This window comes from Paenibacillus sp. JT31N11, assembly GCF_056269285.1.
In genome coordinates this window covers 287,858-403,200 of sequence record NZ_JBWDNQ010000003.1, presented here as the reverse complement: position 1 = coordinate 403,200, position 115,343 = coordinate 287,858, and the positions used below count along the sequence as shown (strand labels likewise).

The 115,343-nt window shown below is 51.2% G+C and carries 109 protein-coding genes, 1 riboswitch and 1 other annotated feature (2 of these 111 running past the window's edge); of the genes, 24 read left to right on the top strand and 85 right to left on the bottom strand.

Annotated features, from left to right (window positions below):
- The 6 genes from AC0YNV_RS14415 to AC0YNV_RS14390 all read right to left on the bottom strand — a co-directional run.
- Positions 1–1,174 carry the 5' portion of a cation:proton antiporter gene (locus AC0YNV_RS14415; protein ID WP_475768688.1) on the bottom strand. Its footprint begins 65 nt before the window's first position, so only the first 1,174 of its 1,239 coding nucleotides appear in the window; its start codon is at positions 1,172–1,174; its stop codon lies beyond the left edge, outside the window.
- Positions 1,175–1,178: 4 nt separating this feature from the next.
- A complete protein-coding gene (locus AC0YNV_RS14410; protein ID WP_475768687.1) occupies positions 1,179–1,673 on the bottom strand; it encodes a cation:proton antiporter regulatory subunit in 495 nt (164 codons plus the stop codon).
- A 263-nt stretch (positions 1,674–1,936) separates the two neighbouring features.
- Positions 1,937–2,326, bottom strand: a complete 390-nt coding sequence (locus AC0YNV_RS14405; RefSeq protein ID WP_475768686.1) for a hypothetical protein — start codon at positions 2,324–2,326, stop codon at positions 1,937–1,939.
- 202 nt (positions 2,327–2,528) lie between these two features.
- Positions 2,529–3,482 (bottom strand): primosomal protein DnaI, encoded by a 954-nt coding sequence (gene dnaI, locus AC0YNV_RS14400; protein ID WP_475768934.1) that lies wholly within the window; start codon positions 3,480–3,482, stop codon positions 2,529–2,531.
- A gap of 25 nt (positions 3,483–3,507) precedes the next feature.
- A complete protein-coding gene (locus AC0YNV_RS14395) occupies positions 3,508–5,058 on the bottom strand; it encodes a replication initiation and membrane attachment family protein (protein ID WP_475768685.1) in 1,551 nt (516 codons plus the stop codon).
- 138 nt (positions 5,059–5,196) lie between these two features.
- A complete protein-coding gene (locus tag AC0YNV_RS14390; RefSeq protein ID WP_379113955.1) occupies positions 5,197–5,502 on the bottom strand; it encodes a YuiB family protein in 306 nt (101 codons plus the stop codon).
- 173 nt (positions 5,503–5,675) lie between these two features.
- Between AC0YNV_RS14390 and hemQ the strand changes: the two genes are divergently transcribed.
- Entirely contained in the window at positions 5,676–6,419 is a 744-nt protein-coding gene (gene hemQ / locus AC0YNV_RS14385) for a hydrogen peroxide-dependent heme synthase (RefSeq protein WP_475768684.1), read from the top strand.
- A 161-nt stretch (positions 6,420–6,580) separates the two neighbouring features.
- On the opposite strand, the gene AC0YNV_RS14380 is transcribed toward hemQ, so the two are convergent.
- Positions 6,581–6,838, bottom strand: a complete 258-nt coding sequence (locus tag AC0YNV_RS14380) for a hypothetical protein (RefSeq protein WP_210038413.1) — start codon at positions 6,836–6,838, stop codon at positions 6,581–6,583.
- Positions 6,838–8,031, bottom strand: coding sequence for an NAD(P)/FAD-dependent oxidoreductase (locus tag AC0YNV_RS14375; protein WP_475768683.1), 1,194 nt, complete (start codon positions 8,029–8,031; stop codon positions 6,838–6,840). The genes AC0YNV_RS14380 and AC0YNV_RS14375 overlap by 1 nt, the downstream gene beginning before the upstream one ends.
- A gap of 323 nt (positions 8,032–8,354) precedes the next feature.
- Between AC0YNV_RS14375 and AC0YNV_RS14370 the strand changes: the two genes are divergently transcribed.
- Positions 8,355–9,329, top strand: a complete 975-nt coding sequence (locus AC0YNV_RS14370) for an NAD(P)/FAD-dependent oxidoreductase (RefSeq protein ID WP_475768933.1) — start codon at positions 8,355–8,357, stop codon at positions 9,327–9,329.
- A 254-nt stretch (positions 9,330–9,583) separates the two neighbouring features.
- On the opposite strand, the gene sda is transcribed toward AC0YNV_RS14370, so the two are convergent.
- The 10 genes from sda to AC0YNV_RS14320 form a co-directional block, all read right to left on the bottom strand.
- The gene (gene sda, locus AC0YNV_RS14365) at positions 9,584–9,727 is read right to left on the bottom strand and encodes a sporulation histidine kinase inhibitor Sda (protein ID WP_475768682.1); all 144 of its coding nucleotides are present in this window, start codon (positions 9,725–9,727) and stop codon (positions 9,584–9,586) included.
- Positions 9,728–10,015: 288 nt separating this feature from the next.
- Entirely contained in the window at positions 10,016–10,690 is a 675-nt protein-coding gene (locus AC0YNV_RS14360; protein WP_210038410.1) for a YheC/YheD family protein, read from the bottom strand.
- A 206-nt stretch (positions 10,691–10,896) separates the two neighbouring features.
- Positions 10,897–12,843, bottom strand: a complete 1,947-nt coding sequence (locus tag AC0YNV_RS14355) for an FtsX-like permease family protein (protein ID WP_475768681.1) — start codon at positions 12,841–12,843, stop codon at positions 10,897–10,899.
- Entirely contained in the window at positions 12,818–13,594 is a 777-nt protein-coding gene (locus tag AC0YNV_RS14350) for an ABC transporter ATP-binding protein (RefSeq protein ID WP_210038408.1), read from the bottom strand. The genes AC0YNV_RS14355 and AC0YNV_RS14350 overlap by 26 nt, the downstream gene beginning before the upstream one ends.
- A gap of 108 nt (positions 13,595–13,702) precedes the next feature.
- The gene (locus AC0YNV_RS14345; RefSeq protein ID WP_475768680.1) at positions 13,703–14,872 is read right to left on the bottom strand and encodes a sensor histidine kinase; all 1,170 of its coding nucleotides are present in this window, start codon (positions 14,870–14,872) and stop codon (positions 13,703–13,705) included.
- On the bottom strand, positions 14,869–15,585 hold the full coding sequence (locus AC0YNV_RS14340) for a response regulator transcription factor (protein ID WP_475768679.1): 717 nt from the start codon (positions 15,583–15,585) through the stop codon (positions 14,869–14,871). Before AC0YNV_RS14340 ends, AC0YNV_RS14345 begins: the two co-directional genes overlap by 4 nt.
- Before the next feature lie 132 nt (positions 15,586–15,717).
- On the bottom strand, positions 15,718–16,104 hold the full coding sequence (locus AC0YNV_RS14335) for a LytTR family transcriptional regulator DNA-binding domain-containing protein (RefSeq protein ID WP_475768678.1): 387 nt from the start codon (positions 16,102–16,104) through the stop codon (positions 15,718–15,720).
- On the bottom strand, positions 16,105–16,236 hold the full coding sequence (locus AC0YNV_RS14330) for a cyclic lactone autoinducer peptide (RefSeq protein ID WP_210038405.1): 132 nt from the start codon (positions 16,234–16,236) through the stop codon (positions 16,105–16,107).
- Positions 16,217–16,756, bottom strand: coding sequence for an accessory gene regulator B family protein (locus AC0YNV_RS14325; RefSeq protein WP_475768677.1), 540 nt, complete (start codon positions 16,754–16,756; stop codon positions 16,217–16,219). The genes AC0YNV_RS14330 and AC0YNV_RS14325 overlap by 20 nt, the downstream gene beginning before the upstream one ends.
- The gene (locus tag AC0YNV_RS14320) at positions 16,746–17,408 is read right to left on the bottom strand and encodes a hypothetical protein (protein WP_210038403.1); all 663 of its coding nucleotides are present in this window, start codon (positions 17,406–17,408) and stop codon (positions 16,746–16,748) included. The genes AC0YNV_RS14325 and AC0YNV_RS14320 overlap by 11 nt, the downstream gene beginning before the upstream one ends.
- A 352-nt stretch (positions 17,409–17,760) precedes the next feature.
- Between AC0YNV_RS14320 and AC0YNV_RS14315 the strand changes: the two genes are divergently transcribed.
- The gene (locus tag AC0YNV_RS14315) at positions 17,761–18,711 is read left to right on the top strand and encodes an aldo/keto reductase (RefSeq protein ID WP_475768676.1); all 951 of its coding nucleotides are present in this window, start codon (positions 17,761–17,763) and stop codon (positions 18,709–18,711) included.
- A 31-nt stretch (positions 18,712–18,742) separates the two neighbouring features.
- The gene (locus AC0YNV_RS14310) at positions 18,743–19,507 is read left to right on the top strand and encodes an SDR family NAD(P)-dependent oxidoreductase (protein WP_475768675.1); all 765 of its coding nucleotides are present in this window, start codon (positions 18,743–18,745) and stop codon (positions 19,505–19,507) included.
- A gap of 103 nt (positions 19,508–19,610) precedes the next feature.
- Here the strand turns inward: AC0YNV_RS14310 and AC0YNV_RS14305 are convergent, their stop codons facing one another.
- The 3 genes from AC0YNV_RS14305 to trhA all read right to left on the bottom strand — a co-directional run bounded on the left by AC0YNV_RS14305 (position 19,611) and on the right by trhA (position 21,541).
- A complete protein-coding gene (locus tag AC0YNV_RS14305; protein WP_210038400.1) occupies positions 19,611–19,868 on the bottom strand; it encodes a hypothetical protein in 258 nt (85 codons plus the stop codon).
- A 575-nt stretch (positions 19,869–20,443) separates the two neighbouring features.
- A complete protein-coding gene (gene erpA / locus AC0YNV_RS14300) occupies positions 20,444–20,797 on the bottom strand; it encodes an iron-sulfur cluster insertion protein ErpA (protein ID WP_210038399.1) in 354 nt (117 codons plus the stop codon).
- A gap of 102 nt (positions 20,798–20,899) precedes the next feature.
- Complete coding sequence (trhA, locus tag AC0YNV_RS14295; protein WP_475768674.1) at positions 20,900–21,541, bottom strand: PAQR family membrane homeostasis protein TrhA; 642 nt, start codon at positions 21,539–21,541, stop codon at positions 20,900–20,902.
- 283 nt (positions 21,542–21,824) lie between these two features.
- Between trhA and mqnE the strand changes: the two genes are divergently transcribed.
- Both mqnE and AC0YNV_RS14285 read left to right on the top strand, forming a co-directional pair.
- A complete protein-coding gene (gene mqnE / locus AC0YNV_RS14290) occupies positions 21,825–22,928 on the top strand; it encodes an aminofutalosine synthase MqnE (protein ID WP_210038397.1) in 1,104 nt (367 codons plus the stop codon).
- A 70-nt stretch (positions 22,929–22,998) separates the two neighbouring features.
- Entirely contained in the window at positions 22,999–24,066 is a 1,068-nt protein-coding gene (locus tag AC0YNV_RS14285; protein ID WP_475768673.1) for an NAD(P)/FAD-dependent oxidoreductase, read from the top strand.
- Between the two features lie 20 nt (positions 24,067–24,086).
- Here AC0YNV_RS14285 and AC0YNV_RS14280 read toward each other — a convergent pair whose 3' ends face one another.
- A complete protein-coding gene (locus tag AC0YNV_RS14280; protein ID WP_210038395.1) occupies positions 24,087–24,359 on the bottom strand; it encodes a YuzB family protein in 273 nt (90 codons plus the stop codon).
- Positions 24,360–24,451: 92 nt separating this feature from the next.
- On the opposite strand from AC0YNV_RS14280, the gene AC0YNV_RS14275 reads away from it, so the two are divergent.
- On the top strand, positions 24,452–24,697 hold the full coding sequence (locus tag AC0YNV_RS14275; RefSeq protein WP_210038394.1) for a NifU family protein: 246 nt from the start codon (positions 24,452–24,454) through the stop codon (positions 24,695–24,697).
- 209 nt (positions 24,698–24,906) lie between these two features.
- Here the strand turns inward: AC0YNV_RS14275 and AC0YNV_RS14270 are convergent, their stop codons facing one another.
- From AC0YNV_RS14270 to AC0YNV_RS14210, 13 genes are all read right to left on the bottom strand, one after another.
- The gene (locus AC0YNV_RS14270) at positions 24,907–25,692 is read right to left on the bottom strand and encodes an SDR family oxidoreductase (protein ID WP_475768672.1); all 786 of its coding nucleotides are present in this window, start codon (positions 25,690–25,692) and stop codon (positions 24,907–24,909) included.
- 30 nt (positions 25,693–25,722) lie between these two features.
- Complete coding sequence (locus AC0YNV_RS14265; protein WP_210038392.1) at positions 25,723–26,433, bottom strand: Cthe_2314 family HEPN domain-containing protein; 711 nt, start codon at positions 26,431–26,433, stop codon at positions 25,723–25,725.
- 77 nt (positions 26,434–26,510) lie between these two features.
- Positions 26,511–28,277, bottom strand: a complete 1,767-nt coding sequence (locus AC0YNV_RS14260) for a UbiD family decarboxylase (RefSeq protein ID WP_475768671.1) — start codon at positions 28,275–28,277, stop codon at positions 26,511–26,513.
- Positions 28,278–28,280: 3 nt separating this feature from the next.
- Entirely contained in the window at positions 28,281–29,210 is a 930-nt protein-coding gene (locus tag AC0YNV_RS14255) for a COX15/CtaA family protein (protein ID WP_475768670.1), read from the bottom strand.
- Positions 29,211–29,608: 398 nt separating this feature from the next.
- Complete coding sequence (locus AC0YNV_RS14250) at positions 29,609–29,965, bottom strand: thioredoxin family protein (protein WP_475768669.1); 357 nt, start codon at positions 29,963–29,965, stop codon at positions 29,609–29,611.
- Between the two features lie 36 nt (positions 29,966–30,001).
- Positions 30,002–31,636: a copper amine oxidase N-terminal domain-containing protein gene (locus tag AC0YNV_RS14245; RefSeq protein ID WP_475768668.1), complete on the bottom strand. Its 1,635-nt coding sequence runs from the start codon at positions 31,634–31,636 to the stop codon at positions 30,002–30,004.
- Between the two features lie 76 nt (positions 31,637–31,712).
- Entirely contained in the window at positions 31,713–33,380 is a 1,668-nt protein-coding gene (locus AC0YNV_RS14240; RefSeq protein ID WP_475768667.1) for a putative polysaccharide biosynthesis protein, read from the bottom strand.
- A gap of 33 nt (positions 33,381–33,413) precedes the next feature.
- The gene (locus AC0YNV_RS14235) at positions 33,414–34,136 is read right to left on the bottom strand and encodes a ThuA domain-containing protein (protein WP_475768666.1); all 723 of its coding nucleotides are present in this window, start codon (positions 34,134–34,136) and stop codon (positions 33,414–33,416) included.
- A gap of 21 nt (positions 34,137–34,157) precedes the next feature.
- Positions 34,158–34,634 carry a DUF456 domain-containing protein gene (locus AC0YNV_RS14230; RefSeq protein ID WP_210038386.1) on the bottom strand — a complete coding sequence of 159 codons (477 nt, stop codon included), beginning with the start codon at positions 34,632–34,634 and terminating at the stop codon, positions 34,158–34,160.
- 6 nt (positions 34,635–34,640) lie between these two features.
- Positions 34,641–35,393, bottom strand: coding sequence for a Cof-type HAD-IIB family hydrolase (locus AC0YNV_RS14225; RefSeq protein WP_475768665.1), 753 nt, complete (start codon positions 35,391–35,393; stop codon positions 34,641–34,643).
- Positions 35,394–35,535: 142 nt separating this feature from the next.
- Positions 35,536–37,557, bottom strand: coding sequence for a peptidoglycan D,D-transpeptidase FtsI family protein (locus AC0YNV_RS14220; RefSeq protein ID WP_475768664.1), 2,022 nt, complete (start codon positions 37,555–37,557; stop codon positions 35,536–35,538).
- A gap of 27 nt (positions 37,558–37,584) precedes the next feature.
- Positions 37,585–38,745, bottom strand: a complete 1,161-nt coding sequence (locus tag AC0YNV_RS14215; RefSeq protein ID WP_475768663.1) for a transglutaminase domain-containing protein — start codon at positions 38,743–38,745, stop codon at positions 37,585–37,587.
- A 141-nt stretch (positions 38,746–38,886) separates the two neighbouring features.
- Complete coding sequence (locus AC0YNV_RS14210) at positions 38,887–39,330, bottom strand: hypothetical protein (protein WP_475768662.1); 444 nt, start codon at positions 39,328–39,330, stop codon at positions 38,887–38,889.
- A 259-nt stretch (positions 39,331–39,589) separates the two neighbouring features.
- On the opposite strand from AC0YNV_RS14210, the gene AC0YNV_RS14205 reads away from it, so the two are divergent.
- From AC0YNV_RS14205 to AC0YNV_RS14195, 3 genes are all read left to right on the top strand, one after another.
- Positions 39,590–40,768, top strand: a complete 1,179-nt coding sequence (locus AC0YNV_RS14205) for an MFS transporter (protein WP_475768661.1) — start codon at positions 39,590–39,592, stop codon at positions 40,766–40,768.
- 119 nt (positions 40,769–40,887) lie between these two features.
- Positions 40,888–40,998 carry a YjcZ family sporulation protein gene (locus AC0YNV_RS14200; RefSeq protein ID WP_379113948.1) on the top strand — a complete coding sequence of 37 codons (111 nt, stop codon included), beginning with the start codon at positions 40,888–40,890 and terminating at the stop codon, positions 40,996–40,998.
- A 218-nt stretch (positions 40,999–41,216) separates the two neighbouring features.
- Complete coding sequence (locus tag AC0YNV_RS14195; RefSeq protein ID WP_475768660.1) at positions 41,217–41,585, top strand: DNA primase; 369 nt, start codon at positions 41,217–41,219, stop codon at positions 41,583–41,585.
- Positions 41,586–41,594: 9 nt separating this feature from the next.
- Here the strand turns inward: AC0YNV_RS14195 and AC0YNV_RS14190 are convergent, their stop codons facing one another.
- Genes AC0YNV_RS14190 through cyoE form a run of 3 tightly spaced genes read right to left on the bottom strand, consistent with a single transcriptional unit; the run spans position 41,595 to position 44,048 of the window.
- On the bottom strand, positions 41,595–42,521 hold the full coding sequence (locus AC0YNV_RS14190; protein ID WP_475768659.1) for an AEC family transporter: 927 nt from the start codon (positions 42,519–42,521) through the stop codon (positions 41,595–41,597).
- Positions 42,522–42,526: 5 nt separating this feature from the next.
- Positions 42,527–43,141, bottom strand: coding sequence for an SCO family protein (locus AC0YNV_RS14185; RefSeq protein ID WP_210038378.1), 615 nt, complete (start codon positions 43,139–43,141; stop codon positions 42,527–42,529).
- Positions 43,142–43,184: 43 nt separating this feature from the next.
- A complete protein-coding gene (gene cyoE, locus AC0YNV_RS14180) occupies positions 43,185–44,048 on the bottom strand; it encodes a heme o synthase (RefSeq protein ID WP_210038377.1) in 864 nt (287 codons plus the stop codon).
- Between the two features lie 271 nt (positions 44,049–44,319).
- On the opposite strand from cyoE, the gene AC0YNV_RS14175 reads away from it, so the two are divergent.
- On the top strand, positions 44,320–44,742 hold the full coding sequence (locus AC0YNV_RS14175) for a cell wall hydrolase (RefSeq protein WP_210038376.1): 423 nt from the start codon (positions 44,320–44,322) through the stop codon (positions 44,740–44,742).
- A gap of 70 nt (positions 44,743–44,812) precedes the next feature.
- Entirely contained in the window at positions 44,813–45,625 is an 813-nt protein-coding gene (gerQ, locus tag AC0YNV_RS14170; RefSeq protein ID WP_475768658.1) for a spore coat protein GerQ, read from the top strand.
- Here the strand turns inward: gerQ and AC0YNV_RS14165 are convergent.
- Positions 45,609–45,899, bottom strand: coding sequence for a hypothetical protein (locus AC0YNV_RS14165; protein WP_475768657.1), 291 nt, complete (start codon positions 45,897–45,899; stop codon positions 45,609–45,611). The genes gerQ and AC0YNV_RS14165 overlap by 17 nt on opposite strands.
- 430 nt (positions 45,900–46,329) lie before the next feature.
- Between AC0YNV_RS14165 and AC0YNV_RS14160 the strand changes: the two genes are divergently transcribed.
- Complete coding sequence (locus AC0YNV_RS14160) at positions 46,330–47,316, top strand: metal-dependent hydrolase (RefSeq protein ID WP_210038374.1); 987 nt, start codon at positions 46,330–46,332, stop codon at positions 47,314–47,316.
- A 147-nt stretch (positions 47,317–47,463) separates the two neighbouring features.
- Here AC0YNV_RS14160 and AC0YNV_RS14155 read toward each other — a convergent pair whose 3' ends face one another.
- On the bottom strand, positions 47,464–47,688 hold the full coding sequence (locus AC0YNV_RS14155; protein WP_210038373.1) for an alpha/beta-type small acid-soluble spore protein: 225 nt from the start codon (positions 47,686–47,688) through the stop codon (positions 47,464–47,466).
- A gap of 115 nt (positions 47,689–47,803) precedes the next feature.
- On the opposite strand from AC0YNV_RS14155, the gene AC0YNV_RS14150 reads away from it, so the two are divergent.
- Positions 47,804–47,980 carry a DUF5325 family protein gene (locus AC0YNV_RS14150; protein WP_210038372.1) on the top strand — a complete coding sequence of 59 codons (177 nt, stop codon included), beginning with the start codon at positions 47,804–47,806 and terminating at the stop codon, positions 47,978–47,980.
- A 57-nt stretch (positions 47,981–48,037) separates the two neighbouring features.
- Here the strand turns inward: AC0YNV_RS14150 and trpS are convergent, their stop codons facing one another.
- The 3 genes from trpS to AC0YNV_RS14135 form a co-directional block, all read right to left on the bottom strand.
- Positions 48,038–49,024, bottom strand: a complete 987-nt coding sequence (gene trpS, locus AC0YNV_RS14145) for a tryptophan--tRNA ligase (RefSeq protein WP_475768656.1) — start codon at positions 49,022–49,024, stop codon at positions 48,038–48,040.
- A 111-nt stretch (positions 49,025–49,135) separates the two neighbouring features.
- Positions 49,136–49,381 (bottom strand) — a binding site (T-box leader).
- Positions 49,382–50,297: 916 nt separating this feature from the next.
- Entirely contained in the window at positions 50,298–52,301 is a 2,004-nt protein-coding gene (locus AC0YNV_RS14140; RefSeq protein WP_475768655.1) for a beta-propeller fold lactonase family protein, read from the bottom strand.
- Entirely contained in the window at positions 52,258–54,273 is a 2,016-nt protein-coding gene (locus tag AC0YNV_RS14135; protein ID WP_475768932.1) for a hypothetical protein, read from the bottom strand. Before AC0YNV_RS14135 ends, AC0YNV_RS14140 begins: the two co-directional genes overlap by 44 nt.
- Before the next feature lie 283 nt (positions 54,274–54,556).
- Here AC0YNV_RS14135 and AC0YNV_RS14130 point away from each other — a divergent pair, with 283 nt between their 5' ends.
- The 5 genes from AC0YNV_RS14130 to AC0YNV_RS14110 all read left to right on the top strand — a co-directional run bounded on the left by AC0YNV_RS14130 (position 54,557) and on the right by AC0YNV_RS14110 (position 58,367).
- Positions 54,557–55,582: a permease gene (locus AC0YNV_RS14130; protein ID WP_475768654.1), complete on the top strand. Its 1,026-nt coding sequence runs from the start codon at positions 54,557–54,559 to the stop codon at positions 55,580–55,582.
- A 24-nt stretch (positions 55,583–55,606) separates the two neighbouring features.
- Positions 55,607–56,503: a TIGR03943 family putative permease subunit gene (locus tag AC0YNV_RS14125; RefSeq protein WP_475768653.1), complete on the top strand. Its 897-nt coding sequence runs from the start codon at positions 55,607–55,609 to the stop codon at positions 56,501–56,503.
- Positions 56,504–56,612: 109 nt separating this feature from the next.
- A complete protein-coding gene (locus tag AC0YNV_RS14120) occupies positions 56,613–56,843 on the top strand; it encodes an alpha/beta-type small acid-soluble spore protein (RefSeq protein ID WP_379114097.1) in 231 nt (76 codons plus the stop codon).
- 168 nt (positions 56,844–57,011) lie between these two features.
- Positions 57,012–57,788: a polysaccharide deacetylase family protein gene (locus tag AC0YNV_RS14115; RefSeq protein WP_475768652.1), complete on the top strand. Its 777-nt coding sequence runs from the start codon at positions 57,012–57,014 to the stop codon at positions 57,786–57,788.
- A gap of 60 nt (positions 57,789–57,848) precedes the next feature.
- Positions 57,849–58,367, top strand: a complete 519-nt coding sequence (locus AC0YNV_RS14110) for a YhcN/YlaJ family sporulation lipoprotein (protein WP_475768651.1) — start codon at positions 57,849–57,851, stop codon at positions 58,365–58,367.
- 161 nt (positions 58,368–58,528) lie between these two features.
- On the opposite strand, the gene AC0YNV_RS14105 is transcribed toward AC0YNV_RS14110, so the two are convergent.
- A complete protein-coding gene (locus tag AC0YNV_RS14105; RefSeq protein WP_210038364.1) occupies positions 58,529–58,939 on the bottom strand; it encodes an O-methyltransferase in 411 nt (136 codons plus the stop codon).
- A 249-nt stretch (positions 58,940–59,188) separates the two neighbouring features.
- On the opposite strand from AC0YNV_RS14105, the gene AC0YNV_RS14100 reads away from it, so the two are divergent.
- The gene (locus AC0YNV_RS14100; protein WP_210038363.1) at positions 59,189–60,448 is read left to right on the top strand and encodes a methyl-accepting chemotaxis protein; all 1,260 of its coding nucleotides are present in this window, start codon (positions 59,189–59,191) and stop codon (positions 60,446–60,448) included.
- Between the two features lie 76 nt (positions 60,449–60,524).
- Here the strand turns inward: AC0YNV_RS14100 and AC0YNV_RS14095 are convergent, their stop codons facing one another.
- The 8 genes from AC0YNV_RS14095 to AC0YNV_RS14060 form a co-directional block, all read right to left on the bottom strand.
- Positions 60,525–63,965 (bottom strand): glycosyl hydrolase, encoded by a 3,441-nt coding sequence (locus AC0YNV_RS14095; RefSeq protein ID WP_475768650.1) that lies wholly within the window; start codon positions 63,963–63,965, stop codon positions 60,525–60,527.
- A gap of 171 nt (positions 63,966–64,136) precedes the next feature.
- The gene (locus AC0YNV_RS14090) at positions 64,137–65,642 is read right to left on the bottom strand and encodes a sulfatase family protein (protein ID WP_475768649.1); all 1,506 of its coding nucleotides are present in this window, start codon (positions 65,640–65,642) and stop codon (positions 64,137–64,139) included.
- 17 nt (positions 65,643–65,659) lie between these two features.
- The gene (locus tag AC0YNV_RS14085; protein WP_475768931.1) at positions 65,660–66,529 is read right to left on the bottom strand and encodes a carbohydrate ABC transporter permease; all 870 of its coding nucleotides are present in this window, start codon (positions 66,527–66,529) and stop codon (positions 65,660–65,662) included.
- Between the two features lie 6 nt (positions 66,530–66,535).
- A complete protein-coding gene (locus tag AC0YNV_RS14080; protein ID WP_475768930.1) occupies positions 66,536–67,480 on the bottom strand; it encodes an ABC transporter permease in 945 nt (314 codons plus the stop codon).
- A 63-nt stretch (positions 67,481–67,543) separates the two neighbouring features.
- A complete protein-coding gene (locus AC0YNV_RS14075; RefSeq protein ID WP_475768648.1) occupies positions 67,544–69,115 on the bottom strand; it encodes a type 2 periplasmic-binding domain-containing protein in 1,572 nt (523 codons plus the stop codon).
- A 61-nt stretch (positions 69,116–69,176) separates the two neighbouring features.
- Positions 69,177–70,073 carry a helix-turn-helix domain-containing protein gene (locus AC0YNV_RS14070; protein ID WP_475768647.1) on the bottom strand — a complete coding sequence of 299 codons (897 nt, stop codon included), beginning with the start codon at positions 70,071–70,073 and terminating at the stop codon, positions 69,177–69,179.
- 239 nt (positions 70,074–70,312) lie between these two features.
- The gene (locus AC0YNV_RS14065; protein WP_475768646.1) at positions 70,313–70,978 is read right to left on the bottom strand and encodes an SGNH/GDSL hydrolase family protein; all 666 of its coding nucleotides are present in this window, start codon (positions 70,976–70,978) and stop codon (positions 70,313–70,315) included.
- A gap of 18 nt (positions 70,979–70,996) precedes the next feature.
- The gene (locus tag AC0YNV_RS14060) at positions 70,997–71,959 is read right to left on the bottom strand and encodes an acetylxylan esterase (protein ID WP_475768645.1); all 963 of its coding nucleotides are present in this window, start codon (positions 71,957–71,959) and stop codon (positions 70,997–70,999) included.
- A gap of 251 nt (positions 71,960–72,210) precedes the next feature.
- On the opposite strand from AC0YNV_RS14060, the gene AC0YNV_RS14055 reads away from it, so the two are divergent.
- A complete protein-coding gene (locus AC0YNV_RS14055) occupies positions 72,211–73,140 on the top strand; it encodes a polysaccharide deacetylase family protein (RefSeq protein ID WP_475768644.1) in 930 nt (309 codons plus the stop codon).
- Between the two features lie 62 nt (positions 73,141–73,202).
- On the opposite strand, the gene AC0YNV_RS14050 is transcribed toward AC0YNV_RS14055, so the two are convergent.
- The 14 genes from AC0YNV_RS14050 to AC0YNV_RS13985 all read right to left on the bottom strand — a co-directional run bounded on the left by AC0YNV_RS14050 (position 73,203) and on the right by AC0YNV_RS13985 (position 88,042).
- Positions 73,203–73,874, bottom strand: coding sequence for a 3D domain-containing protein (locus AC0YNV_RS14050; RefSeq protein WP_475768643.1), 672 nt, complete (start codon positions 73,872–73,874; stop codon positions 73,203–73,205).
- Between the two features lie 114 nt (positions 73,875–73,988).
- Positions 73,989–74,227, bottom strand: a riboswitch (cyclic di-AMP (ydaO/yuaA leader).
- A gap of 77 nt (positions 74,228–74,304) precedes the next feature.
- Positions 74,305–75,762: a PAS domain S-box protein gene (locus tag AC0YNV_RS14045; RefSeq protein WP_475768642.1), complete on the bottom strand. Its 1,458-nt coding sequence runs from the start codon at positions 75,760–75,762 to the stop codon at positions 74,305–74,307.
- A gap of 130 nt (positions 75,763–75,892) precedes the next feature.
- A complete protein-coding gene (locus AC0YNV_RS14040) occupies positions 75,893–76,516 on the bottom strand; it encodes a TetR/AcrR family transcriptional regulator (protein WP_475768641.1) in 624 nt (207 codons plus the stop codon).
- Positions 76,517–76,742: 226 nt separating this feature from the next.
- Complete coding sequence (locus AC0YNV_RS14035) at positions 76,743–77,543, bottom strand: CAP domain-containing protein (RefSeq protein ID WP_475768640.1); 801 nt, start codon at positions 77,541–77,543, stop codon at positions 76,743–76,745.
- A gap of 268 nt (positions 77,544–77,811) precedes the next feature.
- Entirely contained in the window at positions 77,812–78,954 is a 1,143-nt protein-coding gene (locus tag AC0YNV_RS14030; RefSeq protein ID WP_475768639.1) for an ABC transporter permease, read from the bottom strand.
- A 33-nt stretch (positions 78,955–78,987) separates the two neighbouring features.
- Positions 78,988–79,968 carry an ABC transporter ATP-binding protein gene (locus AC0YNV_RS14025; protein ID WP_475768638.1) on the bottom strand — a complete coding sequence of 327 codons (981 nt, stop codon included), beginning with the start codon at positions 79,966–79,968 and terminating at the stop codon, positions 78,988–78,990.
- A 28-nt stretch (positions 79,969–79,996) separates the two neighbouring features.
- Complete coding sequence (locus AC0YNV_RS14020; RefSeq protein WP_475768637.1) at positions 79,997–80,758, bottom strand: ABC transporter permease subunit; 762 nt, start codon at positions 80,756–80,758, stop codon at positions 79,997–79,999.
- On the bottom strand, positions 80,755–81,468 hold the full coding sequence (locus tag AC0YNV_RS14015) for an ABC transporter ATP-binding protein (protein WP_475768636.1): 714 nt from the start codon (positions 81,466–81,468) through the stop codon (positions 80,755–80,757). Before AC0YNV_RS14015 ends, AC0YNV_RS14020 begins: the two co-directional genes overlap by 4 nt.
- Positions 81,465–81,872: a GntR family transcriptional regulator gene (locus AC0YNV_RS14010; RefSeq protein ID WP_475768635.1), complete on the bottom strand. Its 408-nt coding sequence runs from the start codon at positions 81,870–81,872 to the stop codon at positions 81,465–81,467. Before AC0YNV_RS14010 ends, AC0YNV_RS14015 begins: the two co-directional genes overlap by 4 nt.
- A 331-nt stretch (positions 81,873–82,203) precedes the next feature.
- Entirely contained in the window at positions 82,204–83,349 is a 1,146-nt protein-coding gene (locus AC0YNV_RS14005) for a hypothetical protein (RefSeq protein WP_475768634.1), read from the bottom strand.
- Between the two features lie 110 nt (positions 83,350–83,459).
- Positions 83,460–84,944, bottom strand: coding sequence for a sensor histidine kinase (locus AC0YNV_RS14000; RefSeq protein ID WP_475768633.1), 1,485 nt, complete (start codon positions 84,942–84,944; stop codon positions 83,460–83,462).
- Positions 84,944–85,630: a response regulator transcription factor gene (locus AC0YNV_RS13995; RefSeq protein ID WP_475768632.1), complete on the bottom strand. Its 687-nt coding sequence runs from the start codon at positions 85,628–85,630 to the stop codon at positions 84,944–84,946. The genes AC0YNV_RS14000 and AC0YNV_RS13995 overlap by 1 nt, the downstream gene beginning before the upstream one ends.
- 156 nt (positions 85,631–85,786) lie before the next feature.
- Entirely contained in the window at positions 85,787–86,971 is a 1,185-nt protein-coding gene (locus tag AC0YNV_RS13990; protein ID WP_475768631.1) for an HNH endonuclease, read from the bottom strand.
- A gap of 195 nt (positions 86,972–87,166) precedes the next feature.
- Entirely contained in the window at positions 87,167–88,042 is an 876-nt protein-coding gene (locus AC0YNV_RS13985; protein ID WP_475768630.1) for an AraC family transcriptional regulator, read from the bottom strand.
- Positions 88,043–88,133: 91 nt separating this feature from the next.
- Between AC0YNV_RS13985 and AC0YNV_RS13980 the strand changes: the two genes are divergently transcribed.
- A complete protein-coding gene (locus AC0YNV_RS13980) occupies positions 88,134–90,164 on the top strand; it encodes a beta-galactosidase (protein ID WP_475768629.1) in 2,031 nt (676 codons plus the stop codon).
- A gap of 407 nt (positions 90,165–90,571) precedes the next feature.
- On the opposite strand, the gene AC0YNV_RS13975 is transcribed toward AC0YNV_RS13980, so the two are convergent.
- The 13 genes from AC0YNV_RS13975 to AC0YNV_RS13915 all read right to left on the bottom strand — a co-directional run bounded on the left by AC0YNV_RS13975 (position 90,572) and on the right by AC0YNV_RS13915 (position 106,668).
- Positions 90,572–91,336 (bottom strand): SDR family oxidoreductase, encoded by a 765-nt coding sequence (locus tag AC0YNV_RS13975; protein WP_210038340.1) that lies wholly within the window; start codon positions 91,334–91,336, stop codon positions 90,572–90,574.
- A gap of 373 nt (positions 91,337–91,709) precedes the next feature.
- Complete coding sequence (locus AC0YNV_RS13970; RefSeq protein ID WP_475768929.1) at positions 91,710–94,034, bottom strand: histidine kinase; 2,325 nt, start codon at positions 94,032–94,034, stop codon at positions 91,710–91,712.
- Between the two features lie 82 nt (positions 94,035–94,116).
- Positions 94,117–94,728, bottom strand: coding sequence for a potassium-transporting ATPase subunit KdpC (kdpC, locus tag AC0YNV_RS13965; protein ID WP_475768628.1), 612 nt, complete (start codon positions 94,726–94,728; stop codon positions 94,117–94,119).
- Positions 94,729–94,765: 37 nt separating this feature from the next.
- Positions 94,766–96,802, bottom strand: a complete 2,037-nt coding sequence (kdpB, locus tag AC0YNV_RS13960) for a potassium-transporting ATPase subunit KdpB (RefSeq protein ID WP_475768627.1) — start codon at positions 96,800–96,802, stop codon at positions 94,766–94,768.
- Between the two features lie 7 nt (positions 96,803–96,809).
- Positions 96,810–98,498 carry a potassium-transporting ATPase subunit KdpA gene (gene kdpA, locus AC0YNV_RS13955; protein ID WP_475768626.1) on the bottom strand — a complete coding sequence of 563 codons (1,689 nt, stop codon included), beginning with the start codon at positions 98,496–98,498 and terminating at the stop codon, positions 96,810–96,812.
- A 14-nt stretch (positions 98,499–98,512) separates the two neighbouring features.
- Positions 98,513–98,590: a K(+)-transporting ATPase subunit F gene (gene kdpF / locus AC0YNV_RS13950; RefSeq protein ID WP_475768928.1), complete on the bottom strand. Its 78-nt coding sequence runs from the start codon at positions 98,588–98,590 to the stop codon at positions 98,513–98,515.
- A 416-nt stretch (positions 98,591–99,006) separates the two neighbouring features.
- Complete coding sequence (locus tag AC0YNV_RS13945) at positions 99,007–99,840, bottom strand: carbohydrate ABC transporter permease (protein ID WP_475768625.1); 834 nt, start codon at positions 99,838–99,840, stop codon at positions 99,007–99,009.
- 21 nt (positions 99,841–99,861) lie between these two features.
- Positions 99,862–100,752 (bottom strand): carbohydrate ABC transporter permease, encoded by an 891-nt coding sequence (locus AC0YNV_RS13940; protein WP_475768624.1) that lies wholly within the window; start codon positions 100,750–100,752, stop codon positions 99,862–99,864.
- Between the two features lie 112 nt (positions 100,753–100,864).
- Entirely contained in the window at positions 100,865–102,232 is a 1,368-nt protein-coding gene (locus AC0YNV_RS13935) for an ABC transporter substrate-binding protein (RefSeq protein WP_475768623.1), read from the bottom strand.
- Between the two features lie 264 nt (positions 102,233–102,496).
- A complete protein-coding gene (locus AC0YNV_RS13930) occupies positions 102,497–103,387 on the bottom strand; it encodes a carbohydrate ABC transporter permease (protein WP_475768622.1) in 891 nt (296 codons plus the stop codon).
- 4 nt (positions 103,388–103,391) lie between these two features.
- A complete protein-coding gene (locus AC0YNV_RS13925) occupies positions 103,392–104,279 on the bottom strand; it encodes a carbohydrate ABC transporter permease (RefSeq protein ID WP_475768621.1) in 888 nt (295 codons plus the stop codon).
- Positions 104,280–104,347: 68 nt separating this feature from the next.
- Entirely contained in the window at positions 104,348–105,676 is a 1,329-nt protein-coding gene (locus AC0YNV_RS13920; protein ID WP_475768620.1) for an ABC transporter substrate-binding protein, read from the bottom strand.
- A gap of 185 nt (positions 105,677–105,861) precedes the next feature.
- Positions 105,862–106,668 (bottom strand): helix-turn-helix domain-containing protein, encoded by an 807-nt coding sequence (locus AC0YNV_RS13915; protein WP_475768619.1) that lies wholly within the window; start codon positions 106,666–106,668, stop codon positions 105,862–105,864.
- 253 nt (positions 106,669–106,921) lie between these two features.
- Between AC0YNV_RS13915 and AC0YNV_RS13910 the strand changes: the two genes are divergently transcribed.
- Together AC0YNV_RS13910 and catA are read left to right on the top strand one after the other, a co-directional pair.
- The gene (locus AC0YNV_RS13910; RefSeq protein WP_475768927.1) at positions 106,922–107,782 is read left to right on the top strand and encodes a YetF domain-containing protein; all 861 of its coding nucleotides are present in this window, start codon (positions 106,922–106,924) and stop codon (positions 107,780–107,782) included.
- 194 nt (positions 107,783–107,976) lie between these two features.
- Positions 107,977–108,633: a type A chloramphenicol O-acetyltransferase gene (catA, locus tag AC0YNV_RS13905; RefSeq protein WP_475768618.1), complete on the top strand. Its 657-nt coding sequence runs from the start codon at positions 107,977–107,979 to the stop codon at positions 108,631–108,633.
- A gap of 118 nt (positions 108,634–108,751) precedes the next feature.
- Here the strand turns inward: catA and AC0YNV_RS13900 are convergent, their stop codons facing one another.
- The 6 genes from AC0YNV_RS13900 to AC0YNV_RS13875 all read right to left on the bottom strand — a co-directional run.
- Positions 108,752–109,810, bottom strand: coding sequence for a Gfo/Idh/MocA family protein (locus tag AC0YNV_RS13900; protein ID WP_475768617.1), 1,059 nt, complete (start codon positions 109,808–109,810; stop codon positions 108,752–108,754).
- Positions 109,807–110,631: a sugar phosphate isomerase/epimerase family protein gene (locus tag AC0YNV_RS13895; RefSeq protein WP_475768616.1), complete on the bottom strand. Its 825-nt coding sequence runs from the start codon at positions 110,629–110,631 to the stop codon at positions 109,807–109,809. The genes AC0YNV_RS13900 and AC0YNV_RS13895 overlap by 4 nt, the downstream gene beginning before the upstream one ends.
- Positions 110,632–110,675: 44 nt before the next feature.
- Positions 110,676–112,205, bottom strand: coding sequence for an extracellular solute-binding protein (locus AC0YNV_RS13890; protein ID WP_475768615.1), 1,530 nt, complete (start codon positions 112,203–112,205; stop codon positions 110,676–110,678).
- 34 nt (positions 112,206–112,239) lie between these two features.
- The gene (locus AC0YNV_RS13885) at positions 112,240–113,118 is read right to left on the bottom strand and encodes a carbohydrate ABC transporter permease (RefSeq protein WP_475768614.1); all 879 of its coding nucleotides are present in this window, start codon (positions 113,116–113,118) and stop codon (positions 112,240–112,242) included.
- Positions 113,119–113,130: 12 nt separating this feature from the next.
- On the bottom strand, positions 113,131–114,096 hold the full coding sequence (locus AC0YNV_RS13880) for an ABC transporter permease (protein WP_475768613.1): 966 nt from the start codon (positions 114,094–114,096) through the stop codon (positions 113,131–113,133).
- A gap of 171 nt (positions 114,097–114,267) precedes the next feature.
- Positions 114,268–115,343, bottom strand: partial view of an AraC family transcriptional regulator gene (locus tag AC0YNV_RS13875; protein WP_475768612.1) — the end only. 1,234 nt of this gene lie beyond the right edge of the window; the window shows 1,076 of its 2,310 coding nt (coding positions 1,235–2,310); its start codon lies off the right edge, out of view; its stop codon occupies positions 114,268–114,270.

Sequence of the window (115,343 nt, the reverse complement as noted above, 5' to 3'; positions counted from 1 at the left end):
ACGTCCGTTCCAGCAAGCCGTATATCCATTTGGTTTCTTTCGTCAGAAGCGGTCCCAGCACCGCTAATATCAGCACATATAACGCTGCGAACGGCTGCAGGATGGGCAGCAGTCCCCCTGCCTTCGCCAGATTCGCCATAATAATAGAAAACTCGCCGCGCGCCACAATCGTAAGTCCGATATTCACCGAAGCCTTGGGTGAGAGTCCCGCGCTGTATCCCGCCCACATGCCGGCTGCGAAATTCCCCGCGAGCGTCACCAGAACCGCTCCCAGCGACAACCAGAATGCCCCGCCCAATGTGAGAGGATCAATCGTAAGACCGAAGCTGAAGAAGAAGATGGCGCCAAAGAAATCGCGGAAAGGCAAAATCATGTGCTCTATCCGCTTCATATGCTCCGTCTCCGCAAGCACCAGACCGACAAGCAGTGCGCCGATCGCTTCCGCCACATGGATCGTCTCGGAGAAACCCGCGACCAGGAACAGAATGGCGAAGATAACAAGCAGGAATACCTCATTGGAGCGGATATTCAGCAGCTTGTTCAGCAGCGGAACCGCCTTGCGTCCCACCACCAGTACAAGCAGCATAAAACCAAGCGCGATCAAGGCGGAGAGTGCAATGCCGCCGATTGAAGACGAGTCGCTGAGTACAAGACCTGATAATATCGAAATATAAATAGCCAGAAAAATATCCTCGAACATAATAATTCCCAGAATCATTTCGGTCTCGGGGTTGGCCGTCCGTTTCAAATCGACCAGCACCTTGGCCACAATGGCGCTGGAGGAAATCGTCGTAATCCCGGCGATTATCAGCACCTCAAGAAGCGGCATACCCGCCGCCCAGCCAAACAGCAGACCAAGCGTAAAGTTGATCAATATATAGATCGTTCCACCGATTGCAATCGATTTGCCCGATTTAATCAGGCGTCCCACGGAAAATTCAAGCCCCAGGTAAAACAGTAGAAACAGGACGCCGATACGCCCTAAAAATTCAATCAAAGGCGCACTTGAGATAAAGGTTAAATCAATATGCCAGAATTGAATGGCATGGGGGCCGACTGCCATACCCACCAATATATAAAAAGGAATCACCGAGAACCGCAGCTTCGCGGACAATAATCCCGCCGACGCAATGAGCGCAATCGCGACTCCTATCTCAAATACCAGATGGTTCATAGGTTCATTCACATCCATTCTTTATCATTTTTTTGAATAATTTCTGCTGCCCCCTCTCTCCTGCCACAACGAGCATGGATCCGGCTTGAAGTACGATATTCGGTCCGGGATTCACATATTTTGCATGGTTTTTCCCGACGATTGCAAGGATGGTCGCACCCGAGTTCTGGCGCACGTTCAGTTCACCTATCGATTTGCCAACACATTTGTGGTCCTGCTCAATCCGGTACCATTCAATGATCAGATCATCCAATGCCATTTCCATCGTCTCTACGGCTGTCGGCTTATAGGTCACCCCGCCGATGATCGCCGCAACCAGTCGCGCTTCGTCATCATCGAGCGTTATCAGGGAATGCGCTTCATCCATGTCCTCACCTTGAAAATGGTAACATTCTCTTCGTCCGTCATCGTGCACGATAATAATCATTTGATCACCGTCACGCGTGGACAATTGAAATTTCTTCCCTATGCCGGGAAGATCGGTTTCACGTATATTCATAATCGATGAGCCCCTCCTGTAAATTTGATCAATATGCGCTTATCGGGAAGCGGCACTCTTGCCGCTGAACGTTATGGTCCTGGTTTTGGGCATGAGCAAACCCGCCCCCGGTCACCGTTTTTTAATAAACGGACAAGCAAACGGAAGAAATTGCTTCGTGTGATTTGGAGTGATTTCCGGGCACAGCAAATAATACGGCATGATGCATCCATTTTTTTACAATTTAGAATTGGAATGATTGAACAGGCTGAAGATTTCCATCGTTAATTGGGGGAGATACTTGGGGCTGCCTTACACAATAAGCGATGTCTTTTTATGGGGAACAGCAGCAAGCGGGTTAAATATCGAGCAATCAGAGGGTGAAAGGAGACATGTGTCCCGAGGGGTACGCGAACGGTCGATTTGAGGAACAAGCTCACAGCAAAGAACAAGGCGGATACAAGCGTAGAAAGACGCATTTTTTCCCCCAGGGAGATATGACTGTGGCTGACCGAGATCCGGTTTGTTTTATTCTCCATGCCCACGGATACAACTGTTCGCGTCGTTTCCCCTGCCGTGGATTCCGTGATGGTGGTAGGCATTGGAAAAATGGTGAAAATAACGAGGGAAATTAGTGAAATCCAGCGTTTCATCGAGATATATTGAGAGAACATACAACTTCACCTCCTTTTATCCAGATTACAGCGTTATTATAGCATAATTCAGTCAAATTTTCAATTTTTGAAGCTTTATTGATATTGATTACTTTTCAAAACTATGCTAGATATTTTTCTTATTATCAACAGGTTTTCCGCCTGATATCGCTATAATAAAAAGCCGGAAAACGGTTTGGCCCGCCTTCCGGCTTACTTAGATTTATTTTGCCCGCTTGTTATGACCCTTGACATGAACAATTTGAACATAATGCCTGATCCGGTCCATGATCCGCTGTCCCTTATGCAGCTCATCGCCATCCTTGTTGGTGAAGCTGAAATGCTGCTCCAGCGCGTCCAGATTATAATTGGAGGTATAGAAAGTCGGTTTTCTGTCCATCCGGTAGTTGAGAATAGCCCCCATCACATGATCCCTGACCCATGGATTCAGATTCTCCGCTCCGATATCATCGAAGATCAGCAGGTCCGTCTCCTTCATCACGTCGACCGTTTCCTTGAGCTTGCCGGGCTCATGCATCAGCGACTTCAAATCCTCGACAAATTCAGGCATATAGACGATGACTCCGGAGTAGCCCGCCTTGGCCAGCTCATACAGCATGTAGCACATGAGAAAGGTCTTCCCGGTGCCGAACATGCCTGCCAAATATAATCCTTCTTTCTGCAGGCCCTGCTCCTTGGTCAGATCGATATATTTCATCAGCTGGCCGACAGCCTTCATCCGCTCCAGATCATTGGTTAGAATCTCGTCAGCGGAGTAGCCGCGCGACAAGGCTGTCTGGTCCACATAGAAGCTGCGGACCCGGCTGCGGATCAGATCCTGGCTTTGCTTCGCGAGCAGCTTCTTGCAGGTTACCTTGCGTTCGTTCAGCTGTACCAGATTCCCGGATGTTTCGCAGGAAAGCAGTGTATAATGCCCCTCAAAATCGTTCGGGCAGCGTTCAAGTCCCGGGCAATTCGAGCAGTTCCGGTATTCCGTCGTATATTGATATACCTTGTTCAAGTTAAGCCGCAGCACCTCGCGGCTGAGCTCCGGATATTTGCTTTGCAGCCGCTGCACCAGAGGTTCCTCCAGCAGATCGTTCATCAGCCGGTCCGCCTGCTGCAGCGCCTCATTTCCGCCGGGCCACTGGCCCAGAAGGTCGCCTAGCGATTCCATTGCCATTGTCTACTCACCTCTTTACTTACGTTTTGCCGTCCAGCTTCCGCGCAAGCTTCCGCATCTCCTCAAGCTCCTCTTGCGATATAGCCTCAGAATCCGACGTGTCCTGAATAATCGATATCGAGGGCTTACGCCTTCCCCCTCCGCGTATCCCGGTCTGCGAACCGCCCCGTGCGCCGCCTGAAGGCGCTCCTGCGCCATTATCCCGCCTGCGTTCCTTGTCCGCTTCCAACTTGATCTGCTCCTGCACGTAACGAACCGCCTTCTCGAATGAATCGACATGTTTCATCAGCATATTCGAAGCGACGGCGTCTATGTAGGTCTTCGTAACCCGCTGGGAATCGTTCATTCCCAGTACATAATGAATGAGGACATTAATGACTGAGCCGTGCAGCCGATAATTCAGATCGATTACCTCGAAAACGCGAATAATCCATTCCGGCACCGCGCCGGGGAAGAAGCGGGCAATAAAGCGGGTATGCGGCTCATTACGCATCAGCATATTATATTGATGGATATCGCAGCGGCCTTCCAGCTGCACCGGCACTTCCATATAAAATTCTGCCAGGACGCCGATTTCATCCGGCGGCTCATCTCCAGCCGCATCGTCGCCCGTTTGTCTGCTTTGCTCCGTTTCTGCCGCTTCCGAGGGCTGGGAACGTCCGAAAATACGCTGACGCTCCTCATTGCGCTTGCGGTCCTGGCGGTACATCTGGTTTGCCCGCAGCTGCAGCTCATCGATCATCAATTCGCCGCGCTGGCCGAACACATCGTCCTCATCCAGCAGCCTGCACAGATCTACGACAGTCAAGCCATATTTGTAGGCGATGTAGTTCAGCTGCGCCAGCTTCTCATCATCTCCGCGCAGGCGCTCCACGAAGCCCCTGTTGGAGGAGTTGCGGGGGAATCTCATAATAATTTCGCCGTACTGGATGCCCGCCGTTTCCGGAGCGGCCTTGGGCTGCGCCTGCCGGGTCGGCGCCACTTCCGTAAGCGCCTGCTCCAGCTCCAGATCAATACCCTGTGTATTTAAACGAAACAGCTCATAAAAGGGAACCGTCAAATTCTCTCTTTGCAGCTCCGTTCCCGCCAGCTCGTCCGCTTCCTTGGCGTAAAACGACTCGCGCAGCGCAATAACGGAATGCTTCCCGACCTTGTCGCGCAGCAGCATCGTCAGATGGGGACTTCCGAAAAACTCATCCGGCGACAAAGGCTTGATCAGCTCATATTCATATACCACATCGTCGTTGTCCACAACGCCCAGCTGAGAGGTTTGAAGAAGTCCGACCGCTTCCAGGCGAGAGGAGTGAATGACCAGTTCCTGGCGTCCGCGTTCATTCATATCCAGCCCCAGGCCCAGAAACAGCTTGCGCTGCGGCTCAAGGGGCGAATAGCCGACGCGATCGTCGGCTACCTGCTGATAGAGCTGTTGATAGAGACCTGCAGCAAATGCGCCGATCATCGGCTGATAGATCAGGCCGATCATTTTGCGATCCACCGCGCTCAGTGAAAAATCGCGAAAAATGTAATAGCGATGATGCTCCGTAAATTGATGTAAGCTTCCCATCCGCATTTTTTTCGACTCCATCCGAGTTATAGTGCGAGTTCAAAATCTTTTTGAACATCACTAGTAGACTTTCATTTATTTTAACACATCTAAGGACCGGTTTAGGGACGCTAAAAAAAGAAAATTCCCCCGAATGAGGGAATTCTAGAACATTTTATATCCGCCCCGGCGCAGTGCCCTGATCGTTGCACCGCTCACATAAGCGCCGATGAGCGCCCCGATTGCGGGTAGGATATCGACGAAGGTAAAAGCGGAAAAGTTGCCTGCAAACGACTTCGTATCATCCCAGGTCTGCCAGATAAAGATCGGAATGAGCACGATCACATACATGTAAATGGGAAACCATGTCGTCTTGAGCAGCATATTTAAAATGAATCCGATTCCGAACATCATTACAAGGAATAATACGGTTGCAATGACGAGCTGAAGAATATCCACATCTGTATTCATATAAGTCGTCTTCCCCTTTCGCTACGATTAGTGTAGTAGATGGCCCGCAGGAAGTCAATTTGATTCGCCATGTTGTCACAAGTCCGTCATTTGCGCTCCTTTACTGCGGTACGATACAATGAACACGACTATTTATTGAAGCTATAGACAACCTTTGAGGGAGTGGATAGACGATGAGTGAAGTAGCCCAAACGCTGGAAGGCTGGTATACGCTGCATGATTTCCGTTCGATCGATTGGACGGCCTGGGAAGCTGCAGATGAGAGCGTGCGCCAAGTGGCAATGGACGAGCTGTATTCGTATATGAAGGAATGGCAGGCTCTGGAGGATGCCCAAACAGGCAGCACCGCTTTCTATTCCGTTATCGGACAGAAGGCCGATCTGGTATTTATGCATCTCCGCGAGACGCTGGAAGAGCTGAACACTATCGAGACGGCGTTCAACAAATCAATTTTTGCCCAGTTTACGTACCCTGCGTATTCGTATGTCAGCGTTGTCGAGCTGAGCAACTACATGGCGCCTCCGGGCACTGATCCTATGCAAAATCCGGACATTATGGCGCGCCTCAAGCCCATTCTGCCCAAATGGAACCACATCTGCTTCTATCCGATGAACAAACGCCGCGAAGGCAATGACAACTGGTACATGCTTGGCATGGATGAGCGGCGTACGATGATGCGCAGCCATGGCATGATCGGCCGCCAGTACGCCGGGAAGGTCAAGCAGATCATTACCGGTTCTGTCGGCTTCGACAACTGGGAATGGGGTGTGACGCTGTTCGCGGAAGATCCGCTGCAGTTCAAGAAGCTGGTCTACGAAATGCGTTTCGACGAGGTCAGCGCGCGCTACGGCGACTTTGGCGATTTCTATGTCGGCAACCTGCTCACTGAAGAGAAACTGGGCCAGCTGCTCAAATAGCGGCCAGAGGAGCGATAAGAGCAGGCGACCGCCGCCCCTATCGCCTCTGCAAGCCTGGTCCTTGAACCATTATAAAAGCGGCCAGCTGCATCAAGAAGATGCACTGGCCGCTTTGCTGTTTCCATATTCATCAGACCTCGTACGCTATGAGGGCACCCGGGTCAATCCTCGTCATTGTCCTCTTCGAGAATCCGCTTCGCCTCCAGATAAGCCTCTGTCTGCCGGTCGCGTTCCCGCCCCTTCTCCTTCAGCCGCTCAATGGCCGGAAGAATCAGCAGGTCCACTTCCTTCTGCACCGTATAGGACAAATCATGCCGGCTCTGCGATTCCAGAAAAGAACCGACCTCCATCAGCGCGTTGTAACGATCCAGCTCCTCACGCGTCAACAGCCCGCGAACCTGTACGCTGCAGTGGCGCATTACAGAAACTTCCCTTTGCGGAGCACAAGAGGAATTCCGCCGATTATATACAAGTAACGGATATCGATCATCTTTTTCAGCCAGGCTGCATAGGAGCCCTTGTACTTCTTGCCGAAAGCGATGCCGACAGCCTCGCCCTTGCCAAGCGATGCGACAGTTCCCTTGTTCTTGAACTCAAACTTCTTGAGCGGCTGGTTGCGGATGGAGGCAACCAGATTATGCGCGCAGGCAACTCCCTGCTGCATCGCAATTTGGGCGGTTGGCGGATAAGGACGGCCTTCCTCGTTAAATATCAAGGAATTATCGCCGATCACATAAATATTCTCATGGCTCACGACACGCAGGGACTCGTCCACCTTCACGCGTCCGCGCATGGTCTCGATGCCGGCTTCCTCGATCAGCCGGTTGCCTCTTACGCCTGCGGCCCAAATGACCGTTGCCGCACGGATCTCTTCGCCCTCGCCGACAATGACGCCATCAGCCGTACATTCCTTGATCGGCGTACCGATCCGGAAGGTGACCCCTTTCTTCGTCAGCACTTCCATTGCGTACTCCACCAGCTCCGGATCAAAGCCCGGCAGCGCGGTAGGAGCCGCTTCGATATTGTACAGCTTCACAAGCGACGGGTCGACATCGTTCTGCTTGCACAGCTCCGGCAGCCTGTCCGCAAGCTCGCCGACAAATTCAATACCGGTAAAACCCGCTCCGCCGACAACAAACGTCAAATAATCGGTGCGGTGCGGCTCCCGTTTGTAGCGTGCAAACTGATATTCGATATGTTCGCGGATCAGACGAACCGAGTTGATGCTGCGGATATTCATGGCATACTCAAGCATGCCGGGGATGCCGAAGGTCTCCGGCTCGCCGCCGAGGCCGATGACCAGATAGTCGTACGACAATGTCCCGTCCTCGAGAATCACTTTTTTATCCTGTGTGCGAATTTGCACGACAGTCGATTTTACGAAATCGATCTTGAATTCATCAATAAGCTTGGAGATGCTCACACGCGCATTCTCCGTTTTGTCCGTTCCGGCAGCCGGCATATGCAGATGCGTTGTAAAATAGTGATAGTCATGCTTGTTCACAAGCGTAACGTCAGCTTCATTATAATTTAATTCTTTCTGAAGACGCAGAGCGGTCAAAATCCCACCATACCCCGCCCCCAGAATCACAATCTTAGGTATGTTACTCATCGCAAAATCCCATCCATTCTTATTTCTCTTTACTTTGTGAAAAATCACACAAACCCAGTCAAAAGTTAAAATTTCATCCTGCTTTAGTTTGCTGATTGAGAGACGCTTTTATGACAGTTTTCATGAATTCGACAATTCGTTTATTAATACCTCACATGATACAAATTATTTAACAAGTTTTCAAGGGTAAAATATACGAAAAACTTTAGAATAACATACAATTTTTTTATTTCCATCCTTCTTTACGAAAAGCTATAATAATTGAATGGACAAACTAAATCTGGAGGTGACAAACATTGTCTCAAGCAAATGAAACCGAACAAATGAACGATATCGTCATCATAGGCGGCGGTCCGGCGGGTATGTTCGCAGCGTTCTATGCCGGAATGCGCCAGGCATCAGTCAAAATCATTGAGAGCATGCCACAGCTCGGCGGCCAGCTCGCTGCGCTTTACCCTGAGAAATATATATATGATGTTGCCGGATTTCCCAAAATTACGGCGGGAGAGCTCGTTGAACAGCTCAAAAGGCAAATGAGCCATTTCAGTTCCTCTGTTTGTCTGGAGGAGAAAGTGCTGGAAGTGATCAAACGCGAGGAACGGCTGTTTGAAATTGTCACGGACAAAACAACCCATTTCGCCAAAGCCGTCATCATTACAGCGGGAGTCGGAGCATTCGAGCCACGCCGGCTGGAACTGCCTGAAGCGGCTAAATATGAAAGAAACAATCTTCATTACTTCATCAGTGACTTAAACCAGTTCAAGGGACATCATGTGCTGATCAGCGGCGGCGGCGACTCCGCTGTGGACTGGTCACTTATGCTGGAGCCTGTCGCAGCCAGCGTCACGCTCATTCACCGCCGCGACAAATTCCGAGCCCATGAGCATAGTGTGGACAATCTGATGAATTCGACAGTCAAGGTGCTAACTCCTTATGAAATTACCGCTCTGCACGGCGCAGACAGAATTGAGCGCATAACACTGCAGGATGTGAAATCCAAAGAAATCAGAGAACTGCCTGTCGATTCCGTAATTGTCAATTTCGGCTTTATTTCCTCGCTGGGCCCCATTGCAAATTGGGGCATCGACATCGAGGGCGGCTCGATTGTCGTCGATTCCCGCATGGAAACGAGCGTCCCCGGCATCTTTGCCGCAGGCGATGTGACTACCTATCCCGGCAAGCTCAAATTGATCGCGGTAGGCTTCGGAGAAGCTCCCACTGCCATTAACAATGCGAAGGTGTACATTGATCCGAACGCGAAGCTGTCGCCTGGTCACAGCAGCAACATGAAGTTGTAGAGCCTTCAATTTCTTATATAAGGGTATCCAGACTTAAGCGGGCCGCATCGTATGCGATGGTTCCCGGGATAAGAGGGATACCCTTTTTTGGCTGCGTCCTGCCTGCAATAAACGGCTTGCTTGACTTTTTCGTATGCCATGGCTATTAAGTAGAGGAGCTTGTTATTTTAAGAAATTGTAGTGTGAGAGTAGCCTCTGAGGTATGGAAAAATGAAATATTTCATTCACGAGGATGTACTGGGACTTTCGGGAAGTCAAGCGGTTATTCGGTATTTTTCAGGATTAATCTGTCTGCGTATCATTTCAACAGTCAACAGCTTTATAAATTCCGGATCTAGGTTGAATTGAATGGCCGAAAGATAGGCATCCACAAGAAGTTCATCAGACAGCATATCCATTGTCCACCCTCCTTTCCTAAATTCTTCCTTGTCATCTTAGCATGTCCCAATAGGCAGAACAAGCGTTCCGATTATCCACAGATAGTTGTGGACAGCATGTGTGTAACTTGTGGGTAAACGTCGAAAAAACAGGAATATCAACGAGGATAATGTGGATAGGGTTATACACAGCCCTCATTCACAAAACCTCAATAAAAAAGTTTGATGGTACTCTATAAACCTATTAACCAATTATATTAAATCCTGTTAACCATTTTGGACAGAAGCAACCGCCCCGAAGGCGATTGATTACTCGGGGCGTGTATTCACTTCAAAAATCCATATTTTACCATTCTTATCAATGCCGTAATCAAAGCCAAGCTGGCCGATTCCTGGAAATTGTCTTTCCAGCACTTCCGTCGACAACCGGGTTAATCTTCTCATTTGCTGCTTCTTGCCTGCTACCGCATTCGAGGAAACGGATAAGCGGATTCCTTCCGAGCCATTCAAGCGCGTGCCTCCCCGGCATAAATTGGTCACGAACAGTCCTTGACGCGCCAACCGGCCCACAATAGCGGTAATCGCCCAGCTTCCATCGGCCTGTTTCACATGTTTCACTCTGTAATCAATTGGCCGGCCTTTAATTGTTGCCAGCCGGATCCCCTTCTGAATCAAATATCTGCGGCCTTTACGCATCCCGTTAAGAGAATGATAGAGTCCGTCGAAGGAGCCGAAATGTCTTTTTTTCGCATAATACGTATACGCGTAGCCGCTGCCTTCTCTTGTTACCTTGATGACGCCGTGCCCTCCTGCCCCGACGACGGGCTTGATGACGACCATTCCGTGCGCCTGCAGCATGCTTCTCAGATTGTCTGAAGAAAACATGCGGGTCGGCGGAATATGCGATGCAATTTCATTGTGCGAGAGCAGTGCCGAAGTCTTGGCCCACTTGCTGGCTAACTGCCTTCCCTGACCTTCACCCATAAAGCCATCTCCTTTTCTGTTGTGAGTCTACTAACACTATATGCCTCAAAGACAGGTCTCTCTTGGATGATTGAACGGGGCAACTCGCCTTATTTAATAGCCTGATAGAAAAAGAGGCTGCCGGGAGGTCCCCTGAAAAAGGGATCCTTACGGCAGCCGCAGGCTGATTATAGATAAAGTTCGCGCATATTCGCTTCTGCTTCGCACTAAACAGCGGGATTCAGCATCCGCTTCGTATAACCGGTGCAGGCCACCGCAAAATATATGCTCTGCATGATGACATAGATCCCGATTACAGTCCCGGCATAAATCCAGATATTCGCCTGCATCAGCGTACTGAGCGCCTTCATCGCAAAGCACATGTGAATGATGCCGACGACGACGGGCACATAGAAAATAATGCCTACCTGCGTAGCTACGATTCTTCTGATTTCGCCCGCTGTCATCCCTATTCTCGTGAGCGCGCGGAATTGGAGCTGATCCTCTTTCATTTCCGTGAACAGCTTGAAGTACAACACGCTTCCGGAAGCGATAAAGAACAGCAGGCTGACAAACAATCCCACGAATAAGGTCAAGGATGACGATTGATGGGTCTGAAGGAACGAACTGACGCGATAGGTCATGGCATGATCCGACTCCGATGGCGGTATAAGCTTCTCGATCTTTTCCACCGTCGGCAGCGCGGTTTGCCAGTCCTTGATTTCGAAGCCGTAGTTGACAATTTGCCTGGATTCCGGAGTCGATGTGAGCAATGTCCCATACTGCGTATCATCCACGACGACCAGTGTAGTGAAATAATCAATCGGGCTAATAATGGCTCCGAACAGATAGCCGTCAACGCTGAACGGCTGATCTGTGCCGTTGACCTGCATGGTTATCGAAGGGCCTTCAAAAGGAGGCAGCGTCTCCTGCTCGATATAGGGAAAAACAACCCTCGCATGACCTGTATCAATGGAAAGCCGCGGCCTGTTCATCAGTCCCGCCACCTGGTTGTAGTCGGATTCGGACACGATAGCGGAGTCGTATTGGGCCCGCAATGTCTTATGTCCTTCTGTCGGAGTCACCTCTTCGCCGGGTATACCGACAACTCTGGTCTCATAGGCAAGCTCCCGTCCATCCTGTTTAAGAATGCTTTTGAGCTTGGCCGGATCCATTACATTATGGGCATTCAGTCCATTCTCCACAAAGCCGATCGTTTGCGGGGTATGGGAAAGAAGCTGCTTCTCCCCTTCCTGCTGGAAGGCGTAGACCGTACCGGAGGCCGTCAGAATAACTGCGCTGAGGATCGATACCATAAATAGGATACGGGCATTATCCTTCAGCTTGTAAGCAACCTGCGAGAATATAATCATGTTGGTTCGGTTATAAAAAATCGATTTGCTCCGCTGCACCATCCGGACAAGGGCAACACTGCACTGCGTAAACAGAAAATAGGATCCGATGATAACAAGCCCCAAAATCGGGAGCATTACGAATATAACGTTTGAAGTATTCATTATATATGCCAGCGTGTAGCCCAAACCAAGACACAGGATCGACAGAATAGTCAGCCACATGGAATATAAAGGCTGGCGCTTCGGCTGGTTGGCTTCCTTCAGCAGCTCAATGATCTCCGAGCGTCCGACACGAATGCTGGTAAGCCAGGTCAATACATTAAACAAGGCAAAATAGCCGATAACCGTCAGCAGTACGGCTTTCAAGGGCACAGCGAAACGGATGGGGCTTTCAACATCAAGCAGCGAGGCCATCGCCATGAAAAAAAGCTTGCTGAGCAGCATTCCGATCCCTAATCCTGCCGCAATTGCGAGGACCGCGATAATGACACTTTCGATGATGAGCATGCGGCGCAGTTGATTTCCCGTCATGCCGAACAAGGTATACAGGCCAAATTCCTTCTTGCGGGTTTTCAGAAAAGCCGAATTGGCGTAAAGCACGAAGAAGAAGGAGAAAATCACGACAATATACTGGCAGGCTTCCATCCCTTTTCTAACCCCTGCCGCTGCTTCAATATGACCGTTGATAACATCGGGATGAAAGAGAAACGCACCGTACATATAGAAAATAATGACGGAGAATACGCTGCTCAGAAAGAAGGCATTGTAAGCCCGCCAATTTCCCCGGATGCTGCTAATCGCGAGCGAGCGGAATGTCATCGAAGTTCCCTCCCAGCAGACTAAGCGAGTCCAGAATTTGCTGAAAGAACATCTGGCGGCTTGCGCCGCGCCGGATTTCCGAATAAAATTTGCCGTCCTTGATGAATACGATCCGTTTGCAGTAGCTGGCGGCAAAAGGATCATGCGTAACCATCGCAATCGTGGCGCCTGCATTTTCATTCAGATCCTTCAAGGATTCCATGACATCCTTGGCCGCTTTGGAATCGAGATTTCCCGTCAATTCATCGGCTAGCAGTATCGAGGGCTGATGGATCATTGCCCGGGCAATAGCCGCCCTCTGTTTCTGGCCGCCCGATATTTCATAAGTCCGTTTGCCAAGAATATCTGTTATGCCGAGAAGCTCAGCGTAAGGAGCCAGTGCTTCTTCAATTTTGCGCGGCGCAAGTCCCTCCAACACAAGCGGCAGCACGATATTTTCCTTGATCGACAAGGTGTCGAGCAGGTTGAAGTCCTGGAACACGAAGCCCAGCTGCCGGCGCCTGAACAAGGCAAGCTCTTTATTCCCAAGACGGGCCGGCTCCGTGCCGTTGATCACAATCCGGCCGGAGGTGGGTTTGTCGATGGTGGCCAGCAGGTTGAGAAGCGTCGTTTTGCCGCTGCCCGAAGGGCCCATAATACCGACAAACTCCCCCTTGGCTACTTCAAAATCAATGTCTTCCAGCGCTTTATAGGTCACGTTTCCTTTGGAGCTGTATGTTTTGCTCAAGTTTTCCGTCTTCAATACACTCATAGCCGTTCCCTCCAAAAACATATTCGATGATAGTCCAAGTATAAAGCTATTGGAGGCAAGTTCCCCATCGATTTCGCTTTCAAAGTCCAGCCTATTCTTACAATAATGTCACTTTCCATTGAACTTGAACAAGCTTTGCGAAGCAAAAGAGATCGTCAGGGTCGTCCCGCCGCCTCCCGGCACGGATTCGACCGCAAGTCCATGTCCAAGCTTACCGCATACGCTCTTGGCCAGAAACAGCCCCATTCCCGTAGATTCTTCCACCAATCTGCCGTTATCGCCCGTGAAAAAAGGATCGAATACCCGCGGCAAATCATGTGCCGGAATGCCGATGCCCTCATCCTTCACCTTCAGCGCGGTCTTCCCGTTCTCCGTCTCAATGAGCAGCAGCAGCTTCTTTGTACCCTGCTTGTGCTTGCTGTATTTAATCGCGTTCCCTACCAGCTGATTCATGACAAATGCGATCCACTTCTCATCGGTCTGAACAAGCGCTTCCCCCGTAATCTGCGGATAAATGGAATATTTGATGCATAGACGCTTGTAGGAATTCACGACCCGTCTCGCGATTTCATGAAGCGGCACGGTGCGAATGCGGACATCCAGCTCGAATTTATCCAGTCTTGCCGTGTAGAGCATCATATCAAGCCCTCTGGTCAAACGTTCCGTTTCCTCCCGGATGCTGCTGAGGCTTTGAGTGGATGATGGGCTGTTATTTTCCTCCTGCGCCTGCTCCGCATGCTGAATCATCAGATCAATGACTGAAATTGGCGTCTTCATCTGATGCACCCATTGATGAATAAAATGTTGATGAATCTCCTGCTGCTTGCGGTAACGGCTCAGCTCATTCATGTATGCCTCATGCTGTGCCTGCAGGAGACGCTGCACGGCGAGCTGGTCCCCTGTCACGCCCGAGCGGACCCGCAGCGCGGCATCAAGCTCCGAGGCATGCAAAATTGCTTCATCCAACTGGCGATAATAGGCACGCTGCCGGATGTAATCCAGCAATAGCCATATGGACAAGCAGCATAAAACAAGCACCCCCGCATAAACGACGGTAGCCGGATCCATATGGGTCGGATAAAAAATTTGACCAAGAACAAGTGCCGCTCCTGCAAGGAACAAAGAAACAATGAAGGCGACTATATAGGGCAAGCGGTCGCGGAAATAACGCAGCGGTGAAGCCGCGGACATAAGAGCACCGGCAGATTGATAAGGATGCTTCACTTGTTCATGGCCGCCTGTTATCTCTTCCTCCTCATGCATAATGTTATCCCTCATTCCTGGACTGTTTCCTGACGGGCGGCTTTCAGCTCGAATTTATAACCCTGTCCCCTGACCGTTTCTATAACGCCAATCAGCCCTAGTTCCTCGAGCTTCTTGCGCAGCCTTGTCACATTGACACTAAGCGTATTATCATCGACAAACTGTACGTCATCCCATAAGGTTTCGAGCAGACGCTCCCGGGTTACAATCCGTCCGGCTTGACCGATCAGAATTTCGGCCAGCTGGCATTCGTTTTTGGTAAGCGGGGACAGCTTCCCCTGCCATTCCAGCTCGCCTCTGCTTATATGCAGCTTTAGTCCGCCGGCTTCCAATTCCATGCTGGGCACGGCCGCCATCGCATATTCGCCATAGGCCCTGCGCAGCAGGCTTTTGATTTTGGCCAGCAGCAGATCCAGCGGAATCGGCTTGGTCACATAATCATCGCCGCCATTCTCGATCGCCATCACCTGGTCCATTTCACCGGCACGGGCAGAGACGAATATGATGGGCGCGCTTGTGACCGTACGGAATTGCCTGCACCAATAATAACCGTCAAAATGAGGGAGATGGATATCAAGCAGAATCAGATCAGGCTGCGCCTCGGCCATTTCCCGCTTTAAATCATGGAACCGCTCGGCGCGCACCGCACCGAAGCCATATTTTACAAGCGACTGCATGAGCAGGCCGCTGATTTTGTCATCATCTTCAACAATGAATATATTGTACATTCATGAGCTCCTCCTTCGACCCGGCATTTACTGCAAATCCTATCACAGGCAGGAGCATTCGTCATCTTGGGTAAATATAAAAAAGCACCACCGACGAGAGATACTATCATCTCTGCCCAGAGGTGCGCTTCTTTAACCGTTTGAGAAATTAATGCGTTTATCTTTAATTGCTGCAGGCTTGCTGAACATTTCAACATTTTTCTTGTGAACTCTCGATACAGGCGCGTTGGGCGCATCCTTGGAGGCCGGGTGCTGCTCGAAAAATACGCATGACCGCTCTTCATCAAAATATTCGATTTTGTTCATCTGCACGAGATAACCGCGTTCGACTTTCTGGAACCCGTTAGTCATTAAGAAGCGCTCTTGTTCCTCCAGTGTCGAAATCTGGCTGTACGTCTCTTCCTTTGTTTGGTACATTAATGTGCGGTCTTGTATGAAGGTGTAGAGAACGTCTGCCACGTCGATCATTACAATCTCGTACTCTTTCCTGTTCAACCGCTTTACTACGGGAATTTGCATTTAAACTCCCTTCCTTCTAAGTTCTTCTGGAATTGGCGGGTTGTACAAATAGAAAAGACAGCCCGTAAAAACAAAAAGCGACGCAGCTGAAACAATAATAGCTCCCAATAATTTATAAGCCCGCTTTTTCATTTATTTTTTCACCCCCTTTAATTGGTAAAAGGATGGACTGGGTTACAAAGGTGAGAGCAAGCAAGTCGGAGCCGATAAAAAAGTTTGATGCCACAATGGCGGAAGCCAATACCTTCAATAGAGGATAATACCGCTCTGGGATTCTGGCGTGCTGATCATAGTTGGAGGGAGCAAATAATACCATCATGACAAATGCCGCTGAAGTAATGAGATAGACCCATAAGCTGGCTACATGAATGTGTGGGATCGCGGCGAGTACGATCGAAGAAGCGGCAATGCAGCCGAGGCTGGTTGGAAGGTGATAACCTCCGGTCAAAAACCGGATGACCGCCAATAAGACAATAACTACCGACGTTTTTGCAGGCTCTCCTGTAACAATTCCCAGTATGGAAGCCAGCAGAATTATTGAAACCGTATTCACTAGAATGTGCAGTACATAAGAAATAACAGGGACCGATGGCGGCTCGTTGCCGCTGGCGGCTATCCGTGCATGCAATTGCTCGGCTGCTTTATGAAGCATCCTCATGATCCTTTCTGAATGAATAATATAAAAATAAGGGTACCGAAATAATAAATATGGCATTGGAGAGTATGATGTAATCCTTGAACTCATTTTTAAATAAGAAGGCGGTTAAGCATGCTGCAACAGCGGCAATGACGATAATGACAAGCAGTAAAGCATTCACGCCGGAAATTCTTACATATGCGCGATGTGAAGTCGGAACATAATCAAATCCCCAGTTTTTGATAAATATCAACCGGCTGAACCCGATGACAAGCAGAGCGGATAACGCTTGTGTCGCTGCGCTGGCTAAAGCATTATCTTGTATCGTTCCAAGCGGCGTTCCTGTTTGCCACAGAAATAAGATGACCAGCCCCTGCACCGCAAATCCGAATACAAATCCCGCCCCGTTCATGACGATCGAATAATATAAAGGAACCCGGAACAACACCCACATCGCGATAATTAATAAAGTAAGCTGAATGTACGAGGACAATTCGCCGATTTCGGGATTAAGCCGTGTAAAATAGGAAACCTGACTCATGATAAAGGATACAAAAACGAGATAAAACATGCGATCTCTGAACCGGAAACGAAACAAGGCGAACATAAAGATGAAATAAGAGAAGTACTCAATGATAGACCCTGCTACAAACAGCGCATAGGACACGCACTAACGCCCCTTTGGATGATAAATTCTACAATGATGAATGATTCATCCCTCATTAAGACGAACCTGAACGTTATTTGTCTATTTTTACCTCAGTATAGCAGAGATTTTCAATATAAAAAATATAAACTTTCATATATAGAAGGTGCCAAAAAAAGCATTTCCCGCTCCGGGTGTCAGCGTTTTCTTTTGCTATTAAGCCTGCGCTTTAGTAAACCTCAGGTAACTAGGTAATAATAATTTCAGTTCTTCTCCTATTCTATTTGTTTAACTATACTATGTATAAGGAAGCAGGTAGAAACAGCCATACCTGCCGTTAAGATTGATGACTAATTCAAAGGAGTGACCATTTGTGAAATACCGCAAGTTGGGCAAGAATGGCCCCGACATTTCCGTAATCGGCTTTGGGTCATGGGCAATCGGCGGCGGAGGCTGGGCCAGCGCCTGGGGAAGTCAGGACGATCAGTCTTCCATCGACAGCGTTCGCGCCGCGTTGGATGCAGGGGTCACTTTTTTTGATACGGCAGCCGTATACGGACTGGGTCATTCGGAGGAAGTGCTGGGCCAAGCGTTGAAATCCGACCGCAGCCGTATTGTTCTCGCGACCAAATGCGGCCTTATCTGGGATGAGAACCGCAATCCTGCACGGAGCGCGGCCTACGATTCCGTCCTGCAGGAAGCAGAAGCCTCCTTGCGCCGCCTCGATACCGATTATATCGATTTATATCAGGTTCATTGGCCGGATGCCGAGGTTCCCGCCGAAGAGACGATGCGTGCCCTGGACAAGCTTGTACAGGACGGCAAAGTCCGTTATGTCGGTGTAAGCAACTATGATGTCCCCCTGCTCAAGCAGTCGCTTGCCGTCCGTCATGTCGATTCCCTTCAGCCGCCTTATTCCATTTTGCGGCCGGCAGCCGAAAAAGAACTGCTGCCTTTCTGTCTGGAGAACGGCATCGGCGTTGTTGCTTACAGTCCTCTAACCTCGGGGTTGCTGTCAGGCAATTATACGTATGATACGACCTTCGAAGAAGGAGATTGGCGCTCCCGCAATAAAGCCCATACCGGCGAGGGCCTGCGCAGCAATGTGGACAAGGCGGAGAAGCTGAAAGCGGTTGCCGAGCGCTGCGGGATTACGCTTCCTCAGCTGGCTGTCGCTTACGATCTCGCTCATCCCGCAATTACCAGTGCAATCGTAGGCGTGCGCAAGCCAAGCCATATTCTCGGTGTGCTCCCCGCAGCGGATGTTACGCTGGATGATGCAACTCTGGCGGAAATTCGCGCTATTGCCTCCGCCGAATCATAATAATTCAATCAGGAAAGGTGACGAGAAGCTCATGCAAATTGATTTATCCAATAAAACAGCGCTTGTAACTGGCGCGACCGGAGAGCTCGGAAGAGTGATCGCAGGCACTCTGGCACAATGCGGTGCGGACATCCTTGTTCATTATCATCAGAATGCGGCCAAAGCCGAGCAGCTCAAGCAGCAGATCGAAGCTCTTGGCCGTAGAGCCATTACCGTTCAGGCGGATGTGGCGGATTTGAATTCAGTCAAACAAATGCAGCAAACTGCTCTGAATGCCGGATTCGGCTCCCCCGATATCGTGGTTGCAAACGCTGTGTCCCAATACTCCTGGACATCCGTCCTGGAGCAGGATTCCAGTGATTATGTCGACCAATTTAATTCCTGCGTCCTGCAGGCCGTCCATCTGTCCAAAGTTTTCGTTCCTGCCATGATTGAGCGTAAGGCTGGCCGGGTTGTCGCCATTAATACGGAATGCGCCATGCAGAATTTCCCTAACCAATCGGCTTATGTAGCCGGCAAGCGCGGCATGGATGGCGTCTACCGGGTGCTGGCAAAAGAAATTGGCGAGCACCAAATCACCGTGAATCAGGTCGCACCCGGATGGACCATCAGCGAGAAAGACCGCTTGAACAATACCGAACGCAGCGAAAGCTACGAAAGCACGGTGCCGCTCAAACGCCGGGGCACGGATCAGGAAATCGCCAATGTGGTCGCCTTCCTTGCTTCCGATTTGTCCAGCTTCATCACCGGAGCATATATTCCGGTAGCAGGCGGCAACGTAATGGCGACGATATAATCTTTACCAGCATACAAGTAAAACGGCCCTGCACGTATTGTGCAGGGCCGTTTTACTTGTATTGAAGTCTCGCTGCAAGCATTATACCTCCGCAGCCATTGTGTTAATGACGCGATTTCCCAAGCTGGATATGCTGGAGATTGGGAAATCGTGTCAGTCGGAATTTTCCGGTCCGGTGGTTTTGCGGAGTTAAAGTATATTCATCGGCGTTTTGCTTTTGCAATTCATCATTTTGCTGGGTTGGAATAGATACGATCCCGCTGGAAATAAATTCTAGCATCCGTTCTTTGTCAAGATCAAGAGCCTGAGCAATATGCAGAATGTCTAATTCAAAAGGTGAATTCACATTAAGAACAGTCAAAGTATATTTCCTCCTTACTCCTATATATCTATACCTAAATTATAGGCGATCAGGCCAGAGGAGGCTGTCGAAACCTGTAATATTAAAGAAATTTTAGAATCCCGGGTTTTAGGGATTCTTTTTATCGATAATTATAAGAAATAAGGAACATTTCTGTAAGGTATTTGTCACTTTTGGAGTCATACTCAAAACCGTTCCAAATGCTTGATAATTCTGAGAAATTGAAGATCAGCCGAATTGAAAAAAAGAAAAAATGAGAAAAATGAGAAGAAAAAAGAGGTTGGAGGCGGTACATAGGACAGAAAAATGAGGGATCAGTAACGATCTAGGCGAAGGAGACTAAATTATAACATATCGTAGTCATCAAGCATTAAAAGGTCCCGGGACCATTTCTTACAAAAACCTTACAAATTTCACCCCTACGATACGAAGGATGTCAGCTTGGCATTTGGAATTTAATTACAATTACATTTGATTAGAGGGTCATATTTCCCATAAAAACCTTCCAGAATTATGTATGGAATCTACATAACTCCAGAAGGTTGATGATAGCTCCTTAGAAAAATGAACTCGGCTTAGCAATCGCCGGGTTTACCTGCTGCCACTGCCGTACGGAAAGAAGATCCACAGCCGCATGTAGCCGATGCATTGGGATTGTTGATGGTGAAGCCTCCGCCCATGGCAGACTCCTTGAAGTCGATTTCCAGGCCGTTCAGATATTGCATGCTTTCATTATCGACCACAACTTTAAGTCCGCTGTATTCGATCACTTTGTCGTCGTCATGCTGCTCATCGTCAAAGCCCATGCCGTATGAGAATCCGCTGCAGCCGCCTTCCTTCACACCGATGCGCAGAAACAGATTCGGCGTTTCCTCGGAGCTGAGCATTTCTTTTATTTTTTCATTTGCAGTTTCGCTAATGTTAATCATTCATAATCCCTCCCAATCCAAAATAGTCGGTACAACTCTTGTGTTACTTACTTATTTAGTATACTCCACTTTACGCTGCGGCTCAATATGCAGCCATCCCTTTTAATGAGGCAGAATATAGAGAATGGCGAAAAAATGAAGCACCGATCCGCCTAGTACAAACAAATGCCACACCGCATGGTGATAAGGAAAACTCCGCCACATGTAGAAGATTGTACCGAAGCTGTACAAGAGCCCGCCGATGATCAGCAGATGCAGGCCGCCCGGCGCGAAATGCTCTTTGAGCGGCCCCCAGGCGAATACGATCATCCACCCCATCAGCAAATAGAGAATCGTCGAGGTGAACAGGAATCTGGAAGCGAAAAACGATTTGAATATAACCCCGCAAATCGCTACTCCCCAAATGATGCCAAAAAATGTCCAGCCCTCTGCTCCCTTCACCAGGTGAATCAGAATGGGCGTGTAAGTTCCCGCTATAAATAAATAGATGCAGGCATGATCCATTTTCTCAAAAACATTCTTCGCTCTGCCGGCCGGAAAGCTGTGCAGCAGCGTCGAACAGGTATATAACAGCAGCATCATTGTACCGTAAATCGTGAAACTAACCACATGGGATGCCTGCCCCTTGAGCGCGGCAAAAACAATAAGCAGCACGAGCGCCGCCACACTCAGCACGGCCCCAACACCATGGGTCAGCGCGTTGGCCATTTCTTCCCTGCGTGAATACGTATGCGTATTTGCCAATTCAACACCTCTTTTCCTTCTTCTATTATACCCCAACATCCATCAAGACGATAATAAGACCAAAGCGGTTTGCATGAAAATTTAATAACCTCATGTGTACCTCGCTTGACTTTGTGGTTGCCGCTCGACGGATGTAGGTTTATAATAAGGTCAGTTAATGTTCGAATGGGGTCACTACAGTATGCGTAAGTGACTTTTTTCACAAAGTATCTTTTCATGTCTTACCCATATCATCCGGACCTATGCAAACAGCGCCCGGCGGACTAGGAGGAAGGAAGCCGTCATGAATGTAGCCGTACCTACAGAAGACAAGCAGATGCAAGATATTATTGAGAAAGTTCGCTCCGGCGAACGCCTTTCCCGGGAAGATGGAGAATTTCTTTACAGTTCCGATGATCTCTTGACCATTGGGCAGTTGGCGAATGAAGTCAACATGAAGAAAAATGGCCGCAAGGTTTATTTTATTGAGAATATGAGCCTGTACTTCACCAATGTTTGCGAAGCGCACTGCGCTTTTTGCAATTTCCGCAAGGATGAAGGCGAAGAAGGCTCGTACACACTTTCCGGGGCCGAAATGATCGCTTATGTGGAGCAGCATTTTCACCCGGGTGTCCGGGAATTTCACATTGTCGGCGGTCATAATCCCCATGTGCCGTTTCAATATTACGTGGATTCGTTAAAAGCATTACATGAGCGTTTTCCGGAAGTAACGCTCAAAGCCTACACTGCCGCCGAAATCGATTTCTTCTCGCGAATCAGCGGACTGAGCTACCGCGAGGTACTTGAAGAGCTGATGAAAGCAGGTCTGAAAAGCCTGACCGGCGGCGGAGCGGAAATCCTCTCCGATGAATACCGTAAAAAAATGCGCGTGGAAAAAGCGGATGTATCGCAATATCTTGAGGTTCACCGTACCGCCCACAACCTCGGACTCCGCACACATACAACGATGCTTTACGGCTCCGTTGAGAAGCATGCAGACCGGATCAATCATATGCTGCAAATCCGCGAGCTGCAGGATGAGACGAACGGCTTTTTGGTGTTTATTCCGCTTTCCATGCAGCCCATCAGCCCGCGGGCCGGCATCCGCCGCCGCAACTCGGCTTTTGAGGATTTGAAGACCATCGCGATCAGCCGGCTCATGCTGGATAACTTTCAGCATATAAAAGCTTATTTTATAAATATTGGCACACAGCTGACTCAAGTGTCTCTTACGATGGGCGCATCGGATGTTCACGGCACGATACTCAAAGAGCGCATCAGTCATGCTGCCGGCGCGCTTACGCCCGAAGGCATCACGCGCGAGGATCTGATCTGGCTGGTTAAAGGGGCTGGACGTATTCCCATTGAACGGGATACTTTCTATAACGAAGTAAAGGTTTATGAGTAAGGAAGAGGACATTCACGCGCATACTAAGCATCATCAGAATTGCAGATGATAAAGAAGGTTGGGGTTGCCAATGAAACGTTTTGTTATCCTCGGCGGCGGCTACGGAGGCTTAACCGTTGCCCATGAATTGTTGGAGGGCGAGCTGCCCGACGACACCATTATTGTAATGATCGACCGCATGCCCTACCAGGGACTTAAGACGGAATATTATTCGCTCGTCGCCGGAACGGTTGCGGACATTGATCTACGGGTCGATTTTCCCTCCGATCCGAGATTGCTGGTCATGTACGGCGAAGTGATGTCGGTTGATCTGGAGGCAAAACAGGTCGGTATTGCCGGACAGGATCCGCTCGATTACGAGTGGCTGGTCATTGCTCTTGGCTGTACCGACAAATATCACAGCATCGAAGGGGCCGAGCTGTATTCCAACAGCATCCAAACCTTTGGAGCGGCGCGCAAAACGTACCAGGCTGTCAATGATGTCAAGCCTTACGGTCAGGTGACGATCGTCGGCGGCGGGCTCAGCGGCGTTGAAATCGCCTCAGAGCTGCGAGAAGGCCGGCCCGATATCAACATCCGTATTGTAGACCGGGGACCGAGTATTTTATCAGCCTTCCCCAATAAGCTGCAGCAGTATGTTTCTTCGTGGTTTATTGAGCATGAGGTGGAGATGCGCGGAAATGTGTCCATCCACAAGGTGGAGCAGGGGATCTTGTACGATCAGAACAATACAAGCCCCCTGCTGACGGATGTCATCGTGTGGACTGCCGGAATTCAGCCCGTATCGCTGGTCCAGAAAATTAATCTTCCCAAGGATCCCACAGGACGGCTGATTGTGAATGAGTACCATCAGCTGCCTAGCCATACGGATGTATTCATTGTTGGAGATTGCTCTTCCATACCTTTCGCACCCAGTGCCCAGGCAGCGGAAGCGCAGGGCAAACAGGTTGCTGAGGTCATGCAGGCGCAGTGGAACGGCAAGACACCGAAGCTGTCCAAAATCAAGCTCAAGGGCGTTCTCGGTTCGCTTGGCAAAAAATCAGGCTTTGGCCTGATGGGCCGTACACCGATTATGGGCCGTGTGCCGCGTGTGCTCAAAAGCGGCGTGCTATGGATGTCCAAGCATCATCTGGGTTAGCACGCCAAGACTTTTTTTATTTATAAATCGTCAATCAGCCGGTCGAGCGCTTCCCGCTCAGCATCCTGCTCACCGACAGCTTTCATAATCTCATCAAACAATTCATCCGCTGATGGAGCCGCGACGATTTCACCATTAACCATACCGAACGGAAACAGATAACATTCGCCGCAGTTGCCGAGGCAGCCGTATTCAATAATTTCCAGCTCCGGATTCGCTTCAAGCTGTTTCATAACACGATCGGTGCCATGATGCATATTGCTGGCGCAAAATTCAATAATGGGTTTTAACATGATGTTTTCACCTTACCTTGATGATATCGGATGATATCCATTTTCAATTGTTCTACTTTGTATTATAATAGGGGAGAAAGGAGTGGATTGCAATGAGTGATACACAAAGCACCACAATGTATGATGAAGTGTTGGACGTTCTTGATAAGCTTCGCCCTTTCCTCCAGCGCGATGGCGGCGACGTCGAACTCGTTGATGTAGAGGACGGAATCGTTAAGCTTCGCCTGATGGGAGCTTGCGGCAGCTGCCCAAGTTCGACAATCACGCTCAAAGCGGGTATCGAACGTGCCCTGCTTGAAGAAGTTGAAGGCGTACAAGAGGTTATGCAGGTATTCTAAGTTATAACCCAAGCCAAAGTCCTAAAAGAAGAACGTCAGCGTTTCTTCTGCAATAAAGAGTCTTGCCGCTATCATCGCCTTATGGGCAGATGAGGGTCCGGCAAGACTCTTTTTCTGATTAAATGGAGGTTATATCCGAAAGCATAAAGAACCGAAAAATTTGGCTGCTGCCAGCCAGTTCAGCCCGTTTGCCTGGACCTCATCTTTAATTATGTACTGGGAATACTGTTCTTAATGGGATCGAAACCACCGGTGACATCAATGATATTTCCGGTCAAATAATCCGAAGCCGGCAAACAAAGAAATCCAATGACACGGGCAATATCTTCCCCGCTTCCCGGCCGGCCGCGCGGCGACTCTTCATCGCGCTCATGAAGCACTTCCGCGATGGTACGTTCCTTGTTAAGCCCTTTAATATCGCCTGGACAAATCATATGGACCGTAATTCCGTCCCCTGCCTCCTCAACGGCAAGCGTCTTGGTAAAGGAAACAAGACCTGTCTTGGCAGACGCATAAACGGATCTGTGCGGCCAGGCCCGTCCTTCTCCGGCATGACCGAAGCCAAAATGGATAATACGTCCCCACTGTCTACTTCGCATCCCCGGGAGCAGTTTATGGTCCAGGAGCATGACGCCGAGCAGATTGCCGTTGACCAGATTGATAATATCCTCAACCCCATAATCGGCAAAGCGTTTGCGTTCCCTTATAAAGGGTCCGGCATTATTGACCAAAATATCCACACAGCCGCTGGACGACCAGCTTTGCGCCTGCTCTGCCAGCCGCTCTACATCGCAGCGCAGCGAGATATCGGCCTGAAAAGCTGCAGCACGCACGCCGAGCAGTTCGATCTCGCCAGCAAGCTGCAGAGCCTCATCCCTGCTGTTGACGTAGTTCAGCACAAGATCGCAGCCCATGCGGGCCAAAGTTAGTGCGGTCATTTTGCCCAAGCCTTTGGCGCTGCCTGTTATTAAAGCTGTTTTTCCGATAAGATCCATGGGTAACCCTCCCATGTGCAGTATAGCATATTAAATTCGTTTCCTCATATGTTTGCAAGCATGATCAAAAGCAAGCAGCAGGGTATCGTATATTAATTCCATTCCTTGAGTCAAATCATCACAGCGCTCCTGCAAATTTTCCAATCGGTGATGTTCGCCGTAAGCCAGATAGCTCTGCTGCAAATCATCCTGCATTTCCGAATTCATGTAATGAATTTCGGTATTACGCCGCTTCCGCAGTCTTCCAAGCGGTTCTTTGTATTGTTCTTTTAGGGCGTCAAGCCTGGATATAAGCAAAGGATGAAGATTACGCTGGCGCATGCCGCGCAAAACCGTAAAATAAGAAAAATGTACTTTAATCCGCTCCGTTTGCAGATTAAGAAATTCATTCATCAGGGTCCCCAGCTTGTCAAGCAATGCAAATAAACGGATAAAGGCATTTTTGTCAAAATAAACATGCCGGTGATAATCGAGCAATTCATCCGGCGACATACTCTCCATGGAAGTGGATTTCACCTTATTTGCGAATTTTCTCGCTGCATATTGGCTCTGCTCCAGTTCATCAAGCGATACGATCAGGCCAAGGGTCCATATTTCATATTTCCGCAGCTTTTGCTCGCTGTCTTTGCCTTTGGAAATGGAATCGTGAAGCATTGAAGCAAAGCGCTTCATTAGCTGCATCGATTCGTGAAGCTTTCCCTCCGCTTTCCGTGGAGGGTCATCAAACAGCATTCGCAGCATGATTTGAATCCTCCTAGAGTCGATCAATTGCCGGAGTCCGTAGGTTTCCCCGAAAATGCGCTGCTCAAGCAGCCAACTTATGAGCGAAAATACTCTTTCCACCTGCGGTCCACGAGCTCCACAATATCCTCGCGCGCCACAAGCTCATCCGGATATCCCGGCTTCATACGCGCATCAATAACAAGCGGCAGCTCATAGCCGACATGATGCCGCAGAACAACTGTCCCGGCGTAGATGTCGTCTGCCGGATTGAAGCGCGTGAATACCGTCCAGAGGAACGGTGTTTGCGCAGAGGCGACAGCGGCATCATCAGCCAGAATGACAAGGGGCCACCGCGTGCCGCGCTCCTGAAGACGCTCCAGCAGCCGCTCGGCAAGTTTCGGCTCTTCCACGAATGACGCGCCTGATACGACCAGGCAGCCACGGCAGTATACCTCGATACCCTCAATCTCATCCAGAGGGCCTTCATCATAATCCCCGGGCAGTTCCCTTACAGGATCACTAACGCCCAGCATGACGGCTTTACTGCCGTGGTTGAGCTTGCCGCCCGTATAATCCAGCGTATCATGCGAGGTTTTATCAAAGATGTACAAATCCGTCTCCGGCCTGAACCGCTCCAGCACAGTCTCGAGAAGACGGTCGAATTGAGCCAGATCAAGCGGCTGATCCGTTACCATCAGAAATTTGGTCAAAGTAAGCTGTCCTTCTCCGAGTATGCGGAACGCGGTTGTCAGAGCCTCGCGTGAATAACTCTCCCGTACTACCGCTGCAGCCAGCGCATGGAATCCTGTTTCAGCATAGGTCCACAAATCCTTCACGCCCGGCATCGCCAGCGGAAAAGCCGGTGAGAGCAGACGCTGCAGGAAATCACCCAGATAATAATCTTCCTGACGCGGCTTGCCTACAATTGTTGCCGGGTATATGGCATCCTTCCGATGCCACATATGACTGACATCGAACACCGGGAAATCATGAGTCCAGGAATAATAGCCATAATGATCGCCAAACGGCCCCTCCGGCCGTCTGATGTGCGGGGCAACGCTTCCACTAATGACAAATTCCGCATTCGCCGGAATACGATGACTGCCGTAAGGATCCTGCACAACCGGCAGCTTGCTCCCGGTAATCAATGAAGCAAGCAGAAGCTCAGGTAAATGCTCGGGCACCGGAGCGATAGCCGACGCAATCAATGCCGGCGGTCCGCCAAGGAAAACAGAGACAGGCAGCGCTTCTCCGCGTTTCTCCGCCTCATGATAATGAAATCCGCCGCCCTTATGAATTTGCCAGTGCATGCCTGTTGTCGAATCATCGAATATTTGCATCCGGTACATACCCAGATTATGCTGCTTGCGATGCTCGGGATGCTCCGTATAGACCAGAGGAAGCGTGACGAAGGGCCCTCCGTCAAGCTGCCAGCTTGTCAGCGCCGGCAATCCCGCAAGCGGCCTTTCCCGCCTGCATGCACCCAGCACGGGAGCGGAAGATGACGGGGTCGGCTTGAGACCAACCTTCATCGCATCCCAGATCAGCGAACGTTCGCCCCAGATGGCTTTGGGCGTTGGAGGCAGCATTCGGTCCAAAGCCCCTACGGCCTGCTTCATAAAAGCCTCCGGGCGAGGCCCAAAAGCAAGATCCACCCTGCGGATCGTACCGAATAAATTGGTCACAACGGGAAAAGCGCTGCCTTTCACATTTGTGAAAAGCAGCGCTGGACCGCCCTGATCAATCACGCGGCGGTGGATTTCAGCAATTTCCAGATAGGGATCAACTGGCGCATCGATCACCGCCAAATCATTTTCTCGGCGCAGCGTCTCAATAAAGCCTCTTAAGTCAGCAAAACTCATTTTTTAGCCACGTCCTTCCCGCCATTTCCAAGCACGAATCATCAAGTCGGCCAATATGCCGAACAAGAAGGAAACAATAATATTATGAAGGATACTCGTAAAAACCAATAAATCCGCGTTCGTCAGGGTAACCGTCAATACTGCGCCGCTGACGACTTGCGCGCAAATCAAAACGAAAGCCCATGTGGCCGAACGGCGGAGCTCCGGATTTCTGGAACAAGCCTGGCTCACGTACCTCCACAGCCACACAATTAATATCAGCAGGACGAGTGCTCCCAGGCGGTGGATAAATACAATTCGGGTCGCCCCCTCCATCGCAGGGATAAATTCTCCATTACATAGCGGCCAGCCCTGGCAGCCTCCTGAAGAGTCCGTATGCCGGACAAAGGCGCCCAGATACACGACAACATAACTGTAGACAAGCACAGTAAGCACGAACCGGAAAACCAAACGGGGCACCGCTGCAAGCGGCCTGTCCTCAATCGTGCCACGCCGAACTCTGCCTGTCCAAAATACCAGCAGCAGGGTACTGACAAAAGCCAGAATGGAAAATCCGAAATGCATCGCCAGTACGGCTGCGGACTGCTCCCACACAACCGCAATGGCACCAAGAACAGCCTGCAGCAGCGTAAAGAATCCAGCCAGACTGGCATAAATAACAGCCTCTGTTCTTCGGCGGTAAAGTATCAATGTGGCGATAAAGACGGCCAGCACCAGCATGCCCACCAGACCGCTGATCAGCCGATGTGAATATTCAATTAATGATTCCAATGTATAAGCCGGAATAAACTTGCCGTTGCATAGTGGAAAATCCGTTCCGCAGCCTCTCCCGGAATCCGTATTGGTTACCAAAGAACCTGCGATCAGTACAAGAAACATTCCAATGCACGCCGCGATAGCAATTGCACGGTAACGGTTTGGGGTCAATCTCATCACCTTGCTTCCAAAAGAATTCAATCAACTTCCCAATTATAGCGGACTCATTGGCCAAATACCATGTTGAAAATGTGACCGTTTTGGTCCGACATCATTTATACAAAACCAATTATGTATCGTGTTTCAAAGGGTTATTATTCCCCTTCTGCCGATCGCGCTTCATTAAATGGAATGACAACCAAAATGAAGCTATTAACAGGTTTTACAAAGGTTAGCCAGAATAATCCGAAACAGCACAGCAAGGCGAGAAAACAAATGAGTTACGATTGAGGACGATTCCTCCCACTCTTCCTGTGCCCAAGGAGCAACACTGCTTCCCGTGACGACAGGGGTGAAAGCGGACAAGAAAAAGCCCGCAAGCGGCCGGAATCCGGCTGGCTTGCGGGCAATGTTTGTTACGCTTGGGAGCTATTCAAGGCTCCTGCCACCTGTAGGGCACGGTCCAGAAACTGCTCGATCTCCTCACGCGATTTGCGAAGCTTGTTAACAAAACGCACGAGTTCGCGATTATTCTGAAAAGCGACAAAACTCGGAATACCAAGAATATTCAATTCCCCGCACAAATCGGGCAGCTCGTCGCGGTCAATCTGTATAAAATGAATGCTGTCCGCATACTTTTGCTCGATATCCGGCATGAAAGGCTCAATATAATGGCAATCCGGGCACCAGGTCGTCTTGAACACAGCCACAGTGATCGGGGCTGTTGAAGCAACAGCCTCTCGGAACGCCTCATCGGTTTTTATGATCTCCATTGCACAAGCACACCTTTCTTCATGCAAGCATAACCTTTATGGCTCGCGGTTAATAACCAGCATGTCATTATCTTCGTACCAGCTTTGCCAGCTCAACTCTCCGCCCAAGGCCTTCACAAGATCACGGGCTGATACATAAGTGACCCCTTGGATGACTGTTGCCGGAAAAGCCCATTTTAACGTTTTTCCATTTACGACGGCCTGATTGCTTCCTACTTTCAAAATCACTGTAGTTTGGGTCGCATCGTCGTATACAGTAATTTTACCTGTCGCAGCGTCTTTAGTCAAAGTCGCTCCCAGCTCTGACGCTGTATCGCGCAGTGGTATGATTGTCACACCGGCAGGAGTCCTGATGGCAAGATTATCGCTGTAATCCGGATTGAATTCTACGGTTTGTCTGGTTATATGCGCACTATTGCGAAGCAGATCATACATGACGGACTTGTTGTCAAATTGACGGAGTAACTGATAGCCTTCCATGTTTCCGAGGTCCATTTCACTGATTGCAGTATCGGAATCCACAGGAGCAGCAGGCGTTACCGTTCCATTGACATTCCACGTTTCACCCGACATCTTAATCCAGATTCCTTTCAGAGGGGAATCAGCAAGTTCGTCCTCAACGCCAGCAAGCTCGTCGTTATTCTGTGTATCAGCTGCGGCAGGATTGCTAAAATGTGGAACAATGGAAGCCTCCACAGTTGATTTACGGATATCAAGCTTGGTGTCCACGAACAGATCGGTTTTGATATAGGTCTCTTCGCTCAGAATCTCCGCCAGCATTTCCGGATCAGCCTGATCCATCTCATCCTTCAATTCAGTGAGCAGTTCAAGGATACCCGCTGACGTTTCCTCTACAGCCGTTGTCTTCTCATCTTCCTCCGGAAGGCTTCCAAAGATACTCTCTCCGGCTTGCGATCCCAGAAGATCCTTCTGTTCCGCGAGCGTATCCAGCACGCCCGTAATCATCGTGTTCAGACCTTCCTCATCATTCAACAATGCGTCAACGTAGGATTTAGCCCAGCTCCACAATTCTTTGCCGTTCAATTCGGCGTGGACGCGCATGCCGCTTACGGTTTCGCCATTTACCTGCTCCTGGCCCGGATCTACCGTCAGCGAGCTTGGATTCGGCAAATTATCAATGGCATATCCGCTGAAAATATCAATAATCTGTTTGCCCGTCTCTGCCAGAGCCTCTTTGTCAGCCGGAGTGCCGGATACCTGCGAATCAAGTTCAGTACCGGTAAATTCACTCAGCAGTTCACCATCCAAGTGAATGACGAACGGCTGCTTGGCGCCTTCGAGATCCAGTTCAACAAGCTTCTCGTCGGCTTTAAGCGAGAAGCCTATGCTTTTGCTGTTCAGTATAAGCTTACCGTCTGCGGACATATGGCCGTTGTCCGATATTTTTATATCATCCAGTTGAAGATTAATTTGCGAAATCCATTTCAGCAGCTCCGTTTCATCTTCGTCCGCCCCATCCAGGGCGCCGTCGGCAAGAAGCAGCTTGAATTCAATATTTTGCTTGCCTTCCATGGTAGAGACTTTGATAGATTGCTTGAGCATTTGATTGAAATCCACACCGCCAAGCGCTTGGCAGCCCGCCACGATGACCAATGTCAGCGCAAGCAGCGCCAAACCTGTTGCTTTCCTACTCCACTTCCATTTTTTCAACTCAAAAAACCCCTCTCCATGGGTAAAAAGACTAATGCCTATTCTACCATGGAGAGGGGAATAATGGAAGATTAATTCACTTGCTTCCAACACTCTTGGAGCGCGCCATTATGCGCATTAGCGGGTTTAACAGCCTGCGCAGCGGCCCAGGAAATTGACGGACATCCTCAGCTGTTACCACACGCAGCAGAACCAGCAGAACAACATATAGACCGAGCGACACAACTCCTGCGGCTCCAGCCGAAATCAGGTACATCAGCTTCACAGGAAGGGCATCCAGCAGATGTCTGCCACCGAAATCGACAAGCCACCCCGCTGCTGCCGACAGGACAATTGTGATGCTGTAGCCTGTCCAACTGCTGCCCAGAACTTTGAGCGGAACATCCTTGCGGATTGCTCTCAGGTTGAGATACGCAATCACGACGAAGCATAACGTGGAGGACAGAATCAGTCCATACGCCCCCATAAGAGGCGCAAGCAGCAGACTGGCAACCACCTTCAATGCCAACCCAATCAGGGTGTGACGCATAGGCAGGCGCGGTTTTCCCAAGCCGAACAGGACCGAATTGCTCGTCATCATCGTAATTTGAAAAATCGTACCTGCTGTCAGAGCCGCTACGAGCCCGCTTCCGCCCGTACCGTCAAACAGAAAGCCTGTTACTGAAATGGATGCTATCGTCAGCATCAGCGCTGCCGGTACGCCGGTAAATACAACTATGCGCATAACCAGTGAGGTTTGACGCTGCACTTCATTCATGTTACGGATGGAATAAGCCGAGGAGATGACCGGAATAATCGATGAGCTCAGGGCAATGGCAAGAATCGGCGGTATGCCGGCAATCCCTTGCGCCCTGAAGCCCAGCCATTTGCTGGCCAGCTTCCCCACATCATCCGATGCATAGAAAGCATCCGTCAGCCGGCTGAACAACAAAATATCAAAGTTATAAATAAACTGGACGGTCATGGCTGCAATTACGATCGGCACCGAAATCGAAAACAGCTCTTTATAAATGGATCGGTATGACAGCATCGAGCTGTTTGAGGCTTTGCCAGGCGCCTTCCGCGATTGGTTCGACCGGTCGGGACTTTCTGCGGCATCCTGCTTTCTGAGCCTTCCGGCGTAAAACAGCATGACCAGAAAAGCCCCTACGCTGCCCAGTACGCTGCCGAAAGTAGCCGCTCCGGCAACCCAGCGGTCGCTCCAGCCCCAAGCTAGCAGCAGCACGACAAGTCCAATTGCCGTCAGTACACGCATAAACTGCTCGACGATTTGCGAAATTCCGCCAGCCATCATAAATTGACGGCCCTGGAAATAACCACGCATCATCGCAATAACAGGAAACAGCAGCAGTGCAGGGGCAATTGCCCGAATGGAAATATCCGCCCCGGGATGCTGTGATATCTGGGTAGCAATAAACGGTGCGAATATATACAGCAGACTGGCAACAACAAGGCCTGTTATGGCCCCGAACCATAGCGCCGCCCGGTATATGCGCTGCGCATCGGCGGGACGCCCCAGAGCATAACGCTCCGACACCATCTTGCTGATGGCGCTGGGTATTCCGCCTGTCGCAATAATAAGAAGCATCAAGTAAATGTTATTGGCGACGTTGAAATAGTTTCCCCCGTCAACAGTGAGCATATTATCCAGCGGGATACGCTGGAATATCCCCAGGAAACGGGCTACCAGCGCAGCGGCCGCCAGAATAATGGTTCCTTTGATCAAGGAGTCTTTTTTAACCATGAGCTGCTCTCAAATCTCCCCGCACGTAAAAATTTATTTCGCTTTAATTTCCTCGAGCGGCTTGTGATTGCCCCGGATCGGCGCTGCTGCATGGGTAGGCGCAGCCCAGCGGACTCCATTCCGGATAACCTGAAGCACATTCTCATTGTAATAGGTCGGATATGTCTCATGCCCAGGACGGAAATAGAAAATCTTGCCTTGTCCGCGGAAAAACGTGCAGCCGCTGCGGAATACTTCTCCGCCCTCGAACCAGCTGACAAGCACCAGCTCATCCGGAGCAGGAATATCGAAATGCTCCCCGTACATCTCTTCGCGTTCAAGCACAAACTGCTCGGGAATTCCGGCAGCGATCGGGTGAGCCGGATTAACGACCCAGATACGCTCTTTCTCGTCGGCTTCACGCCATTTCAGATTGCAGCCTGTTCCCATGAGCTTCTTGAAGATTTTTGAAAAATGCCCGGAATGCAGCACGATCAGTCCCATGCCGCCAAGTACGCGCGCCTGTACACGGTCAACAATGTGATCGGCCACTTGATCATGTCCCTTATGGCCCCACCAGACCAGCACGTCCGTTCCGGCCAACACCTCTTCCGTCAGCCCATGCTCCGGCTGATCCATGGTGGCGGTGCGGACTTCGAAGCCGTCCGTTCCAATTCCCTGAGCGATCGCATTATGTATGCCATCCGGATAAACCGACCTTACCTCTTCGCTTTCCTTCTCATGCAGAAACTCATTCCAAACTGTTACTTTCAACATTCCTCTCGCCTCCCAAATGTTTTAGATCCAGATAAAGAACAAGATAATCATGGCAAGCTGCAAAATGATTTTGACAACCATGCTGGAGAACAGCCCCACGACTGCACCGAATCCGACCTTCAAGCTTTTATTGAAGGTGGATCCGACAATCAGCTCTCCGATGACGGCCCCAAGCAAAGGACCAAGAAGCAGTCCGAAAGCCGGAATAACGAAGGGCCCGGCAATAATGCCAATCGTGCTGCCTATGACGGATGCCTTCGAGCCCCCGTATTTCTTCACTCCCCAGGCGCTGACCGCATAATCCGCCAGAATCAATGCGGCCAGAATCAGTGTCTGGATCGTCCAGAACCAGAACCCGAAGGGTTCAAAGGAAAGGAAGAAGCCGTACACGAAAAAAGCGGCATAGATCGCGAGCACGCCAGGCAGGATGGGAAAAATAGCACCGGCCATCCCCACCACAAACAAAATGACTACGATTATCCAACCGGCGATGTCCACCGCTTGTCACCCCTTCAGCACATAATCCCGAATGAGATGCGCTACAGCATGCTCATTGTTAGTCACCGTAACGGCGTCTGCCGCGTCTTTGACAACATCCTGGGCATTTCCCATAGCCACACCCAGACCCGCCTCGCGAATCATGGCAATATCATTCAAGCTGTCTCCCATTGCAGCCACCTGCGACATGTCAATGCCCAGCACGCCGCACAGCTCGCGGAGCGCGCTGGCTTTGGTCACGCCTTCCGGATTGAGCTCCCAGTTGGAGGGTGAGGAATTGGTAATCTCCATGCCGCCCCATGAGGAAACCTCCTTATAAATCCGGTCCAGCATTTCCGTATCCTCGGTAAAATAGCCGAATTTGAGCCAATGCTGACTGTCATAGCTGTCTGCCGGTTCGATCCACCGCTCTTTATTGAAAATCCCTTCTACGGCATAGGCCCAAAACCAGGTTTCCTCATGACGCAGCGCGACTTCATGGAGCTTCCTGATTGTCGCTGCCGGCATAAGCGAGCGCTTGTGAAGCACATGCGGCCTGCGCCATATTTCACCGCCGTTGACCGTAATCATCGGCATATCGAGCTTGAGCTGCTCTGCGTAAGGCAGCGCGCTCTGAAAGCCGCGGCCTGTGGCGAAGCACACCATGATATCCGCATCCAGCGCTTTTTGGATCCATTCCGCATTCTCACTGCTTATTTCCTGCATTTCGTTAAGCAGCGTACCGTCCATATCCAGCGCGATCAGTTTGATTGTTCCCATCCTTACCTCCTAAACCATCTGCATCCCAACCATCGGGGGCCTGCCGGCGCGGCGCCCCTTGTAAAATACTCGCAGTATTCATTATAACGTGTTCAAGGCATGACTGCGCTATTCTTTCTTGTACAGTTGTTGTTGCATCTTGTTAATCTTTTGTTGTATCTGTCGTGTTGCTTTGTTTCTTGGGAACACCATCCAGACCAATCGCTTCGTCATAGGCGTCAAAAATCTTGCGGGCGATTGGCGCCGCTCCTGCCGACCCGAATCCGCCTTCCGGCACGACGACCGCCACAGCCAGAACAGGATCCTCGGCCGGGGCATAGGCGATAAATACCGCGTTATCGACTACTTTCCCCCCGCTGACCTGCTGCTCGGACGTACCGGTTTTTCTCATGACCTTGTATGGAGTATCCTTGAAGACGGGAACATCGACATTTGCCATGCCCCGTTCCACTTCGTCCCAATACGCCTTAGGAATGTCAATCGTGTTCAACACTTCCGGTTTAAACCCCTGCACCTGGTTGCCCTCGCTGTCAGTGATCTTGTTTACAAACTGCGGCTTCATCCGTTTGCCGTGGCTGGCAAGGGTTGCCGTATACTGTGCCAGCTGCAGCGTTGTGTAACGTCCCATCTGGCCAAAGGAAGCAAAAATCAAAGCCGATTGGGCACTTGCCGCCTCAAGCTCGTGATAATACCCGATAACGCCGGTGTTCTCATTCAGCAATCCGCTTCCTGTAGACACGCCAAGCCCGAACTGCTTCACGTAGCTGTCCCATATATCTACGCCCTTCTTGCCGTCTTTTTCATATAAAGCATTCCCGACCATCTTGGCCATGAAAGGGTTGGAAGATCTCGTAATGGCAAGCGAAGGATCCAGCGTTCCATATGCATGACCGTGGGCATTACCTATTTTCCGCCGGTACTTGCCCTCCTGGCCGTAATAGAATGCCCCCGTATCCTGATAAGTGGATGAGGTCGTAAACAGCTTCTCATTCAGTCCGATCAGGATGGACAACGGTTTCTGGGTGGAACCCAGGAAGACGACCGAGGACGGATGCTTGTTCTGCTCCTTCTTATCCTTGTAAGGCCCGATGACCGGACTGATCGTCCCATTCTGGAGCACTGCGCTGATTTTGTCGTAATCGTCGGTCCCTATCCGTCCGCCCTCCCATATGTTGGGGTCGTAATCCGGCATGCTGGCCATGGAGATGACCTTGCCCGTCTTTACCTCCATCGCCACCGCATAGCCGGTCTTGGCGTTGGCTGCATGTTCAGAGGAAGAAGTTGTTTGAAGATAATGCAGCTGATCCATAATCGCCTGCTCGGTCTTCTCCTGAACGGCCCTGTTGATCGTCAAATAGAGATCGTCGCCTTTCTCAGGCTTGGTAATTGTAGGCGGACCGATAATTCGTCTGGCTGCATTGATGGGATACAGCTTCAGGCCGTTCTTGCCGCGCAGCTCATCCTGGTACATATATTCCAATCCGTCAAAACCAACATCCTCCTGCGGCAGATATTCCAGCAGCGGATCGGTGATGTCTCCTTTGTCTTTGTACAAATTATTTTCCGCTCCGCCGCTGAACTTCTTCAAATAGCCGACAAGCTGAACGGCAAAGGTTGAAGTGTCGTAATGACGGATGCTTTCCTCGAGAATATCGATTCCGGGATACTTGTCTTTATTCTCCAGAAACATAGCGATTTCTTCATTGGTCAAACCAGCCTTAATCCGTCTGGGCACCGCATAGGTGTTCTTCTTGTGGTCCAGGTCCATGTTTTCCTCGATTTGAGCAAGTGTCATGGCCACCTTGGGATCCCCATGTTCATTGAACACCTTTAGCATTTCTTTGGCCGAGGCAATCGCCTTCTCCTTGACCTTCTTCTCATCCCCCGACTCAATGGTGTAGTAGAGCGACTGGGTGGAGGTCGAATAGGCGATAGGCGCTCCGCCGGAATCATAGATATTGCCCCGGATAGGCGGGATTTTGACTTCAGTCGTCTCTCCGCTGGTCTCTACTTCTTTCAGCGAAGGTCCTTCCACGAACTGCAGAATAGCCAACCGCACAATAAGTACACTGAACAGGAAAAAGGTAGCAAAAAAGAATAAGTTCAACCGGAAGGCAAAATGCCGCCGGTTTGAAATCGCCCGCTTCTTCGGATCTTCTTGCATGGCCGTTATGCCTCCTCTCAAGGTTGTTTAAACATCGCGAATATGGGTGCTTGCGAAACCATCCGGATTAAACCAATCGCCTGACGAGGCCCATGTTGCGTCAAGCGGAATCCATGCTCCGCCCTGATCCGCGAGTCTGACCTCATTCCAGGCATGCGGTCCATAGCCTGCGCCGGTAGCGCCCTGACCGGTGACGACATGCACCTCGAGACCAACTGAGCGGGCCATGACCGCGTACAGGCGAGCTACATCGATGCATACCCCGAGACGGCTGTTAAAGGTCTCAACGGGCGTCTGCTCCTTCCATATGCCGTTTTGCTCGTAGTTGTCCGCTTTGTCCCAGTCATAAGCTATCCGCGAGCCAACCCAATCGTATAAGGCCCGTGCCTTGTCCTGGTCCGTCCTGGCCTCCGCGGTGACAGTTGCCGCTGCCTGTTCGATATTGGCCGGTACATTGGAGTCGATCACTTCGTACTTGCGCTGCAGAATACGGCGAAACTCCACCCCCACCGCTTCTGTGAAGACCGGCCCCCTGCGGAGCACATCGCCGGCTACGGGATCAAGCAGCTCGTCTGCGGTCTTGTTATAGAATGCCGACGCGCGGATGGATTCGGTCAGCGGCCCCCCGGGAATCGCGGTTACATATACGAAAAGCGCTGCGATAATAATAAAAGCCCGGCCTGCTCCAAGCAGCGTTCCAATCGCCGCTCCCGTGGTACGGCTGGCCGTCTTCGAGAACAGCCTCTCCCCTCTGCCTTCCGGGTGCTCCCGAGAGTCCGAGAGCTTATGGAAAACAAGGCCGTATACAGGCTCCAGCCATCCCAGCATCGTGCGGAACACCAGATAGCACAACAGGAAGAGCACTCCAAAGCGCAGCAGTTCAAAATCCCGAAGGCTGGTCACCATGGTGTACCACAGCTGCTTCCAGGAGCTGAGCTCCTCCTGCGGCACCTGAATCCCGCTTTGGATCAACCATTCCTTTACCACGGGAGAGAGCCAGTTGGCAGCCCTCCCGGCGAGCAGTAAAGACAAAACGACAGCCGCCGCCTGCCATATAAAAAAGAAAAGGCGCCTCGCAGAACCGGACGCACCTCTCCTCATACCTTGAATAAGCGAGCCGAGCAAAACGAGCAGAACCATGAGCGCCACCGGTTCCGGTTCCAACAGGGCGTGAACCCATGTGTTCATGAGCTTCCTCCTAAAGCGTTTTGAAACAACGCTGCTTCATAAGCATATTCTAAAATTTCTGAAAAAACGCAGCTTCATGTACACCATTCAGCGTTTTTTGCAAATAGCATAGACTCAATAATCCGGTATGCAGCATACACGCTAAGCGTTTTTCTTTGCTGCCTCAATTAATGTCTGAATGGTTTCATCGATTTTCCAGGTGCCAAGCGGAGCCCCTCTGAAGGAGACCTTCACTTCATTGTCGCCAGGCTTGCCGTCCATTCTTAAATTCTTCGTGGTGATGGTGAAAGTGCCGTCGCTATTGGACGTATAGGTCGCGTCCTTGGCTTCTCCGGCCATCGCCGTAATGGCTTCCTGCTTGACATTCTCGGTCACTGTCGTGCCAATTGACTTCAGATCCTCCAGCGAATAGCCGCTGTACACGACCAGGCCCACTAAAATCACCACTACAATCAGCCATTTGACAACGGTCTTGACGATACGAACGACGATAAATAATACCACCAGCCCGATCAGAAGAATGACCCAGTTATCCTTCAAAAATTGGATCCATGTATCCGTATCGTAATTAAAATCAAACGCCATACGCCGATTCCCCCATTATATACCTTGAAAAGTCCGAACATAAAATATTATACCCTATGCGTATATAGGCGTAAACCTGAGTATTTACAATGGATTTCCCATCTTCGGCACGGTTGTTCCATCTTTAGTTTAAGACGAATAATACCGAAAAAAGTTTCAAATCAAGCCCTCCTCCCTGCTTCTGACATAACGAGGCTTATCCAAGCGTACAAGTAGTAACATATGGTTACGCATGCGCGACTCGAAGGAGGGTAACAATTTGAAAACCGCAATATGGCTTTATCTGTTTTTGTTCGTCGCTTTTTTCGATCTGCATGCCCAATATCCAATCCTGACTCCATTTGCCGTATCCATTGGCGCAGCGCCTTCCTTTATCGGGCTGATGATGGGAATGTATTCGCTGACGCATCTTCCGGGCAATGTGATTGCAGGCTATGGGGTTGACCGGTACGGGAGCCGGCTGTTCATTGTATTCAGTCTTGCGGCGGCAGGAGGTATTCTGCTGCTTCAATCGAAGGTCACCGATCCCTGGCAGCTGCTCGTCCTGCGGTCTATAAGCGGTTTTGTGCTGGCGTTTCTTTCACCTGCCTGCATGTCCCTGCTTGCGAGGATTGCAAGCGACCGGGTCAAGCAGGGCAAACTGATGGCCGGCAATGGACTGGTCCATACGCTGGCTTCCGTCATCTCACCGGCAGTGGGGGCATATCTGGTTGCACAAATCGGCTTTACGACCGCCTTTTATGTACTCGGGTGGATCCTGATCGGAACTGCCGCCTGCGCTCTGATTTTCATACGCGAGCTGCCTTCAAGCTGGAAAAAGGCTTCTTCGCCTCCGGATTCCTCTCCTTCTGCAGTTACGGCAGGAACAGATGAACCTCTCATGACGCCGGTCCCCTGGCTGATTTACACACTCCCGGTCGCCATGGCCTGCGCTCAGGGGATTCTTTCATTCGAACTGCCGCTTATGGGGACGACGAAGGAAGCGATGATGACAACGGGCCTGCTGTTCTCCGTTGTGAGTCTGGGGGCGTTGATTACGCTCAGCATGCTTTTTCTGAACCGTTTATCACCGTTTATGCGCTCTTTATGGGGTGCCTTTGCACTGGCTCTGGTTTATTTCGCCATAGCGGCCGGTGCGCCTTTGCCTTTCTTCATGCTGCTTCTGCTGCTGGGAATGGCTAAAGGGGTTATATTTCCGGCTATCTCCTCTCTTCTCATCGAGCTAAGCGGCGGTGTGAGATACGGGCGCACCTTTTCCATTTTGTCGATTGCTTTCTCCGTCGGCGCATTTCTCGGTCCTATGCTTGCCGGTCAGCTTCGGAGCTATGTATCCCCTTATTACATCGCCTTCATTGCCTTGATGATCGCTGTGTCCGTACTGCCTTTCTATACACTGCGAATGGGGAAGAACCCCGCCCATTTTTCAAGAACTGGGTAAAGGCACAGGGCCGGTAATAACCATAGGCATAAGATACATCGTGGCAGATGGCTATAGTCTTTTCACCCAGGCGAAGCCAATCTCCTAAGGATACGAACTGAAAGAGGGGTGACTTCTCAATGTCTGAAAACTTGGAACGTGGATACGTCGGCGGCGCATTTACCTCAACCGGCATTATTCTTGTCCTTTTCATCCTGCTTGTCATTATCATCTGCGGTTCCTGGTACTAGAACTGCCATTTGCCCTTCAAATCACTTCTCATTAGAAGAAACATAACTTCGCCGTCCTTTGGCCCAGCAAGTTTCTTCCATCGGAAGTTTAAGCTAAGTATGATGGAATTTTATGATTTCTTATATGTTAAAAAAGAAGGCATTGCCGGCTGGCAATGCCTTCTTTTTATTTTCCATCAAGAATCGGTTACAATGTCGGAAGAGGTGATGTTCGCCACATGCATATCGCGATCATTGTAGAAGGAAAAAACGACCGCAGCCGGATCCGCCGGGTTCTGAGCCCGGACGTCCCCATATACTGCACCTATGGCACCCCGGGAACCGGTCAATTAGAAAAGCTGCGCCGCCAGGTGGGGGACAAGCAGCCTTATATTTTCACCGATAACGACTCCTCCGGCAAACGTATACGGGGCATGCTGCGGGACGCATTTCCCGATGCCGAACATATTCACACCCGCAGAGGCTACCATGGTGTCGAGAAAACCCCAGAGGAATATTTGATCGAGCAATTCGAAAAAGCGGGATTGGAGGCGTACATTCTGTACCCTGCCCCAAACCCCGCTCCCTGGCGAAAAGAAGACCAATGATTGCATTTATCAAATATGCAGCATAAAGATAACAAATGTCACGGTGATGATGCTAAGGACAGTGGAAACAAACACGACCTGCGAAGCGAACTCCGGCTCATTATCGAATTCGACGGCAAGCAGGACGCTTGAAAGCGAGGTCGGAACAGCCGAGGACACAATGAGCGCCTTTGCCATAATGCCATCTATTCCAATCATCCACACCACCAATAAAGCGAGCAAGGGCCCGATAAGCAGCCTTACGCCGCAGGAAAGCAGAACATCCTTAAGCATCAGATCCTTGTAGGACCATCGCATGCTGCCAATCTGAACGCCAAGCGTAATAAGCGCCGTTCCAGTAAACGCGTTAGCCAAGTAATCAAGCGGCGTTTGCAGAAAGCCGGCCAATGGAATATCGAAGCCGCGCATAAGAAAGGCAAGCGGAATCGCATAAATAACCGGCTGCCTGATTATCGTTTTCACGATCTTGCGGCCGCTGCTCCTATGGGCATTAACGCTGTATATCCCCCATGTATTGGGCAGCAGGGACTGCATCATCATAATGAGCACCTGCACCGAGAGGGTAAACGGATTGGCGGCAAAAGCGAGCTGATTTAGCGGAATACCATAATTCGCGCTGTTATAGAACAGAACGCTGTTGCGCATCGCCCCCCGCATGCCGCCCTCAAGCCCCCGAAGACGCACTACGGCCTCCACGACAGCAAACATCAGCGCCATAAAAATGACAAAAAAAAGCAGGACCGTGCCGATAACCCCAATCGAAATTTCCGTAGTATATAATAATTTGAAGATAATGGCTGGCGAGAACAGATAGAAGTTAAGTCTGGAGAGCGTCTTGATGTCCAAAGAAAAAGCCCGCTGCAGCGTGACGCCAATGGCAATCATGACCGACAGCGGGAGCACATTGTTTCCTAATACGGACCAGAAAATTGTCATGGCGCCTAGCCTTTCACAAGCGCGTTGACAATTTTAACAACATCGTCTGCCTGCGTGTCCGTGATCGATCCCGTAATGGCTTTGCGCACGTTGCCAGTACGGTCCACGAAGGTAATGGCATCCGCATGCGTGAAATAACCGTTCTCATCTTTCACCAGACCAAGACCAAAATCCTTCATCAGCTGCTTGGTATCTTCCTCGCTGTCCTCGCGCAGGAATTTCCAGCCGGCTGCATCCACATCAAATTTACCCGCGAACTTCCTGATGGTCTCCGTCGTATCCCGCACCGGGTCGAACGTAATCGACAGAAACTCGACATCGCTGCCGAATGTCCCTTTCTCCTTCAGCTCGTTCTGGGCCTCGCTCATGAGATAGGTCGTCGGCGGACAAACATCCGGACAATTGGAGTAAAAGAAATAAATAACCCGCACCTTGCCGTTGGTGTTCTCAAGCGACACTTTATTGCCGTCCAGATCCGTGAGCTCAAAGCTCGGAGCTTTATAGTTCTGATCCAGATTAGGTCCGGCTTCTTTATTAGAAGAGACATATAAATAAATGCCCATCGCCGCGCAAAGCGCCAGCACCGCAATCTTGAAGGCATGTTTTCGTACAAAATCCATCCGCTTACGTTCCCCCTTGTTTACGCAATCCCACCAGGACGTGTTATCCGATGCCGTTGGTATCCAGGATCATCACAAAAAAGACAATCATTAAATAATTAATGGAAATAAAGAAATTCGTCTTGGCCCACTTCGTGTCATCCTTCGCTGAAAGTCCCATTGCCGTATGCACTGTCCAGAGGACACCACCGGCGATGGAAATAACAAGCAGAAAATAACCGGCGTAATCGTAGGTGTACATCAGAATGCCCGTTGGAATCAGCAGCAGCGTATAAGGAATCATCTGCAGCTTGGTGCGGCGGATTCCCTTCAGAACCGGCAGCAGCGGAAAACCGGCGGCCCGGTATTCGTCAACGCGCCTGATCGCAAGCGACCAGAAATGCGCAGGCTGCCACAGGAACAGCAGGGCAAACAGCAGCCATGCTCCCGCATCGACCTGCTCCGTAACGGCACAATAGCCGATAACAGGAGGCATTGCCCCGGATATTCCCCCAATGGAGGTACTCCAGGTTGAGGTGCGTTTCAGCCACATAGTGTACACAATCACGTAAACAAAGAACCCAAGCAGCCCAAGCCAGCCGGTAAGCGGATTAACAAGCGTGAACAGCACCGCAATCCCGATAACCCCCAGCACGATCCCATAGATGAGCACCTTGGTCGGATTCATCCGCTGCATGGGAAGTGTCCGGTTCCGGGTACGTTCCATTTTCTTGTCCAGCTCGCGGTCCCAATAATTGTTAATGACACAAGCCGACGCCATCGTGAGCGCCGAGCCGATCAGCATATAAATCAGAAGCAACCAATCAATATGATCCCATTTGGAAGCGACCCAAAAGCCACCGAACGCCGCAAACGCATTAAGGCGAATGATGCCCGGTTTTGTTAAGGCCACATATTCTTTAAGCACAGCCTGCCTCCCCGTTCCGATCCCATTATGGGCGTATACTACCCATCATCTGTGTTTTAAAACCGTCCTAATCATACCGAAAAAACAAGCAGTTGACAATGTTCGCAGCCCTTGTTCATTATATTGACACCGCTTGACAAAACGCCTTATCAATTCTCTCACAGAGGCTTGCCCTTTTCGAAAAAAATGGAACCCTTTCGCCTATTGCTCAATACACTGTCATTGTGGTTAAACGCCCAGCTCTTGCGAAAGGAAGTGGGATGGTTCAGATATGGCAGTCATTAAAACGAATTCCTCAGATGCCAGGCTGCTGGCCCGGCTAATACGCGCAGAAGCGGAGGGTGAAGGCGACCTTGGCATGCTGATGGTCGGCAATGTCGGAGTCAATCGAATTTTAGGCAATTGTATCGATTTTCGAAATATTCGCACAATGTCCCAGATGGTGTACCAAAGTCCGGGGGGATTTGAAGCGACCCAAAAAGGATATTTCTACCAAAAGGCCCGCGACAGCGAAATCAGGCTTGCCCAACGCGTGATCAACGGCGAACGCCGGTGGCCGGCGACAAATGCCCTCTGGTATTTTCGTCCTGCCGCAGACTGTCCAAACACCTGGTATGATCAGCAACACGTCGGCAGGTTCAAGGCACACTGTTTTTACGCCCCAACTCAGGAGAATTGTCCATCCGTTTATTGATGAAGATTTGATGGAGCGAATGATGCTCCTGAATGGTTTGAAGAAGTGATGAAAGCGAGGAAAATGAGACATGTCCTACGGTTACGACTATAATAATGCTGTAAGTCCCGCCAGCACAGGCGGCTACGGCAACACGGCGGTTAGCCCAGCCAGCACAGGCGGTTACGGCAGCACAGCGGTTAGCCCAGCCAGCACAGGCGGTTACGGCAGTACGGCAGTTAGCCCAGCCAGCACAGGCGGTTACGGCAGCAACATGGTAAGCCCAGCCAGCACAGGCGGCTACCCCGGCTATAACTATAATTATCCTTACCAACCAAGTACACAAACCATGCCGGTTTCCGGCCAAATGCAAATGCCCATGACCGCAGGTCAGATGCAAATGCCCATGACCGCAGGTCAGATGCAAATGCCGATGATGCCCATGGCCGCCGGCCAAATGCAAATGCCGATGGCTCCCATGACCGCTCAGATGCAAATGGCGTCTGCGCCGACGACTCCCAATGTCCCCAGCGGATCAATTGTCACACCCGCCGGAGGTAATATAATAACGGTTCCGATTAATGAGGAATCCTATGTAGAAAACATTATTAGGATGAACCGCGGCAAAATGGCGACCATCTACATGACCTATGAAAACAACTCGGAATGGAACGCTAAGATTTTCAAAGGCATTATCGAGGCGGCTGGCCGCGATCATATCATTATTAGCGATCCCGCAACGGGCATGCGTTACTTGCTGCTGACGCTCAATCTCGACTATGTCACCTTTGACGGCCCCATAAATTATGCCTATACCTTCCAGGGTCAGACCATTACGAACACCACTCCCGCAACGGCTACAAGAATCGAAACATCGTCTGGTACCCTTACAGGCGACCGTTAACAGGCCGAAACGTCCATGCGTGGATACGGGCAGCTCCGCCTTGTACCCATTGCGACATTGTAAACCATGAGGAACGCTCACTGCAGCGTTCTTTTTTTATGGCAAGCGCAGCCTCCTCGTTCGGAGCCTCCCACACTTCCACAAACAGCAGCGGCTGATCCGTACCCTCATACAGCTGAAAATCATTGAATTCCGCTTGTTGAACGGCTGCCCATGACCGGTAGTCCATAATAAATTCCTCAGAAATTTGATACTCCACGAAACAAATATGCATGAAATTTCGTCCCTTCGTTATAAGAACTACAGATTCAGAAAATACTAAAACGTACAATATAGAAGTATACCACTTCTAAAGGGAAACAGCCGATTCCGTACTTTGGCGGGTAAACCAGGTTTTCTCATTCCGTAAATATAAGCCTGTACAGACCAGATCTATACTTTCTTATATTTAAAACGCATCCGCCTTCCGCTGTCGCCCAATTTGCCAGGGGATAGATGCATTTGCTGGAAACTTAGTGTATGCTACAGGGGAGCAGACACCTAACCTTCTTGTCTGTGGAATTCACAATGACCAATCCATAATGATGAAATGAGTGACCTGGAAGTCACGCAGAAACCTTAGTTTATGCTTCCGATGTAGTTTTCTGCTCTTACAAAGTTTGCCACCCTGGAAGTCACGCAGAAACCTTTTAGGAGGAATGTTCATGGATAGTGGGACGCATTTGGTCATGGGACTCGGACTTGCCGGGCTCGCTTCCATCGACCCGGTCGTCGCCTCCGATCATACGATTTATGCCGCCGTTCTCATCGGTACGGTAGTCGGGTCGCAAGCACCGGATTTCGATGGATTTCTCAGACTCAAAAACAATGCCACTTATATTAAAAATCATCGCGGCATGTCCCATTCCCTGCCAGCGATCGCGATTTGGACGATTCTCATTACCCTGTTGATACAATCATTCTTCAGCTTCAACATCCCATGGCTTCATCTGGGAGGCTGGGTGCTGCTGGCTGTTGTAGTCCATGTTTTTGTAGATTTGTTTAATACGTACGGCACGCAGGCGATGCGTCCGTTTACGGAAAAATGGATATCATGGAACATCATCCATATATTCGATCCATTTATTTTCACAACGCATGTCATCGCTATTCTGATCTGGGCGCTGCAGTTGGCCGATCCCGCTTATATTTTCCCCTTTCTTTACGGGGTTCTGATTATTTACTACATTTGGCGTACCGTAGCCCATCGCCTTCTCACGAAACGAATGCGGCAAATCGATACCGATTGTCATGAAGGCGATCGTTTCACCCTGATTCCAACGGTTTCCATACATGAATGGAATGTGGTCAAGAAAAGGGCTGACGGCTGTTACATGATCGGTGACTTCCGCCGCGGCCAGCTCCGTTGGGTTGACCGGGCCAAGGGTACCGAGCATCCGGCGGTTGACGCTTCGCGGAACGATCCGTCCATTGATGCTTTCCTTTACTTCACCTCTTACGCATGTGCAGAGGTGAAGGAGCACTCCTGGGGGTATGAAGTACGCTGGTGCGATGTTCGTTACCGCCATCGCAAACAATATCCTTTTGTCGGCGTTTTGCTGATGGACAATGATTATCGCACACTGGGCTCCTATGTGGGCTGGCTTAGCGAAGAGCGCCTGCAAAAGCGGCTGCGGATGAACACGTATTGACGGGACGGACCCCTTCTTGCACAATAGGAGGGGTCCTTGTTTTGCGGGACGCTGATGTGCGAGGAAAGAAACACAAAAGAAAAAGCTCAAGGTTTCCCTTGAGCTTGATACTTTGTGGAGATCGAAATCAGCTAATACCTTTAGGGCTTAGCGGCCTTGACCACCAGACAGTTGTTGTTCAGCGATTTGCACAAGCTTGCGGGTGATGTAACCACCCAGCGAACCAGCGTCACGAGTCGCCATGTTGCCATAGTAACCGTCTTGCGGGATTTGGATGCCCAGCTCTTGCGCTACCTCATATTTCATTTGATCCAAAGCTGCGCTTGCTTGAGGTACGACCAATGTATTGCTGCTGCGAGATTGTCCTGCCATGTGAATTTCTCCTTTCGTCCTCTAACAATGGTGTGTTGCAAACTTATTATGATACGATAGTGAGAAGAATATGCTTACTTTTAAGAATTTCTTTTTTTCCAAGGAGAATGACACAATGCCCAAATCGCTAGCCCTGTTTTTTGCCGTCTTTTCGGTGCTGCTTATGAGCGCTACCGCTATCGCCATCAGCTATAATGGATGGATAGCCGCTCTCTTGTTTGTTCTGATGATTGGCAGTATCGGCCTCGGATTCGTCGTCAGCGCCAAAATGAAACGCCGCAAGCAAGGGTGAGGACCCTGGCTAGCGGCGTTATCTGTCTTTATCTTCTTCCCTTATTGCCTGCTTCCTTCAGCGGGGCAGAAGAAAACCCATCCGCTCCTTCACATCGCGCACTGTCTGGTTCGCGATCACCGATACCTGCTCTGCTCCCTGCTTCAGAATATCGTGAATCGCTCCCGAGCTGCGGATTTCCGCATACTTCTTCTGGAGGGGTTCAAGCTTCGCAACCACATGCTCAGCCAGATCCTTCTTGAAGGCTCCATACCCTTGTCCTTCGTAGCGCGCTTCGATATCATCCAGTGAAATGTCCGCACAATAAGAGTAAATCGTCATCAGATTGCTCACTTCCGGCTTCTCGACCGTATTGAACTGCACCTCGCGGCCGGAATCCGTTGTAGCCCGGCTGAATTTTTTGCGGATTACATCCGGAGGATCCAGCAAAGCGATATAGCTGGCCGGATTCGGATTGCTTTTGCTCATTTTTTTCGAGACGTCGTCTAGCGACATAACGCGGGCGCCAAGTTTTGGAATATACGGCTCCGGAATCGTAAAATAATCCCCGAAACGCCCATTAAAGCGGTGGGCCAAGTCGCGTGTCAGCTCCAAATGCTGCTTCTGGTCATCGCCCACCGGTACAAGATCGGCATTATACACCAGAATATCGGCCGCCATCAGCGCCGGATAAACAAACAGCCCCGCTCCAACCGATTCCTTGCCGGCCGACTTGTCCTTGAACTGGGTCATCCGCTCCAGCTCGCCCATCGAGACCAGCGTCGTCATCAACCAGCCCAGCTCGGCATGGGCGGGTACTTGCGATTGCGCAAAAATACTCGCTTTGGACGGATCAATCCCGGCCGCGACAAACAGCGATGCTACGGATTCAATATTCTCGCGAAGCGCAGCAGGCTCCTGCGGTACCGTAATGGCATGCAGATCGACGACCATAAAGAAACATTCATGGGTCTCCTGCAGCTTCACAAAATTTTGTATAGCGCCAATGTAATTTCCGAGCGTTAATTGGCCGCTCGGCTGAATACCTGATAGAACACGCGGCATCGTTATACCCTCCTGTTATTTCAAATCAGCGCTGCTATGCGCTCCTTCGTTGTTTTATCGACTTTTCATGGGACGGCAGCCTCAAAATGAACACAAAAAAGACCCTACGCCGAAAGGGACGAAGGACCGTGGTGCCACCCTAATTTGCTTGTAAGCGCCAGAAAATATCCGCGCAGAACAAGCCTTCAAGTTCCCTAACGCGGAACGACACGGAGATGCATACGGACGATCGTACGCTCGCTTTCCTCATCTCGGCTCCAGGACCCATTCGGCAACAGACGCTTGCACCGGTTCGCACCACCCACCGGCTCTCTGAAGCGCTCATCTATGCTTACTTGTTCCCTTCATTGCAGTTATGATGATTATACTCTTCCCTTAATGAATGTCAATCCCCCCTAAATCCCCCTGAGGGGGACCCCAGAGAGGGCCGCCCCTCTGGACTCCCGGAATGGAATAACGTGGGAGGCGAGGAGGAACGTTGTTTAGCTGCTTTTTGCGTAGGAGCGTTTTCGTCCCTCGCGGGACACACTTCCTTGCCACGCTCGCGTGGTACCTGGTGGACTTCGTCCCTGAATAACGTTGGCGGATCAGAGATCCGTCTTCAGTCACTGCCAGCAACAATATTTGGAAATAAAGATGCGTTTAAGTGTCCCTCAGGGACGAAAACGAGCTTAGCACGCATGAGCTAACGCGTTGCTGTGTCCCTCCCACGTTATTCCAGCCCCGAAAGGGGCATCTGGTGCCACGGGTGCGCCAGTATTAGATTGTGTCCCGTTAGGGACGAAAACGAGCTTAGCACGCATGCGCTAACGCGCTGCTGTGTCCCTCCCACGTTATTCCAGCCCCGAAAGGGGCATCTGGTGCCACGGGTGCGCCAGTATTAGATTGTGTCCCGTTAGGGACGAAAACGAGCTTAGCACGCATGAGCTAACGCGTTGCTGTGTCCCTCCCACGTTATTCCAGCCCCGAAAGGGGCATCTGGTGCCACGGGTGCGCCAGTATTAGAGTGTGTCCCGTTAGGGACGAAAACGAGCTTAGCACGCATGCGCTAACGCGCTGCTGTGTCCCTCCCACGTTATTCCAGCCCCGAAGGGGCATCTGGTGCCACGGGTGCACCAGTATTAGAGTGTGTCCCGTAGGGACGAAAACGAGCTTAGCACGAATGAGCTAACACGCTGCTGTGTCCCTCCCACGTTACATATTTCCGGGAGTCCAGAGGGGCGGACCCCTCCCTAAATCCCTCCTCAGGAGGGATTTAGGGAGGGGTCCGCCTTTACTGCAGCTGCTGCAGATACGCAACCAAGGAGTTTATTTCCTTGTCGCTCAGCCCCGATGTCTTACCGTGCTTGTCTCCTGCGCGTTCAATCACGTCCTTGAGGGTGGCCGCGCTGCCGTCGTGCAGATAGGGGGCTGTCGCGTAAACACCGCGCAGCGTCGGCGTGTCATAGAAGCCCCGCTCACGTATATTCGTAAAGGCTGCGCGGGCGTCGCCGGCATAATCGGTGTCCGTTGGACTGACAGTGCCGACATTATGGAGAAAATCCTTATTGTCCGTCGTTAACGCTCCATTGCCATTAACGGCTTTCACGCTGTCAGTCATCACATCTGCAGCATGACAGGTGATGCACTGCGCCTTCCCTTCGAACAGCTGCTTGCCTGCCTCGGCATCGGCCGTGAGCTGACCGTCCTCCGTCCGGTAAGGACTCAAAGGAACCGGGAAAGCATCCGGCATCCGCATATAAGCCTCGAGCGCGTCAAAGAGCTTTTGTATATCTGCCGGATATGGATTGGCAGGGTCTACATCTGACATTCCGCCCATTTCTCCTTGAATGGTGTGAATGTAATCGCCGAAATCATCGCGGCTGCCGTCCCACATAAACACGCCGGTCTCGAACGCCAGGACATTGCTCGGCACGTTCCGCGGCCCCTTGGAAGTCGTCAGCGTCAATGAATCTACCTCGCCGTCCGAGTGACAGGACACACAGCTCATCCAGTTGGAGCCGGTTAACGGAAAATCATCCGAATTGGCGCTGTAGAACAAGGTCTTGCCCAGACGCTGCTCGGCAGTCAGACGATCCTGACGGATTAACTTCGAAGGCTCGCCATCGATGTGCGCTTGCCCGCCCTCTTCGGCTCCGGGAAGCGCAATGGTTGTCATATCATGCGAATTGGCATTATGAACATATAAAATGCGGCCATCCGGGGACATGGTCATGCCGATCGGAAAGTCTCCAGGCAGATGGCGGATGATTTGGCTCGCCCGGCCGCCCCGGGACAGATCAAAGACCAGAAGATCCTCGCTTCCTCCCATCAGCACATATGCCTTGTTCCCATCCGGCGAAAACAGGATATCTGTCGGATTGGCAACGATTGTCGACTTGCCGAATTTATCCTGGACGTCAATGGAGTCGAACAGTTCCTTGCGGTCCTTGCCATTCTCTTTATTCGCGCTCAGATCCAGAACCGACAAGGAGGGGAAAATCACTTCTTCGAACTGTATCGGCGTATCCGTATTGGTTAGCAGATGGGCTTCCCAGGCACTCTTCCCGTCCGGAGACAGACGAATCTGCTCGACAGTGTTCGGTGTTCCCTGGCTCTTCTTGCGGTCCTTCTTATCCGGAGAAGCGCCAAGCCTGATATCTGCTTGCTCAGCCACGGAGGACGTATCGAATACATGGGTTTTGGCGCTCAAATATTCAGCTACATAGAGCTTACTGCCATCCCCGCTCAAAGCCAGCGCTCTTGGATTATCGCCAGCGGGCAGCTGCTTGATGATGGTCCGCTTCGCCGCATCAACCACGCTAACCGTGCCCGAACGATAGTTGGTGACATATAGACGCGAACCATCCGGGCTGCTCACGATGCCATACGGCTCTATTCCAGTCTTCAGCGAACCAAGCACCTTGCCTTTATCCATATCGATCCATTCCACACTGTTTGCATAGCGGCAGGTGACATACAAGGTTTCTCCGTCTGGAGACAGTGCCAGTTCACGCGGCTCTTTGCCTACCGGAATTTCCTTCTCCAGCTTGCGGGTTCGCGCATCAACGATGGAGACGGTATTGGTATCGCCATTAGCTACATAGATGGTTCTGCCATCTTCGCTCATCACAATGCTGCTGCCTGACTGCGGGCCGGCAGGGACTTCCTTCTCTTCCCCGGAGCATGCAGATAAGAAGAGCAAAACGGCGAGTGCAGATGCACCCGCCGCCAGCCTCCAAGCAAGCGATGGTTTATTTCGAGATTTCAACCGGAAGAAGAACCGGGGAAATGCCATTGTCACCATGTCCCTTCTGAATCTGAGGCACTGTGTCCCCATCGGTATTGCCGGAGTCATCGCCTTCTTTATAGAAGTCGCCCGTATCCCAGAACTCGCTCGTCTGCATCCCTTCCTCAAGCGAAGGTCCATCGATCACCTGACGGTAGAAGTCGACATAACGCTGCTGGATCGCGCTTTGTTCAAGCGCTTTGGGCGCATCGCTTTCGCTGCCCGTGTTTTTCAAGTGCAAAAGTGCGAGACGCAGCATAGAGGATACGCCGCCTGCGGCAAAAGCATCATAAGATGCATCGTCGCCATTGGTTTTATAAGCTTTGATGCCGTTATCCCACAGCTTGCTGTCCATCGCCGCATAAAGGTGGCGGGCAGCATCGCGGTATTTCTCGTCTTCTGTTGCCAGGAAGGCCGAGGTCAAACCGCGGATCGCGCCCTCTTGGGCAAGCAGCGTGGTGTCTTGTCCGGCTTCATCTTTGGCTGTGTCATAACCGCTCACGGCAAGGCCGTCCTTATTAATAAGCGCGGACAATATGAAATCTGCCTGCCTGATAATCATTTCTTTGGCTTCGGCCCCTGCCGCTGTTTTCAAGCCTTCAGCCGCATCTCCATTCGCGTAGCCTACAGGCAAGCCGTCGATCGCACGCTCGAACATGCGCAGCGCCTCTATCGTATAACCCGCCTGGAACGTATCCACAGCCGTTCCCTGCTTGCCGCCGTCGAAGGACGTGACCAGCGTGCCGGCATCATTATTCCAGTGGCGCGTCTTGATATTATCGAATACGGCAAGCAGAACATCGCTGGCAATGGTAAAAGGATCATTGGAGCCGACATCATTGCTTGGATCGCTATCCGTATTGGCTGCAGGCGCCGCAGGGAACGGATCCCCATCAAACACGCGGGCAAATGCCGGATTGCGGTTGGGGTTATCCTTACGCTGATCGGTCATTCCGTAAAATTCCGAGGTCGGCCACAGCATCAGCCATTGATCCTGCAATGAACTGCTTCCATCGTTTACCTTCAAGCCTTTTACATTCGGATAATCCTTATCCCCATTCTCCTCAACGTCAATGGCATGCGGCAGATAGACATTGGTCGCATTCTTGCCTAAAGCGCCCAGTCCTTGCGAAGAAGGGTCATAGAACAGATTATCGCGCACATACTGGAGCTTATTCCAGACTTCCTCGGTCAGGATCATCCCCTGCATGCCGTCAACCGAGCTGACGCCCAGCTTCAGCCCCTGATCGGCTTCCGGTCCTTCTGCAGCAGTGGATGCATCCACTTCCTCATCCGACTCCGCATTGTGCAGATTGCCAAGAAAATCGCCGGCCCATAGAGACTGCTTGAGCATCGTTGCGCCATAAGCGGCTGGAACAAACTGCTTCTTCATTTTGTCGCGGTCCCAGCGCAGCGAGCTGAAATCCACTTGGTAATTAGGAATATACGTGCCATTCTCGCCGTCGGCGTATTTGCCGGTATCGACCTTCTGCGCGTAATGGGGATCGCCTGCAGCATATTCAATGAAGGTCGGAAACATATTTTGCTGAATCTGATCCGCCGGCTGTCCTACACTGTCTACCATCTTCAGGAATCGCGAAGCAAGCAGTTCATTAGGCGATTGGCCGGCTTTCTTGGCCTCGTCCGCTACAGCAGGACCATTTGCCAGATGCAGCCCCATGCCGGATTTCTCCACCACCTCATACATCGCTTCTTCCGAGTACTCGTAGGATTCGATCCCGGCTATATAATCGAATGCCGTTGGCGAATCCGGCTTCCCGGCATCCAGCACATCCAGATCCAGTCCAAGCGATTCGGCCAGAGGCTCGCCGGATAACTCGAATTCCGCATAGGCAAACATGTTCCCTGCCGTGTCGAATGAATAATCCTTTACATTAACCTTCACGCTATCGCTGCAGCCGGTAATTGCTAACGCACAGGCAAGCATCGCTGCCGTAAGGGTATATCCTGTTTTTTTCATTTTCTTTTTACTCACCATGACCTCTGTTCTCCCCAATCCGATACACTCATTATCATCTACTGAGCAATAATGAGAATCATTATCAACGTTAGTGATTGTACCTCTTTGCTCCCCATTTGGCAATGACTATTTTTGATATAACAGTCAAATCAATTAGGCAGATTTAAATCCGGCGCAGCCGTTCTTTCAGGCGTGGTGAAATAACTTTGTGAAAGGCTGTCCTTCTGAAGGCCAAGCCTGCATATTGTATAAGAACGGAAGTTTAAGGGGGGGAGTTTGTCCTTTGAGAATCATCTATAAATGGGGTACGCCGCTGCTCGCTGCCGGCTGCCTGGTGATACTTGCCCGTATATGGACCAGAGACGGCCTTACGGATCTGATCCTGACCAATCCATCGATACAATCCTTTAAAATATTGTTCATCAGCATCATCCTCGAAGCCTTTCCTTTCATCCTGCTTGGAGTGCTGTTCTCGGCCCTTTTGCAGGTGTTTGTCTCTGACAAAATGATTGCCAGGCTGACGCCTAAAAACCCCGTCGTCGGGGTTTTGTTCGGAAGCCTGCTGGGACTCTTGCTGCCTTTATGCGAATGCGGCATGATTCCGGTAGTTCGCCGTCTCATACGCAAAGGCATGCCTGCCTACATAGGACTTGTATTTATTTTCGCAGGACCGATTATTAATCCGGTCGTATTTACTTCGACCTTCACCGCCTTTCGCTCTGAGCCTCTTATGGCCTACTCCCGAATGGGGCTGACCTTTGTTGTCTGTGTGCTGCTGGGGCTGCTGCTGTACCGTTTTCTCCGTAAAAACCCGCTTAGGAGCGCTCACCCTTCGTCTATTCACCATCATCATGAACACAGCCATAATCACAGCGAAGGACGAAACGGGCTGCGCGGACGGATCAGCGCTACCTTCGCACACGCATCAGACGAATTTTTTGATATCGGCAAATATTTGATTATGGGCGCATTTATTACCGCTGCCATGCAGACTGCGCTCGACCGTCAATTATTGGACTCGATCACCGATCAACCCTTCGTTTCCCATATCTTTATGATGGTTCTTGCTTTCGCCCTGTCCCTCTGCTCCACTTCGGATGCGTTCGTTGCTTCAAGCTTCAGCGGCCTGTTCTCGCCCGGCGCACTGCTGGCCTTCCTTGTATTCGGACCCATGGTCGATCTCAAAAGCACCCTTATGCTCTTCTCCGCCTTCCGCACCAAGGTTGTTCTGACGATTATCGCGTTCTTGTTCGTCGCTGTGCTGATGGGTTCCATGGTTATGGAGAAGCTGGTTTTTTATCCATCCTGATAGTGAAGCAAAGGAGCGTCCCCCATGACAAAGGAAGATAAGATCACGATTATTCACCATCTGCTGCGCGCCATGATCATGACCGGCTTCGCCCTGTATATAGTCGATCTTGTACGCAGCGGCAGTATGACGCTGTATATCGCGCCGCGCATGGTTCTCTATGTCAAGCTTTCGGCAATCGGCTTGTATGCAACAGCCATCTATTTGCTCTATTCCGCCGTTCAGGTATGGGTCGGCAATCGGACGGCTGCCCATGACTGCGATCACGAGCCATCTCCTTCGCTTATCAAAAATACGCTCATCTACGGCTTGTTTATACTCCCGCTGATTATGGGATTCCTTCTGCCGGACACGATGCTTGGAAGCACTGCAGCATCCAAAAAAGGTATCAGCCTGAACGGCACAGGAAGTTTTGTGATACCGGAGAATGTGGAGGCGCAGCCGTTCCCTGATGATTCAGCGGACAATACAGATCTGGATGCGCTGTTTCCCGCGGATGAATATACGGCTGCCTATGCCCGGCTCGGCAAAAGACTGTATGGGCTGAACGAAATTGTAATCCCCGAGAAGCAGTATATGGAGACGCTGACTGCGCTTGACTTGTATCGGGACAATTTTATCGGCAAAACGGTTGAAATCAGCGGGTTTGTCTACAGGCAGGAAGGGATGGGAACGTCGCAGCTGGCTGTCAGCCGGTTTGCGATGAACTGCTGCTCCGCGGACTCCTTGCCATACGGTCTGATGATCGAAAATCCGCGAGCTGCAGATTACGATGACGATGTCTGGCTGAATGTGCGCGGCACCGTGACCGTGGGCCTTTTTGAAGGAAATCCGATCATTATACTTAAAGCAGCGCATATCAAAACGATCACTCCTCCTTCCACACCGTATGTCTACCCGGATTATGAATTTGATCTCTGATGCCAGCTGTTTGACTTGAATTTTAGAGGATTGAAAAAAATCATTTTTATTCTGCATAAAAGATTCCAACAGGAACATAATAAGGCTCAAGAAAGCTTAGGAGGTGAATATAATGGCAGGACAATCCCGCAGCAGCAACCAATTAGTCGTACCTCAATGCAGCGCAGCTTTGGACCAAATGAAATACGAAGTGGCGCAGGAGCTTGGAATCCAAATTCCGCAAGACGGCTATTACGGTTATATGGCTACCCGCGATACAGGAGCATTGGGTGGATACATCACCCGCAAACTTGTTCAAATCGCGGAACAACAATTGGCAGGAAGCAACATTCGCCATTAGGATTCGCCAATACCGAAAAATGCTGCCCGGCTCAGCGAGGCAGCATTTTTTTTGTGTTTCCGGACTTACTTGTCATCTTAGATGTATGCGAAACCGGTATTTTTGAAACATTAAAGCTTATCGTCAACTAATGTGGTGAATGATGCACATTGCAAAGGATGGAGATTCATGCTCGTACACAAATATCTGCTGGGGATCGTAAGCCTTTCGATGCTGCTGCTCGCAAATGAAGCTGATGGCGCAGGCGCACCATTCAAGAAGGACCGTTTTTATTATGAGAAAAAAGGAGAAATGATCTGGGAGGTACAGACGAAGCAGAGAGTGATGGCGCTGACTTTCGATGACGGGCCGGATCCCGTTCAGACGCTGGAAATTCTCGATCTGCTCAGGCAGTACGATGCCAAATGCACTTTTTTTGTTGTAGGCAAAAGAGTGAAGCTGTATCCGGATATTCTGAATCAGATTTCCGCTGAAGGACATGAGATTGCGAACCATACCTATAACCATATTTACTTCAGAATCCCGTCATCGGAAAGAATAGTCCGCCAGGAAATCGAGAGCACGGAAAATGAAATATTCCAGGTAATCGGCCGCAAGTCAGCGTTATTTCGTCCTCCGGGCGGCATGTATGACGATACGATCGTCAAGGTTTCCAATAAAATGGGCCTTTTTCCTGTCATGTGGTCCTGGCATCAGGATACACGGGATTGGAGCCGGCCAGGCGTTCAACGGATTTTGGACAAGGTGCTGGGAAATGCCAGAAACGGGGATATTGTGCTTTTCCATGATCATGTCCAGGGGAAATCGCAAACTGCTGCCGCATTGAGAGTCATTCTTCCGGAGCTCAGAGCCAGAGGCTACCGCCTGATTACCGTTTCCGAATTAATGAAATATTCCGTGGCGGAATCAGCCCGCAAACAGGCTGCCATCAAAAATTCCAAATGAAATATTACCAGCATGGTTTTGATGTTCATCGCGAATCCTATCTTCAGGAGGTGAAAACCAATGTATAAGATATCCGCAATGCTGGTTCTTTCCTTGTTTCTCGTTATGGCCTCGACCGGATGTACCGCGAAGCATGACAAAATAAAAACAAATAATTACAAAACGCAGTCCACCACGGATAAACGTATGCTGATGAAAGAAACGCATCCGCAGCAAAAGCAGCATCCGCGTGCTTCTGCAAACATGACCACTGCCGAGAAAATCGCCAAGCATGTTTCCAGTGTTCATGGCGTGGACAGAGCAACTGTCATTCTTAACAATCGCGACGCCGTTGTCGGTGTCGCTGTCAAAAAAGGTGTCCACACCGAAATGGTGAAGCGGCAAGTGAAGCAAACCGTTGAACGGGCGGAGCCGGGTTATGCCGTTCACGTAACGACGGATGGACAGTTATTTTCCCGCATCAAGGGTCTTCAGAATCAAATGCTGCCTATGGATGGCCATCCTGTCCGTAATTTCTCGGAAGATGTAGGAACCCTTATCCGGGACATGGGACGCACAATAACAGCGCCGCTTCGTTAATGGTTGATGGATCATCAAATCCCGCATAATTGAAAAAATGCTGCCCGCTTATATGCGGAGCAGCATTTTCTTAAATGATAAGAAGTCTACAATCGAAGAAGAAACGCCGCCGAAGGTCGACGATAGCCCTTTTTTTGCTGGGGGCGTCCCCTGAATATATGCTATGGAGCATCACGAAGCGCCTGCTGTGAATATTTCGGCTGGTAGCGAAACATGCCGTTGGCCAAATTGTAATTCGATTCAAAAAGAATACTTGCCGACCAAGCACCCGTGCTCGACCTCACTGAAAAATCATACAAAATTTCACCGTGTGTCCAATTCCGTTTAAGCTTCAGCGAGTCTATTGCCATCTGGCGAAAGGACTGCACCTGGGAAGCGGTCATACCCTGCTCTGTTTGGCCGATTTCACCATTCTTGCTCTCAATGGGATTGTGCCTGACTCCGTATTTGCCGACTGCATTATTCCGAATATGTATAAAAACAGTCCCTGCAACAGCTGAAATCAGCTCTTCTTCCAGCTGTCTGAATACATAATCCACTTGCCGCGCCAATGACATCGTTTCCAAACTCATAGTAAACCCCCTCCTGAATCCTTATTTTCTTGAAGCTTACAAATAATACATTAGGCCTATTATAAGACAGCTTTATGGTTCCTTCAACATATTTTTACAAAATCATTACAGCAAAAAGGCTCGATACTGGATTGTTACATAATCCTTACTTAATTCTTTCGACTTAGTACGATTGCATTAGACGAATATAGACAAAATTCTCCATTGTGAATATAATGAGATTATTCTAATAAAGAGGAGCCCTGCCTCATGCAATGGTTTTATTCATTGTCCATCCGCAACAAACTTCTGATCGGGTGCTATTCAATCGTCGGCATTTTCTCGATCGCCTTGCTTTTGGGATTGATCATTACAGGCAGCAGCTTACTCCTTGGGCTCATCATCATTTTAGTCGCGGCAGCGATTACGTATCCCCTTGTGAGTGTGATCGAGAGAGCGCTTACTTCATCTATTGACGAAATCTCTTCCATTGCCTTTGGCATCGCCAAGGGAGATTTTACCCAGAAGGTTGACGTATCCTCATCCTCCTCTCTGGGACAGCTGGGCCATTCCTTTAACAGCATGATTGACAAGCTGCGTGAAATTTTGAAGGACACGTCCAATATATCCCGCATCGTGAACGACACCAGCCGGAATATTTTTGACAAGAACAAGGATCTGAAGCTGATCATGGAGCAGGTCGCCTTATCAGCCGGAGAGCTGGCAACCGGAGCTAACGAAATTTCCGGGGATGTGGCGGATATGGCTGAGTCAATCCGGGAAATCGAGGACAAAGTAGCCTCATACGCCCATTCCACCAAGGAAATGAACGAGAAATCCGAACAAACGCTGATCCTGGTCGAGAAAGGCCGGAAAGCTGTAGACAGCCAGACGGTCGGCATGCAGCGCAATGTGGAAGCAACCTCTACAGTTGCGGCTACAATTGAGGAGCTGGCCCGCAATGCGGAGGGCATCTCGTCGATAACGCGCACAATCTCCGATCTGGCCGAGCAGACGAACCTTCTTTCTCTTAATGCTTCAATCGAGGCGGCGCGCGCCGGTGAGCATGGCAGAGGATTCGCAGTTGTCGCACAGGAAGTGCGCAAGCTGGCGGAGGAATCGACCGCCTCGACCAAAGAAGTGTTCAATCTTGTCCGCAGCATCGATTCCGGAGTCAAGCAGGCCATCGAAAATATTAAAATCAACGAAGAAGTTGTTAAGCTGCAAACTCATATGCTTCAGGAATCGGAGCATATCTTCTCCGAAATTGTCGCCAGCGTTGATTTTATAACCAAGCAAATCTATCAATTCTCCAGCGAAAGCGATCAAATGCTGGAGGGCTCCCGTAAGATTTCAGGAGCGATCCAGAATATATCCGCAATCACCGAGCAGTCCGCTGCCGGCACCGAGCAGGTATCCGCCTCCATGAATGAACAGATTGGCTCCGTGCAGGCGGTTGTCGACGAAACCGAAAAAATGCAGCAGATGGTCGTTCAGCTTCAACGTACCGTATCGATTTTCAAAATATAGTCAAAAGCTGCAGTCAAAGCCCCTTCTTTCCGCGAGAAGGGGCTTTTCATAATTAGCCGCAGGCTGCTTGAGAGGTTCAGGGAATTAAAGGCTGCAGCTTATGCTCCCTGTAATCAAAATACGCTCCTTCGAGCAGCCCCACCAGCGTATTCGTTACGTCCACCTCTATTGTATTGCCTTCGGATCGAAGCAAATCGGAGCTCGCCCTCCAGCGGTAGGGCGACCAGGATTGTACGCCCAGATCATGACCATTCAGTCTTATCTGAACCGAAAGTGTCGTTTCCCAGTCGGCAAACTGTATATCTATCTCATCCGTCCGGGCAGGCAGGCTCATATCCAGCTGTCGGGTGAACCACAAGGCGCCTGCATAGTACGGAAAGCCCTCCGTGTAGTGATGAGGAAGCGAAGCCGCTGTCCGCGGTACAGCCGTTATCACCGGAAGCGCGGAACCCTGGGTTGGCTGGAGTTCGACCCCGAATGACCCTGCCAGATAAATCGCGTCGAGCAGCCCGTCTTCATCGCTCGATATTCGAACGCTGACTGAAATTTCATTGTCGCCAACGCGCAGCAGCGAAGCAATATCGCTGCTGATGTTCCGGTAATCATACAACTCGGCAGCTCGAAACTGATCACGGCGAAATGACGTTCCATTAACCATCAGCACCCACTCGCCTGAGATTGCCAGCTCATCCATGACAAGCGAGCATTCGGCAGGAAGATCTGTCACAAGCAATCTTGTACGATAGGTTACGTCAAGTGGATAGTCCATTCCTACTTTCAACGGAGTGCCGAAGGATTGCCGGAATGCTACAGGAAGAGCCTGAACGGCGGCCAGATCCTCGCATTGATCGATGAATGTCTTGACCCCGACAAGAATTCCCTCTTCCTCACCAGGCAGATGCAGGGAAAACCGGTCCAGCCTAATCATGTTCGGACCAAGCGGTTCCACAATCCACTGCGCTTCCGAAGTGATGCTGATGCACTCCTGTTCAGGATTTTGCAACTTTCCAGAATTGCATTCCGGGGCTTCCCGCTTCGCGCCAGTATGCTCCTGCGGCCGTTCGAATGAACCGCCTTCCGTTTCCCTCCCCGGACGGGGGTTTCGATTGCCGGCTATCCCGCTCACCCGTTCCTTCTGCACCGCCAGGATCAGCCGTGATTCATAAGGCGCAAGCATAAGCCTAACTGCTGCAGCTCCGCCGCCAGTCTGGGATGATTCGTCCGGCCGCGCATTCCAATCATATTCCGGGTGCGAGAGATAAGGTTCATGGCCCACCTCGCCTGTGATCAAATCTGCCGGAAGCAGAACCAGTGCTTCCCCATGGACATGTCCGCCCCGGTCCGGCAGAAGCTCCGCATCCACCCTTAATATAAACGAAAGCGGACGGCCTTCCTGATTTGTCAGGAAAATCATCCCCGTATCTTCTTCGAGCCAGCGCGTCTGCATGAGCAGCGGAAGATGTTCGTCTGCCGAAGCCGCCTTGACCGTTACCGCTTGCGGGAGACAATCATCCAGCAGCCTGGTCACATGATCCAGCACCGGCTGAAATGGCCCCGAAGTGCCGCACGGGATAAAATATAAGGAACCGGCTGGTCCCTTCCGGTATCCAATCCGGCCGGAATCCTGACTCTCTGCCGATCCCGTTCTGTCCGATTCCCAGTAACCGGCGCGCGGGGACTCCTCTACCCCGAAGAAAGCCGCTGCCTCGTCTTCCGAGGGGTTATCCGCTGCGATAACCTCATACGGGAGAAGCCCCATCCCGATCACTATGCCTCCCTGTGCAGCGAAAGTCTTCAGAGCCTTCCATGCTCCCGCCTCCAGATTCGTAACCGGCGGCAGCAGAATCGCTTCATAACGGGCATGACCGATTGTGACGACGCCTTCGTTAATGTCGGCTTCCTGGAGCAGCTCGGGATCAAGATGGTCGAAGTCCCGGCGTGTCTCCAGCAGATGCACCGACAGCGCCTTCCAGTCCCCGTGAAGACGTTCCAGTCTCCGTTTTTGCTCCTCATCTTCACCCGCATATTTGAATCCATGCAGAGGATTGCCCATATGCGTCCAGAAGCTTGTTACCGGGTCCAGCACCGCGATCCGAATGTCTGCAGCCCCCTGGCTCATCATATAACTGAGTCGGCCTGTATAGTCGGCAAGCTGCCGAAAATATGGCCAATAAGGATTTTGCAGAAATTGGGATGGAGGCGCGTCATGCTTGGAGAGGCCATCCAGCGTATAGAAGAACGCGTGAAAATTAAACAGATTTGTTCCCAGCGCGGCCAGCCGGTCGATCATCCATTTGGCATCCTGCAGCGTCATGGACCAGCCTACGCTATGAAAGCATTCAATCAGATTCCGCTCCTTTCCCAGCTGACGGGCCAGCGAGCTGACCATCTTCGGGTTATAACGCATCTCCCCCGCATACCTCTCCAGCACCCAGTGCAGCGGCCGTCCCAGCTTTTCATGGGCCGAGTCGCCGCCTGTAATGTGGCTGTACCGCTGTGTCGTCATCCGTACCGATGGCGCCTCGGCCACATAAGCAAGCCCATGCTCCCCGCACCAATCATGAAGCTGCTGATGATAGTTGGAGCGCAGCAGCAGATGAACCGTCTGAAAATAATCGTAACGGATCCGTGCGCCATCCGGACAATCCGGATACAGAAGCTCATGCAAATGATCACGCAAATCATAGTTATGCAGCTCCCTGAAAGCTGCCGGCAGCTGCGGCGACCAAGGGATGCTGCCCAGAAACCCCGTCTCGTCCCCGAAGAACCCTTTAATGGGGTCACCGAACAAGTCGCCTACATGGTCGGCATATTTCTCATGGGTCAGCCGGATGAAGGATTCGACAGCCTGACGGTTGCCGGGATCAACAAATGTCCCGTAATATTTGAAATCCTCCAGTTCCTTCTCCAGAAACAAAATGAGCTCCCATTCTCCGTCCGGAGCGTCCCAGATCAGCTCGTAAGCGGTTCCATAACTAAAGAAGCGCTTGCGGTTATATGCCGTTAGCCCGGCTTTTTGGAAGATGCGTCGTGTCTGCCTGCTGCCTATTGATCCGCGGATATCGACGGCCTCATCCCAATTCAATTGGCCTCCTTCACCAACCGGTACCGCCTGAGCGGACAATATCCGCGCCCAGGGCAGTTCCTCCCGCACGCTACGCCCGCCCTCTGCTCTGCGGGTAATGGTCTCCAGCGTATAATGCTTCGCTTCCGGATGCAGCAGGGTCACCTCGCCGCCCGCAATGCCGCTGGGGTAGGGATATTCATCGTACAGCCATGCCTGAAGCCCAAGGCTTGCGGCATACTCCACTGCCAGACGAACCTTCTGAAACCACTGTTCAGACAAATAAGGGACTTCAAGCCCCTGGCGCGGGCAAATAAAAAATCCCCCTACGCCTTTGTCCGCCATCTCCCCGATCTGCCTCTTGATCTGATCATCCGCCATTTCTCCATTCCAGAACCAGAACGGATGAATCCGGTCTTCCGCATGCGGATGTTTAAAACGGCTCCAATCCATACATTCAAGCCTCCTTCGTATGAACAATCAGCTTCTTCTAAAGGATCGGTCAAATAACCCGGCTGCGCTTGCGGAAACGTCATCTGGTATTCGCGGGGGTATAAAGCTTATTATGCTTCTCCCGGACTATTTCCGTCTGCACCGCCGATTCATCATCTTCTATGCCCGCATTCACCCCAGAGAGGCGTATCCATGGCGGTCATAAAAAAACGGTCCCCTCGACCAGACGCTTGCCAGATGCAGCAGCAGCTCCGTCTTCAGCTGTTCCCGAACCGGCTGGTACTCCGCTTCAGTATAAACATTATACCATTCCTGGGGGTCAGTCCGGAGGTTATACAATTCTCCGTGCGCTTCATCCACCCGCTCGATGGCATCCTCAATCGTACCGGATAAGTAGATGATCAGCTTCCAATCCCGCTTGCGCCACATATAGCAGGGAGCCGAATGAAGTCCTTCCGCCCCTTTGCTGTGAAACTCGCTGAACGTTCCCCGGCGCTTGCGCTCACCCAGAAGATCAAGTCCCGGCAGAATCGGGTTCCGCGGCAATTCCGCTATTTTACTGAGCGTTGGCACAAGATCAATCAGCTCGGCCTGACGCTCATCGACTGTACCGCGTTTATCCCCGGGTATCACGGAACCGGACAATATGAGCGGCACCCTGACGCTGGAGTCGTACAGACAATACTTGCTGAAGCGGTATCTGCGCTCGCCGAGCATATCGCCGTGATCCGACAGAAATACGATCAGGGCATTGTCCAATCTTCCCTGGCGCTCCAGCGACTCCATCACCAGGCCAAAATAATGATCCAGCCAGCTGCAATTTGCATAATAACGCAGCGTAGTCCGTCTGCGCTCAAGCGGACTCATCGCTTCCCAGGCCTCGCGTCTCTCCAGATACATTCGCCGGCTGCCTGTATTCACGCCGTCCGTAGCCGACAAGTGCGTTCCCTCCTCGTCCTCCCATGGCGGCTGCGGGATATCGGGAATATCCTCAAGCCGGTACAGATCCTCAAATTCCTGCGGCACATTGAACCCGGCATGCGGCTTCAGAAAGGACAGATAGAGGAACAAGGGACGATCCGGATCGATGCCGCCGTCCAGAAAATTCAGACACTGCCCGGCTACCCAACCGTCGCGGTGCTGCTCCATCGGTATTCCGCTCGTTCGGCCCATATAGCCTAGCGCATTCTCTTCCCCGCTGCCGTAAAGAGCCGTTTCCTCGCTATAAGCCCGCAGCCCTTCCGGATCATGGTCTCCCATCATCACAGCTCCGTCTTCATAGTGGCCGCTCTCCCGGGAAAGTCCGACCGAACGCACTTCAAAGCCTCTCGTAGGCGGAACTGGATTCCGGTGTCCATGGTTCCAATGCGTCTTGCCGAATCCTGCCGTCTGGTATCCCGCCTTGCGCATCAATTCGGGCAGCGGCTCGGCAGGAAGCTTGTCTTCGTCGTAGAGACCTCCATGATTCGTCCGCACGCCCAGTTGGGAAGGATACAGACCAAGCATCATGGAACTGCGGCTCGGCACACACATCGGCGCCTGACAAACCGCCTGGTTATAGACAATACCGCTTTCGGCCAGCTTGTCGATGTTCGGTGTCTTTATTGATGGATTATACAGACCGATGCAATCCCAGCGCTGCTGGTCGGTCATCAAAAAAATGATATCGGGTTTCATATGCTTCATCTCCAAACCTAACCTTTTATAGAACCAACCATGGCTCCTTTGGCAAAATGCTTTTGCAAAAACGGATAAACCATAACTATCGGAGCAATCGCCACAACAACGGCAGCCATCTTGAGCGATTCTGAGGGCGGAACCTCCACAAACTCTCCAGGAACGGCCAAATCCGTATTGGAGGCATTCAGCAGCATATTCTGCAGCAGAACCTGGATCGGCCAGCGGGAGGAGTCATTCAAGTACAGCAGGGCGGTAAAAAATTGATTCCAGAAGCCCACTGCATAGAACAACCCGAATGCCGCCAGAGCAGGAAGCGACAAGGGAAGCATGATCGAGACCCAAGCCCGCGTCTCGCCGCAGCCGTCAATGGCAGCCGATTCTCCGAGCTCCTGCGGCAGACTGTCGAAAAAGTTTTTCATTAGCAGTATATTCCATCCGGTTGCCATAGCCGGTAAAATCAAGGACCATAAACTGTCAAGCAGGCCCAGTTGGCGAATAAGAATAAAGTTCGGAATAATTCCCGGACTGAACAGGATGGTGAGCAGGGTAAGCAGCATCAGCAATCTGCGTCCCATCAGCTTTTTCCGGGAAAGGGCATAAGCGAAGGATGAGGTAACAGCCAGCGAGCATACGGTGCCGACGACCGCCAGGAAGGCGCTGTTGCCGAGCGAGCGCAGGAACGCATCCGTGGATAACAGATAACTGTAGGCGTCGAATGACCATTTGGACGGGAACAGGATATAGTCCTTGGCCAGCAGCTCCGTTGAATCGGTGAATGAAATCACAACTACGTAATAGATCGGGAAAAAGGTGAGGAATGCCATTAATCCAAGCAGCCCCCCGTTAATCAGACGGAAGAGCCGGTCCGTCATACTCGGTCTGATCACTTGTTAAAACACCCCTTCCTCGCCGAATTTCCTGGCCACTTTATTTCCAATCAGCACAAGAGCAAGCCCGACGACGGATTTGAACAGCCCTGCAGCTGTGCTATAGCTGAATTGGCTTTGCTTGATCCCAAGCCGGTACACGTAGGTGTCGAATACCTCCGCCACATTGGATACGGCACCGTTATACATGAGGAAAATCTGTTCAAAGCCGACATCCATCATGTCGCCAAGCTTCAATATAAATAACACCACGATTACGGAGCGAAGGCCTGGCAGCGTAATATGCCACATTTGTCTCAGACGTCCGGCACCATCCATCTTCACAGCTTCATAAAGGCTGGGGTTGATTCCGGCGATTCCCGCCAGAAACAGAATGGTTCCCCATCCGGCCTCTTTCCAGATGGATTGAATGGTCACCATCAGCCAGAAGGCATTCGGGTTCGTAAGAACAGCCATTCGTGGTCCAAGCGCCTCCAGAATATCGTTAACGAGTCCTTCGCCTTTGGCGAACAGGAAGAACGTCAGACCAGCGATAATGACCCAGGACAAGAAGTGGGGCAGGTAGATTACCGTCTGCACGAGACGCTTGAACAAGACGCTCCGCAGCTCGTTCAGCATCAGCGCAATCAGAATAGGCAGCGGGAAAAACAGAAACAGGCTGAGCAGATTAATGGCAATCGTATTGCGGAACAGCATCCAGAAATCCGGATTGGCAAAAAAACGTTCAAAATGCTTCAAACCCACCCAAGGACTATGCAAAATTCCGGCGAAGGGCGAATAGTCCTGAAAGGCGATGACAATGCCCCACATCGGCACATACTTGAACAAGATCAGAAAAAGAATTCCCGGCAGGGCAAGCAGGTACAGGGATCTGTCCCGATACAGCCTCCTGCCGAGCCTGCCCCATTTTCCTGCCTGATTCGGTAATTCAGGTCCGGCAGTTTTCATTGCCTTCATGCCGCTATCCTCCTTATGGACCGTCAGCTTAAGGGTGAAGCGGCATCAGCCGTCTTACTGCCCGGTACGCTGCTTATAGGCTGCAGTCATTTCTTCGGTCATCTTCGTTACGCCGGTATCCTGCTTCAGTGCGGCTACAAATTCATCCCAAGCTGTAATCGGCTCGTTGCCCAAGATGATTTTAGCTTTTAAATCCTGGATTTTTTTGTTCAAATCCGGCAGAATTTCATTGGCGGTCTCCGATCCCAACCCAACCGTCGGGTCGGCAGTGCTGCCGGTTTGCGCATCCTGCACCTGTTTGAAGATTTTGAGCGCCTCCGTCTCCTCGGGTGTGGAGCCGACGGTTTCAGCAGGGAGCAGTATATTGACGATCTGATTAAAATCCGACGCATTATCTTTTGTTCTCTGATCGACATCGATAACCTTTTGGCCATCCACCAGATTATAATCACGGCCTTCAATTCCGTACTTCTGAATTTCAAACACTTCAGGATTCATCCACGTATCGATCAGCTTCAAAATCCGTTTCATCTTATCCTCCGGCACGGATTTTGCAATGGCCAGAATCCCGTTAAAGCCCGTACCTTTTGGTGTATAACCGTCAATCGAGGTCACCGGGTAGAAATCGGCGAATGAAAATCCGGGATCGATCTTCTTCAGATCATCCGCATATACATGCAGAGTACCTGTCTTGTCCACAATGATGCCGGCCTTGTTGGACTTGAACAGATCCCGGCTGTCCGTCAGCTTCAGCGACAACAGGTCCTGCGGAATCAGCTTTTCCCGGTAGGCCTTGGCCAGATACTCCAAGGACTCGCGCACCTCCGGCAGAAAAGCGGAGTATATGAGCTGCTGCCCGTCCCATTTCCAGCTGCCGTTCACACCCGTAAAGGAGTTCTCAACCGCCCCAAGCACCGGACCGAGATTGGTATCGTTGGCATCCAGATAAGCCGCGATACCCACCGTATCGGCTTTACCGTTGCCGTCCGGGTCCTGATCCGTGAAAGCTTTGGCCACCTTATACAATTCTTCTGTCGTGGTTGGCACCTGCAGGCCTAAGCGATCCAGCCAATCCTTGCGGACGATAAAGAAGCTCTCTCCCTCTTCCGGACGCGGGCGAGGAATCCCGTAGTTGTTTCCGTCTGCTTGTTTGGTTACATTCCATGCGTTCTGGGAAATGCCGTTTGAGAGATTGGGGTAATCCTTAATATAAGGGGTGATATCCCAGAATGCGCCCTGCACAACAGCTGTACGAAATGCGGTAGAGAACGGGTCATTCACCATCAGGAGATCCGGCAGATTTCCGGAAGCCAGCGTCACATTCAGCTTCTCGGTGTAGATGTTGTTGGATACCCATGTAATCGACATTTTCGAATGGGTTGCTGCTTCAATAGCGCGCTTGATCACGTTATCGTCGGCCGCGGGCGGCGTGCTTGGCGTAATCGTCTGAATGGTCAGCTCAAGCGGGGCTTCGCCTGTCGTATTCGCGCCCTCAGCGCTTCCGGCATCAGAACCAGTCTTGCCGCTGCTGGAGCAGGCGGAGAGAAGCAGAGCGCCGATTAACGTCAGAGATACCAGCAAAAGCCGAAGACTGCGGTTGCCCCTCGGGGCTTGTTCGTTATACATGTTCATTTCTCCTCGCGATTAATTTCCTGTTGGCCTGACGATCGGAGAATCCTCTCCTTGATCAGGAGATTCGCCGGTTCTTGGCCATTTTTCGGTATTCCCCCGGAGTAGCTCCCACGATTCGCGAGAAGAGGCGGGAGAAGAAGGAGGCATTGGCGAATCCGACGGACTCCGCAACAACCTCCATGCTCCGGTTCGTTTCGTGCAGCATTTGCTTGGCGCGTTCGATCCGGATATGCTGCAGCATCTCATTGACGCTTCTGCCTGTCTCCTGTTTGAACACGCGGCCCAAATGCCGCTCGCTCAGACTAAACACCTGAGCCAGATAAGCAAGTGTAAGCTTTTGATGAAAATGATCTTCCAGAAACACGCGGACACGGCGGGCCAGAATTTCGTGGCCGCCGCAGGCATAGGACACCTGCTTTGTCGTCTCCCGTTTTTCATAGAAGCGGGATAACAGAACGAGCAGTTCCATCAGCTTGAAGCGAATCAGCAGCGGTGAACCTGAATCCTCATCCTTGGTCTCGGCAATCATATCCTCCAAAATGCCGACGATTACCGATGACTGTTCGGCACTCAGGGTCATTTTTCGGGGCAGCCTGCCGCTGCTATCCATGAATGGCGTAATAAAAGCAAGCGTCCCGGGCATCTCATGATCACCAGGAAGGCAGCCCGCCAGGGACTGCGGAACAAACAGAACATTGATAATCTCGATCCCGGAACCGTTCAGATGCTCAATGGCATGCCGCTCGCCGGGATGAATGCTGTACATATCGCCCGCCCGCACCTCATAGGGAAAACGGTCAATGAGATGCAAGCCTTCGCCCTGAACCACATATACCAGCTCGATGAAATCATGCGCGTGCTCATCAAATACGTTATGCTGTCCATGGGAAGATCGCTGTACCCAGATGCCTTGAGCATTTTTACGGTATCCCGATAACGTCTTAACGGTCATGTTGATTCCTCCTTCCTGCTGGATGCCCCGGATTAATACCAAGTAATTCACTCGTTTTTATATTATTTATAATAACGCATTATAAGGTTCGGTTTCATGCTCTATCGGGACAATATCATGTCTTATTCGGACTTTTTTCCTTCCAATATATTCCTGAAAAACAAAAAAGCCGCTTTAATCCGCACGGGGGCGGAAGCGGCTTTCGTATTTTCTTTACTGACGGTTTTGAGAAAATTGGTTTATACAAGCCCTTGATTATAGTCGAAGCCAATCCCCTGCAGGAATGATCTGGCCAGAACGGCATGTCCGGTCTGCGACGGATGGACCCGGTCCCAAGCAAGCGTAGCCGGATACAAATGCTCCAGCAGGCGGTTGAACGCCGCCTGAGTGTTGACATAAACCGCATCGTACTTCCCTGCAATCCGCTTCACTGCTTCGCCGTAGCGGTCCATCGTTTCACGCATCGCATCGGTTGGATTAGGTTCGATATAGAACGGAGTCATAAGCACTAATCCCTTCAGACCGGGTCTTGTTCGGGCTACCAGCTCTTCAAGGGTCTGCTCATATTCCTCCAGATACACATGGGCTTCCGTCATCGCAGGCACGTCGAACTGCCGCCAGACATCATTGGTTCCGATCATGATCGACAGCCAATCCGGCTTGAGGTCAATGACATCGGTTTGCCAGCGGTCCTTCAGGTCCCTTACCGTATTTCCGCTTGTTCCGACATTGACAACCCGAATGCCCAGCTCTGGATATACAGCCGTCAGCAGTGCGTCAACCACGCCGACATATCCTCTGCCAATCGCATTGAACAACCCTTCCCCTACCGGTCTTGCCCGGTCGCAATCCGTGATGGAATCGCCGATCATGACAAGCTTGTCCCGTTTCTCCAGCTTAAGCATAAAAGATTCCTGCCTCTCCTAGTAATTCCCCAAGAAATATTGAAAAATCTTGTCATGGTGTCCAGGCAGCCCTTCATGCCCGAAATCCGGATAAATTTCCAACCGCTTCGGCGCCGTTATCTTGTTGTAAGCGGCAAATTGAGTGGAAGGCGGACATATCGTATCCATCAGACCTGTTCCCATCAGTACCTCGCCTTTAATGCGTTCGGCCAAATACTGAATATCAATATAGCCCAGCTTGGTGAAAATTTCATCCTCCCGCTTATGCTGCGGGTCGAAATGCCGGAAATAGGTGCGAAGCTCGGCGTAGGCGTCCTTCGCCAGATCCATCTCCCATACGCGCCTGTAATCGCTCAGGAATGGATAGACCGGCGCCAGCTTGCGTATACGCGGCTCCAGTGAAGCGCAGGCAATCGTCAGACCGCCTCCCTGCGACCAGCCTGTTGCGAATACCTGCTCCGGGTCCACATTGGGCATCTGCATGACAATGGAAGCCAGCTGCGCCGTGTCCAGAAAGATATGCCGGAACAGCAGATTATCCGGCTGATCATCCAAGCCGCGGATAATATGGCCGTGATGCGTATTGCCGGTCACGCCGCCGACATCCTGTGAAAGTCCGCCCTGTCCCCTGCAGTCCATGGCAAATACCGAGAACCCGAGCGAGACATAACCGAGACGCTCATGCCAATCGCCTACATTCCCGGAATATCCGTGAAAATGCAAAACCGCCGGCCGGGGCATGTCCGCGTTACGGGGACGGGCATATTTAACATGAATCCGCGCTCCCCGCACACCCGTAAAATAAAGATCGAAGCATTCCGCAGCAGGTGTCTGGAAGGAGCTTGGAACAAGCTCGATCTGCGGTTCGGTCTGACGCATTTCATTAAGGGCCCTGTCCCAATAATCATCAAAATCGGCAGGCCGGGGATTTCTCCCTGTATACGCTTGCAATTCAGCAAGCGGCTTATCAATTGTAGGCATTTCTCTAACTCCTTTGCTGTTGTGATTACTTTCCATGTTAGCGGTTTTATTCTTCATCTGTAAAGTTATTTTTGCAGAAAGCTGCCCCGGAACGGACCTTGCCGCAAACGCTGCAGGCAGCTTCGCTTCATGTCATCGACGGTTATCCGCTGCTTCGCATGCATGATCGGAAAACAGAGGGGCACAATGAATAAAGCGCAAGAAGGAATGGCTTGTCATTCATCAAAATCATCAAAATATGGAGGGTTTACATGCAGCGGAATAATCATGGCGTTCGCTCTATACGAAAAACAGTTCTTATCCTCCTCGCGGTCATGTTACTCTCCGGCTCACTTGATCCGGTGCGTAGACTGCATGCTGCTGCGCTGGATAAACGCCCCTCTCCCTTACATACTCAACCACAGGATGAGCCCGGCAACTTGCCGCTTAGCATACCCGGCGTCAGCGAGCATTCCTTCCAGAGCGGACAGACAGGTCAGCAGAAGAAAAAGAAACAATCGCAACGTGACGCCACATCCTGGGTAAATCTGCAGCAGCGTTATCCCGGTACCTTCATTATTGGCGGCCCGCGCAAGGAGAGGAAGGTTGCGCTTACCTTTGACGACGTGCCTGATCCCCGCTACACGTCCAAGGTGCTTGATATATTGGCCCGCTATAAAGTCAGGGCGACTTTTTTTGTAGTCGGATCGCGCGCCGCTTCTTATCCGTCCATAGTCAGACGCATTGGCAGGGAAGGACATGTAATCGGCAACCATTCCTATAACCATGCGGTATTCTCGCGTATTTCCCTGTTTGCCTTCCAGCAGCAGATCCGCAATACTGACGCCATATTGCGTCCGCTCGCCGGATATAGTCCCAGATTAATCAGACCGCCCTATGGGGAAGTACTGCCCGGGCAAATTGAATGGATGAAGCAAAACGGTTATATTGCCGTCAACTGGGATGTCGACTCCGTCGACTGGCGGGGCATCGACAGCAGTACGATATTGTTTAACATCAAGAAAACCCTGCAGCCGGGCTCCATTATACTTCAGCATGCAGGCGGAGGCATCGGCCAGGATCTATCGGGAACATTAGAGGCGCTGCCCAAACTGATCAAGCTGCTCCGCAGCAAAGGCTATCAAATGGTTACGCTCCCCGAGCTGCTTGGAGAACCGGCTGCACGAAGCGTAAAGCCCTGAAACCGCCAAGCGGCGCCCCTGCAATGGGGCGCCGCTCATTTATGATCGATTATATTGAAGCATTATGATTTGCCCAGAACAAAAACCTTTACATATTGAAACCCGAACTTCTGGGCTTTTTCCTGCGATTGCGGTACGAAGATATCAATGCGATCCCCTTTGATCCCGCTCCCCATATCTGTCGCTACGGCCATCATGCCGCCAACAGGCAAACCGTCATGATCGTAACCGGTGATATACACCTTGCTTCCCATCGGAATACGGTTGGGATCAACTGCGATCGTACCCAGCTTGAGCGGGTTGCCGTAATAGTCAACCGGGCCCCAGCCGTTCTCGGATTCATCAGCTGTATAAGCGCTTGCTTTGGCTTGTACAACATCCGTATAGTTGTAGGCCAGTCCGTTGACTGTCACGGTATTTTTCGGCAGCGCTTTGGCCGTTGATTCCATTTTAATCGCCTTGACCGCCGCGGGTTTCGGAGCTGCTGCCGTTTTTTTCGCTGCCGATCCCGGCACTGTGATGGACAAGCCCGCATAAATATTGGACGGGTCCACGTCTGGATTCGCTTTCACCAGCTGATCGAGCTGCACACCGAATTGCTTGGACAACGTCCAGAAAGTATCATTGTCTTTTGCCTTGTATACCGCTGCAGCGTTTGCCGCCCCTGCATGGGCAAGAATTGCCAATCCAAGTATAGCTGCTGCTGCGCCTTTTCTCCATTTTGCATTTACCAAAACCAATGTCCTCCTTTTTATTTACGGGTTTATCGGCATGTTCTGATACAGAACTGTCTCCAAACTCCGTCATCGCTCAAACAAGGCAGCCTCTCTCCCGATTGGTTAAGTATGCCTGTTTGTGCATGCGGCCTGCGAGGTTAGTTGTCGGATTCGGATTGAGGAGTTCAACCCTACGCCATAGCGGATATGCCCGCTCCAAAGCGATTCACCCCCAGCGGATTTTCATCCTGCCAATTCGACTGGCTCGGATAATATTCCGCGAGGCAGGAAACAGATTATGGCTTGCTGAAAGCATCTGTTTGCTGCCTCATAAAGATCCCCCGTACGATAAGTTTCGGCTCGCGTTAAAGGATACCATAATTCTATCCCCCAAATACACTGGTAAATAGGTCCAGCCGCGAACAATAACGGGCTGAACGCCATTCATTTATCCCTCTGTCTCCCATTCAAAGGCAGACAGCTCAACTGTGACGGTTGTGCCGCTGCTTTCCTCGCTTTCAAATTTCAGCGTACCGCGGTGGGCTTCAATAATGCGCAAGCAAATCATGAGTCCAAGCCCGGTACCGGAGCTTTTGGTCGAGTAGAAGGGGCTGCCTAGACGCTCAAGCTTATCCTTGGGGATTCCCACCCCTTGATCTTGAATGCGGACAATGAGCATACCCGCGTCCCCCTCCTTCAGGGTAATGGATAAATCTCCTCCGCTTGGCATCGCCTCTATGGCATTTTTCATCAAATTGATAAATACCTGCTTGAGCTGATTCTCATCGCAATATACCGTCGGCATCTTCGCGGCAAAATCCTTTTTCATCTCGACATTGTTCATAATCGCCTGGGTTTCCAGCAGCGTAATCACATTCTCCAATATGGAGGCCAGATTATGCTGGCTGAACTGCTTGACCTGGGGTTTGGCCAGCGCCATAAATTCCTGCACGATCGTATTGATCCGGTCCAGCTCCGCAAGCATAATATTGAAATATTCATGATGGTCGCTTACCTTTGTTTTTAGAAACTGCGTAAAACCCTTTAAGGAGGTTAAAGGGTTTCGGATTTCGTGAGCGATTCCCGCCGCCATCTGACCTGCTACCGACAGCTTCTCTGACCGGATAATCGCTTCTTCCTCTCTTTTGCGCTCCGTCAAATCACGAAACACGCTTTGCACAACAAAGGGGCGTCCCTGAAAATTATGAATCCGGATGCCTGAAACCTCGACATCGATGATCCTTCCATCAAGGCTGACGATTTTGGATTTCATAAAGTCCAAAGGCTCATCCGAGGCAAGCAGCAAGCTCATGCGTTCGCTCGTCATTTGCCGGTAATCGGCGTGAATCAAATCCATATAGGTAACGGTAAATAATTCCTCAACCCTGGTGGCGCCAAAGAGGAGGAGGCCGGCATTATTCGTATATAAAATCGTTTCCCCGTCATGAACGACGATGGGTTCAGGCAAATATTTGATCAGGCGTTGATACCTGAGTTCATGCTCACGTAAAATTTCATCCGCTTTTATCGTACTGGTGACATCCGTCAGCGTACCAACCAGTGCGGGGCGGCCATCATACTCGACCAGTAATCCCTTGGCTTCATAGTAGAACAGACTTCCGTCCTTCCTGAGCCCTCTGAGCCAATTGCGGGCGCCCCTGCCTTCCCCTCTCAACCGACGGCTGATCTTGTCTTTGAAAAATGCCCGGTCTTCCTCGAAGACCAGATCCTTGGGCTGCATACCGATAATTTCCTCACGGGAGTATCCGAACATCTCCGCCAGACACGGATTGACATACGAAATTTGATCTTCATGAAAAAGAAAGACGCCTATCCGCGACTGATCAACCAATTGATGCAGATGAGTGGAAATAAATGACTCGTATTGAGATTGTTGATCCTTCATAAAGCTCATCCCCCGACAGGTTCAAAAGAAGTATCCTTATCAATTCGCTAACATTTTGTCAATTCCCTCCATGTCAAAGGACTTATTTACAAAGGCGTTTTAATGCCTGTCTCTTGTTTTTTCATCGATATTAGGCCTTCATACCTGCCACCAATGTTCTTATTCCTTGATTGTAAATGGGGAGCGTCCTCTCCAAAAGTGAATCGATGGATTCCAGACTGCCATTATAGGTGTGGACGAATCCCTGCATGTAATAAAATAAAATGCGCGCACGATTGAGCGCCGCTTCAGCGTCGGCAGCAGGACCCTCGTCATCCACCACATTGTCCAGCGCCTGAATCAGGTGGCCGAATATACGGTTGCGGATCTGATTCACTTCAAGCTCGGGCTCCGGTTCATCCACCCGGCCGCCGCCCGATGTGATCAGAACATTAAAGAAGCTGCCGTTGCTCAGGCAAAACACAGCATACTCCTGGCAGGCGCCAATCAATTTGTCCAGCGGGACTGCGTCCGCGTCTCCCAGCCTATCCAGCATCCGGCCTTCCATCTCCGCAAGCGGCGGGATAGCGATCTGCTGCAGCAGATCTTCTTTATTCTTGAAATACAAATAGATCGCGGTATGCGAGCAGCCTGCCTCCTTGGCTATCTCACGCATCGTTACCGATGGATATCCCTTCTCTGCAAAAAGCCGTGCAGCCGAATGCCGGATGGCCTGTTTCATTTCTTCAGTCAGCATTTTTCGTCTTGTCGTCATGATCTTGACACCCCTTGTTTCGTTGTTTGGAATTTTAAATAACCATTGGTTACATAATAACCGCCGGTTAATTTCGCGTCAAGCCGAACGAAGGGTTCAAAACGAAACTATGTGATTTGTTGGTTCGCTCATAAGAGAAGCCCGAGGAAGCCATCATCCGGAGCTTGAATCCTGTATGCAACAAAAAAAGCGGCCAGCATTGGCCGCCTTTCCATCGTAAGTTATTCTAGGAAGTAAATTCTTGCACCCATTCGCCATTGTAATAAGCAACGCCGATTTTTTTGTAATTCGCACCCAGGATGTTGGCTTTATGGCCTGCGCTGTTCATCCATGCAGTCATAACTTCCTGAGGTGTACGTTGGCCTTTGGCAATGTTTTCACCCGCATAGTTATAAGATACGCCAAATTGCTTCATCATATCAAACGGGGAACCATAGGTTGGCGAGTTGTGATCAAAATAATTGTTGTCGTACATGTCTTTCGCTTTGGCAGTCGCCACTTTAGTCAGCAGAGCATCGGATTGCAGTGAAGACAAGCCTGCTTTGCTGCGCTCCTGGTTGACGAGCGTTACAACCTGGGAAGCAAATTCGCTTTGCGATACTGTTCCGGGATCTGTGGTTGAGCCGCCGTTTGCCGGTGCGCTGCCGCCAGTTGAAGGCGTGCCGCTGCCGCCAGTTGCCGGAGTTCCGCTGCCGCCGCCAGTTGAAGGCATACCGCTGCCGCCGTTAGCAGGAGCACCTGAACCATTCCCGTATCCGCCATTAACCGGAATTTTAATGATCATGCCGGGGAAAATACTGTTGCCGTTACCCAGGGAAGGGTTGGATTGCAGCAGCTTGCCAAGATCGATACCATATTGCTGCGCAAGTTTCGAAAGTGTATCGTTAATGTTTATATTATACGTTTTTGTTGGGGCTGTATTTGCAGAAGCTGCACTGACCTGCTGCAAGCCTGCTCCCCCTCCAAGTACAATTACACTTGCTGCAAGAACACTTGCTATTCCCACTCGAATTGGTCTTATTTTCATGAATTTATTTCCTCCTCGTTGGTTTTGGGTTTTGCCGGTTTCTCCCGACGCCACTCATGTTAACATAGGAAAAATCGTTATTCATGCCTCAAAATTTGGCATCAGCCGCAAATGTCTCTCATAATTCGCTCCCTGATGTAAGCGTATCGCTTGGGACGCCTGAATAAAGCATTTCCCGAATTTCTAATAATAAAAAAAGAAGAGACACATGATTATGCGTCTCTTCTCCCTGTTTTCCGCCGCTATTTGTCCCAAACCGATCATCCCCTTAATTAGCCGCAGAACGCAGAAAGCCGGGCAGACGGATAAAAGCGACTGCAAGACCGATTGCTCCAAACGTGAGCAAAATCAGAACCGCTCCAAATACATCGCCAATATGTGCGCCATGCGCAATAATGTCCACCAGCGAATGCTGCGCCCAATACTGCGGTGTAAAATGGCCAATGGTCTGGATCGAATCCGGCAGCATGTATGATGGTGTCCACAGACCGCCTACCAGAGCGCCTCCCATGGAAATAAGCTGGGTAATGACCATAGCGGCTCCTTCGCCCGGAACAATGAAGGAAAGGCCAAGGCCGAGACCTGTTCCGGCAATACTAAGTCCCAGTACAATTAATGCGAGTGCCGACAAATCGCCAAGACTCAAGTCATAAACAAAATGGCCGAAGGTAAACAGAACCACGCATTGTGCAGCAACGGTGAGGACAAAGGGAATCCACATTCCAAGCAAATACTGCAGCGGCTTGATACTCGTGCTGCGGATACGCGACAGAAGTCCGGTCTTCTTCTCCTCAAAGAACCGGCGGCTCATCGTAATCATAATAAAGAACACGAACATGACGGTCATCCCCGGAACCACCTGGTCAATATAATTAAAAACATCCGAGGTTGTGGGCACAGCTTCGACTGTTACCGGGGAGGCAAGCGCCTGCTTGGCCTGTTCCTCCGTATCTCCCATCCGGATCAGCGTATCATTTAGCTTCTGTTCCCTGTACTTGCCTGTAATATTCTCCAGTATCGCTGTTATCGGGGCATTGGAGATAGCGGATGCGGGATCCTCGTACATCTTAATTCCAGCCGTCTGCCCCTCCTTGATAGCCTGCTCGAAGCCTTCGGGCACAACCAGCAGAGCCGTATACTGCCCCTGACGGATCTTGTCAATTCCTTCATTCAGGCTATCCGGATCTTCCGCCGTCACATCCATAATCGTTCCCATCTGCTTCATGAATGCCTGCGAAGCCTCGCTCTGATCCAGATCGACGGCGTGGACGGAAACTTGCGAAGAGCTTCCCGAACTGCTGAAGACGGACCCGAACATGACGATAAACAGCGCCGGCATCAGCAGCAGGAAGAAAAAGCTGCGCTTATCCTTGCGGATCAATTTCAATTCCTTCATAATAATGGATTTCATCTGAAAATCTCCCTTCTGTATCCTTACAGGCTTCTAGTCTCTCAGCGCGGTGCCGGTGACCGTCAGAAATACGCTCTCCAGCGACGGCCTGACAACCTCAAGCTGCTTGACATCCCACTGGCTCCGGGCGGCTGTGCCCAGAAGCCGCTGCATCACTCCCGCCACATGCTCCGTATCCAGTATCCAGCCCGAGCCTTCTTTGCGCGTTTGAGTAACCTGCGGATCAACGGGAGGAGCCGTCAGTCCGGCGGCTTCCAGATAAATGGATTTGCGCCCGTATTGCTCGAGAAGCTCGCCAAGCGATCCGCTTGCTTTGACGGCTCCCTGATCCATAATGGCGACCTGATCGCAGAGAACCTCAACCTCCTCCATATAATGGGTGGAGTAAATAATCGTTACCCCGTCCTTGTTGAGCTCGCGGATCATTTCAAAAATATGATTGCGGGACTGCGGATCAATGCCTACCGTCGGCTCATCCAGGATCAGCAGCTTCGGCCGGTGCAGCATGGCTGCCGCAATATTAATGCGTCGCTTCATACCGCCTGAGAAGGTCTGCACTTCATCCCTGGCCCGGTCAATCAGCCCGGTCTTCTCCAGAATCTCCTGAATACGGCGTTTAAGCTCATTTCCGTGAACACCGTATGCCTGACCGAAAAACTCAAGATTATCGTAAGCGCTCAGCTTCTCATACAGGGTTATTTCCTGAGGAACATAACCAATGTATTTGGAAACCGCATCGATATCATTGGTAATATCTCTGCCGAACAGGCTCACACTCCCCCTGTCCGCCTTCACGATTCCGGTCAAAATCTTCATGGTGGTCGATTTGCCTGCTCCGTTGGGACCAAGAAACCCGAATGAAGTGCCGGCCTGAAGCGAGAAGGTCACATTCGACAGTGCCTGTTTCTTGCCATATGCCTTTTGCAGACCTGTGACTTCCAGCAGAAGTTCCCGGCTTTCGGGCCGTTTACTATCGGATGGCCGCCAGTTTTCCGTCATTGTTTCCATCTTCATGTCATTCCCTTCTTTGTTGAATATGTCTTTAGGCTAATTTTCTATCAAGCAGATAGGCGCATAATCGAATGACGAGGTAAGCGGCCGGCAGGCTGACGATCATCGCGGCCAGCACCTCCCATGGAAACGGAAACCAAACCACTGCCGTATCTCCGTTAAGCTGATCAAATACCGGACCCATTTTGGAGAACAACAGGCCTCCGCCTCCCATGAATATTACCCAGAGCAGAGGAGTAATCGGCCGCCAATGCGTGTATGCAACCGCTGCTGTCAGGAAACCGATGGATAGAACAAAGGGGCCAAATCCAATAATAAGTACAAACCAGTTTAGCCCTACAAGCAGGAATGCGGACAAATCGCTCATGGTATAACTGTTCAAAATCAGCACGATACAAGAAGCATATATGGATGCTGCTGCATAAAAGCCTGCAATAGCCATCAATGTCCGCAGCGCTGCACCGCTCCACTTGGCGCCAACGAGCGTAAGCCGCGAATACGGAAGCGTCAGCCACCAGCCGCTGGTCTCGTTCTCCCACTCCCGCTTCAGAATGCCATGGCCGGTGAAGAACAGCATATAGGGAAAACCGATAGTGACAAACCATAAACTGAGCAGCTTTAAGGAATGGTCCATTGCAAAATAAGTCAGCGTGCCCAGAACGATGATCAGGACGACTGCGCCGTAGATGCCGGCCCATTTTCTGCTCAGAGGGGAACGGTTCAGGCGCTTGCCGTTTCCCTTTACTTTGAATTCATGACGCATCAGCGCCCAAAAGGTACCGGATGTTTTCAACGTATCCCCTCCTTCTTGTACAATGTGCGAAAAACGTGGTGCAGGGAGCCGTATTCAGCCCGCAGGTCCTCCGTATCGCCTGTCCAGATCGCCTGCCCCTTGTTCATCATGATCGTGTAATCAAACAAGCCCTCGACTTCTTGAATGTCATGCGTGCTGATCAATATGGATTGTTCGCGCTCCTCCAGGTAATCGATAATGCCCGAGATAATCGCCTCTCTGGAGATCACGTCGATACCGGCGAACGGTTCATCCAGAATAATAAGCGGCACCTTGCGCGCCATGCATAGAATAAGCATCACCCTGGCTTCCTGCCCCCGGCTCATGCCGCTGATTCTCATGTCCAGCTCGATGTCCATAAATTCGGCAAAGGATCTGGCAGCGGCCATATCAAATCCTGGCAGAAAGGATTGCCCCCACTCAAAAGCCTTGAGTGTTGTATGAAACGGATACCACCGGGCCCGGTCAGGCAAATAGGCGATATCTTTGTTGGTACGCCAGCCGGGTGTTTGTCCAAGCACCCTGATTTCTCCCTGATCGGGCTGTACAAGGCCTGTTATAGTCCGGAACAGGGTGGATTTGCCGCAGCCGTTGGGACCAAGAACTCCAACGATTTTCCCGGCAGGAACCGACAGACTTACGCCGCTCAGCGCCTTTTTGTCGCCGTACTGCTTCGATAACTGCTTGCAGACTACAATCGGCTCACTCATGTCCGGTTCCCTCCTTCCTTGTTGATTTGTTTATTGTGCACATAAGCTTCTATATCCGACCAGCTGATTCCCAGGCTCTCCATCTGAGACAGAAAGGAATCGATATACCTGGCTGAAAGGTCCGTCCGAAAGGTCTGCACGCGCTCGGTCGAGGAAGTGACGTAGGTTCCTTGTCCCCGCCGTTTCTCCGTCAAACCGTCCCGCTCCAGCTCCTGATATGCGCGCATCACCGTGTTCGGATTCATCCGCAATTGCTGCGCCAGATCGCGCACCGATGGCATTTTGTCTCCCAATCTAATCTCTCCTTTGGCAATTGAGCTTCGCACCTGATCCAATACCTGTTCATATAGAGGTTGACTAAAATCGATCTGAAACCGCAATGTGCCAACCTGCTGTTCTTCCATGGACGTTCCTCCCTATCCTGCCGCCTTCTGCTTTCAATACTAAGTGTATTATATCACTTAATACACCTAATGCAAGTGAGCAAATAATCAATATTCAAGAAAGTCGCATAAAACCTGAACAAAAAAACACTTCCGCAGCTGCCTGTGCGAAAGTGTTTAAAATGCCTTGAAAAGCTAAAAGCAGTCCTGCCCCTCAGGAAGTACCGGCTGTCGCCGTCCTTTTGGCGGCTGAGCCAAGCTTCTTCCCTCAGAAATATAAGCAAGGAATGAAGGAATTTGTATACCTTCTTATATCTCAGGTAAAGGGACGGGGACTGCTTGTTCAGCTCATTTATTGCTGGAATGAAATCACATACGTATGGAAGACCACTTTATTCTCTTCCATAACTGCTGAAGAGGTGAGCAATTTATCACCCGACGGGCTCCAGCGCAGGGTGCCGGATGCGTTTCTGGAATCGACCGAAATCGGTGTCGTCTTGCCGGATACGCTATCCGCCACGAATACTCCGTTTACGCCGTCGCCCTGGGAGTTAACAATGTATGCAAGCTTCGTCCCATCAGGCGACCAGCTCATGCCGAATACCTGCGTTGCTTTCACCAGCGTCCATTTCTTTTTGAGGGAAGAATCTGTAATGGTCAGCTCCATCTCCGTCTCCGATGTCCGTTTGACCAGAGCGGTCTGCTTGTTGTCGGGGGTGGGAACGAACCAGATGACTTTGCTGTCGAGCACGGTTTGTTTATCGGTCAGCGTATCATACGCATGCAGCTTATCCTGCATAGAGGTATAATAGACGGTCGTTCCGCGCTGGGTCGCGTTCATGATGGAGAAATCATCCTTCATCGGCAGGACGGTTGTCGTATTGCCTTTTACATCCGCCGTTACGATGCTGCCGGTAATCAGGGAGAATATCACCCGTTCGTTGTCGATCCATTCTCCATCATTGGCATGAAGCTCTCCCTCGCCTGTCTGAACCGACTCGCGCGTAGCCATATCCATAATGTAGCCTGTTGCGGTATCCTCGGAATTTTTCTTATAAAACAAATACTTCTTGTCTGCCGACAGCAGCGCGAAGCTTTGATTGTCCTGCTCCTCGGACAGCGCTTCATCCTCCTGGTCCGCCGCAGCCAGATCCCGTATATAGAGATTGCGGGGGTAGCGCTGCTCGCCTTCAATCGTTACCGGCTTCATGTTCATATTCTCTTTATCGACAATAATCTTGTCTTCGCTGAGCCAGTCCAAGCCATGAATGCCCTTCAGCTCATCGATCTTGGACACTTCCATCTGCTGGTCCGCTTGAGCAGGAGCTTCATCCACAACAGTGATTGTTTTATCCGGTTTCTTGATGACCTCTCGTCCTGCAGCCGTGCTCCCGTCGTATCCCGCTCCGCTGCCGCAGGCGGATAACACAACGAGCATGCCGGCCAAAGTGATCGCAGCCGCAGCCGCCTTTTTTTGTTTCTTCTTGTTTGCAACCATCACAGGGTGCCTCCCATCCAATCATTTAAGTGGAATCGGGCCTTCATCAGCCTTTTCCTTTTCATATCCATCGTACAAAATGAATTTCTCGACAATATTCCGGTCTTGTTTCAAGCTTGTAAAGGTTTCACGGTTCCAGGAGCCGCGAGCGGAAACTCGACTTTGAATACCGAACCGGACTCGGATGGCGGCTGCTCAAGCGTGATGCTGCCATGCTGTACCTCGACCAGCCTTTTCACGAGCGACAGTCCAAGTCCGGTTCCCCCTGTAAGGCGCGCCCTGTCTTTGCTGACCGTGAAGAACGGCTCGAACAGCTTCACGACAGCCTCAGGCGGTATGCCGATCCCCGTATCACGAAATATGATAACCGCTTTATCCCCTTCGACACTGCAGGAGACGTGAACCGTGCCTCCCTTTATGTTGTATTTGATTGCATTATCAAGCAGATTCATGAAAATATGCATCAGGCTCTCGCGGTCGACACGAACCTGCGCCGGCTTGATATCCGTTTCAATCCGAATGCCGAATTGCACTGCCTTCCCCCGCATCCGGCTGCATACCTCTTCCAGCGATTCGCGGACATCAAGGCGTTCCGCGTTCAGACCGAACTCATACTGCTCCAGCGCCGACAGATGCAGTACCTTCTCCACCATTTCCAGCAGCCGGTCGGCTTCCTTGCGGATATTCTCCCTCGCTTCGTCCAGCAGCGCCGGGTCATCCCGGTACATATCCAGCAGATCGGAATAAGCAATAATCGATGTGAGCGGCGTCTTGAATTCGTGGCTGATGTTTCCGATAAACTGTTTCTGCCGCGCGAAGCTTTGCTCGATTTCCCGGCTCATATAGGTAATCCCCTCGCTGAGCTCGCCAAGCTCGTCTCTGCGCCGAACAGGCGAATCTTTAATAAAATGGCCGTCTCTGATCTGATCGGCGGCAGATCTGAGCTTGCGCAGCGAACCGGTGACGCGGGAAACGTACAGAAATCCAATCAGAAAGCTGACTGCCAGCGCTGCAAGTCCAATATTGCGCAGAGAACGCTGCAGCCTGGCATAATAATCCTGATCGGCCTGCAGGGAAGTCTCCAGCTGTACAATGCCCACCTGGCCGACCGACCAGACTAGCGGCGCCATATAAACAAGCGAATTGCCGGAAACCTGGTAGACGGTCCTGCCTTTCTTCGCATATTCCAGAATATCTTCGATTGAAGGCGTCGTCGACAGCGGTTGGGAGTTGCCAATTTCCATGCCTTTGGCGTCATACAGCACAATATGCGCATTTCCCAGCAGGCTGCTGAGATCCGAAGCCAGCTCCGGTCCCCTGCGCCGGAAAAAAGTATTCACATCATCCTGCGCGTCCGCACTGAGATACATCTGCCGCACGCGCAAATTAGCCAGGTCACTGCGCTGCTTCATCGTTGCTTCCACCCTGCTCATCTGTTCCTTCTCAATTTCACGCAGCACAAGCCAGCCAAGCATCAAGACAGTCGCAGCAAGCAGAATGGCCAGGCCGATCGTAAACCGCCATTTCAGGCTGAAAGGGGTTCTTCTTCGCAGCTTCAGCCCCTCCTCCCTGTCTGGCTGCCTCTTCCGTTTCATCAGGACAGCTCCCGCAGCGCTTTATAGCCGATGCCGTATACGGTCTGCAGCAAATTCTGGTAAGGCTCGCCGAGCTTCTTGCGCAGCCGCTGCATATGGATATCCACCGTACGGGTTCCCCCCGCGTAATCGATGCTCCAGACGAGATCAAGCAGCTCGTCGCGCGTATATACCCGCTCGGGATGCGTAAGCAGGAGTGCGATCAAATCGAACTCCTTGGGGGTCAGATCGATCGCCTTGCCCTTCAATTGAAGGACTCTGTTCGGAATGTTCATCCGCAGTTCCGCTATCTCGACTTGCTGCGGCTCATCCTCCGTCCGGTTCTCCATACGCCGGATCAATGCTTTGACACGCGCCACCAGCTCGCGCAGATCAAAGGGTTTGGTCATATAATCATCCGCGCCCAGCTCAAGGCCGATGACTTTGTCGACAATGTCGTTTTTGACAGTCAGCATAATAATGCCAAGACCGCTGCGGTTCTCCAGCTTGCGGCACACATCGTATCCGTTCAGCTTGGGCATCATGACATCAAGAACCATCACATCCGGTTTAAAGGAAGCCGCTTTCCTGAGCGCTTCTTCGCCGTCATAGGCAATATCCACGTTGTAGCCTTCCCGCCGGAAGGCGTAGGCAATTGCCCCTGCGATGCTTTGTTCGTCGTCCACAACGAGAATTTTCTTCTCCATTTTCCGTATCACCCTATTCTTAATCTATTACAGGCTTATATCCCAGGCATATCTGACATGTTTCCAACTCGTAAACGAAGCATTCACAAATATATGGAAAATGCCATCCCCCGATGGAGGGGATTGGCATTTGTACGGACCATATAAATAAAGTTCTCAGAAATCATCATATACGAAATCAAGGCTGTCGGCTTTCTTCAAATTACAATCCGCACAAGCGCACACGCAGTTCAAGGGCGAGGACAATCCTCCCTTGGACTTGGGCATCACATGATCGATGGTATCGCCATAGCGGCCGCAATAACGGCAAACATAATTGTCCCGCTGCAGAACGAGAAGACGAAAATCCGTCTTCGAATACAGCTTATGAATCTGGCCGGGACTTATGATGCCCGCCGCGCCTTCCTTCACCATGGTTATCGCCATTTCCAGCGGAATGTCCGTCGACCAGCGCTTGCCGGTCTCGCGGCGGCCGCGCAGACGGATCAGACCCGTTCCCCTGTCGTTCAGAATCGACGTATCGTATTTGAAGGGGCCTTTGAACGGAACGATTCTTTTACTTGGCGGACGCAGCTCCGCCTGAGGAGAATTAGCGCTCTCGCCCGCTTTGGCTGAGCGGCGGCGGCGTTTGCGTCCGCGCGGTCTTCGTTTGCGTTTGGGCGCAAGCTCATCCACCGCAGCTGCCGGTACGGGATGAGCTTCAATAATGGGAAGAGCGGAGGAGATACTCTCCTTGCCCAGGACCTGAACCTGGCTTGACCCGTTGACTGAAGTCAGGCTAACTGGAGCGGGATCCGACTGGGTTACGCCAACTGCAGCGGAATCCGCAGGCTTTGATGTATGGGTTATGCCAACTGCAGCGGAATCCTTGCGCTCCGCTGCCTTCATTCGTCCATCTGCTGCTCGATCAGGACCTGCAGACCCAATCGTTTCAGTGCCTTTATGCCCGCCCGATTTCCGCCGGCCGCGCTTGCGGCGCTTGCGCTTTTGCGGGGGAGCGTCCTCTTCAGCCGCAGATGCGCCGTCACCCGTTTCAAGCTGCAGAGCTTGCATTTGCGGCTCTGCGGGGTAACTGATCTTCTTTTTATCCGGCTGATCAGGCCAGATCACAGCTTTCACAGCGGCAGCGGAAGGAGTTTGTTCCTTTATCGTTGTTTTCACGGTTACTGCTGGTTCAATTGCAGGTTCAACTGAGCCGCCTGTCCGGCTGTGCGCCGTCTCCCGCTGGCGCTTGCGCATACAAGAGCGGCAGGTTCCGCGCCGGCTGATGCCGGAGGAGCGCTTGCTATAAGCGGTAAGGGGCTTCTCAACTCCGCATGCCGCGCATTTTTTCACATCCATGGTTGTAAGTTCTCTCCGTTCATCATACAAGAAGAAAAGGCAGACGCCGTATTTTCAGCGTCATGGCCACGTTTCTTCCATCAGAAATATAAGCAGGGCAAGGCCGGATTTCACACTATCTTATTGTATATGAAGAACGGCTCTCGCCGTCCTTGGCATTAAGTCAGTTTCTTCAAGGCCAGCCGCTGCCGCTTCTCATGTCATATATGTCAATCCCTGCAGCTTGCGGAATTGGTCGGGGGTCATGCCTTCGGTCTTGCCGAAGGCCGATATAAAATGGCTGGGGTCGCGATACCCGGACAGCTGGGCAATTTCTTTGATGGACTTCCGTTCACTTTTGCTCATCAGCTCTTTGGCTTTGCGGATGCGCAGCCGGATCAGGTAGGCATAGGCGGTAATGCCGAATGCCTGACGGAACAGCGCATTCAAATAACGCGGGCTGATTCCGAGCCGGTCCGCCATGTCCATCAAGCCGATTTCCGGATCGCCGAACTTCTGATCCAGCCAGTTGAGCAGCGGGTCAAGCTTCTCCAGATGCTGAAACAAAGAGGATCTGCCGCCTGTCTGGCCGTATATTTTGACCATCGTCAGAAACCGGTACAGCTGTGCGGAAGCATTCAGCCCTGTACGGTCTTCGTCGTACTGGGTCTGCTCCACCATATCCAGCAGCTGCTCCGTTATCGGCGCATCATCATTCCAATGCAGCCACTCCGTATGGCGGATGCCAAGCTGGGCAAGCATCGAATCCGCCAGCGAGCCGCCGAAGGTCACATACAGGGTTGCCCACTTTTTACCCTTGGCGGCTGAATAGGAATGCGGAACCCCGGGGAAGATCAGGGAACCGTTGCCCTGGGACAACGAGAACCTTCTGCCGCTTAATTCAAATTCCCCTTCGCCTTCAATCGTCTGCAGCCAATGAAAGTACGGATAGCCTTTGCGTCTGACAACGGACTCCTGATCGGGATTGTAGCCGATGCTTTCTACATACAGCGGAAGATCGTTTTTGCCGAGCACAAACATAAAGCGTCGAAGCTGATCCTCCACAACCTTGCGACGGATGATTTGTTCCATATTATCATATCCTGCCTATCTAAATATTATATATCGTTAACGTGAATCATATCATAAAATGAAGCTACAAACATCTTAGGAGCTGATATCTATGGATACGACCAAACTGTCCAAAATGTTATATGGCGGCGACTACAATCCCGAGCAGTGGGACAGCGGCGTCTGGCCGGAGGATATGCGCATGCTGCGGCTGGCCGGCATGGACATCGCCACCGTAAACGTGTTCTCATGGGCTATGCTGCAGCCGAATGAAAGCACTTACAACTTTGAAACGCTGGATCAAATTATGGACATGCTGCATGAGAATGGCATATACGCCTGCCTTGCCACGTCAACGGGGGCGCATCCCGCCTGGATGGCACACCAGTTTCCTGATGTGCTGCGCACCGATTTTGACGGCCGCAAGCGCAAATTCGGCGGCAGGCATAATTCCTGTCCCAATAGCCCCTCCTACCGCACATTCTCGGAGCGGATCGCTTCGAAGCTGGCAGAGCGCTACAAGGATCACCCGGCTTTGCTGCTGTGGCATGTGTCCAACGAATACGGTGGCGAATGCTACTGCGAGAACTGCGCCGCCGCCTTCCGCGTCTGGCTGAAGCGGAAATATGTGACGCTGGACAAGCTGAACGAGCAGTGGAATACCCGCTTCTGGGGCCATACCTTCTACGATTGGGAGGAGATTGTCCTGCCGAGCGGCCTGTCTGAGCAGTGGGCCGCCAACCGTACGAATTTTCAGGGCATATCGCTGGATTACGCGCGCTTCAATTCCGACGGCATGCTCGATTGCTACAAGCTGGAATATGAAGCGATCAAGGCGGTCACCCCCGATATTCCGGTGACGACCAACCTGATGGGCACATACAAGCAGCTGGATTATTTCAAATGGGCCAAGCATATGGACATTATCTCCTGGGATAACTACCCTGCTGCCGATACGCCTGTCAGCTACACGGCAATGACGCATGACCTGATGCGCGGACTGAAGGGCGGCGCGCCTTTTCTCCTCATGGAGCAGACGCCGAGCCAGCAGAACTGGCAGGCCTACAATTCACTCAAGCGCCCGGGCGTGATGCGGCTGTGGAGCTATCAGGCTGTGGCGCATGGCGCGGACAGCATTATGTTCTTCCAGCTCCGCCGCTCGGTCGGCGCTTGCGAGAAATATCACGGCGCGCTTATCGAGCATGTCGGCCACGAGCATACCCGGGTCTTCCGCGAGTGCGCCCAGCTCGGCGCAGAACTGGGCCAGCTCGGCGATAAGCTGCTGGGCTCGCGCACGCCAAGCAAGGTGGCGATTATGTATGACTGGGAGAATCGCTGGGCGATCGAGTACTCCAGCGGTCCGAGCGTGGCGCTGCAGTATTTGAATGAAATTCATAAGTATTACGATGCACTCTATCAGCTGGGCATACAAGCGGACATCATCTCCTTCGAAGATGAGCTGCAGGGATACGATGTCGTGCTGGCACCGGTTATGTACATGGTGAAGCCGGGAATGACGCCGCGGATTGAAGCCTATGTCAAGGGGGGCGGTTCGTTCGTTACCACCTTCTTCAGCGGCATTGTCAATGAGAACGATATCGTCACGCTGGGCGGATACCCGGGGGAGCTCAGAAAGCTTCTGGGCATCTGGGCCGAAGAAATCGACGCTTTGTTCCCGGATCAGACTAACCGGATGATCATGAAGGATACTTACGGAACGCTTCAGGGGGAATACAGCTGTTCCTTGCTGTGCGATCTTATTCATACTGAGGGAGCGGACGTTATAGCGGAATATGGCGATGACTTCTATGCTGGAATGCCGGCGCTGACCCGGAATTCTTTCGGCTCGGGCGAAGCCTGGTATGTCGCTACAAGCCCCGATGCCAGCTTCCTGCAGGGCTTCCTGGGATCGCTTTGCGCCGAGCGGGGAATTGAGCCGCTGCCGGGCAAGCAGCCAGGCGTGGAAGTGGCAAGCCGCGACAAAGACGGCCGTTCCTACCTGTTCGTCATGAACCATAATCCGAATGCCGTGACGGTGGAATTTGATCAGAATTACGGCGTTGACCTGCTTACCGGCCAGCCGGCTTCCGGTCCCGCTACTGTCGCTGGCCGCGGCGTAATGATTATTGAAGCGTCATCCTGACCACATATAGATTAAGGAAAAGCCTCCTTGCGGGCTTGCCAGCCTTATTCTTGGCCATGCTGGACGTAAAAAGCCCTGCTGCAGTGAATACCCGCCCGCCAGGCCCGAACGGCGCTCCGGGAACAAAGAGATCCTCTCATTCCCAAACAACATGCAAAAAGACGCTCCCGGCGCCACTTTATCAGTGGCGCCAGGAGCGTCTTTTTGCCTCTTCATGAAAGATGATTATGATTACATTCGACTCATATATTTGCCTGGGAAGATCACAGCTCCGCCTCTGACGCCCTGAACCGTCTGACCAGCAGGCCAAATGTGCAGCAATTTCGCCCATCCTCTGCCTCGGCGGGATCCGTCCCCGTCCCGCTCAACTCAAGGAAAAACGGCGGTCGCCTTCACAGAGGCGAAAGTTAGCCTTGCGCGGTGGGGCGGACAATAACCTCGCTCACATCAATATCTGCAGGCTGCTCGATCGCGAACGCAATAGAGCGGGCGATCGCTTCCGGCGGCATCGCGAACTTGTCCCGGGACTCCTCCAGCTGGGCTTTGACCTCCGGATTGGTAACAGCAGCACCCACACCATCCGTCCTTGTAAAGCCAGGTGAAATGATCGTCACCCGCAGCTTATCTCCCGCCTCCTGGCGCAGCCCCTCGGAGATGGCGCGCACGGCGAATTTGGTGCCGGCATAGACCGACTGGTTCGGTACGATACGAAATGCTGCTGTAGACGCGGTGTTGACGAAATGCCCGAAACCCTGCTTGCGGAAGACGGGCAGTGCTGCCGCAATCCCATACAAAACGCCTTTTATGTTGATATCGATCATTGCCTCCCAATCCTCCACGCGCAGGTCATCAAGGGGAGATATCGGCATAACGCCGGCATTGTTGACGAGAACGTCAAGCTTGCCATACCGTTCACATGCCAATTGGACGAGGGTGGACAGATCATCTCGCCGTCTCACATCTATGCTTGCATATGCGGCTTCCCCGCCCGCATTTACGATTCGTGCCGCAAGAGCCTCAAGCCGATCCGAGCGGCGCGCGCCAAGTACGACTTTCGCCCCGCGCTCAGCGAGCAGAAGCGCAGTTGCTTCTCCAATTCCGCTGCTTGCGCCCGTAATGGCTACGACCTTACCTTCGATTCCGGATAACGATATCCCGGTGCTGATGTTCATGTTAGCCCTTCCTTCCGTTGATTCGTCTCGCAGGCGGAAGCCTTTCGACGTCCTAACCATAACACTTAATATATTCATTGTAAACAAAATAAATATATATTGTCTATTATATATTCAATGACTATGATGTTAAATGTTAATACGCATGCATTCTTATTTATCAGGCTATGTTATATTTTGATATATTTAGTTAGCCGGGAATAAGAGAATACGACATCGAATCAGAAAATATTGCTGGTCCCCTTCTTGCCTGTTTCATCCTCCTTGAAGAATGTTTTTTTGCCGAGGCTTATTGTATCCGGTGCTACGGAACGGACTGTCTGGCTCCCATGCGGAGCCGTCCCGCCCCGGGAGCGGCGAGCCTGCAGACCCGTCACCCGCGGGGCATGGAATTGCCCACGATCAGCACATCCATATGCCTGCTCCGCCGCAGAAGAGGAGAAACCACGGAGGAACGGCGCAGACGGACCCAGAACCCGTTCAGCGGCTGGCCCATTATCAGCTGTGTGCTTTTGCAGCCGTTGGCGCGCTCCAGTATAATGCCGGCCACCTTGCTGCGCTTGGGTGCATGCTCCAGCATAAATTCTCCGCCCAGACGCACAGTGAGCTCCTGCAAAGCCTGAATACGCCGCTTGACTTCCTCGGACATCGTCTCTCCCACATGGACATGGACGACATGCCAGTCCGCCTTCAGCCTGTGGGCGATGCGAAACCCGCGCCGGATCAGCCGCTCCGCGCAGTCGCTGGCGCTTACGCTGACGTTGATGCACTCCCTGCGCCGCCAAGGTCCGCGAAGCGATGCTCCTTCCTGCTGTGAGGCCTCAAGCCGCTCGTCCACATCGTCGGCAATTTCCCGCAGCGCGAGCTCCCGCAGGGCAATCAGATTGCCGGTTTTAAAAAAATGGTTCAGCGCCTGCTCGACCTTCGTCAAGGCATAGATTTTCCCTTCCCTCAGACGCTGCTGCAGCGCTTTGGGCGCGACATCGATCAGCTCCACTTCATCGGCGAGCCGCAGGATGCTGTCGGGCACCGTCTCTCTGACCCGTACGCCTGTAATATGCTCGACGGCATCGTTAAGGCTTTCCAAATGCTGCACATTGACCGTTGTGATCACGGAAATGCCCGCGTCCAGCACCTCCATGACATCCTCATAGCGTTTCTTGTTTTTGCTGCCGGGGACGTTGGTGTGGGCCAGCTCGTCAATAAGCACGACCTCGGGATTGCGCGCAATAATCGCGGCCACATCCATTTCCTCGAGCGAGGCTCCCCGGTAGTCCATCGCCTTGCGGGGAATGGAAGAGAGCACGCCCGCCTGCGCCATTGTCTCCTGGCGCCCATGTGTTTCCAGCAGGCCGATAATGACATCGATCCCCTTCTTCAGCAGATCGTTCCCTTCGCGAAGCATGATATAGGTTTTGCCCACACCGGGAGCGGCTCCGATATAAACCTTGAATTTGCCGCGCTTGATCCGCTCGATTTTGCGCTCCACCTCCTGCTTGCTCAATCTGCGGTATGGCTCCGAGAACGGCTTGGAAGTCTGGCGATGCGTCGGCAGCACGCGCCCCCCCTCATGGTCGGCGCGGTCGGCCATGAAGAAAATATCAATATCTTTTGTTTTTCTCAGCACGCCGCCCACAATCGAGCCCCGCCAGAACTCCTGCCAGCGGCTTTGCTTGGAGTGGCCCAGCACAATCCTGGTCACATTATGCCTGACCGCATAGTCAACCAAAGCCCCCGGAAGCTTCCTTCTGGCCGGCAGAGGAAGCTCCTCGAACGCCGCCTCCACCTTCTCGGCAAGCTTCCGGATCGAACGCCGGAACGCCGCCTCCTCGCGGGTCAGATGCTTGTCCGGAGGAACAAATACGACAACCCTCATATCGCCGCCAAGACGCCTGGCGATTTGCTGGCCGCGTCTGATATAGATCGAGCCGTTCCAATGATATTGGGCCGATACCAGAATCCGTTCTAAAGCGCCTGTCGGTCCGGTCAGCCCCTGCTCCTCGCGGTGCTTGACCAGCGTATCATTCACCCCCTCCGCTACAAGGCGGAGAGCCAGCTCCCTGAGCATGCCCAGATTTCCCCGCTTCAGCAGGACAGAATCCTTCATGCTGCGCAGATGACCTTCATCAAGCCGCTTCAATAACGTCTCCGGCGAGACATCGATCAGACGCACCTCGTCCGCCAGCTCCAGCGTTTCGGCCTTTACGGAATACTCGACCTCGATGCCGGTAAGCTTATGAGCCAGCTGTGAGATGCCATCCAGCTCATAGACATTGACGGTTGTAATGACGCTGATGCCGTGCCCCAGCAGATAGCGGATATCGTCCAGCCTGGAGGGATGCTCCGCTCCAGGACGGTTGCGGTGCGCAAGTCCGTCAACGAGCACCACCTCCGGATTGCGCTTTAGAATCATCTCCATATTCAAGTCCTTCCTGGCAGTGCCGTCCTTCATCCAATGAATGCTCGGGATCCGCTCCAGGTCAGCCAGCTGCTCGCTGGTTTCCGGGCGCTGCATGGTGGACACGGCGCAGACGACCACTTCAATGCCCTGCTGCTTGAGCGCCTGGCCTTCACGCAGCATATGATAGGTTTTGCCGGAGCCGCTGAAGGCCCCGATATAGATCTTCAGCCAGCCCCGGTGAATTTTGGATATGGACAGCAACAATTCCTCCGGCGTCTTCCGGCGAAAGCCTTCCAAGTGAGCCACCCTACTCCTCACTCCCTTCTGGTTATTGCAAAATACCCCACCGATCCCGGGAAGGGATGGCAGGGCATGAGAATTACGGCGTCACGAGCGCTTGCAGCGCCATATTGAGCCGGAGCACATTGACGCGGGGTTCGCCGAACAGTCCGAGATCGCGTCCCTCCGTATGCTCGTCCACCAGCTGCTGAAGCTGATTCGCATCCAGACCCGTCAGCTTGCTTATGCGCGGAATTTGCACCGCCGCCGACTGCGGCGTAATATGCGGGTCAAGCCCTGAACCGGAATTGGTGATCAGAGCAATCGGCAGTTGAGAAGCGGGCACATCCGGATTGGCCTGCTTCCAGGCATCGATGGAATCCTGAGTCCGTTTCAGCATATCGGGATTGGAAGGGGCGTAATTGTTCGAGCCCGATGCTTCCGCCTTGTAATCGATGCTTGACACTCTCCCTTGAAAGAATGCCGGATTATCGAACTTCTGGCCGATAAGCTCCGAGCCGATTTTATTGCCCTCTGCATCCTTCACCAGGCTGCCATTGGCATGGCCCGGCATAATGACCTGGGCTATTCCCGTACAGACCAGCGGATAAATAATCCCGCAGAGGATGATGAAGACAATGCCGGCCCGCAGAGCGATCCAGAATAGACTCGCGGTAGGCGTCTCCGAAGAAGGAGAGTCCGGTTTGTTCATGGTTATTCCTGCCTTTCCTGAACGGCTAAAATTAGATTCATATCCAGATATGGACGAGCAGATCGATCAATTTGATCCCGATGAATGGAACGACGACTCCGCCCAGACCATAAATCAGGATATTGCGGGACAGCAGCCTCGATGCAATCATCGGCTTGTAGGCCACGCCTCTCATGGCAAGCGGAATCAGCAGCGGAATGATCACGGCATTGAAGATCAATGCCGCCAGGATCGCCGACTTCGGCGAACCCAGATGCATCACATTCAGTGACTTCATCTGCGGAATCGCCAGAATGAACATCGCGGGAATAATCGCAAAGTATTTCGCGATATCGTTGGCGATGCTGAAGGTGGTCAAGGCTCCACGGGTCATCAGCAGCTGCTTGCCGATGGAGACGACCTCGATAATCTTGGACGGGTCGGAATCAAGATCGACCATATTGGCGGCTTCTTTGGCGGCGGCTGTACCGCTGTTCATCGCCAGCCCCACATCGGCCTGGGCCAGCGCCGGAGCATCATTGGTTCCGTCGCCGGTCATCGCGACCAGCTTGCCATCCCCCTGTTCGCGGCGGATTACGGCGATTTTGTCCTCCGGCGTACTCTCCGCGATAAAATCATCCACACCAGCCTCACGGGCGATGGTCGCCGCCGTCAGCGGATTGTCGCCGGTACACATGATCGTCTTGATGCCCATCTCGCGAAGCTGCGCGAACCGTTCGCGCATACCGGGCTTCACGGTATCCTTCAGGTAGATGACACCGACGATTTTGTCGTCTATCGCAACAGCCAGCGGCGTACCGCCTTCTTTTGCGATCCGGTTGCTGTTCTCGTCAAGGTCTTCCGGAATCGTGCCCCCCTGCGCCGCCACCCACTTCTTCACGGCATCCACGGCGCCCTTGCGCGCCTTGCGGCCATCCTTCATATCCAGCCCGCTCATTCTGGTCTCCGCTTTGAACTCGATAAACTCCGCGCCTTCGGCTAACTGGCTGTCATAGTCCAGCCCCTGCTTCCTCATCAGCTCAAGCACTGAACGCCCCTCCGGCGTATCGTCTTTGACAGAGCTTACCGCTGCCCATTGCCCGGTGGCCTCCATACTGGCGCCGCCCACAGGAACGAATTCGCTGGCCATCCGGTTGCCGAAGGTGATGGTCCCGGTCTTGTCCAGTATCATGGTGTTAATATCGCCTGCGGCCTCGACCGCCTTGCCCGACATGGCCAGCACGTTGAACTGCGTCACACGGTCCATCCCCGCAATGCCAATGGCGGACAGCAGACCGCCGATCGTCGTCGGGATGAGACAGACCAGAAGCGCGATCAGCACAGGCACTTCCAGCTTGATATTGACGAAGTCCGCAATCGGCGAAAGCGTAACGACCACGATCAGGAAAATCAGCGTCAAGCTCGTCAGCAGCGTATTAAGCGCCAGCTCATTAGGCGTCTTCTGGCGCTTTGCGCCTTCTACAAGCGAGATCATCCGGTCGATGAAAGACTCTCCGGGATCATTTGTAATCCGCACCGTAATCCGGTCGCTGACAACGCGCGTTCCTCCGGTTACGGAATTGAAATCGCCGCCGGCCTCCTTGATCACAGGAGCGGACTCGCCGGTAATCGCCGACTCGTCCACGGAAGCGAGGCCTTCGGTCACCTCGCCGTCTCCCGGAATCATCTCGCCCTGAGAGACGACAACGAGGTCGCCTTTTCGCAGCTCGGTTGCGTTTACCGTCTTCGTGCTGCCGCCAACAAGCTTGTTCGCCATAATCTCCTGCTTGGATTTCTTCAGCGAATCCGCCTGAGCCTTGCCCCTGCCTTCAGCCAGCGCTTCTGCAAAGTTGGCGAACAGCAGGGTGAACAACAGGATCAGAAAGACCGTCAGGTTAAAGCCAATTTGATCTCCCGTTCCAAAGTAACCCGGGATAATGGTCATCAGCAGCACGACAACGGTCCCTATTTCAACGACAAACATGACAGGGTTTTTGATCATCACAGCGGGATTCAATTTAATGAAACTCTCTTTGACCGCATTCTGCGTAATGGCAGGGGTCAGCATCGTTTTGCGATTCCTGGCTGCACTCATATTGAATTCACCTTCCGTTAGCGAGCGTCAGCTGCTCTGCAATCGGCCCAAGCACGATCGCAGGCAGGAACGTCAGCGCTCCTATGATCAAAACCGTTCCGATCAAAATACCCGTAAACAGCTTGTTATCCGTGCGGAACGTACCGACCGTCTCGGGAATCCAATGCTTGCGGCATAGCGAGCCGGCAACCGCAAGCATGGCAATCATGGAGATATAGCGGCCCAGAATCATCACAAGACCGGTCGTAATATTCCAGAACGGGGTATTGTCCGCCAGGCCCTCAAACCCGGAGCCGTTGTTGGCAGCAGAAGAGGTATACTCATACAGCACCTGCGAAATCCCGTGAAATCCGGGATTGGTGATGGCTCCTTTTCCAAGGTCGGTTACAAAGGCGATCGCAGTCGTGGCCAGAATGATGAAGGGATGCATCAAAATCGCAATGGCAATCAGCTTCATTTCACGCGGCTCGATCTTGCGCCCCAGAAATTCCGGGGTCCGCCCGACCATGAGGCCTGAGAGGAAAACCCCGAGCAGCGCATACATCAGCATGTTGACAAGACCGACGCCTTTGCCGCCGAATATGCAGTTCAACATCATTTCCGCCATCGGCACCATGCCGCCGAGCGGGGTTAGCGTGTCATGCATATTATTGACGCTTCCTGTCGTTGCCGCTGTTGTGACGGCTGTGAACAGCGTCGACTGCGCGATGCCGAACCGGACCTCCTTGCCTTCCATACTGCCCTGCGAGGCATCGATGTCCAGCCTGTTCAATGCCGGATTGCCGCAGAGCTCGGCACTATAGACGGTAATCAGGAACACAAGGAACAAGAACATCATGGCGCAGAAGATGACCCAGCCCTGCTTCTTGTTGCGGGCGAAAAGCCCGTATGTGTATGGAAGAGCGGCGGGCAGCAGCCACATGCTCAGGATTTCGATCACATTGGTCAATCCATTGGGATTCTCGAATGGGTGAGCGGAGTTGACCCCGAAGAAGCCGCCGCCGTTCGTACCCAGATGCTTAATGGACACAAGCGATGCCACAGGCCCAATCGCGATGCTCTGGGCAGCCCCTTCAAGCGAGGTTACGCTCAAGGTCGAATGCAGCGTCTGCGGCACCTGAAGGGCGACGAGCAACAGCGTGATAATAACAGCAGCCGGCAGAAAAATCCGGGTATGGGCTTTAACGAAATCCTCGAAGAAGTTGCCCATCGTACGGCCCTTCTGTGTTATCCCGCGGACAAAAGCAACCGCCACCGAGAAACCGGTCGCCGCTGACGTGAACATCATCATCGTGATGACAGCCATCTGCGAGAAATAGGACAGCCCCGTCTCACCCGAATAATGCTGCAGATTCGTATTGGTGATGAAGCTGATGACCGTGTTGAACGTAAGCGTCTGTTCCATATTGCCAATAGCATTCGGATTGAGGGGAAGGCTCTGCTGGAGCCGCAGCAGGATGTAACTCACGGCCACCAGCACGATATTGGTCAACAGCATGCTTGCCGCATACCGCTTCCAGCTCATGCCCGGACGCCGATTCAGTCCGATTAGAGCGTAGATGAAACGCTCGGATGGTCCGAATATGCGGTCCGTCTTGTTCGGCTCGTTAGAGAATACATGATAAAGATAGGTTCCAACCGGCTTGACCAGCAAGACAAGCACCAGCAGAACGATAACTATTTGAACAATTCCCATCGAACTTCCTCCTTTTAAAATTTCTCCGGATGAATCAGAGCATAGACCAGATAGAGAAAAATAAAAGCCGTTAAAATCCACACGACGATCATGATGGATCTCCTCCCGTATCTTCGACTACCCGGTCGCACCAGTTCATAAAGCCTGTGAATATGAGAAACATGCAGGCCAGCAGCAAAATCATATATACGTCAAGCATGAAATGAACCTCCTTAGGCATCTGTAACTAAACCCCATGTCTCTTCTTTCCAGGTCGTGATAACGGTAATATGCTCCGCATAGAGAGCAGATATTCTCTCGGGTGCCAAATTATTGTTGTACATGGCAGCATAAGGAATGCTCCTTCTTTTAATGTAGACAAAAAGAAGCCGCGATCAGAGCAGCTCTTCTATAGAAGAGGAACTCAGATCGCGGCTTCTGCAAGCACAATAAGGGATATGGGCAAATGCTTCACGTCCTGGACTTCCTGCAGTAAATTCGCCCGTTATCATTACCTTATAGGGTTCACTTACCCCTTTGTCCCGCCCTGAAGTCCGAATCCTTTGGACATAAACCGCTGCGAGAGGATATACAAGATAACGGATGGAGTAGCGTAGAGCATAGAGAATGCCGCCAATCTTCCGTAATCGACCATTCCATATTGCCCGAAAAATTGATACAGCTTCAAGGACGCCGGGAAATTCTCAGGTGTCTGCAGGAGAATATAAGGGACAAAAAAATTGCCCCAGCTCCCCGAGAATGTAAATATCGCTACGGTGCAGATGCCCGGAACCATCAAGGGTGCGACTACTTTCCGGATGCCGGCGAAGATGGACGCCCCGTCGACCCATGCCGCTTCTTCCAGATCGCTTGGCACCGAATCCATGAAGTTTTTGAGCATCCAGATTCCATAAGGCATGGAGGATGCCACATAAAACAAGATGACCCCAAAAATATTATCGTACAGCTTGATGCTCAGGAACAATTGATAGACCGGGACCATCACGGCTGTAATCGGCAAAGAAGTCATAAATAAAATGGTCAGCATGAAGGGCTTCTTATATTTCATTTGATACCGCGACAACGGGTAAGCGGCAAGCAGGGCCAGCAGCACGACGAGAACGGCTTGACCGCCTGACATGATCAGCCCGATGATGTAGGCGCGCTGATTTTCAGGGCTGGTAATGACATCGGCATAATTGGCCCCGGTAATACGATTGGGCAGCTTGAGCGATTGCATCGCATTGGAATCGACCGACGCTACCAGAACCCACAGAAGAGGCAGGATGAAGCAAATTCCAATCAAGGTAAGAATTGCATACGGCATAATCACGTAGATGCGCTTACGTTGTTTTGCATTCATAGTAGGAAGTCCCCTTGTCATTTACTCCTTCATCGAGCGAATATAGAACAAGCTGAGCACAACGCCAATGACCAACAGCAGCATGGATATTGCCGTTCCATATCCCAGCTGATAATTGACAAAGGCCTGATTATACATGAAGATCGGCAGGGTCGTGGTGGAATTTCCCGGTCCTCCGCCCGTCATCGCATAAATCAGCCCAAAAACCCCCAGCGTCTGAAGGGTAACAAGCATCGCATTCGTGGTAATGGTATCTTTAATGTACGGAATCGTAATCCGGGTTAAAATCTGCCATTTGGATGCCCCGTCCACAACAGCCGCTTCCTCGATTTCACTTGGCACATCGTCCAGCGCGGCTTGAAACACCAGCATGGAGAAGGCGGTGCCATGCCATATATTCGCAAGGATGATCGTGAGCATGGGGACGGTATACAGCCAGGCGACTTCTGTAATTCCCAGGAAGCCGAGAATAGCGTTGAGTGTGCCATCATCCCCGAAGAAGCTGTACAGACATAAAGCGCACACGATTTCCGGGGTTACCCAGCCTGCCAGCACAATCGTTCCAATGACACGCCGAAAACTCTTTTTTTTATGCTTCATCAGCATCGCAATGAGAAAACCGAGCACCTGCTGACCGATGACGGCCGAACCGAACAGGAAGATCAACGTATTCCATATGCTGATCTTGACCGTCGGGTCTTCAAACATATGAATATAGTTGTCCAGCCCGATGAATTTCAGTTCCTTGGCTGATTCTCCGGTTAAGGCCAGATTGGTAAAGGAATAAAAAAAGGTCAGGACAATGGGATAGATAAAAAACACCAGCATTATCGCGATCGAAGGAAGCAGGAAATACAACCAGGTATAGGTTTTTCTTTTCTTGTAGGGAACATCAACCGTCAGGCTGCTCATGCGCCGTTCTCCTCCCGCACGCCGAATATCAGAAAAAACGCATGCCCAAGCGCTCCGCGCGTCAGCCCGACCAGGAGCTGCTTGAGCAAGCTTTTTTGCCGTTATTCCTTGTTTATTTCTCCATCACATGATCCTCGCCGACAATTCGGGTTACATCCTGCGTGTATTTATTGAGCGCATCTTCAGGAGATGTACCCGTCGTTACGGATTCAACCATGGTTTGAATTTGTGTGGACACTTCGGGATATTTGTCCTGCGCCGGTCTGAATTCAGCGTTTTGCAAATATTCCGTCGCAAGCTCATTAAACGGCATCTTGGTATATTCGGGATCCTTCGCAACATCGGCCCGGACCGTAATATTGCCTGATGCGATAACAAGCTTCTGCGTGTTCTCTTTGTTAAGCGCAAATTTGATAAAGTTCCATGCTTCATCCTTGTTCTGTGAATTGCTTGGAATCGACAGCGCCCAGCCGCCTGCCAGCGTTATCGATCCCGGCTCCTGGCCTTTGCTGGTCGGCATCGGCGCGAAGCCGAGCACATCCTTATATTCCGGCCAAGGGGAAGCTCCGGTATCAAAATAATTGCCCGTGATCCAGGAACCGTCAAGTGAGATGGCAAGCTTGCCTTGCGGCAAATATTCGCGTGAGGATGTATTGCCCGCTTGACCGTTCAACACCTTGGAGAGCGGCGGTCCGAGCTTCTCCTTGTTCACGGTCTCAATAAACTTCAATGCATCCAGAATTCCCTGGCTCCTGGCGATCCATTTTCCGCTCGCATCGTCATACAGTCTCTCCCCTGTCCCGTAGAGCAGCATCTCATAGGTCTGCATGGAAGTCGCTTCTCCCGTGGCTTTGCCGAGGTTCATCCAAATCGGGACAATATCCTCTCCCGCTTGCTGCTTGATCGTTCTCGCCGCGTTCAGGACATCGTCCCATGACTTCGGCTGCCAATCCTCCGGAAGACCCGCTTGCTTGAAAATCTCCTTGTTGTACCACAGTCCTCTGGAATCCGTATTGTAAGGTACCCCATATACTTTTCCGTCACTTGCCGTGACCCCTTTTTTCATGGCCTCGATAAAAGAGCCGTTGGTCCAATCCTCCCAATCCTTCAGCTTGTCATCCAACGGTTCAAGATACCCTGCGCTTGCATCCGAATTCAGAATAAAGGTGTCTTCCGTTACAATATCCGGTGCGGTATCCTTGGATTTCAGCGCCAATGCGACCTTGGCAAAATAATCGCCCTCGGACGCTTGTATAGGCGCCGGCTTGATTTCCACATTCTTATCGGGATAACGGGCTGCCACATCTGTAATCCATTTATAAAGCGTGCCTTTCTCGCCCGTTCCGTCATCCCTGTAGGTAATCGTTATGGTTTTCTTGGCTTCATCACCGTCGCCCGGCTTGCCGGAACAACCAAACAACAAAAATACGCACAAAAAAACGGTTACAACGAGATACAATTTCCTTTGACTGATTGGCATGCTTTGTTCCTCCCTGTTCTTGAGTGCTGATAGCCGCCTCCCGGAATCTGCCTTATGTACGTCCTTACCGGAGGTCTTATAAACATACTTTAGCAATGAACTATTTATTCGAACTTTTCATATCAACGTACAACCTTTCCTGAAACTCCCATATACTCTTGGGCTTTCACATGAAAAAAACCGTCAGACCACCTGTAGAAGTGGAATAACGGCTTATTTCTTTACGGCATTTATCATGACTATTCACCTTTGAGCGGGCAGCATTCATCCTTTTATGGAGCCTGCCGTCAGACCATCGACAAAGTACTTGTGGCCGACAATGCTCAGCAGCACGAGCACGGGGAGCGACATGAGCAGCGCACCTGTAATCGGAGACGCATAATCAATCTCATAGGGGTTATTCATCGTCGTAAGCCCGACGGCCAGCGTCATCTTCGAGCCTGAGGTCAAATAAATCAAAGGGCCTAAATAATCATTCCAGGCATTCATGAAGGTAAGAAGAGCAACGATCCCGATGGCACTGGCGCTGAGCGGAAAGGCGATACGGATGAAGGTGCCAAGCTCCGAGCAGCCGTCAATCCTGGCGCTGTCGAAGATTTCCTTCGGGATGGTTACCATCACCTGACGGATCAGGAAAATCCCGAATGCGCCTACGGCTCCCGGAAGAATGAGAGGCCAGAAGGTATCCAGCCAGCGGAACGCCCGGAACATGATAAAAGAAGGGACGAGCGAGATTTGGCCCGGAATCATCATGGTTGTCAGCATCGCGATAAACAGTCCGTGCTTGTATTTGAAATCAAAGCGGGCAAAGCCGTAAGCGACAAGCGAGTTGAATACAATGGCCAGCAGCGTCAGGGAAACCGCGATAATCAGGCTGTTGGCGAGCTGGGTGAAAAACGGCAGCTTCTCGAATAAATGACTGAAATTGCTAAAGGTCAGGTGAAAGGGAATGGGGTTGAGCGGATCCCCCACAATGTCCGCATAGGGTTTAAATGACGTCCCGATCATGAACAGGAAGGGCGTGAGAAACAGCAGGCTCAACACAATCAGCGCAGCATAGGTCAGAATACGGCCGAGACCGCTCCAGGGATTCGCGGAAGCTTTAACGGCCGGGAACCGGTGGGCGGCTTCGATAGTCGATTTTCGCATCATCATCTCCTTAGTCCCCCTGCTTATTGACATTGAACATTTTCAGCTGCAGGAAGCCGATCACAATCATCAGCAGTGTAAACACATAGCCAAGCGCAGCCGAGTAGGTGAAATCCAGACGGCGGAAAGCCTGGTCGTACAGGTATGTGGTCGGGAAAACAAGCGAATTCTCCGGTCCGAAGCCGCTTCCCGCTAAGATGAAAGCTTCGCTGAACATCCCGTAAGAACCAAGCAGGCACTGGAAAACAATAAAGGTCATGATGGGCCGAAGCAGCGGCAGCGTCACATGCCACAGGCGCTGAGACGGCCTTGCCCCGTCGATCTTGGCCGCTTCGATTAACTCGTATGGCACGTTCTGCAGTCCGGCAAGGAAGAACAAAATATTGACGCCAAGAAACTTCCATGTACACAAAATGATGAGCGCCGGTATCGTCCAGGCCGGATCCTTCAGCCAGCCGACCGGATCAGCGCCGAATACGCCGAGCAGCTTGTTAAGCACTCCGCTGTCGCGCTCCAGCAGCAATTTAAAGATGATTCCGACAGCCACCGCTGACGTGATATTCGGTGTAAAGAAGAAGGTTGCGAAGAACCCTTTCCGCTTGGCAATATAAGGCCTGCCCAGCATCAAGGCTACTCCGAGGGCAACCGGCAGAATAATGAACAAGCTGCCCAGCGCAAGCTTCGTGCCATTCCACATCGACTTCCAGAAGAAGCCGTCTTTCAGTACGAACATGTAGTTGGAGAAGCCGGCGAATTCATAACCGTCTGTTCCTTTCTGAAAGCTCAGCCATAACCCGTACAAAATCGGATACAGGCCGAAAATGGCATAAGCAATAAAAAAAGGGCTTATAAAGAGCAGCGGAGCCAGCCTCCAACGGCTTATGGCATTCGAAACCATCGGTCATCCTCCTAACGATTACTAGATTAAACAGACCAAAGATGAACAAAGCATACGGCTTGCCACTTCTACTTTTCTCTGGCCTCTTCCGCATCCATCAGGCTTTGCAGCTCCTCCTCGACCTTGGACAGAAACTCCTCTGGCGTCATCTTCCCTTTCTGATAATCGGGCTCGAATTTATCCCATGCCTTGCCGATCAGCGACCGCCACCACGCCTGGTTCTGGCTTGGAGCCTGCTCGCTGAGATCCGCATACAAGGCTGCCATATCCTGCCCGCCGAAATACTTCGTAATGGCGCTTTCCTTGTGCAGCTCCGGCGATTGGGCTGCGCTGGTCAGTGCCGGAAACAAATTGATGATCTGGAAGCTGTGGACGATATTATCGGTATCCAGATGCGTGTAGCGCAGGAAGTCCCAGGCTTCGTTCTTGTTTGGGCTGAACTTCGTCAGGGCGAGTCCGGTGCCTCCGGATACCGTCGTTGGAACTGAATCCGGTCCGCCCAGCGGCATCGGAACCGCTGCCCATTTCCCGGCCAGATCCGGCGAATTCTGGACAAGCTGTCCCGCCCACCAGTCGGGACCGGAGGCCGCGATGAACTGCCCATTGGTGTAGCCCTGCCAGAGCTGCGGCCCTTCCGGACTCGTTTTGCTGAGAAGGCCCTGATCCTTCCAATCCTTGATCCGCTTCAGAACTTCGATACCTTCCGGCGTATTGATTCCGATCTTCGCATCCTTGGTCACGACATCGCCGCCCTCCTGCCGCAGCAGCTGCTCGAACAGGCCTTCGTCTTTCTCGGTGCCGCTTAGAATATATTTGTTGTCTCCAGTCAGAGGCTTGGAGGCTTCCATGAATGCGTCCCATGTCTGGAGCTTGGCAACATCGATGCCTGCTGCGTCATAGAGGTCTTTGCGATAATAGAGCGCCGACACGCAGGCCGCGATCTCGATGCCGTAAACCTTGCTGTCCACCGTGTAGAGATCGAGTCGTCCTTTTGGAATCGCATCTGAGAGCCCGGCAGAATCGAGATAGCTGTTAAGCGGCTCGAATGGAATATCGCCCTTGATATAGCGGGGAAACGAGCCCTGCTCGACGTCGATCAAATCCGGGGACCCCTTGCCGCCGGACTGTGCGATGACGGTGTATTTGTCATAGAGAGCGGCTGCTTCGAGCAGCTCGATTTTGATCGTGATATCGGGATGCTCCTTCTCGTATTTCGCTTTCATTTCGTCATAATATTGTTTATGGGTGTCCGCGAAGGTCCATAAGGTTATCGTCTTCCTTCCTTGGGAATCCCCCGTATTTCCACTGCCGGCACTACCGGAACCACTGCTTCCGCTGCATCCAATCAAGGAGATTAGAAGAGATAAGACAAATAGGAAGCTCATTGCTCTTTTCATTTTTATTACCCCCTTGTCAATTGAGATATCACGATTGTAAGCGCTGCCGCGATGTCTTAGACAAGATGGTAACACCTTCTGAAAAGGGCAACAATACCACCAATTGACAGTTTATGAACTGCAATTGATATCTCCTTTTTTGCCTGTCAGGCTGGTTAAACTCCGGTGACCGGCAGGCTGTTCGCTCATTGGTCCTGCCAGGCTTCCTTTCTGATTTCGGATGGGGACATCCCCGTCCTCTGCTTCAGGCATCTGGAGAAGTGGATGGCCGTCTTGAAGCCGCAGCGCAACGAAATTTCCCCGATCGTAAACCCTGTATGAGCCAGCATTTCAATCGCCTGCCGGACCCGGTAATGCCAAAGATATTTAATCGGTGTTGTATTCTCGTGGATGCGGAACAGCCTGATCAGATGCTCCGGCGTCACATTGACATGCGCGGCCAGTCCGTTCAACGTCCACTCCTCGGCATATCGCTCATGAATCATGCTTTTCGCCAATACGACGGATGGATGAACATTATGCAGCCGGCGTTCCCGCGTATGCTCGTGCGCGAACAGGTGCAGGGCGGCGATACCGATATGCCTCATCTGCCCGCTTTCCGCTGTAACGCCTTCTTTTAAATCCAGCATGAGATCCGTCAGTTTATTCAGCTCTGCGGAAATCGGCCTGCAAAACGGAAGCTGATTCAGCTCCTCCTCTTCCCGCTCCGACAGATCCGGTATATGAACGGCGATCCAGCGGTGCCAGGTCTCCTGGGTCCTGGCGAACTCAAAAAACTCACGATGGCCCGGCTTCAGCAGAATCACATGACCGGGTGATACCGAATGCTCTGCTGTATCAATCGTGACATTCATATGACCTGTATGCAGGAGCACAAGCTGAATATCATTCTGGTAACGCGGCCCGTATTGTCCTCCTGGCGAATAGACAATCGTTCCGCAGTCCGCACTGCTCGCTCTGTCAATCCCCAGCCGCTCGGTTTCCTTATGCATAAGCAGACCCTCCCTGAACCTATCCTAGCAATATCAGGAAGGAATAAGTAGAAGCTTTCGGTCCACTCACTACGCTGCTTGAAAGGTGCGGAACACTACCTTCATATTCTTATGATCAACATTGATCGGGTCTGGTCTTTTTGAAATAAAATGTATAAAAATTACATTCGTACGCAAGCTAAAAAGCGCTAAATCATATACCCTAATGCATACATTGAAGATTGAAAGCAGGGTAAGAAAAGATGTGAATGAAATGGAATTTTTCAAAGTAATGGGGCAGCGTTCCATTTCTCAATTAAGATTCCTCGATTTCATTATCGCTCTTGTGCTCGGGAATATTATTGCCCATCCGCTTTCGGATGAGAACCTGGGATTAAAAGGGTCCGTTATCACAACGATCGTTCTGATCGTTCTATATGTTGCAGCGACCTGGCTGAGCTTGAAGTGGCCATTATTAAAGCGGTATCTCGATCCGCCGCCGATCACGCTTATTGCCAATGGTCAAATCCAGTTTCACAGCCTGTCTATTGCAAGAATCTCATTTGATTATTTATTTTCTGAGCTTCGAAAAGAAAAAGTGGATGATATACAAAAGGTATCCCTTGCGGTTTGGGAGCCGGGAGGAACAATATCCGTTTTTATGAAAACCCAATACCAACCGCTTACACCCGCTGATATGAAAATTGAAACCCCGCCATTTACCATCACCAGGCCGATAATCTTTGAAGGAAAAATCGATATTTACATTAGTTCCGAAGAATTCTGTATTTGCATCGGATTCGATAAAAAGTGGCTGAAAGACTTTAAGTCTCAATATGGGATCAAAATAATTATCGTCTCGAACAGTAAGCCTCCTGTGCAGGACAGCGATCTGGTTAATGAGATTCCGGCTTTGTTCGAGGCGGGTAAACCGAAGAGAAAAGCATTTATGGCTGCTTTGGATATACTCGGGACCCGCAAAAAAGAGACAGCCGTTATTGGCGACGGCATTATTACTGATTTATGGGGTGGAAATCGGCTGGGAATATATACGGTCTTTGTTTCGCCTCCATGGATAAAACCCCGGTTTATCGGTGCAATAAAACGGTTGATGGTAAAAGTACTTCGGGTGTAACGGCAGCTGTGAGCTGAAACTTTTGTTATATACTGGAGCTATCATGATGATATACTCTTTCATATAGTGAAACAGTAACAGCGTCTAAAAGCAGCAGTAAAAAAATATACCGGGAATGTGATAAGGATATGGTTAAGGCAGTCAAGTAAACCTCCTAAAAGAAAAAAATATAGAAATTTTAGGAGGTTATAAAAATGATTTTCAATCCGATCGACCTTGATACTTGGAGTAGAAAACCCTATTTTGATCATTATGTAAACAATGTAAGATGTACCTACAGCATGACGGCCAACATTGATATTACCCGGCTGTTGGAAGCCATCAAGAAAAAGGGGATTAAGCTGTACCCGGCATTGATTCATATGATAACTACAGTGGTAAACCGTCACCGTGAATTTCGCACATGTCTTGATTACCGGAACAGGTTAGGTTACTGGGACAGCATGTCTCCCAGCTTTACCATTTTCCATGATGATGATAAGACTTTTTCATCCGTCTGGACCCCCTACTGCGAAGATTATAAAGAGTTCAACCTCCGATATCTGGATGATATGGAAAAATACGGATGTGTTAAGCAGTTTGCCGCTAAAACGAACGAGCCGCCAAACACCTTCCCTGTTTCCAGCATTCCATGGGTCAGCTTCACGGGCTTTAACCTGAACGTCTATACCGAAGGGACCTATTTTCTGCCGATCTTTACAATGGGAAAATATTTTAAGCAAGATGAAAAAATACTTCTGCCCTTATCGGTGCAGCTTCACCACGCGGTATGTGACGGCTATCATGCCGGCCTGATGTTTAATGAGCTGCAAGCACGGGCAGATACCTGCAAGGAATGGCTGCCAAACTAATAATTAAGCAGCAGGGGGCGTCTCCGGCTGCCTTCAGATTCCAAAGAGAAAGACTATTGATCGATTCAATAGTCTTTCTTTTGTTAACTTTATGAGGTTTTTCGGCAGATGTATTCGTTTACGGGTTTTGACGATGGCACTCTTCCATAACGGCAATTTGCCGGCGCACCTGCTGCGGCGTCACCTCCAGCGCTTTTCCGTGAACGATCGTATCATAGAGCATGCAGTAGAAGCTTTGAGCCATGGTATGGAACAGATCTTTTTTCTGCTCCTCGGGAATATCCCAGCTTTCTTCATACCAGTTCAGCTGCTCGCGGCAGTAGGCTGGCTCGTTTTTGTCATTGACCAATGGCGTCTCCACCAGAGTCAGCTCTCCGGCCTCCTCCTGCTTGAAATACTTCCAATCCAGATGGCTGGTGCTTCCTTTGATGCCGCCTCTGGTTCCCTGCACGTTATAGGTAAAGCTCGGATAGGCGCAGCAGGAGGAAATCTCCACATCAATGACGGGATGACCCTGGCCATGCAAAATCAGCTTCACGAAGTCTTCGGCATCTCCAGCCGTGTTTGCGCGGTCCATGATGGAAGTAATATTCGGCATGGACTCGCCGCCAAAGAACTGGAGAGCCTGATCCACCGGATGCGGCCCGGTATTCAGCAGATTGCCGCCGTTATTGGCCCGCAAGGTCTGCCAATCCCATCTTCTGGCGAAATTATTATAGGCGATGCTGACCTGAACCACTCTGCCGATGCTCCCGGAAGCGATAATTTCCTCGATTCTATTAAAAGCCGGCGCATACCGCGACTGCTGATATACTGTAAGCAATTTCCCCGTTCGCCCGGCAGTCTCGATCAAAATGTCCACCTCGGCTGCCGTCCGGGCCAGCGGCTTCTCGCAGAGCACATTGAACCCGTGCTCCAAAATCTCCTTGGAGATGGAGAAATGGTAGTTGCTGGGGGAAGCATTGATGATCAAATCAAGATCGGTTCTCTTAAACAGATCGCGATAATCGCTGTACACGTCGACATTCAGCTCACGCCTGGCTCTCTCCAGCCGTTCCTCCAACGTATCGGATACCGCAACAATTTCGAATTTATCCTTTAATTGGCTTAAAGAATGGGCATGTATATCCCGGCCGCTGCGTCCCTGGCCGATTATGGCTACTCGGACTCTGCTCATACGGTCACCTCCGATGCTAATTTACGCATATATTGAACATATTGCGGAAAAGCGATTTCCGGATTTTCCAATTCCGGATGCCATTTTTTCTCCCACTCCAAGGTGAAATAGCCCTGGTAGCCTTCCCGAACCAACAATTTATAGATCTCTTTCAGCGGAATATCCCCTTCTCCGGTTAAACAATACTGGAAGCCGTCCGGGCTGCCTTCTGCCGTACGCGAGTCTTTGACATGCGTATAGTCGATCCATTTGCCCAAGGCGCTCCAGCTATCCTCAGGCTGTTCCCCTACCATCCGGTACGGATGGTGCACATCCCACAGCACGCCCACAGCCTTCTGATCCACCTGCTCCATGACCTTCCTCATATCCGTGCAGGAGATCCAGTCATCATGCGTTTCTATCAGAATTTTGACACCATGCTCCCTGGCGACAGCCGCCATAGCGCTTACATGCCCTACGACCTTCTGAACTGCGGTATCCCGGTCGGCACCGCTGATCTTGCCGCCGAAGACACGAATATACCGTGTGCCGAAAAGGCTGCAAAGCTTCGAGAATTCGGTAATCTCCTGCATATTCTTCTCAAAGTTCTCATCCGGAAATAAATGCACGGAGCTGGAGAAGCAGGATACGCGAAGCCCGGCATCGGTGATTTGGCTCAAGGTCTGGTGGACCTTCTCCGAAAATTCCGGAAGCTTATAGATATCCATTTCGCCCGTTAACCCTCTAAAGTCAATCGCATCAAAGCCGTATTCGACAGCCTTAGCAATAATTTTGTCCAGGGGCCAGTCGGGGCACCCTAAAGTGGTGAAGGATAATTTCATGCCGTTTCACTCCAATGTAATAAGAATGGGTCAATCCAAATTGTCTAGCCGTTTTTCTTCTTGTAGGATTCGTTCATTTCCTGAATGATCTGATTAAAATTGGCGTCCGCCTTTAACTGCTCGACAAACTTGTCGTAGCTCTCCGGGGTTTCCTTGCCGACGATCATTTTGACCTTCATATCAATGATTTTCTTCTGGTACTCAGGCCAATATTTGATCCAGGCATCAGAATCAACGCCGATGGAAGGATCGAGAACCGCATACTTCGTCCGTTCATCGATGATTTTGGCGTGGCGGTCGTAATCCTCTTTGGGAATGCCGGCCTTGAAGGCTTTCTGGTATTTGTCGAATTTCAGGAAAATCTGTCCCATCGCCTGCTGGGAGACGTTGTCTGTCTTGGCTTGCTCCGTTGGGACTTTGAAGCCGTCCTGCTCGGTAAAATGGACATCCTTGAAGCCGTAATTCGCCAAATCGGAGCCTTCATCCGAAGCGCCGAAGTCCATGAACTCCATGATTTTCTTCACCTTCGCCTCAGACACCTTCTTGGGAATCATGAACATGCCGAAAGAGCCGGGGTCGGTAACCGTTGTGCCGTTCAGGGATACAAGCGGCATCACATAAGCTTCTGGGGTTTGCTTCCTGAGCTCAGCCGTCGATTCCCAGGCCTGATCCATGGGCACGGCATCCACACCTCCTTTGCCTGCCTTCATCATATCGAGTGTCTGTGTTTGCTTCAAGATGCTAAAGTCCTCCGGGATCAGCTTTTCTGCATAGAGCTTATTCAGATACATTAGTGCCTCTTTTTGCGACGGCAGGAAAATCGTAGGGGTCAGTACCCCGTCCTCCAGCTTCCAATCTCCGACGGTTTTCGTAAAGGCCGTCTCGATGACATTGAATTTCCCTACGCCGGTCGGGTCCGTATAACCCAGAAAACCGTAAGTATCGTCTTTCCCATTGCCGTCAGGATCCTTGGTTGCAAATGCTTTCATGACTTCGTACAGCTCATCGGTCGTAGCCGGCTCCTTGAGTCCCAGCTTATCCAGCCAATCCTTGCGGATATTCAACCCGGTCTGGCCATATACGGGTCTTACACGCGGAATGCCGTAGTTTCGGCCATCGCCGAATGCGAGATTCTTCCAGGTAAGCTCAGGAAATTTGGCGAGATTGGGATAACTCTTGTACATATCCGTCAAATCCCAGAAAGCCCCCTGCTGCGACATGCTTTTAACGAGCGGATACCGTTGCGGATAATCCGCAAGAATCATATCCGGCAGATCGCCTGAGGCCAAGGTTACGTTCAGCTTGTCAGCGTAGTTATTCGGCGATACCCAGGTGATTTTAAGCTTCGTGTTGGTGCGCTTCTCGATCTCCTTCACAATTACATTGTCTTCGTCCGGAGGCTCCTGCGAGAAGAAGGTGGTCATAATGCTGATTTCTGTGGGCTCCTCTTTCTGGTCGCCTGTGCTTTTGCCTGTTGATCCCGGATTTGAACCGCAAGCCGCTGTAATTAACAATAGTACAGATGCAAGCATGAACGGTATCGTCCTCATGGCCGATTTTCTTTTGAATATCAACGCTGCGCCCTCCTTTTCAATCGTTGTTTATATATCATTCCTTGACAGAGCCGACCATCACGCCTTTGGCGAAATGCTTCTGCAGGAATGGATATATCAGGATAATGGGTACTGTGGCAACGACGACGGCCGCCATCTTTAAGGTTTCCTTGGGCATTTCCTGTTCGGATGCGATTTGTCCGGCAAGATCGCCGCCGCTGGTCGAGGAATCGATCAGCATATTTTGCAGCAGCACCTGCAGCGGCCATTTGTCGAAGTCATTAATGTACAAAATCGCGTGAAAAAACACATTCCAATAGCTTACCGCATAAAACAGCCCAAACGCCGCCAGAGAAGGCAGCGACAGCGGGAGAATGATTTTCACCCAGATCCCCATATCGTTGCAGCCATCAATGCTTGCCGCTTCCTCCAGGCTGGCAGGAATACTGTCATAGAAGCTCTTCATCAGAAAGATATACCAGCCGCTGGTTAAGGCGGGAATGATCAAGGACCAGATGCTGTTGATCAGCCCGAGGCTTTTTACAACCAGGTACGGCGGAATAATGCCGGGATTAAACAAAATCGAGATCAAGACGAGCAGCAGCAGCACCTTTCTCCCCCGGAGCCGCCTTCGGGATAAGGAATAAGCGAAGCTTGAGGTAACCGCAAGGCTCAGCAGCGTTCCGACAATGGCGAGAAAGGCGCTGTTCCCCGCTGCCTTGATGAATGTGCCTGTGGACAGCAGATACTTGTAATTGACCAGTGTCCATTCGGACGGAAAGACGAACACGCCCGCTTTTTGAATGTACTCCGATGGCGTTGCAAAGGAGACCACAATGATATATAGAAAGGGGATAATGGTAATGACGCCCGCAAAAACAAGTATTAGCGTGACCACGAGATCAAATGAGAATCCCCGGAACGTTCTTGTCACAATCCCGCCTCCTCAATATAAGCCGTCTTCGCCGAATTTCTTGGCCAGCCAGTTGGTTGTGATGACCAGAATGAGCGCCACAACCGATTTGAACAGCCCAACGGCTGTTGTAAAGCTGAATTGGCCGTTCTTGACCCCCATGCGGAACACATAGGTTTCAAATACATCCGATACACTGGAAACCGCGCTGCTGGTCATTAGATAAACCTGCTCGAAGCCGACATCCATCACCTGCCCCAGCCGCAGAATCAATAAGGTAATGACAACATTCTTGATTGCCGGCAGGGTTACATGCCACATTTGGCGCAGCCGGTTGGCGCCGTCCATTTTGGCCGCTTCGTAAAGAGCCGGATCCGTGCCGGCAATGGCCGCCAGAAAGATAACGGTTCCCCATCCGGCTTCCTTCCATATGGATTGAAGCGTAAGCATAATCCAAAAATAATTGGGATTCGTCAGGAAGTCGATTTTCTCAAAGCCCATCATGGCGACTACGTTATTGACGATTCCGCCGGTACGGGAAAACAGTAAGAAGGTCATCCCCGCGATAATTACCCATGAGAAAAAGTGGGGTAGATAGACAACACTTTGAATCGTCGATTTAAATTTTCTGCTTCGGACCTCATTTAATAGAAGAGACACAATAATCGGGACCGGGAAGAAGAAAACGAGATTGAGCAGGCTGATCATCATCGTATTCCGAAACAGATTCCAGAATTCGCTGCCCAGGAAGAAACGTTCAAAATTCTCAAACCCTACCCATTTGCTGTGCAAGAAGCCTTGATAAGGGGAGTAATCCTGGAACGCAATCAAAATCCCGCCCATGGGCACATACTTGAAAATAAGAAAGTAGAGAATTCCCGGCAGAGCCAAAATGTATAAATATTTGTCTCTCAGGAGGTCCTTCATCACCGGCTGAAATTTGCTTTTGTTTGGTGCCTGTCCGGCTCTCTTGTTCAATTCCGTTAACGCGTTTGGCATTCCCCACCCACCTTTCCTCTGCTCAAGTGAATTCATGCTCTGAATGTACCCGATGGCCCCATTTCTCACAATCCGACTTTTTCCCAATTCCATTAACCGGGATTGTACTTTTTCCCATTTGCCCGTTTTCAAGTCCATACAGGCATAAAAAAAGGGCTGAATGCCCAAGCATTACAGCCTCAAAACAGATTCCCGATATTCCCCTGGCGTAATCCCTTCTGATTTTTTAAATATTTTATTTAGATAGGAAGGCTGGTAGCCCACTCTGGCAGCAATCTCGGTAACCTTCAAATCCGTATTTCTTAAAAGCTGCTTCGTTTTATCCAAACGGATCCCGGTGACATAGTCAATGAAATTCTGGTTGGTCACCTGCACAAAGATGGCGCTCAGCCGTTTGGGCAGAATTCCGATGCGATCGGATAGATACTCCAAGGAAATATCCTTCATATATTCCTGATTGATAATATCCTTGGCCTTGCGGATCGTCTGCTTCATTTCAATGCCCTGCTTCTCGGAAAATGCGATGAGAAAGGGATGGATGACTTTATTTACGAACCACTTGTTGATTTCATCGATTTCCTTGAGCCTGAACAGCTGCTCGTAGAGATTTATGCCTTGGCTAGCGCTGGAATGCACTACCCCAAGCTGCATCATTGCCCGTAACACACTGCCCAGCAGCTGAGCCATATATTGTTGAATTTGAAACGCCTTTCCCGCATTTTGCCTTAATACCAGAATAAACTCGTTCCATTTCTGAAGGGTTTCTTCCGCGGCTCTCATTTGAAGCGCGTGAATGAATTCCTTTTCGATCTGAAACGGATAATCCGGATTATCCTTCACATAGGGAATGAAATCATCTGTGCTGAGGATTTGCCCATGCTCCCCGATATTTCGAAAATGCAGGCATTGCTTGACCTCCTCGAGCGCTGTCGGCAGATCCTTGAGCTCATGAATCGTCCTGCTTACCCCTACGGCCACATGGACACCCAGTAGCTTGGTGATTATGGTGATCACTTCATTCGAAAATCTGAACAATTCACTCTTGATTTGTTCCTTGGGCTTATCCTCCCCAAACCAGATGAGCTGCGCAACGGTTAAGTTATGGAGATTGACAGCCTCCATATTCTCCTTATCGCCGGAGAGTTCCTCCATAATATTGGCTGCAGCGAAGGTGACGAGCTGCTCGTCCCCTTCCACGAATCTTTTGCTTAATTCGGAAAACGGGGATAATTGGATGAGCAGGAGAG

Coding starts and splice junctions, on each gene's coding strand:
- AC0YNV_RS14410 (WP_475768687.1), bottom strand. CDS start 1,673: ATGAATATACGTGAAACCGATCTTCCCGGCATAGGGAAGAAATTTCAA.
- AC0YNV_RS14405 (WP_475768686.1), bottom strand. CDS start 2,326: ATGTTCTCTCAATATATCTCGATGAAACGCTGGATTTCACTAATTTCC.
- dnaI (WP_475768934.1), bottom strand. CDS start 3,482: ATGGAATCGCTAGGCGACCTTCTGGGCCAGTGGCCCGGCGGAAATGAG.
- AC0YNV_RS14395 (WP_475768685.1), bottom strand. CDS start 5,058: ATGCGGATGGGAAGCTTACATCAATTTACGGAGCATCATCGCTATTAC.
- AC0YNV_RS14390 (WP_379113955.1), bottom strand. CDS start 5,502: ATGAATACAGATGTGGATATTCTTCAGCTCGTCATTGCAACCGTATTA.
- hemQ (WP_475768684.1), top strand. CDS start 5,676: ATGAGTGAAGTAGCCCAAACGCTGGAAGGCTGGTATACGCTGCATGAT.
- AC0YNV_RS14380 (WP_210038413.1), bottom strand. CDS start 6,838: ATGCGCCACTGCAGCGTACAGGTTCGCGGGCTGTTGACGCGTGAGGAG.
- AC0YNV_RS14375 (WP_475768683.1), bottom strand. CDS start 8,031: ATGAGTAACATACCTAAGATTGTGATTCTGGGGGCGGGGTATGGTGGG.
- AC0YNV_RS14370 (WP_475768933.1), top strand. CDS start 8,355: ATGAACGATATCGTCATCATAGGCGGCGGTCCGGCGGGTATGTTCGCA.
- sda (WP_475768682.1), bottom strand. CDS start 9,727: ATGGATATGCTGTCTGATGAACTTCTTGTGGATGCCTATCTTTCGGCC.
- AC0YNV_RS14360 (WP_210038410.1), bottom strand. CDS start 10,690: ATGGGTGAAGGTCAGGGAAGGCAGTTAGCCAGCAAGTGGGCCAAGACT.
- AC0YNV_RS14355 (WP_475768681.1), bottom strand. CDS start 12,843: ATGACATTCCGCTCGCTCGCGATTAGCAGCATCCGGGGAAATTGGCGG.
- AC0YNV_RS14350 (WP_210038408.1), bottom strand. CDS start 13,594: ATGAGTGTATTGAAGACGGAAAACTTGAGCAAAACATACAGCTCCAAA.
- AC0YNV_RS14345 (WP_475768680.1), bottom strand. CDS start 14,872: ATGAGGGATAACATTATGCATGAGGAGGAAGAGATAACAGGCGGCCAT.
- AC0YNV_RS14340 (WP_475768679.1), bottom strand. CDS start 15,585: ATGTACAATATATTCATTGTTGAAGATGATGACAAAATCAGCGGCCTG.
- AC0YNV_RS14335 (WP_475768678.1), bottom strand. CDS start 16,104: ATGCAAATTCCCGTAGTAAAGCGGTTGAACAGGAAAGAGTACGAGATT.
- AC0YNV_RS14330 (WP_210038405.1), bottom strand. CDS start 16,236: ATGAAAAAGCGGGCTTATAAATTATTGGGAGCTATTATTGTTTCAGCT.
- AC0YNV_RS14325 (WP_475768677.1), bottom strand. CDS start 16,756: ATGCTTCATAAAGCAGCCGAGCAATTGCATGCACGGATAGCCGCCAGC.
- AC0YNV_RS14310 (WP_475768675.1), top strand. CDS start 18,743: ATGCAAATTGATTTATCCAATAAAACAGCGCTTGTAACTGGCGCGACC.
- erpA (WP_210038399.1), bottom strand. CDS start 20,797: ATGATTAACATTAGCGAAACTGCAAATGAAAAAATAAAAGAAATGCTC.
- mqnE (WP_210038397.1), top strand. CDS start 21,825: ATGAATGTAGCCGTACCTACAGAAGACAAGCAGATGCAAGATATTATT.
- AC0YNV_RS14285 (WP_475768673.1), top strand. CDS start 22,999: ATGAAACGTTTTGTTATCCTCGGCGGCGGCTACGGAGGCTTAACCGTT.
- AC0YNV_RS14280 (WP_210038395.1), bottom strand. CDS start 24,359: ATGTTAAAACCCATTATTGAATTTTGCGCCAGCAATATGCATCATGGC.
- AC0YNV_RS14275 (WP_210038394.1), top strand. CDS start 24,452: ATGAGTGATACACAAAGCACCACAATGTATGATGAAGTGTTGGACGTT.
- AC0YNV_RS14270 (WP_475768672.1), bottom strand. CDS start 25,692: ATGGATCTTATCGGAAAAACAGCTTTAATAACAGGCAGCGCCAAAGGC.
- AC0YNV_RS14265 (WP_210038392.1), bottom strand. CDS start 26,433: ATGCTGCGAATGCTGTTTGATGACCCTCCACGGAAAGCGGAGGGAAAG.
- AC0YNV_RS14260 (WP_475768671.1), bottom strand. CDS start 28,277: ATGAGTTTTGCTGACTTAAGAGGCTTTATTGAGACGCTGCGCCGAGAA.
- AC0YNV_RS14255 (WP_475768670.1), bottom strand. CDS start 29,210: ATGAGATTGACCCCAAACCGTTACCGTGCAATTGCTATCGCGGCGTGC.
- AC0YNV_RS14250 (WP_475768669.1), bottom strand. CDS start 29,965: ATGGAGATCATAAAAACCGATGAGGCGTTCCGAGAGGCTGTTGCTTCA.
- AC0YNV_RS14240 (WP_475768667.1), bottom strand. CDS start 33,380: ATGGTTAAAAAAGACTCCTTGATCAAAGGAACCATTATTCTGGCGGCC.
- AC0YNV_RS14235 (WP_475768666.1), bottom strand. CDS start 34,136: ATGTTGAAAGTAACAGTTTGGAATGAGTTTCTGCATGAGAAGGAAAGC.
- AC0YNV_RS14225 (WP_475768665.1), bottom strand. CDS start 35,393: ATGGGAACAATCAAACTGATCGCGCTGGATATGGACGGTACGCTGCTT.
- AC0YNV_RS14220 (WP_475768664.1), bottom strand. CDS start 37,557: ATGCAAGAAGATCCGAAGAAGCGGGCGATTTCAAACCGGCGGCATTTT.
- AC0YNV_RS14215 (WP_475768663.1), bottom strand. CDS start 38,745: ATGAACACATGGGTTCACGCCCTGTTGGAACCGGAACCGGTGGCGCTC.
- AC0YNV_RS14210 (WP_475768662.1), bottom strand. CDS start 39,330: ATGGCGTTTGATTTTAATTACGATACGGATACATGGATCCAATTTTTG.
- AC0YNV_RS14200 (WP_379113948.1), top strand. CDS start 40,888: ATGTCTGAAAACTTGGAACGTGGATACGTCGGCGGCGCATTTACCTCA.
- AC0YNV_RS14195 (WP_475768660.1), top strand. CDS start 41,217: ATGCATATCGCGATCATTGTAGAAGGAAAAAACGACCGCAGCCGGATC.
- AC0YNV_RS14190 (WP_475768659.1), bottom strand. CDS start 42,521: ATGACAATTTTCTGGTCCGTATTAGGAAACAATGTGCTCCCGCTGTCG.
- AC0YNV_RS14185 (WP_210038378.1), bottom strand. CDS start 43,141: ATGGATTTTGTACGAAAACATGCCTTCAAGATTGCGGTGCTGGCGCTT.
- AC0YNV_RS14175 (WP_210038376.1), top strand. CDS start 44,320: ATGGCAGTCATTAAAACGAATTCCTCAGATGCCAGGCTGCTGGCCCGG.
- gerQ (WP_475768658.1), top strand. CDS start 44,813: ATGTCCTACGGTTACGACTATAATAATGCTGTAAGTCCCGCCAGCACA.
- AC0YNV_RS14165 (WP_475768657.1), bottom strand. CDS start 45,899: ATGCATATTTGTTTCGTGGAGTATCAAATTTCTGAGGAATTTATTATG.
- AC0YNV_RS14160 (WP_210038374.1), top strand. CDS start 46,330: ATGGATAGTGGGACGCATTTGGTCATGGGACTCGGACTTGCCGGGCTC.
- AC0YNV_RS14155 (WP_210038373.1), bottom strand. CDS start 47,688: ATGGCAGGACAATCTCGCAGCAGCAATACATTGGTCGTACCTCAAGCA.
- AC0YNV_RS14150 (WP_210038372.1), top strand. CDS start 47,804: ATGCCCAAATCGCTAGCCCTGTTTTTTGCCGTCTTTTCGGTGCTGCTT.
- trpS (WP_475768656.1), bottom strand. CDS start 49,024: ATGCCGCGTGTTCTATCAGGTATTCAGCCGAGCGGCCAATTAACGCTC.
- AC0YNV_RS14140 (WP_475768655.1), bottom strand. CDS start 52,301: ATGGCATTTCCCCGGTTCTTCTTCCGGTTGAAATCTCGAAATAAACCA.
- AC0YNV_RS14135 (WP_475768932.1), bottom strand. CDS start 54,273: ATGAAAAAAACAGGATATACCCTTACGGCAGCGATGCTTGCCTGTGCG.
- AC0YNV_RS14125 (WP_475768653.1), top strand. CDS start 55,607: ATGACAAAGGAAGATAAGATCACGATTATTCACCATCTGCTGCGCGCC.
- AC0YNV_RS14115 (WP_475768652.1), top strand. CDS start 57,012: ATGCTCGTACACAAATATCTGCTGGGGATCGTAAGCCTTTCGATGCTG.
- AC0YNV_RS14110 (WP_475768651.1), top strand. CDS start 57,849: ATGTATAAGATATCCGCAATGCTGGTTCTTTCCTTGTTTCTCGTTATG.
- AC0YNV_RS14105 (WP_210038364.1), bottom strand. CDS start 58,939: ATGAGTTTGGAAACGATGTCATTGGCGCGGCAAGTGGATTATGTATTC.
- AC0YNV_RS14100 (WP_210038363.1), top strand. CDS start 59,189: ATGCAATGGTTTTATTCATTGTCCATCCGCAACAAACTTCTGATCGGG.
- AC0YNV_RS14095 (WP_475768650.1), bottom strand. CDS start 63,965: ATGGATTGGAGCCGTTTTAAACATCCGCATGCGGAAGACCGGATTCAT.
- AC0YNV_RS14090 (WP_475768649.1), bottom strand. CDS start 65,642: ATGAAACCCGATATCATTTTTTTGATGACCGACCAGCAGCGCTGGGAT.
- AC0YNV_RS14080 (WP_475768930.1), bottom strand. CDS start 67,480: ATGAAAACTGCCGGACCTGAATTACCGAATCAGGCAGGAAAATGGGGC.
- AC0YNV_RS14075 (WP_475768648.1), bottom strand. CDS start 69,115: ATGTATAACGAACAAGCCCCGAGGGGCAACCGCAGTCTTCGGCTTTTG.
- AC0YNV_RS14070 (WP_475768647.1), bottom strand. CDS start 70,073: ATGACCGTTAAGACGTTATCGGGATACCGTAAAAATGCTCAAGGCATC.
- AC0YNV_RS14065 (WP_475768646.1), bottom strand. CDS start 70,978: ATGCTTAAGCTGGAGAAACGGGACAAGCTTGTCATGATCGGCGATTCC.
- AC0YNV_RS14060 (WP_475768645.1), bottom strand. CDS start 71,959: ATGCCTACAATTGATAAGCCGCTTGCTGAATTGCAAGCGTATACAGGG.
- AC0YNV_RS14055 (WP_475768644.1), top strand. CDS start 72,211: ATGCAGCGGAATAATCATGGCGTTCGCTCTATACGAAAAACAGTTCTT.
- AC0YNV_RS14045 (WP_475768642.1), bottom strand. CDS start 75,762: ATGAAGGATCAACAATCTCAATACGAGTCATTTATTTCCACTCATCTG.
- AC0YNV_RS14040 (WP_475768641.1), bottom strand. CDS start 76,516: ATGACGACAAGACGAAAAATGCTGACTGAAGAAATGAAACAGGCCATC.
- AC0YNV_RS14035 (WP_475768640.1), bottom strand. CDS start 77,543: ATGAAAATAAGACCAATTCGAGTGGGAATAGCAAGTGTTCTTGCAGCA.
- AC0YNV_RS14030 (WP_475768639.1), bottom strand. CDS start 78,954: ATGAAATCCATTATTATGAAGGAATTGAAATTGATCCGCAAGGATAAG.
- AC0YNV_RS14025 (WP_475768638.1), bottom strand. CDS start 79,968: ATGAAGATGGAAACAATGACGGAAAACTGGCGGCCATCCGATAGTAAA.
- AC0YNV_RS14015 (WP_475768636.1), bottom strand. CDS start 81,468: ATGAGTGAGCCGATTGTAGTCTGCAAGCAGTTATCGAAGCAGTACGGC.
- AC0YNV_RS14010 (WP_475768635.1), bottom strand. CDS start 81,872: ATGGAAGAACAGCAGGTTGGCACATTGCGGTTTCAGATCGATTTTAGT.
- AC0YNV_RS14005 (WP_475768634.1), bottom strand. CDS start 83,349: ATGGTTGCAAACAAGAAGAAACAAAAAAAGGCGGCTGCGGCTGCGATC.
- AC0YNV_RS14000 (WP_475768633.1), bottom strand. CDS start 84,944: ATGAAACGGAAGAGGCAGCCAGACAGGGAGGAGGGGCTGAAGCTGCGA.
- AC0YNV_RS13995 (WP_475768632.1), bottom strand. CDS start 85,630: ATGGAGAAGAAAATTCTCGTTGTGGACGACGAACAAAGCATCGCAGGG.
- AC0YNV_RS13990 (WP_475768631.1), bottom strand. CDS start 86,971: ATGGATGTGAAAAAATGCGCGGCATGCGGAGTTGAGAAGCCCCTTACC.
- AC0YNV_RS13985 (WP_475768630.1), bottom strand. CDS start 88,042: ATGGAACAAATCATCCGTCGCAAGGTTGTGGAGGATCAGCTTCGACGC.
- AC0YNV_RS13980 (WP_475768629.1), top strand. CDS start 88,134: ATGGATACGACCAAACTGTCCAAAATGTTATATGGCGGCGACTACAAT.
- AC0YNV_RS13975 (WP_210038340.1), bottom strand. CDS start 91,336: ATGAACATCAGCACCGGGATATCGTTATCCGGAATCGAAGGTAAGGTC.
- kdpC (WP_475768628.1), bottom strand. CDS start 94,728: ATGAACAAACCGGACTCTCCTTCTTCGGAGACGCCTACCGCGAGTCTA.
- kdpB (WP_475768627.1), bottom strand. CDS start 96,802: ATGAGTGCAGCCAGGAATCGCAAAACGATGCTGACCCCTGCCATTACG.
- kdpA (WP_475768626.1), bottom strand. CDS start 98,498: ATGGGAATTGTTCAAATAGTTATCGTTCTGCTGGTGCTTGTCTTGCTG.
- kdpF (WP_475768928.1), bottom strand. CDS start 98,590: ATGATCGTCGTGTGGATTTTAACGGCTTTTATTTTTCTCTATCTGGTC.
- AC0YNV_RS13945 (WP_475768625.1), bottom strand. CDS start 99,840: ATGAATGCAAAACAACGTAAGCGCATCTACGTGATTATGCCGTATGCA.
- AC0YNV_RS13940 (WP_475768624.1), bottom strand. CDS start 100,752: ATGAGCAGCCTGACGGTTGATGTTCCCTACAAGAAAAGAAAAACCTAT.
- AC0YNV_RS13935 (WP_475768623.1), bottom strand. CDS start 102,232: ATGCCAATCAGTCAAAGGAAATTGTATCTCGTTGTAACCGTTTTTTTG.
- AC0YNV_RS13930 (WP_475768622.1), bottom strand. CDS start 103,387: ATGATGATGCGAAAATCGACTATCGAAGCCGCCCACCGGTTCCCGGCC.
- AC0YNV_RS13925 (WP_475768621.1), bottom strand. CDS start 104,279: ATGGTTTCGAATGCCATAAGCCGTTGGAGGCTGGCTCCGCTGCTCTTT.
- AC0YNV_RS13920 (WP_475768620.1), bottom strand. CDS start 105,676: ATGAAAAGAGCAATGAGCTTCCTATTTGTCTTATCTCTTCTAATCTCC.
- AC0YNV_RS13915 (WP_475768619.1), bottom strand. CDS start 106,668: ATGCATAAGGAAACCGAGCGGCTGGGGATTGACAGAGCGAGCAGTGCG.
- AC0YNV_RS13910 (WP_475768927.1), top strand. CDS start 106,922: ATGGAATTTTTCAAAGTAATGGGGCAGCGTTCCATTTCTCAATTAAGA.
- catA (WP_475768618.1), top strand. CDS start 107,977: ATGATTTTCAATCCGATCGACCTTGATACTTGGAGTAGAAAACCCTAT.
- AC0YNV_RS13900 (WP_475768617.1), bottom strand. CDS start 109,810: ATGAGCAGAGTCCGAGTAGCCATAATCGGCCAGGGACGCAGCGGCCGG.
- AC0YNV_RS13895 (WP_475768616.1), bottom strand. CDS start 110,631: ATGAAATTATCCTTCACCACTTTAGGGTGCCCCGACTGGCCCCTGGAC.
- AC0YNV_RS13880 (WP_475768613.1), bottom strand. CDS start 114,096: ATGCCAAACGCGTTAACGGAATTGAACAAGAGAGCCGGACAGGCACCA.